The 115,343-nt window shown below is 55.4% G+C and carries 99 protein-coding genes and 1 pseudogene (2 of these 100 cut by a window edge); 37 read left to right on the top strand and 63 right to left on the bottom strand.

All coding sequences use genetic code 11. The annotated features are described in order from the left end of the window. From lpxA to rpsB, 13 genes are all read right to left on the bottom strand, one after another. On the bottom strand, positions 1–229 hold the start of the coding sequence (gene lpxA / locus KJI95_RS09605; protein WP_214506976.1) for an acyl-ACP--UDP-N-acetylglucosamine O-acyltransferase. 542 nt of this gene lie to the left of the window's left edge; the window shows 229 of its 771 coding nt (coding positions 1–229); the start codon lies at positions 227–229; the stop codon falls past the left edge of the window. Further along, positions 226–687, bottom strand: a complete 462-nt coding sequence (gene fabZ, locus KJI95_RS09600) for a 3-hydroxyacyl-ACP dehydratase FabZ (RefSeq protein ID WP_214506975.1) — start codon at positions 685–687, stop codon at positions 226–228. Before fabZ ends, lpxA begins: the two co-directional genes overlap by 4 nt. 44 nt (positions 688–731) lie before the next feature. After that, entirely contained in the window at positions 732–1,757 is a 1,026-nt protein-coding gene (lpxD, locus tag KJI95_RS09595) for a UDP-3-O-(3-hydroxymyristoyl)glucosamine N-acyltransferase (RefSeq protein ID WP_214506974.1), read from the bottom strand. A 3-nt stretch (positions 1,758–1,760) separates the two neighbouring features. Next, positions 1,761–2,258, bottom strand: coding sequence for an OmpH/Skp family outer membrane protein (locus KJI95_RS09590; RefSeq protein ID WP_214507228.1), 498 nt, complete (start codon positions 2,256–2,258; stop codon positions 1,761–1,763). 62 nt (positions 2,259–2,320) lie between these two features. Beyond that, positions 2,321–4,804, bottom strand: a complete 2,484-nt coding sequence (gene bamA / locus KJI95_RS09585) for an outer membrane protein assembly factor BamA (RefSeq protein ID WP_214506973.1) — start codon at positions 4,802–4,804, stop codon at positions 2,321–2,323. Between the two features lie 31 nt (positions 4,805–4,835). Further along, a complete protein-coding gene (gene rseP / locus KJI95_RS09580) occupies positions 4,836–6,206 on the bottom strand; it encodes a sigma E protease regulator RseP (protein ID WP_214506972.1) in 1,371 nt (456 codons plus the stop codon). A 19-nt stretch (positions 6,207–6,225) separates the two neighbouring features. Beyond that, on the bottom strand, positions 6,226–7,413 hold the full coding sequence (gene ispC, locus KJI95_RS09575; protein ID WP_214506971.1) for a 1-deoxy-D-xylulose-5-phosphate reductoisomerase: 1,188 nt from the start codon (positions 7,411–7,413) through the stop codon (positions 6,226–6,228). Between the two features lie 2 nt (positions 7,414–7,415). Then, on the bottom strand, positions 7,416–8,273 hold the full coding sequence (locus KJI95_RS09570; RefSeq protein ID WP_214506970.1) for a phosphatidate cytidylyltransferase: 858 nt from the start codon (positions 8,271–8,273) through the stop codon (positions 7,416–7,418). Positions 8,274–8,296: 23 nt separating this feature from the next. Beyond that, positions 8,297–9,097 carry a polyprenyl diphosphate synthase gene (gene uppS, locus KJI95_RS09565; protein WP_214506969.1) on the bottom strand — a complete coding sequence of 267 codons (801 nt, stop codon included), beginning with the start codon at positions 9,095–9,097 and terminating at the stop codon, positions 8,297–8,299. Between the two features lie 82 nt (positions 9,098–9,179). Continuing rightward, a complete protein-coding gene (gene frr / locus KJI95_RS09560; RefSeq protein WP_214506968.1) occupies positions 9,180–9,737 on the bottom strand; it encodes a ribosome recycling factor in 558 nt (185 codons plus the stop codon). A gap of 43 nt (positions 9,738–9,780) precedes the next feature. Beyond that, complete coding sequence (gene pyrH, locus KJI95_RS09555; protein WP_214506967.1) at positions 9,781–10,509, bottom strand: UMP kinase; 729 nt, start codon at positions 10,507–10,509, stop codon at positions 9,781–9,783. Positions 10,510–10,577: 68 nt separating this feature from the next. Then, positions 10,578–11,429: a translation elongation factor Ts gene (tsf, locus tag KJI95_RS09550; protein WP_214506966.1), complete on the bottom strand. Its 852-nt coding sequence runs from the start codon at positions 11,427–11,429 to the stop codon at positions 10,578–10,580. Between the two features lie 129 nt (positions 11,430–11,558). Further along, the gene (rpsB, locus tag KJI95_RS09545; protein ID WP_214506965.1) at positions 11,559–12,287 is read right to left on the bottom strand and encodes a 30S ribosomal protein S2; all 729 of its coding nucleotides are present in this window, start codon (positions 12,285–12,287) and stop codon (positions 11,559–11,561) included. Between the two features lie 359 nt (positions 12,288–12,646). Here rpsB and map point away from each other — a divergent pair, with 359 nt between their 5' ends. The 4 genes from map to KJI95_RS09525 all read left to right on the top strand — a co-directional run bounded on the left by map (position 12,647) and on the right by KJI95_RS09525 (position 17,504). Continuing rightward, positions 12,647–13,447, top strand: a complete 801-nt coding sequence (gene map / locus KJI95_RS09540) for a type I methionyl aminopeptidase (RefSeq protein WP_214506964.1) — start codon at positions 12,647–12,649, stop codon at positions 13,445–13,447. A gap of 8 nt (positions 13,448–13,455) precedes the next feature. Further along, positions 13,456–16,029 carry a bifunctional uridylyltransferase/uridylyl-removing protein GlnD gene (glnD, locus tag KJI95_RS09535; protein ID WP_214506963.1) on the top strand — a complete coding sequence of 858 codons (2,574 nt, stop codon included), beginning with the start codon at positions 13,456–13,458 and terminating at the stop codon, positions 16,027–16,029. Positions 16,030–16,059: 30 nt separating this feature from the next. Next, on the top strand, positions 16,060–16,884 hold the full coding sequence (dapD, locus tag KJI95_RS09530) for a 2,3,4,5-tetrahydropyridine-2,6-dicarboxylate N-succinyltransferase (RefSeq protein ID WP_214506962.1): 825 nt from the start codon (positions 16,060–16,062) through the stop codon (positions 16,882–16,884). Positions 16,885–17,156: 272 nt separating this feature from the next. Continuing rightward, a complete protein-coding gene (locus KJI95_RS09525; RefSeq protein WP_214506961.1) occupies positions 17,157–17,504 on the top strand; it encodes a DUF3718 domain-containing protein in 348 nt (115 codons plus the stop codon). A 92-nt stretch (positions 17,505–17,596) separates the two neighbouring features. Here the strand turns inward: KJI95_RS09525 and purU are convergent, their stop codons facing one another. From purU to KJI95_RS09510, 3 genes are all read right to left on the bottom strand, one after another. Beyond that, the gene (gene purU / locus KJI95_RS09520) at positions 17,597–18,442 is read right to left on the bottom strand and encodes a formyltetrahydrofolate deformylase (protein WP_349356721.1); all 846 of its coding nucleotides are present in this window, start codon (positions 18,440–18,442) and stop codon (positions 17,597–17,599) included. 153 nt (positions 18,443–18,595) lie between these two features. Then, on the bottom strand, positions 18,596–20,065 hold the full coding sequence (locus KJI95_RS09515) for a PTS transporter subunit EIIC (protein WP_214506959.1): 1,470 nt from the start codon (positions 20,063–20,065) through the stop codon (positions 18,596–18,598). Next, a complete protein-coding gene (locus tag KJI95_RS09510; protein ID WP_214506958.1) occupies positions 20,017–20,481 on the bottom strand; it encodes a flavodoxin in 465 nt (154 codons plus the stop codon). Before KJI95_RS09510 ends, KJI95_RS09515 begins: the two co-directional genes overlap by 49 nt. Before the next feature lie 264 nt (positions 20,482–20,745). On the opposite strand from KJI95_RS09510, the gene KJI95_RS09505 reads away from it, so the two are divergent. Further along, on the top strand, positions 20,746–20,904 hold the full coding sequence (locus tag KJI95_RS09505) for a hypothetical protein (protein ID WP_214506957.1): 159 nt from the start codon (positions 20,746–20,748) through the stop codon (positions 20,902–20,904). A 64-nt stretch (positions 20,905–20,968) separates the two neighbouring features. On the opposite strand, the gene truC is transcribed toward KJI95_RS09505, so the two are convergent. Then, the gene (gene truC, locus KJI95_RS09500; RefSeq protein ID WP_214506956.1) at positions 20,969–21,784 is read right to left on the bottom strand and encodes a tRNA pseudouridine(65) synthase TruC; all 816 of its coding nucleotides are present in this window, start codon (positions 21,782–21,784) and stop codon (positions 20,969–20,971) included. Then, the gene (locus tag KJI95_RS09495; RefSeq protein WP_250885746.1) at positions 21,771–22,106 is read right to left on the bottom strand and encodes a YqcC family protein; all 336 of its coding nucleotides are present in this window, start codon (positions 22,104–22,106) and stop codon (positions 21,771–21,773) included. The genes truC and KJI95_RS09495 overlap by 14 nt, the downstream gene beginning before the upstream one ends. A 136-nt stretch (positions 22,107–22,242) precedes the next feature. Between KJI95_RS09495 and KJI95_RS09490 the strand changes: the two genes are divergently transcribed. The 3 genes from KJI95_RS09490 to KJI95_RS09480 are packed head-to-tail and all read left to right on the top strand — an operon-like array spanning position 22,243 to position 23,785. Beyond that, a complete protein-coding gene (locus KJI95_RS09490) occupies positions 22,243–23,256 on the top strand; it encodes a DUF3549 family protein (RefSeq protein ID WP_214506955.1) in 1,014 nt (337 codons plus the stop codon). Then, positions 23,253–23,642, top strand: a complete 390-nt coding sequence (locus KJI95_RS09485) for a DUF3301 domain-containing protein (RefSeq protein WP_214506954.1) — start codon at positions 23,253–23,255, stop codon at positions 23,640–23,642. Before KJI95_RS09490 ends, KJI95_RS09485 begins: the two co-directional genes overlap by 4 nt. After that, positions 23,633–23,785 carry a hypothetical protein gene (locus KJI95_RS09480; protein WP_214506953.1) on the top strand — a complete coding sequence of 51 codons (153 nt, stop codon included), beginning with the start codon at positions 23,633–23,635 and terminating at the stop codon, positions 23,783–23,785. Before KJI95_RS09485 ends, KJI95_RS09480 begins: the two co-directional genes overlap by 10 nt. A gap of 1,992 nt (positions 23,786–25,777) precedes the next feature. Here the strand turns inward: KJI95_RS09480 and KJI95_RS09475 are convergent. Beyond that, the gene (locus KJI95_RS09475; protein WP_214506952.1) at positions 25,778–26,095 is read right to left on the bottom strand and encodes an Mpo1-like protein; all 318 of its coding nucleotides are present in this window, start codon (positions 26,093–26,095) and stop codon (positions 25,778–25,780) included. Beyond that, positions 26,088–26,726: a GNAT family N-acetyltransferase gene (locus tag KJI95_RS09470; RefSeq protein ID WP_214506951.1), complete on the bottom strand. Its 639-nt coding sequence runs from the start codon at positions 26,724–26,726 to the stop codon at positions 26,088–26,090. The genes KJI95_RS09475 and KJI95_RS09470 overlap by 8 nt, the downstream gene beginning before the upstream one ends. A 164-nt stretch (positions 26,727–26,890) precedes the next feature. On the opposite strand from KJI95_RS09470, the gene KJI95_RS09465 reads away from it, so the two are divergent. Beyond that, a complete protein-coding gene (locus tag KJI95_RS09465) occupies positions 26,891–27,121 on the top strand; it encodes a DUF2789 domain-containing protein (RefSeq protein ID WP_214506950.1) in 231 nt (76 codons plus the stop codon). Between the two features lie 115 nt (positions 27,122–27,236). Here the strand turns inward: KJI95_RS09465 and KJI95_RS09460 are convergent, their stop codons facing one another. Further along, a complete protein-coding gene (locus KJI95_RS09460) occupies positions 27,237–27,590 on the bottom strand; it encodes a DUF3192 domain-containing protein (RefSeq protein WP_214506949.1) in 354 nt (117 codons plus the stop codon). Between the two features lie 161 nt (positions 27,591–27,751). Between KJI95_RS09460 and KJI95_RS09455 the strand changes: the two genes are divergently transcribed. After that, positions 27,752–28,063 (top strand): hypothetical protein, encoded by a 312-nt coding sequence (locus KJI95_RS09455; protein WP_214506948.1) that lies wholly within the window; start codon positions 27,752–27,754, stop codon positions 28,061–28,063. Continuing rightward, on the top strand, positions 28,063–28,836 hold the full coding sequence (locus KJI95_RS09450; RefSeq protein WP_214506947.1) for a Zn-ribbon-containing protein: 774 nt from the start codon (positions 28,063–28,065) through the stop codon (positions 28,834–28,836). The genes KJI95_RS09455 and KJI95_RS09450 overlap by 1 nt, the downstream gene beginning before the upstream one ends. A 93-nt stretch (positions 28,837–28,929) precedes the next feature. Here the strand turns inward: KJI95_RS09450 and syd are convergent, their stop codons facing one another. Next, a complete protein-coding gene (gene syd / locus KJI95_RS09445) occupies positions 28,930–29,577 on the bottom strand; it encodes a SecY-interacting protein (protein ID WP_214506946.1) in 648 nt (215 codons plus the stop codon). Positions 29,578–29,636: 59 nt separating this feature from the next. Here syd and queF point away from each other — a divergent pair, with 59 nt between their 5' ends. Next, a complete protein-coding gene (queF, locus tag KJI95_RS09440; RefSeq protein WP_214506945.1) occupies positions 29,637–30,494 on the top strand; it encodes an NADPH-dependent 7-cyano-7-deazaguanine reductase QueF in 858 nt (285 codons plus the stop codon). A 109-nt stretch (positions 30,495–30,603) separates the two neighbouring features. On the opposite strand, the gene KJI95_RS09435 is transcribed toward queF, so the two are convergent. Both KJI95_RS09435 and fusA read right to left on the bottom strand, forming a co-directional pair. After that, positions 30,604–31,623 carry a 4'-phosphopantetheinyl transferase family protein gene (locus tag KJI95_RS09435; protein ID WP_214506944.1) on the bottom strand — a complete coding sequence of 340 codons (1,020 nt, stop codon included), beginning with the start codon at positions 31,621–31,623 and terminating at the stop codon, positions 30,604–30,606. A 374-nt stretch (positions 31,624–31,997) separates the two neighbouring features. Further along, positions 31,998–34,046 (bottom strand): elongation factor G, encoded by a 2,049-nt coding sequence (gene fusA, locus KJI95_RS09430; protein ID WP_214506943.1) that lies wholly within the window; start codon positions 34,044–34,046, stop codon positions 31,998–32,000. A 348-nt stretch (positions 34,047–34,394) separates the two neighbouring features. Between fusA and KJI95_RS09425 the strand changes: the two genes are divergently transcribed. The 5 genes and pseudogenes from KJI95_RS09425 to KJI95_RS09405 all read left to right on the top strand — a co-directional run. Then, positions 34,395–35,210 (top strand): transcriptional regulator, encoded by an 816-nt coding sequence (locus KJI95_RS09425; RefSeq protein WP_214506942.1) that lies wholly within the window; start codon positions 34,395–34,397, stop codon positions 35,208–35,210. Then, positions 35,207–43,447: a type I polyketide synthase gene (locus tag KJI95_RS09420; RefSeq protein WP_214506941.1), complete on the top strand. Its 8,241-nt coding sequence runs from the start codon at positions 35,207–35,209 to the stop codon at positions 43,445–43,447. Before KJI95_RS09425 ends, KJI95_RS09420 begins: the two co-directional genes overlap by 4 nt. Before the next feature lie 19 nt (positions 43,448–43,466). Further along, positions 43,467–45,356 (top strand): PfaB family protein, encoded by a 1,890-nt coding sequence (locus tag KJI95_RS09415; RefSeq protein WP_214506940.1) that lies wholly within the window; start codon positions 43,467–43,469, stop codon positions 45,354–45,356. 62 nt (positions 45,357–45,418) lie between these two features. Further along, entirely contained in the window at positions 45,419–51,157 is a 5,739-nt protein-coding gene (locus KJI95_RS09410; protein ID WP_214507226.1) for a hotdog fold thioesterase, read from the top strand. Positions 51,158–51,477: 320 nt separating this feature from the next. After that, positions 51,478–52,860 (top strand): annotated as a pseudogene (locus KJI95_RS09405) (PfaD family polyunsaturated fatty acid/polyketide biosynthesis protein); the annotation flags it as partial. 376 nt (positions 52,861–53,236) lie between these two features. Here KJI95_RS09405 and KJI95_RS09400 read toward each other — a convergent pair. Then, on the bottom strand, positions 53,237–55,399 hold the full coding sequence (locus KJI95_RS09400) for a hypothetical protein (protein WP_214506938.1): 2,163 nt from the start codon (positions 55,397–55,399) through the stop codon (positions 53,237–53,239). 1,397 nt (positions 55,400–56,796) lie between these two features. Here KJI95_RS09400 and KJI95_RS19590 point away from each other — a divergent pair. The 3 genes from KJI95_RS19590 to KJI95_RS09390 all read left to right on the top strand — a co-directional run bounded on the left by KJI95_RS19590 (position 56,797) and on the right by KJI95_RS09390 (position 59,570). Continuing rightward, complete coding sequence (locus KJI95_RS19590) at positions 56,797–56,928, top strand: hypothetical protein (RefSeq protein WP_284730696.1); 132 nt, start codon at positions 56,797–56,799, stop codon at positions 56,926–56,928. After that, complete coding sequence (locus KJI95_RS09395) at positions 56,928–58,283, top strand: APC family permease (protein WP_214506937.1); 1,356 nt, start codon at positions 56,928–56,930, stop codon at positions 58,281–58,283. The genes KJI95_RS19590 and KJI95_RS09395 overlap by 1 nt, the downstream gene beginning before the upstream one ends. Positions 58,284–58,601: 318 nt before the next feature. Further along, entirely contained in the window at positions 58,602–59,570 is a 969-nt protein-coding gene (locus tag KJI95_RS09390; protein WP_214506936.1) for a sulfite exporter TauE/SafE family protein, read from the top strand. 91 nt (positions 59,571–59,661) lie between these two features. Here KJI95_RS09390 and KJI95_RS09385 read toward each other — a convergent pair whose 3' ends face one another. Then, on the bottom strand, positions 59,662–60,219 hold the full coding sequence (locus KJI95_RS09385; protein ID WP_214506935.1) for a YfaZ family outer membrane protein: 558 nt from the start codon (positions 60,217–60,219) through the stop codon (positions 59,662–59,664). 251 nt (positions 60,220–60,470) lie between these two features. Then, positions 60,471–61,073, bottom strand: coding sequence for a histidine phosphatase family protein (locus tag KJI95_RS09380; protein ID WP_214506934.1), 603 nt, complete (start codon positions 61,071–61,073; stop codon positions 60,471–60,473). Between the two features lie 279 nt (positions 61,074–61,352). Between KJI95_RS09380 and KJI95_RS09375 the strand changes: the two genes are divergently transcribed. After that, positions 61,353–61,808: a GNAT family N-acetyltransferase gene (locus tag KJI95_RS09375; protein WP_214506933.1), complete on the top strand. Its 456-nt coding sequence runs from the start codon at positions 61,353–61,355 to the stop codon at positions 61,806–61,808. Positions 61,809–62,101: 293 nt separating this feature from the next. After that, positions 62,102–63,286 carry an alginate export family protein gene (locus tag KJI95_RS09370; RefSeq protein WP_214506932.1) on the top strand — a complete coding sequence of 395 codons (1,185 nt, stop codon included), beginning with the start codon at positions 62,102–62,104 and terminating at the stop codon, positions 63,284–63,286. Between the two features lie 61 nt (positions 63,287–63,347). Here the strand turns inward: KJI95_RS09370 and KJI95_RS09365 are convergent, their stop codons facing one another. From KJI95_RS09365 to KJI95_RS09355, 3 genes are all read right to left on the bottom strand, one after another. After that, entirely contained in the window at positions 63,348–63,764 is a 417-nt protein-coding gene (locus KJI95_RS09365; protein WP_214506931.1) for a GNAT family N-acetyltransferase, read from the bottom strand. An 86-nt stretch (positions 63,765–63,850) separates the two neighbouring features. Beyond that, positions 63,851–64,765: a DMT family transporter gene (locus KJI95_RS09360; RefSeq protein ID WP_214506930.1), complete on the bottom strand. Its 915-nt coding sequence runs from the start codon at positions 64,763–64,765 to the stop codon at positions 63,851–63,853. A 179-nt stretch (positions 64,766–64,944) separates the two neighbouring features. Continuing rightward, positions 64,945–65,502 (bottom strand): hypothetical protein, encoded by a 558-nt coding sequence (locus KJI95_RS09355; RefSeq protein ID WP_214506929.1) that lies wholly within the window; start codon positions 65,500–65,502, stop codon positions 64,945–64,947. Positions 65,503–65,662: 160 nt separating this feature from the next. On the opposite strand from KJI95_RS09355, the gene KJI95_RS09350 reads away from it, so the two are divergent. Then, complete coding sequence (locus tag KJI95_RS09350) at positions 65,663–65,875, top strand: hypothetical protein (RefSeq protein ID WP_214506928.1); 213 nt, start codon at positions 65,663–65,665, stop codon at positions 65,873–65,875. 70 nt (positions 65,876–65,945) lie between these two features. On the opposite strand, the gene KJI95_RS09345 is transcribed toward KJI95_RS09350, so the two are convergent. Beyond that, the gene (locus KJI95_RS09345) at positions 65,946–66,572 is read right to left on the bottom strand and encodes a hypothetical protein (RefSeq protein WP_214506927.1); all 627 of its coding nucleotides are present in this window, start codon (positions 66,570–66,572) and stop codon (positions 65,946–65,948) included. 308 nt (positions 66,573–66,880) lie between these two features. On the opposite strand from KJI95_RS09345, the gene KJI95_RS09340 reads away from it, so the two are divergent. Then, positions 66,881–67,405 carry a putative hemolysin gene (locus KJI95_RS09340; protein WP_214506926.1) on the top strand — a complete coding sequence of 175 codons (525 nt, stop codon included), beginning with the start codon at positions 66,881–66,883 and terminating at the stop codon, positions 67,403–67,405. Between the two features lie 133 nt (positions 67,406–67,538). On the opposite strand, the gene KJI95_RS09335 is transcribed toward KJI95_RS09340, so the two are convergent. From KJI95_RS09335 to KJI95_RS09320, 4 genes are all read right to left on the bottom strand, one after another. Further along, positions 67,539–68,147, bottom strand: coding sequence for a fumarylacetoacetate hydrolase family protein (locus tag KJI95_RS09335; protein ID WP_214506925.1), 609 nt, complete (start codon positions 68,145–68,147; stop codon positions 67,539–67,541). Positions 68,148–68,157: 10 nt separating this feature from the next. After that, positions 68,158–69,171, bottom strand: a complete 1,014-nt coding sequence (locus tag KJI95_RS09330; protein WP_214506924.1) for a succinylglutamate desuccinylase/aspartoacylase family protein — start codon at positions 69,169–69,171, stop codon at positions 68,158–68,160. 99 nt (positions 69,172–69,270) lie between these two features. Further along, positions 69,271–69,783, bottom strand: a complete 513-nt coding sequence (locus KJI95_RS09325) for a type II secretion system protein (RefSeq protein WP_214506923.1) — start codon at positions 69,781–69,783, stop codon at positions 69,271–69,273. A gap of 183 nt (positions 69,784–69,966) precedes the next feature. Continuing rightward, a complete protein-coding gene (locus KJI95_RS09320; protein WP_250885743.1) occupies positions 69,967–70,533 on the bottom strand; it encodes a PhnA domain-containing protein in 567 nt (188 codons plus the stop codon). Between the two features lie 100 nt (positions 70,534–70,633). Between KJI95_RS09320 and KJI95_RS09315 the strand changes: the two genes are divergently transcribed. Continuing rightward, a complete protein-coding gene (locus tag KJI95_RS09315; RefSeq protein WP_214506922.1) occupies positions 70,634–71,305 on the top strand; it encodes a DUF2461 domain-containing protein in 672 nt (223 codons plus the stop codon). Positions 71,306–71,327: 22 nt separating this feature from the next. Here the strand turns inward: KJI95_RS09315 and KJI95_RS09310 are convergent, their stop codons facing one another. Further along, positions 71,328–71,900: a TetR/AcrR family transcriptional regulator gene (locus KJI95_RS09310; protein ID WP_214506921.1), complete on the bottom strand. Its 573-nt coding sequence runs from the start codon at positions 71,898–71,900 to the stop codon at positions 71,328–71,330. Between the two features lie 151 nt (positions 71,901–72,051). Here KJI95_RS09310 and KJI95_RS09305 point away from each other — a divergent pair, with 151 nt between their 5' ends. From KJI95_RS09305 to KJI95_RS09295, 3 genes are all read left to right on the top strand, one after another. Further along, a complete protein-coding gene (locus tag KJI95_RS09305; RefSeq protein WP_214506920.1) occupies positions 72,052–72,675 on the top strand; it encodes a glutathione S-transferase family protein in 624 nt (207 codons plus the stop codon). Between the two features lie 11 nt (positions 72,676–72,686). Further along, positions 72,687–73,355 (top strand): glutathione S-transferase family protein, encoded by a 669-nt coding sequence (locus tag KJI95_RS09300; RefSeq protein WP_214506919.1) that lies wholly within the window; start codon positions 72,687–72,689, stop codon positions 73,353–73,355. A 91-nt stretch (positions 73,356–73,446) separates the two neighbouring features. Then, positions 73,447–74,820, top strand: coding sequence for an RsmB/NOP family class I SAM-dependent RNA methyltransferase (locus KJI95_RS09295; protein WP_214506918.1), 1,374 nt, complete (start codon positions 73,447–73,449; stop codon positions 74,818–74,820). 210 nt (positions 74,821–75,030) lie between these two features. Here KJI95_RS09295 and KJI95_RS09290 read toward each other — a convergent pair whose 3' ends face one another. Next, positions 75,031–75,198, bottom strand: a complete 168-nt coding sequence (locus tag KJI95_RS09290) for a hypothetical protein (protein WP_214506917.1) — start codon at positions 75,196–75,198, stop codon at positions 75,031–75,033. Between KJI95_RS09290 and KJI95_RS09285 the strand changes: the two genes are divergently transcribed. Further along, positions 75,197–75,358: a small highly charged protein gene (locus KJI95_RS09285; RefSeq protein ID WP_214506916.1), complete on the top strand. Its 162-nt coding sequence runs from the start codon at positions 75,197–75,199 to the stop codon at positions 75,356–75,358. The genes KJI95_RS09290 and KJI95_RS09285 overlap by 2 nt on opposite strands. A 407-nt stretch (positions 75,359–75,765) precedes the next feature. On the opposite strand, the gene KJI95_RS09280 is transcribed toward KJI95_RS09285, so the two are convergent. Continuing rightward, positions 75,766–77,418, bottom strand: coding sequence for a GGDEF domain-containing protein (locus tag KJI95_RS09280; protein WP_250885742.1), 1,653 nt, complete (start codon positions 77,416–77,418; stop codon positions 75,766–75,768). A gap of 356 nt (positions 77,419–77,774) precedes the next feature. Here KJI95_RS09280 and KJI95_RS09275 point away from each other — a divergent pair, with 356 nt between their 5' ends. Next, entirely contained in the window at positions 77,775–78,641 is an 867-nt protein-coding gene (locus KJI95_RS09275) for a DMT family transporter (protein ID WP_214506914.1), read from the top strand. Here the strand turns inward: KJI95_RS09275 and KJI95_RS09270 are convergent. Both KJI95_RS09270 and KJI95_RS09265 read right to left on the bottom strand, forming a co-directional pair. Then, a complete protein-coding gene (locus KJI95_RS09270) occupies positions 78,607–79,203 on the bottom strand; it encodes a GNAT family N-acetyltransferase (protein WP_214506913.1) in 597 nt (198 codons plus the stop codon). The genes KJI95_RS09275 and KJI95_RS09270 overlap by 35 nt on opposite strands. Then, a complete protein-coding gene (locus tag KJI95_RS09265) occupies positions 79,200–80,597 on the bottom strand; it encodes a magnesium transporter (RefSeq protein WP_214506912.1) in 1,398 nt (465 codons plus the stop codon). Before KJI95_RS09265 ends, KJI95_RS09270 begins: the two co-directional genes overlap by 4 nt. Positions 80,598–80,726: 129 nt before the next feature. On the opposite strand from KJI95_RS09265, the gene KJI95_RS09260 reads away from it, so the two are divergent. After that, complete coding sequence (locus tag KJI95_RS09260) at positions 80,727–81,221, top strand: glutathione peroxidase (RefSeq protein WP_214506911.1); 495 nt, start codon at positions 80,727–80,729, stop codon at positions 81,219–81,221. Between the two features lie 416 nt (positions 81,222–81,637). Here the strand turns inward: KJI95_RS09260 and KJI95_RS09255 are convergent, their stop codons facing one another. The 4 genes from KJI95_RS09255 to KJI95_RS09240 form a co-directional block, all read right to left on the bottom strand. Beyond that, a complete protein-coding gene (locus tag KJI95_RS09255; RefSeq protein WP_214506910.1) occupies positions 81,638–82,906 on the bottom strand; it encodes a glutamate-5-semialdehyde dehydrogenase in 1,269 nt (422 codons plus the stop codon). Continuing rightward, positions 82,903–84,084 carry a glutamate 5-kinase gene (gene proB, locus KJI95_RS09250; protein ID WP_214506909.1) on the bottom strand — a complete coding sequence of 394 codons (1,182 nt, stop codon included), beginning with the start codon at positions 84,082–84,084 and terminating at the stop codon, positions 82,903–82,905. The genes KJI95_RS09255 and proB overlap by 4 nt, the downstream gene beginning before the upstream one ends. Before the next feature lie 183 nt (positions 84,085–84,267). After that, entirely contained in the window at positions 84,268–85,557 is a 1,290-nt protein-coding gene (locus KJI95_RS09245) for an NCS2 family permease (protein ID WP_214506908.1), read from the bottom strand. A gap of 851 nt (positions 85,558–86,408) precedes the next feature. After that, positions 86,409–87,938 carry a M17 family metallopeptidase gene (locus KJI95_RS09240; protein ID WP_214506907.1) on the bottom strand — a complete coding sequence of 510 codons (1,530 nt, stop codon included), beginning with the start codon at positions 87,936–87,938 and terminating at the stop codon, positions 86,409–86,411. A 227-nt stretch (positions 87,939–88,165) separates the two neighbouring features. On the opposite strand from KJI95_RS09240, the gene KJI95_RS09235 reads away from it, so the two are divergent. Next, positions 88,166–89,626, top strand: coding sequence for an aminoacyl-histidine dipeptidase (locus tag KJI95_RS09235; protein ID WP_214506906.1), 1,461 nt, complete (start codon positions 88,166–88,168; stop codon positions 89,624–89,626). 104 nt (positions 89,627–89,730) lie between these two features. Here the strand turns inward: KJI95_RS09235 and KJI95_RS09230 are convergent, their stop codons facing one another. Continuing rightward, on the bottom strand, positions 89,731–90,639 hold the full coding sequence (locus KJI95_RS09230) for a LysR family transcriptional regulator (protein WP_214506905.1): 909 nt from the start codon (positions 90,637–90,639) through the stop codon (positions 89,731–89,733). Positions 90,640–90,947: 308 nt separating this feature from the next. Between KJI95_RS09230 and aguA the strand changes: the two genes are divergently transcribed. The 5 genes from aguA (at position 90,948) to KJI95_RS09205 (ending at position 96,216) form a co-directional block, all read left to right on the top strand. Continuing rightward, a complete protein-coding gene (aguA, locus tag KJI95_RS09225; RefSeq protein WP_214506904.1) occupies positions 90,948–92,045 on the top strand; it encodes an agmatine deiminase in 1,098 nt (365 codons plus the stop codon). Positions 92,046–92,079: 34 nt separating this feature from the next. Beyond that, positions 92,080–93,792, top strand: coding sequence for an amidase (locus KJI95_RS09220; protein ID WP_214506903.1), 1,713 nt, complete (start codon positions 92,080–92,082; stop codon positions 93,790–93,792). Between the two features lie 199 nt (positions 93,793–93,991). Next, on the top strand, positions 93,992–94,240 hold the full coding sequence (locus tag KJI95_RS09215) for a hypothetical protein (protein ID WP_214506902.1): 249 nt from the start codon (positions 93,992–93,994) through the stop codon (positions 94,238–94,240). A 25-nt stretch (positions 94,241–94,265) separates the two neighbouring features. Further along, positions 94,266–95,744 carry a helicase HerA-like domain-containing protein gene (locus KJI95_RS09210; RefSeq protein WP_214506901.1) on the top strand — a complete coding sequence of 493 codons (1,479 nt, stop codon included), beginning with the start codon at positions 94,266–94,268 and terminating at the stop codon, positions 95,742–95,744. Between the two features lie 100 nt (positions 95,745–95,844). Next, complete coding sequence (locus KJI95_RS09205; RefSeq protein WP_214506900.1) at positions 95,845–96,216, top strand: hypothetical protein; 372 nt, start codon at positions 95,845–95,847, stop codon at positions 96,214–96,216. Between the two features lie 103 nt (positions 96,217–96,319). Here the strand turns inward: KJI95_RS09205 and KJI95_RS09200 are convergent, their stop codons facing one another. The 18 genes from KJI95_RS09200 to KJI95_RS09115 all read right to left on the bottom strand — a co-directional run. Further along, positions 96,320–97,627 (bottom strand): tRNA/rRNA methyltransferase, encoded by a 1,308-nt coding sequence (locus KJI95_RS09200; RefSeq protein ID WP_349356720.1) that lies wholly within the window; start codon positions 97,625–97,627, stop codon positions 96,320–96,322. A gap of 142 nt (positions 97,628–97,769) precedes the next feature. After that, positions 97,770–98,840, bottom strand: coding sequence for a DNA polymerase IV (gene dinB / locus KJI95_RS09195; RefSeq protein ID WP_214506899.1), 1,071 nt, complete (start codon positions 98,838–98,840; stop codon positions 97,770–97,772). A gap of 144 nt (positions 98,841–98,984) precedes the next feature. Next, complete coding sequence (locus KJI95_RS09190; RefSeq protein ID WP_214506898.1) at positions 98,985–100,982, bottom strand: methyl-accepting chemotaxis protein; 1,998 nt, start codon at positions 100,980–100,982, stop codon at positions 98,985–98,987. 260 nt (positions 100,983–101,242) lie between these two features. Then, positions 101,243–101,713, bottom strand: a complete 471-nt coding sequence (bfr, locus tag KJI95_RS09185; protein ID WP_214506897.1) for a bacterioferritin — start codon at positions 101,711–101,713, stop codon at positions 101,243–101,245. Positions 101,714–101,724: 11 nt separating this feature from the next. Then, entirely contained in the window at positions 101,725–102,195 is a 471-nt protein-coding gene (gene bfr, locus KJI95_RS09180; protein ID WP_214507223.1) for a bacterioferritin, read from the bottom strand. A gap of 143 nt (positions 102,196–102,338) precedes the next feature. Then, positions 102,339–103,298: a GGDEF domain-containing protein gene (locus KJI95_RS09175; RefSeq protein WP_214506896.1), complete on the bottom strand. Its 960-nt coding sequence runs from the start codon at positions 103,296–103,298 to the stop codon at positions 102,339–102,341. A gap of 110 nt (positions 103,299–103,408) precedes the next feature. Further along, on the bottom strand, positions 103,409–103,630 hold the full coding sequence (gene nqrM / locus KJI95_RS09170) for a (Na+)-NQR maturation NqrM (protein ID WP_214506895.1): 222 nt from the start codon (positions 103,628–103,630) through the stop codon (positions 103,409–103,411). 3 nt (positions 103,631–103,633) lie between these two features. Further along, positions 103,634–104,659 carry an FAD:protein FMN transferase gene (locus KJI95_RS09165; RefSeq protein WP_214506894.1) on the bottom strand — a complete coding sequence of 342 codons (1,026 nt, stop codon included), beginning with the start codon at positions 104,657–104,659 and terminating at the stop codon, positions 103,634–103,636. Between the two features lie 56 nt (positions 104,660–104,715). After that, positions 104,716–105,948, bottom strand: a complete 1,233-nt coding sequence (nqrF, locus tag KJI95_RS09160) for an NADH:ubiquinone reductase (Na(+)-transporting) subunit F (RefSeq protein ID WP_214506893.1) — start codon at positions 105,946–105,948, stop codon at positions 104,716–104,718. A 49-nt stretch (positions 105,949–105,997) separates the two neighbouring features. Then, positions 105,998–106,606, bottom strand: a complete 609-nt coding sequence (gene nqrE / locus KJI95_RS09155) for an NADH:ubiquinone reductase (Na(+)-transporting) subunit E (protein ID WP_214506892.1) — start codon at positions 106,604–106,606, stop codon at positions 105,998–106,000. A gap of 5 nt (positions 106,607–106,611) precedes the next feature. Further along, positions 106,612–107,244 (bottom strand): NADH:ubiquinone reductase (Na(+)-transporting) subunit D, encoded by a 633-nt coding sequence (locus tag KJI95_RS09150; RefSeq protein ID WP_214506891.1) that lies wholly within the window; start codon positions 107,242–107,244, stop codon positions 106,612–106,614. After that, a complete protein-coding gene (locus tag KJI95_RS09145; RefSeq protein WP_214506890.1) occupies positions 107,244–108,041 on the bottom strand; it encodes a Na(+)-translocating NADH-quinone reductase subunit C in 798 nt (265 codons plus the stop codon). The genes KJI95_RS09150 and KJI95_RS09145 overlap by 1 nt, the downstream gene beginning before the upstream one ends. Next, positions 108,034–109,233, bottom strand: coding sequence for an NADH:ubiquinone reductase (Na(+)-transporting) subunit B (locus KJI95_RS09140; RefSeq protein WP_214506889.1), 1,200 nt, complete (start codon positions 109,231–109,233; stop codon positions 108,034–108,036). Before KJI95_RS09140 ends, KJI95_RS09145 begins: the two co-directional genes overlap by 8 nt. Continuing rightward, positions 109,233–110,567, bottom strand: coding sequence for a Na(+)-translocating NADH-quinone reductase subunit A (locus tag KJI95_RS09135; protein WP_214506888.1), 1,335 nt, complete (start codon positions 110,565–110,567; stop codon positions 109,233–109,235). Before KJI95_RS09135 ends, KJI95_RS09140 begins: the two co-directional genes overlap by 1 nt. 387 nt (positions 110,568–110,954) lie before the next feature. Further along, complete coding sequence (locus tag KJI95_RS09130; protein ID WP_214506887.1) at positions 110,955–112,826, bottom strand: hypothetical protein; 1,872 nt, start codon at positions 112,824–112,826, stop codon at positions 110,955–110,957. Positions 112,827–112,935: 109 nt separating this feature from the next. Continuing rightward, a complete protein-coding gene (luxS, locus tag KJI95_RS09125) occupies positions 112,936–113,445 on the bottom strand; it encodes an S-ribosylhomocysteine lyase (protein WP_214506886.1) in 510 nt (169 codons plus the stop codon). A gap of 155 nt (positions 113,446–113,600) precedes the next feature. Beyond that, a complete protein-coding gene (locus KJI95_RS09120; RefSeq protein ID WP_214507222.1) occupies positions 113,601–114,692 on the bottom strand; it encodes a TRAP transporter substrate-binding protein in 1,092 nt (363 codons plus the stop codon). Positions 114,693–114,722: 30 nt separating this feature from the next. Next, positions 114,723–115,343, bottom strand: partial view of a TRAP transporter large permease gene (locus KJI95_RS09115; protein ID WP_214506885.1) — the 3' portion only. The gene runs 744 nt beyond the window's last position; 621 of the gene's 1,365 nt are visible here — the last part of the coding sequence; the start codon falls outside the window, past its right edge — the gene reads right to left on this strand; its stop codon occupies positions 114,723–114,725.

Genomic DNA, 115,343 nt, shown 5'->3' with positions numbered 1-115,343 from the left:
GGGTTGGCTCGCCGGCGTACTTTTTGTCCTGGCAGTCTTCGCCCACCGAAGCAAACTGGAAGATCCGGTTGCCTTTACCGATAACGGTCGGCCCCTTCACCACCACGTGGGAATGGATAATGTTGTCATCGCCGATTTCAACGCCGGGACCAATGTAAGTCCAGGGGCCGATACTGACGTTGTTCCCGATTTTGGCGTCGGGATGAACGAAGGCTAATTCACTGATCACTTCTCAATCTCTCTGCGGGCACACATGATTTCTGCGCTGCAAACCAGCTCACCATCCACTTTGGCCTCACCGTAGAAGACGCCAATCCCGCGGCGCTCCTTGATCATTTTTACTTCAAAATGCAGCTGGTCGCCCGGCTCCACCACGCGCTTGAAGCGGGCGTTGTCGATACCGGCAAAGTAATACAGCACATCTGGAGATGGCTCGCTGCTCATGGTTTTGAAGGCCAGAAGACCAGTGGCCTGTGCCATGGCTTCGAGGATAAGTACGCCTGGCATCACCGGAGCGACAGGGAAATGCCCCACAAAGAATGGCTCGTTGATGGTGACGTTTTTGATGGCATGAAGGGACTCACCGGCGGTGAAATCCAGCACGCGATCAATAAGCAGAAACGGATATCTGTGAGGCAGATACTTAAGGATCTCCTTGATATCCATGGTGTTCAGTTGATTAGACACTGATGGGTTCCTCAGGATGCGCAAACACGCATTCGCTACTGGGTTTACTCGTCTTCTTTTTGTTTGCTTTCCAGCACTTTGACGCGCTGGAACAGCTCATCCAACTGGCGGAAGCGCACGGTATTGCGGCGCCACAACTTGTTTTCCATGGCCACGGTGGCGGAAGAATACACGCCGGGCTCACGGATGACGCTGGTTACGTTGGTGCCGCCGCTGACATGGGTGCCATCGACGATACTCAGGTGGCCGGCAACGGCGCTGTTGCCACCAATAATACAGTACTTGCCGATAGTCACACTGCCGGCAAGGGTGGTGCTGCCCGCAATGGCGGTATGGGCACCAATGATGTCGTTATGGGCAATCTGAACCTGATTGTCGATGATAACGCCATCATGAATTTCGGTATGGGACAGGGCGCCACGGTCGATGGTGGTGCTGGCGCCAATTTCGACATTGTTGCCGATGCGCACGCCGCCTGTCTGGGGGATTTTCACCCAGTTGCCACGCTCGTTGGCGTAGCCAAAACCGTCAGAGCCAATCACGGCGCCGGAATGGACGATACAGTCCATGCCCAGATGCACATCGTGATAAATGGTGACATTGGCCCACAAACGGGTGCCCGAGCCGATAATGGAGTCTTGCCCCACCACGGTGCCTGCGCCAATTTGTACCTTGTCACCCAAAATCACATTGGCACCAATAACGGCATTGGCACCAATGGCAACCCCCTCGCCCAAGCGGGCGCTGGGGTCAATTTGTGCCGAGGGATGTATACCCTCGGCGGCTTTTGGTGTGGTATCCAAAAGCTGTGCAACCCTGGCAAAGCCAACGTAGGGGTCTTTAAGGATCAGCGCATTTCCCGAAAATGCCTCTGCATCCTTGGCCGAAATCAGTACAGCGCTCGCTTTGGTTCCTTCCAGCTGAGCACGATATTTGCTATTGGCCAGAAAACTTATCTGGCCAGCGTCGGCGCCCTCCAGCGTCGCTACCGCGTGGATCACCACGCCGGCATCACCGCGAAGTTCTGCGCCCAAGAGTTCGGCCAATTGGCCCAGGGTCACACTTTTCATCTATTACTTAGCCTTGGCCAGTGCATCAACAACCTTGCTGCTGATGTCCATCTGAGGCTTGGCAAATACCACGGCACCGCTTTGCAGTACGACATCGATCTGCTCTTTGTCAGCGATGTCTTTGATCACTTTCTGTACTTTTACCAGGATCTTGTTCTGCTCTTCGGCCTGACGGCGACGTACGTCTTCCTGCAGGGCTTTACCTTTGAGTTGCAGATCAGCCTGCAGTGATTCCATCTTGCGAACGGCTTCGGTCTTCTGAGCTTCGCTCATCAGCGCCGCGTCACGCTGGTTCTTTTCCATCAGCGAGCGCAGTTCGTTTTGCAGCTTTTTCACTTCGGCATCGCGATCGCCGAATTCTTTTTCCAGCGCTTTGCCAATGGCTTCGCGCTGTGGCAGCTGTTCGAATACAGCACCCATATCAACAACCGCGATCTTTTCAGCCTGGGCGGCCAGTGGCGCACCGACAAGCATCAACGTCATCAGGGCACGGTTAAGCATCTTGTTCAAAATAAACTCCTTGTTGTGGTGTTTTGTCACAATCGTCGCCGAGTGTATGTGTTTTAGAATGTTTTGCCAATATTGAACGAGAAGATCTCAGTATCGTCATCTTCGTACTCTTTGAGCGGCCAGGCGAGGCTGAATACCATGGGGCCCATGGGTGACAGCCACTGTACGCTCATACCCCAGGACGCGCGGATGCGGCTTGGGTCGCTGTAATCGTCCAGCTTGGCAAATTCTTCGGCTGGCAGAGTGCGATAGGAGTCGTAATCAAACTCGGTATCCCATACGTTACCGGCATCGACGAAGAAGCTGGTACGGACAGAATTGGTGTACGCCTCATCGAGGAACGGCGTTGGCACAATCAGCTCAAGGCTGGCAGTGGCCACGGCGTTACCACCGATGGAGCGACCCTGGTTGAGCCAAATCTCGTTTGGATCGCCAGGCAGGCTACAGCCGTCACCGCTTGGGTCAGGTGAGCAAGGCTCACTGCCACGCACCACATAGAAGGAGCGCGGACCAACGGTGTTGGACTTAAAGCCACGCAGGCTGCTTGAACCGCCTGTGTAGTAGTTTTCCCAGAACGGCAAAATCTGATCGTTGCCGTTATAGTCGCCATAGCCGTTGCCATAACCCAGACGGGCACGGGTCAGCACCACAAAGCTGTGGCTGCGGGTCAACGGGAAGTAGAAGTTGGTGTCAAAGTCGGTCTTGAAGTACTGCAGATCCGAACCCGGCGTTGACATCTTACCCGACAGACGCTGGCTTGAGCCGTCGGTTGGGAAGGTGCCGCGGTTCAAAGTACTTCTGTACCAGCCGGCGTTGAGTTCAAAGTTGTTGAAGCTCAAATCGGCATTCGGGTCATCTGAGTCACGATAAATATCGTAGAAGCGCAGTGCCTGCTCGTAGGCCGAAATTTCAGAAATGGTGTTGTGGCGATAGCCCACACCAAAGTTCAGGCGGTTGTATTCGTTAATAGGGAAACCGCTGCTCAGCGCCACACCGTAAGAGCTGTTTTTATAGCGCTCAAGGTTTGCTTCGTTGGCGTCGAACTCGTTCCAGTAGATGTTACCGCCAAGGCTCACGCCATCCTTGGTAAAGTAAGGATCGGTGTAAGACAGGTTCACGTTTTTCGAATACTTGTTGGTGTTAACGTTAAAGCCTGCCTGGTTACCACTGCCCAGGAAGTTGCTTTGCTGTACACCAAACTGCAGGCTGATGCCCGATTCAGTGCCGTAACCGATACCGGCGTTAAAGGAGCCGGATGGCTGCTCTTTCACCTTAAAGGCCACGTCCACCAAATCGTCGGTGCCGGGCACCTGCACGGTTTCTGTGTCTACGGTTTCGAAGTAACCCAGACGGTTCAAACGCTCTTTGGACAGCTCCACGTTGGCAGAGTTAAGCCAGGCGCCTTCCATCTGACGCAGCTCACGGCGCATCACTTCGTCTTTGGTGACTGTGTTGCCGGTGAAGTTAACCGAACGCACATACACGCGCTTGCCGGGTTTGATGTTGACGTTAAGAGTGACCTCTTTGGTGTCGTCATTGATTTCCGGATAGGTTTTTACTTCAGGATAGGCGTAACCGAAACGGCCAAGGTACTTGGAGTACATCTCTTCGGTAAAGGTCACGTCGGCGCCATTGTACTGCTCGCCCGCCTTGATAGGCAGAATGGTGCGCATCAGCTCTTCGCGGCCCATCAGATCGCCGGTGAGGTTAACTTCCTTCACCTTGTACTGCTCGCCTTCGTCCACGTTAATGGTGACGTACAGGCCTTTACGATCCGGGGTCATGGCCACCTGGGTGGAGGTCACTTCAAAGCGGATATAGCCGTTGTTGTGGTAGTGGGTCTTGATGGTCTCAAGGTCGGCCTGCAGCTTTTGCTTTTGATAGCGGCGCTCACCGAAAATGTCCCACCAGGCCACATAGTCTTTCAGCTCCAGCATACCAATCAGTTCGGCATCAGAGAACTTGTTGTTACCGACAACGTTGATTTGACGGATTTCGGCCGCCAGACCCTCGGTAAACTTGAATTTGAGTTCTACCCGGTTACGGGGCAGATTGATCACCTGCGCCTCAACCTTGGCGCCGTATTTACCCACACCGTAGTAAAAGTCCTGCAGGCCTTTTTCGATGCCGGACAGCATGGTGCGATCGAGGGCTTCGCCCACTTTCACGCCGCTGTTATCCAGGCTTTCCTGCAGCTGTTCGTCTTTGATGTCTTTGTTGCCATCAAAGGTCACGGCGCTGATGGTTGGCCGCTCTTTCACGGACACAATCAGCACCCCGTTCTCGTTGGTCACGGTCACGGTGTCAAAGTTGGTGGTGGCATACAGGCTCTTGATGGCCTGTTGCAGTTTCAGCTGGTCAACAGTATCCCCAACCTTAATGGGCAGGCTGAGCAAAGCGGCACCCAGTGCTACGCGTTGCAAACCTTCTACTTGGATATCGGTCACTGTAAATGGCGAAAAGGTCTCTGCCAGGCCGGTCCCTGAATACGATGCGCCAAGCAGCATCATAGAGGCAAAAAGTTTATTCAATCTCATAGAGCACTTCTGATTATTTGTCTGTCCTTGCTCAGAGTCGGGCAAAATCATTGAAAAGGGCGATACTCATCAACATTAGCAGCAGCGCTGCCCCAAATCTGAATCCAATTTCCTGCACCTTTTCAGATACAGGCTTCCCAGTGATCACTTCCACAAAGTAATACAGCAAATGGCCGCCATCGAGCACGGGTAAGGGCAACAGGTTGATGATGCCCAAATTCACGCTGATTAACGCCAAAAATCCCAAAAAGTACACCAAGCCATAGTTGGCACTGTTGCCAGCCCCCTGGGCGATGGATATTGGCCCGCTCAAATTCTTCACCGACACATCGCCGGTAAAGAGTTTGCCAATCATCTTGAAGCTGACCACAGTCAGCTGCCAGGTCTTATCGGCCGCAACCGCCAAGGAGTCTAACACGCCGTATTGCAACTGGATACGCATCGCCTCTGGCAGTTCACTGGCGGCCGGCATAATGCCGATAAGACCAATTTCTTTGCCATCGGGGCCTTTTCCGGCCTTGGGCGTGGCGCTTAAGACCAGTTGCTCACCATCGCGTTTTACCGTGAGCGCTATAGTTTTGTTGGCTGACGCCTGAATGGTACTGACAAACCACTCCCATCCGCCATAGCTCACGCCATCAATCCCAATGATTTCATCCCCTTCGCGAACACCGGCCGCCTCAGCCGCGCTGCCTTTGGTGACAGACGCCACCTTGGGCAGTATTTCCTGACGCAGCATATCCAGACCCAAGGTCGCTATCGGCGACTCTCTTTCCGGATCGAAACGCCAGCTACGGGTGTCCAGGGTGAAGGTACGCTCATCGCCGCCCTGCCCTTCAAGGCGCATCAGCGGCGCCACGGTCAGGCTCAGGCTGTCATCGCCGATATGGCCTACCAGTGCAAGATTCACCTCTTCCCAGTTGCGAACCTTCTGTCCTGAGACAGCAAGGATTTGCATCGGTTCCGTGACAGCGATAACTGCCGCAGGAGAATTTTCACGGGTGCCATCAATCACAGGCTTCATCGACGGCACACCAATCAGGTACATGATGTACAGCGCAATCACCGCGAAGATAAAGTTGGCAATCGGGCCTGCCGCCACAATGGCGATGCGCGCCCACACGGATTTGCGGTTGAATGCCTGGTCTTTTTGCGCCTCAGGCACCTCATCGACCCGCTCATCGAGCATCTTAACGTACCCGCCAAGCGGGATCATGGCAACCACGTATTCGGTGCCATCCTTGCCGGTGCGCCGCCACAGCGCTTTACCAAAGCCGATGGAAAAACGCTCGACTCTCACGCCACAGCGACGGGCCACATAAAAATGGCCATATTCATGGGCGGTGATCAGCAATCCCAACGCCACAATGAAGGACGCGGCATTCCAGAGGAAGTCGTACATTTTTTCTCCTTCGTCAGTGTCAGCGCCGGCTCACCAATTGATTGGCGAGCCTGCGGGCCTCAGCATCAAGGGCAATAATCGCCTCAATCGAGTCCAGATGGGTTTTGGCTATCTTACCCAGACATTCAGCATTAATTACAGCAATATCCGTAAATCCGATTTGACCGTTCAAAAAGGCAGCCACCGCCACTTCGTTAGCGGCATTAAGCACTGTAGTGGCTTCCTGGCCGTCATGGCAGGCATCCATCGCGAGTTTCAGGCACGGAAAACGGCTAAAGTCGGGTTCACAAAAACTCAAAGTGCCGAGTTTGAAGAAATCCAGCGGCTCAACACCGGCGCTGATGCGCTCAGGATAGGCCATGGCATGGGCGATGGGGGTACGCATATCGGGATTACCCATCTGCGCCAGCACACTGCCATCACGGTACTGCACCATGGAGTGAATAACGCTTTGGGGATGAATAACCACCTTAAGCTCATCGGCGGCAGTATTAAACAGCCAACGCGCCTCGATATACTCAAGCCCCTTGTTCATCATGGTGGCAGAATCGACCGAGATTTTCGGGCCCATGGACCAGTTGGGGTGCTTGCAGGCCTGTGCAGGCGTCATGGCCGCGAGCGATTCAAGCGGCGATGTTAAAAACGGACCGCCGGAGCCAGTCAGCAAAATATGGGAAATACCGGCTGCGGATAAATCACAGTAACCGAGCTCACGCTGCACCTTTTCGGGCAGGCACTGGAAGATAGCGTTATGCTCACTGTCCACCGGCAACAGCACGGCGCCGCTTTTACGGGTTTCGGCAATAAAAAGCTCACCGGACATCACCAGCGCTTCTTTGTTGGCGAGCAGCACCCGCTTACCGGCCTTTACAGCCGCAAGCGTTGGCACCAGACCTGCGGCGCCGACAATCGCGGCCATCACGGTATCGACATCGCTGTGGCTTACCAGCGCAAGCAGCGCATCTTCACCCGTGGTGACTTCGATGTTGAGATTTGCAGGCAGCTGCGCGTTAAGTGCTGCTGCAGCTTTGCCGTCCACCATGTGGGCAAAGCGTGGCTTGTGCTCAATACAGAGCTCGAGCATCCGCTCAACGCTGCTTGCCGCCACCAGGGCAAAGGCACAGTAATGCTGCGGATTACGCTTAACCACATCCAGCGTGCTTTTACCGATGGAACCTGTAGCGCCCAGAACGACCAGATTTTGCATGCTTACATCCAGAAGGCGATGTAGATAAGGGTGAACACCGGCAAGGCGGCGGTGAGGCTGTCGATGCGGTCGAGCACCCCGCCATGGCCCGGCAATATAGTGCCTGAATCCTTGATATTGGCCACCCGCTTGAACATACTCTCGGTCAGATCGCCAAGTGCCGATGCAAGCGCAGTAAACAGGGTCACGGCAATCACCAGCCCAAGCTCCTGCTGCGGCGACAGATTCATCACAATCGCCACCACTATCATGGTGGTGGCCAGTCCACCCACCAGGCCTTCGATGGTCTTGGCCGGGCTCACATTGGGCGCAAGCTTGGTGCGGCCAATAGCCTTACCCACAAAATATGCGCCGCTGTCGGCGGCCCACACCACCAGCATCACCAAAAACACCAGAATGCCGCCAAAATAGGGCTCTGCTGCGGAGCTTAATGACTTGAGCGTCACCAGCGACACAAAACAGGGCAGCAGCGTGAGCTGACCAAACAGGGATTTCAGCATGTGGCTTTGCTGCCACAGTTTGGCGCTCTTGGGGAATGACAAAACCAGCGCCATGGCAATCAGCCACCAGATGGCGCCAAGCAAAATCACCGCATAAAAAATCGGATGCAGCTGACCTGAATGCCAAATATCACCCACAGGCACCAAGAGGTTAAGCGCCACCAGCAATATGACCAGCGTGAAGGTGAAGCTCCACTGGGTCATCTGGCAATTGGGATCGATAATGCGCCCCCATTCCTTGGCAGCAAGCAAAAATACCCCCACCAAGGCCCAGGCGAAGAACTCAGATGGCAGATAAAAGATGGCACCAAATACCAGCGGGATAAGCCAGATTGCTGTTATTATTCGTTGTTTTAGCAAAAAACGTCCCTCGTAAAATAAACTCAGGCGCGCATTTCTTCGATTTGACCCCCGGTCAATCCGAAACGGCGCTGGCGGCTCGCAAACAGGGCGATGGCCTCTTTAAAACATTGCTCATCAAAATCGGGCCACAGGGTGTCAGTAAACACCAACTCAGCGTAGGCCGCCTGCCAGAGCACAAAATTGCTGATGCGATAGTCGCCACCAGTGCGGATCATTAAATCAACTTCGCCCTGACTTTGCATGCATAAATGCTGGCTTAAGGCTTCTTCAGTAAACTGACTGCTGTCGATTTCGCCAGAAGCCAACTTTTGGGCGAGCTGATTGGCTGCCTGAAGTATGTCCCAGCGTCCGCCATAGTTGGCTGCCACGTTGAGAGTCAGTTCCGTATTGCCGGCGGTTTTGGCTTCGGCTTCGCGGATTTGCTTTTGCAGCCGCTGTGAAAAACGGCTGGTATCGCCGATAATGTTCAGCCGCACGCCGTTGGCATCAAGCAGTTTTATCTCCCGCTTGAGCACAGTAAAAAACAATTCCATCAGCAGGCTGACTTCGGTGTCAGGCCGGCGCCAGTTTTCACTGGAAAAGGCAAACAGTGTCAGAGATTTGATGCCTAATTGACGGGCAGTACTGACCGCGCGGCGCACCGCTTTGACTCCTGCCTTGTGCCCCATCACCCTTGGTTTGCCCTGGGCCTGCGCCCAGCGGCCATTGCCATCCATGATAATGGCAACGTGGCCCGGCAGGGTTTGATTGACCAGCTCAGATACGCCATCAAGCGCAGTGGCATCGGTCACCTCAGTGGCATGTTCCCTGATAAAAGACATCGATATACAACCCTGAAAATAGACAAACGCCGTGTAGTATACCCCTACACGGCGTCTTAACTCTAGCACCGAGTCCGGAGGCTTAGACCTCCATCAACTCCGCTTCCTTGGCAGTCAGCAGCTCGTCGATCTTCTTGATGTGCAGATCGGTCATTTTCTGCACTTCTTCTTCGCTGCGGCGTACATCGTCTTCAGTACACTCTTTGTCTTTTTCCAGCTGCTTGAAGTGAGAGTTGGCATCGCGGCGCACGTTACGCACGGCAACACGGCCCTGCTCGGCTTCAGCGCGAACCACTTTCACCAGGTCGCGACGACGCTCTTCGGTCAGCGGTGGCAGTGGAATACGGATAGTCGCACCGGCTGACATAGGGTTTAGACCCAGATCAGACATCATGATGGCTTTTTCCACGGCCTGGATGGCGCTGCGGTCAAATACGTTCACGGCCAGGGTGCGTGAATCTTCAATCACTACGTTACCCACTTGCTTGAGCGGGGTCATGGTGCCGTAGTAGTTTACATGAATGGTGTCCAGCAGGCTTGGGTGGGCACGACCAGTGCGTACCTTGGCCATTTGCGCCTTGGTGGCTTCTACACACTTGCCCATGCGGTCCTGGGCGTCTTTTTTGATATCTTCAATCACGTTAAATGTCCTTTTCGGTCATTAAAGTTCGAAAACTTATCAGTTATTTCTTGATGATGGTGCCTTCACCCTCTTCGCCCATGATAACACGGCGCAGGGCACCTGGCTTGTTCATGTTGAACACCAGGATCGGCATATCGTGGTCACGGGCCATGGTAAAGGCAGACAGGTCCATGACTTTCAATTCTTTGTCGAGAACTTCGTTATAGGTCAGTTCTTCGTATTTCACGGCCTCTGGATCCTTCATCGGATCGGCAGAGTACACGCCGTCAACCTTGGTGCCTTTTAACACGACATCGGCTTCGATTTCAATGCCGCGCAGGCAGGCTGCGGAGTCGGTGGTGCAGAAAGGATTGCCGGTACCGGCAGCAAAAATCACCACACGGCCAGACTTGAGCAGGCTGATGGCCTCGGCCCAATTGTAACGGTCACACACCCCGTTGAGCGGGATGGCTGACATCAGACGGGCATTCACATAGGCACGGTGCAGTGCATCACGCATTGCCAGGCCGTTCATCACGGTAGCCAGCATACCCATGTGGTCACCCACCACGCGGTTCATTCCGGCCTTGGCAAGGCCTTCGCCGCGGAACAGGTTACCGCCGCCAATGACAACGCCTACCTGGATCCCCAGTTCAACCAGTTCCTTGATTTCCTGAGCCATACGATCCAGTACGCTGGGATCGATACCGAAGCCCTCATCGCCCATCAGAGCTTCACCGCTTAATTTGAGAAGAATGCGTCGAAATGCAGGTTTTGGATTGGTGCTCATGATTTTAGTCCTGATTATAACAAGACCGCAGCGGCTGCTGCGGTCTTGGGATTCATAACGATGGGCTATTAAGCCTGTTGAGAAGCAGCGATCTGCTTGGCCACTTCGGCCGCGAAATCTTCTTGTTTCTTCTCGATACCTTCACCCACTTCGAGGCGGATGAAGCTGGCAACAGTGGCGCCTTTTTCTTTCAGGAATTCGCCAACAGTCTTCTTAGGCTCCATGATGAATGGCTGACCGGTCAGTGATACTTCACCGGTGAACTTCTTCATACGGCCTTCAACCATCTTCTCAGCGATTTCTTTTGGCTTGCCTTCGTTCATGGCGATTTCCACCTGAACTTCTCGCTCTTTGGCAACCACTTCAGCTGGAACGTCTTCTGGGTTCAGGTAGTCTGGCTTAGAAGCCGCTACGTGCATGGCCAGGTGCTTCAGAGTTTCTTCGTCAGCGTTACCGGTAACCACTACACCGATACGGTCGCCGTGACGGTAAGAGGCTGCGTTGGCACCGTCGATGTACTCAACGCGACGAACGTTGATGTTTTCACCGATTTTGGCAACCAGAGCAACACGGGCTTCTTCAAACTGAGCTTTCAGATCTTCAACAGATACTTTGGCAGCGGCAGCTGCGTTCAGTACTTCGTTAGCGAAAGCCAGGAAGTTAGAGTCCTTAGCTACGAAGTCAGTCTGACAGTTTACTTCCAGCAGAGTAGTGAAACCGGCACCTTGCTGGATGAGGATAGTACCTTCAGCAGCGATGTTACCAGCCTTCTTGGCAGCCTTGGCGGCGCCACTCTTACGCATGTTATCGATCGCCAGTTCGATATCACCGTTAGTCTCTTCCAGAGCCTTTTTACAATCCATCATGCCGGCGCCAGTGCGCTCGCGCAGTTCTTTAACCAGGGCAGCAGAAATTGCCATTGTTAAATTCCTCGTAAGATAGTCCGGCAATTACTTGCCGTGTCAGCAGGTGTAAAACAGGGGCACCAAGGCCCCTGTCAACCAATCATAGATCTTGGTTAATAAGGGAGATGGAAACCATCAACCTTATTATTCGGCTTCTACGAAACCGTCTTGCTCAGCTTGTACAGCCAGATCCTGACCACGGCCAGCTTTGGCAGCAGTAGCAGCAGCTTCGGTGTACAGGCGGATGGCGCGCATAGCGTCGTCGTTACCTGGGATGATGTAGTTAACGCCATCTGGAGAGGCGTTGGTATCAACCACGGCAACTACTGGGATACCCAGGTTGTTGGCTTCTTTGATGGCGATGTGTTCGTGGTCAGCACCGATCACGAACAGAGCGTCAGGCAGGCCGCCCATGCTCTTGATACCACCCAGAGACTTCTCGAGCTTTTCCAGCTCGCGAGTGCGCATCAGGGCTTCTTTCTTGGTCAGCTTGTCGAAAGTACCGTCAACAGACTGAGTTTCCAGCTCTTTCAGACGCTTGATTGACTGACGAACGGTTTTCCAGTTGGTCAGCATACCGCCGAGCCAGCGGTGGTCAACGTAGTACTGGTCACAAGAAACAGCAGCTTCTTTGATGGCTTCGCTGGCAGCGCGCTTGGTACCAACAAACAGGATTTTACCTTTCTTGGAAGCTACGTTGCTGATGAAAGCCAGAGCTTCGTTGAACATTGGTACAGTGTGCTCGAGGTTGATGATGTGTACACCGTTGCGGGCACCGAAGATGAATGGCTTCATCTTTGGGTTCCAGTAACGGGTCTGGTGACCGAAGTGTACACCGGCCTGGAGCATGTCGCGCATTGAAACTGTAGTCATTTTGAATACCTTAAAAAGTAAAAGGGGTTCTACCTCCACGTATCCCATGGCTTCGACCAGAGCCGTTTTGCGGCCTAAGGCACCCCGAAGCATGTGTCGACACGTGTGCGATTTAGTATTTACCGATTAGCCATGTATAATGGCCGCCATATTTCACTCACACCGCCCGGTTGTCGCGGCGATGGTCGACCTCGAAGGCCGCCAGGTTCCACCGAAGGCAATCCAGTGGCAGTGAATTAGAGTCAAACATAACGGCGCGCTTTATACCATAAATCCGCCCCCGACACAAGTTTTTGCGGGGCAATACAGGTGCGGCAGCGTCGTGATTTCCCAGTGATACCAGGTGAGAAAACAACCGAATGAGTATAGTCATCAAGACAGCTGCCGAGATAGAAAAAATGCGCGCCGCCGGCAAATTGGCCGCCGACGTTCTGGAGATGATAGCCCCCTTCGTCAAGGCCGGCGTCACCACCAACGAACTCAATGACATCTGCGCCAAGTACACCGAGGAGCAAGGTGCCATTTCTGCGCCGCTTAACTATCATGGCTTCCCTAAATCCATCTGCACATCGGTCAACGAGGTGATTTGCCACGGCATTCCATCCGACTATGTGCTCAAGGATGGCGACCTCATCAATATCGACATCACAGTGATTAAAGACGGCTTCCACGGCGATACTTCAAAGATGTTCTTTGTCGGTGAAGTGTCAGCCAAGGATAAGCGCTTGTGCCGCATCACCCAGGACAGCCTGTATGCCGCCATCCGCAAAGTGCGCCCCGGCGTCAAACTCGGTGAAATCGGCACCACCATTGAAAAGGTCATCAAGGGCGCCAAAACCGGCCTTGAGAAATACAGTATCGTGCGTGACTACTGTGGCCATGGCATTGGCGCGACCTTCCACGAAGAACCCCAGGTCATGCACTACAAAAACAATGATGGCACTGTGCTGCGCCCCGGCATGTGCTTCACCATTGAGCCGATGATCAACGCCGGTCGCCATCAAACCGTGCTCGATAAAAACGATGGCTGGACCGTAACCACCATCGATGGCAAAAACTCCGCCCAGTACGAGCACACCCTGCTGGTGACTGAAACCGGCGTTGAAGTGCTCACCCTGCGCAACGAAGAAGATTTCCCTCGTATTATCAATCATAAATAAGGCAAGTCATGACGACGGCTTCGGATGCCAAGGCGTCTTTGCAGGCGCTTAATCAGGAATTGGCACTGGCGTTTCAGGCCAGGGAAAATGTGGTTTCGCTGGTTAAAAAGCGCTGCCGGGTCGTCGATGAATTGCTGATAAATGCCTGGAGCCATCACGGCCTTGGCAATTATCCGGTGGCGTTGGTTGCCGTGGGCGGTTATGGCCGCGGCGAGCTGCACCCCCACTCCGACATCGACCTGTTGTTTTTGGTCGATGAAAACCTGCCAAAAGAAGCCGAGTTTGTACTTGGCTACTTTATCGCCTTTTTGTGGGACGCGGGGCTCGAAATCGGCCACAGCGTGCGCAGCGTGCCCGAGACCTTATCCCAGGGCCGCGGTGATATCACCATTGCCACCAATTTGCTCGAAGCCCGCTTCCTGACCGGCAAGAGTATCCTGTTTGGTGAGCTGTACGATGCTATCCGCAGTCAGGACTTCTGGCCATCGAGCGACTTTTTTATTGCCAAGCGCGACGAGCAAACCGCCCGCCATGCCAAGGCCAGCGCCTTTGACCTTGAGCCCAACGTCAAAAGCTGCCCGGGGGGCCTCAGGGACATTCAAACCGTTGCCTGGGTCGCCATGCGTCACTTTAACGCCTCGCGCCTTGAAGAGCTGGTCGGCCATGGGTTTCTTGACCCAGAGGAGCTTGATGAGCTGCTCGAGTGTCAGCAGTTTTTGTGGCAAATCCGCTTTGCGCTGCACATAGCCTCCGGCCGGGATGAAAACCGGATGCTGTTTGATTTACAGCGTCAGGTGGCCGAGCTGATGGGCTTTGAAGACCAGACCCAGCTTGCGGTCGAGCAGATGATGAAGCACTACTACCGCACGGTGCGCCGGGTGATGGAGCTTAACGAGATGCTGCTGCAGCTCTTTAAGCGCGCCACCCTCGGCAACTCCAAGGCGCTCGATATAGTGCCCATCAACGAGACATTTCAGCGCCGCGGCAGCTTTATCGAAGCACTTGCCGAGGAGCCGTTTGCACGGCCCGAAGACATCATGGGGCTGTTTTTGCTGATAGCCCGCAACTCCAACATCCGCGGCATTTACGCCCCGACGCTTCGCTCCCTGCGCCAGGCCCGCAAGGCGCTTACCCAGCCGCTGATGGAATATCCAGAGTGTCGTCAGGTGTTTATGGAAATTCTGCGCCACCCCCGCGGGATTTCGGCGTTTTCATTAATGCACAAACACGGCATTCTCTCGGCTTATCTGCCAGCCTGGCGCGCTATCGAAGGGCAGATGCAGTTTGACCTGTTCCACGCCTACACTGTGGATGAGCACACCCACAGGCTGCTGCTTAATATCGAGCGTTTTTCCCAGCCGGAACAAAAAGATGAATTTCCGCTTGGCTCGGTGCTGATAAATCAGCTCCCCAAAAAAGGCCTGCTGGTGCTTGCGGCTATTTTCCACGATATCGCCAAGGGGCGCGGCGGCGACCACAGCAAACTCGGCGCCGTGGATGCACTGACATTTTGTAAGGATCATGGCCTTAACGATCACGACGGCCGTTTGGTGAGCTGGCTGGTTGAAAACCATCTGGTGATGTCGGTCACCGCCCAGCGGCGCGACATTTCCGACCCCGATGTGGTGGCGGATTTTGCCGCCAAGGTGCGCGATGCGGTGCACTTAAGCTACCTTTACTGCCTGACAGTGGCCGACATTTGTGCCACCAACGAAAAAACCTGGAACAACTGGAAAGGCTCGCTGCTGCGGGATCTTTACTTTTCGACCCAGCGGGTGCTGGCGCGGGGTAAAGAAAAGCCTGTCGATATCCGTGCCCGGGTGCGTGAATACCAGGCCAAGGCCAAAAAGGAGCTGCTGCGCCGTGGCGTGAAAGAGAAAGATCTCGATGCCCTCTGGGCGCGCTTCAAGGCCGATTATTTTTTGCGCCACCAGCCAAGCCAAATCACCTGGCATGCCGAAGGCATTCTAAAGCACCGCCAGGATGAACCGCTGGTGCTGATTTCCAAACACACTACCCGCGGCGGCACTGAACTGTTTGTGTACTGTAAAGACAGGCCAAAGCTGTTTGCCACCGTGATGGCGGTGCTGGATAACAAAAACATCAACGTCCATGACGCCACCGTCATGACCTCGAAGGATAATTACGCGATGGACAGCTTCGTGATCCTCGAGCAGGATGGCGAGCCCCTGTCGCAGCTGTCGCGCATTCAAAGTATCCGCAAAGGGCTTGAAAAGGCGCTGTCGGGCGATAGCGCCAAGCCGCCGAAGTTTCGTAAGCTGTCGCGCAAGATGAAACCTTTTAATGTACCGACACAGGTCAGTTTTCTGCCGGGCAGCCGCCATGGTACAAGTATGATGGAACTCATCGCACTGGACATGCCCGGGCTGCTTGCGCGGGTCGGCGACATTTTTTACCGCTGCGAAATTACCCTGCTGGCCGCGAAAATCACCACTATCGGTGAGCGGGCGGAAGACTTTTTCGTGCTGCAGAATCGCGAGGGCCAGGCCCTCGATGACACAGAGCAGCAACAGCTCAGGGAGGCGCTGGTTGGCGCCCTGTCCCCGAGTGCAATTCACTAATCCTTTTATCTGAAGACGGGAGATCCTTTAATGGAAGCTTTACGCCAGCGTATCGAGGCGGCTTTTGAAGCTCGCGCCACCATCACCCCAGCCACTGTTGAGCCGGCTGTCCGTGCCGACGTGGAAACTGTGCTCGCCATGCTCGACAAAGGCGAAGTGCGCGTGGCCGAGAAGATTGACGGTCAGTGGCACGTTAACCAGTGGCTGAAAAAGGCGGTGCTGCTGTCGTTCCGTATTTTCGACAACGGCGTGATTGATGGCGGCGAAACCAAGTACTTTGACAAGGTACCGATGAAGTTTGCCGACTATGACGATGCCCGTTTTCGCGCCGAGGGGATCCGCGTGGTACCACCTGCAGCCGTGCGCCGTGGCTCCTTTATCGGTAAAAATACCGTATTGATGCCATCTTACGTTAACCTCGGTGCCTATGTTGACGAAGGCACCATGGTCGACACCTGGGCCACCGTGGGCTCCTGCGCGCAAATTGGTAAAAACGTGCACCTCTCCGGCGGCGTAGGCATTGGCGGCGTGCTGGAGCCGCTGCAGGCCGGCCCGACCATCATCGAAGACAACTGCTTTATCGGCGCCCGCTCTGAAATCGTCGAAGGCGTCGTGGTGGAAGAAGGCTCAGTGATCTCCATGGGCGTGTACATCGGTCAAAGCACCCGCATTTACGATCGTGAAACCGGTGAAATTCACTACGGCCGCGTACCGGCAGGCTCAGTGGTGGTTTCCGGCACCCTGCCGTCTTCCTGTGGCAAGTACAACCTGTATGCCGCAATTATCGTGAAGAAAGTGGATGAGAAAACCCGCGGCAAAGTGGGGATCAACGAACTGCTGCGTATCGTTGATTAACTGGTACACAAACTAAAAAAGCAGGCCCTGTGCCTGCTTTTTTATTGCCCATCCGCCAAATAATTATCCACCGCCAGCCAAGCTCGGTGGATTACCCCCGGCACTAATCAAACGCTTGGAAGATTGCATGCCATCTTATCCCCTTTGGCCGGGCGCCTTAATTGCCGGGCGGTGGACAGTCACAGCCAGATACAGAATGACATATCTTAAGCATAGTTTTTATCACCCGCGAAGGCTTTACTGAAAGGGCTTTGTACAACCGGGAGAGTACTATGAAAAAGCTGCCTGTTTTGTCCGCTCTTGCACTCACAGCCGCCAGTTTTGGCGCCTTCGCAGCCATGAGCCCCAACGTGGAAAATACCCTGATCGCCGTCTGTAAAGCCGGAATAAGTAACAGTCCGGTGCAGTTTGCCCACACCATGAAGGATTACCGCATCAATGAAGCGCGGATTTTCCCAAGGCTGGTATGCAATGGCGACACCTTCTACGACTTTGCCGTCGCCCACGGCGCCGATAAAACCGCAAAACGCATTGCCCGTTATCTGCCAGGCCAGGTCACCATCAAGGATTTGGCCATGGTTAATCAGGATGAGATGCTCTACGTCAATTTTGATGAATAGACTTGAGACTGACAAAAAAGGCGCCGAGGCGCCTTTTTCAGTTGTTGAGTGATTTGTTGCATAAGCTGCTGCGTTAGCTTGTGCTTAACCCATTAAAACACCACAGTTTTATTACCATACACCACCACTTTATCGGCCAGTACCAGACCAAGGGCGCGGCTTAATACCGATTTTTCCACATCACGGCCGGCACGGGCCATTTCCAGCGCACTGTAGTTATGGTCAACGTGGATCACATCCTGTTTGATGATAGGCCCTTCATCGAGGCAATTATTCACGAAATGCGCCGTGGCACCGATGATCTTCACCCCGCGCTCCCACGCCTGACGATACGGATTGGCGCCGATAAAGGCCGGTAAAAACGAGTGATGAATGTTGATAATGCGGTTGGGGTAACGCGCGACAAACTCAGGTGTGAGTACCCGCATAAACTTGGCCAGCACCAGATAATCGGCGCCATAGGGCTCAATCACTTCCAGCAGCGCTGCCTCGTGCTGATGTCGGTCAAGCCCCTCGTGGCTGACATAATGAAACGGAATATCAAACTTTTCCGTCAGGGCGGCAAGCTTGTCGTAGTTGCCGACCACGGCCGCAATCTCTACATCCAGCGCGCCGTAATAGGATTTCATCAAGAGATCGCCAAGGCAATGAGCCTCTTTGGTCACCAACACCACCACTCGCTTACGGCCACCGGGCTTAAGCACAGTATGGTTTTGCGCGGGCAATACCTCGTACAATGCCGATAGCAGTCTGGGCTCATCGAAATCGCCTTCAAGCTCGGTGCGCATAAAGAAGCGGCCTTCGGTGTTATCCACAAACTCATCGTTCTTGATGATGTTAAGGCCAAAATCAAAGCAAACGCCGGTGATCTTGGCAATCAGCCCCTTGGCGTCGGCGCAGTCGGTAATCAGCACCCGGCGTGGTAATTTTAAAGACACTGTCATCCCCCTCAATTCATGACCTAAAGACAGCATGCCACAAACCGGCGTATTGCCGCCAATATCGCCAAAAAACATCATAAAACAGGATAATCAAGCCGGTGAGGATGATATTAATTTATAAAACAGCAGTAAGTTTTGCGGATTTATCAATCAGCGGCGGGAATCCAGATAACGCTGCAGCAGCTTTCGCAGCGTCTCGGCCTTGGTGCCAAACACCACCTGCACGCCACTGCCAAGCACAATCACGCCTTTTGCGCCAAGGGACATCAGCCGCTGCCTATCAACCAGCGCAGGGTCGGCAACGCTTATCCGAAGCCGGGTTAAGCAGGCAGACAGCTCGGTAATGTTACCGCTGCCGCCAAGGGCGGACACCAGGGTGAGCAGATTGCGCTGCTGCCCTGTGTCGGCTTCAAGCCTGCCGGGGGTTTTAAGGTTAAAAGCGAGAATGCAGCCGCGAAACAGCACGTAATAAATCACAAAGGTAAGCGGCCCGAGCACATAAAACCAGCTGACATTGCTCGACTGCGGCAGCAACAAAACAAAGTCCACCAAGCCGTGGGAGAACACCACACTGTGATGCACATCGAGCAAAATAGAGGCGCTGTAGGCAAGGCCGGTGAGCACCGCATGCAGCAGGTATAACAGCGGTGCCACAAACAAAAACGCAAATTCCACCGGCTCCGTCACGCCGGTAAGCCAGCTTGCCGCCGCAGCCGAAAGCATCACCCCGGCCACGCGATTACGCTGCTCTTTATCGGCACAGCGCCAGATAGCCAGCGCCGCGGCAGGCAAGCCCCACATCTTGATAAGGTAGCCGCCGGCAAGGTTTCCGGCCGATGGGTCGCCCGCAAGATAGCGCGCCATCTCACCGCGCACCATTTCAGTGCCGGTTTGATACTGGCCAATCTCAAGGTAAAACGGCGCATTCCAGATATGATGCAGCCCAAGTGGCAGCAACAGTCGCTCCACCATGCCGTAAAAACCAAAGGCAATGGCAGGCTCCTGATACAGCGCCCAGTTGGACGCCCGCTCAATCAGATGCTCAAGCGGCGGCCACAACACAGCCAGTAATACCGCGAGCAGCATCACCAGCGGGATCATGATAAGGGGCGCACTGCGGCGGCCTTCAAAAAAAGAAAATACCGCTGGCAGTTTAAGCCGCTCACTGAGGCGCACCGCGATACAGGTGATAGCCCCCACCGCCATACCGCCGGCAATGCCGGTGTCTATGGTCGGCGTGCCCCACACCACCTGGGTCGGCAAATGATGTACCTTGGCCGCGGCGGCGAGGGTTGAGAGCAGCACCCCATAGCCAAAGGCGGCAGAAAAGGCCGCAATGCCCTGATCGCGGCAATACCCAATGGCCACCGCAATGGCAAACAGCATCGGCATGATGTCAAAAATCAGCTTGCCGACACTCAGCATCAGCACATTCAGCGCGTCGGGGATAAAGGGCAAGGGATTGGTCGCAAGGCCAATCATCAGCCCCGCAGCCGGTAAAATGGCAATGGGAATAAGCAGCGTCTGCGACAGACGCTGGGCGAAGCGAAACCAGTGCCGGTTGACCCGGCTTAAGCGACCAGGCCGCTCTCGATGCGTTGATGCCACTGCATCAGCCATGTTTTTGCCTCGGTTTCCGGCTCCATGGTTTCCATGGCATCGATGCGAAACAGCGGTAATACCGGCTTGGCCGCAAGTTCCGTCAGCAGCGCCTGCAGCTTTTCACCGGCACCGCAAAAGTCGCTGTAGGAGGAATCCCCAAGTCCAACCACACTGAAATGCAGCGAGGGCAGATAAAGCCCGGCACTGCTTAAGCGGTAATACCAAGGCTGTATGTCCTCGGGCAAATCGCCGCTGCCGGTGGTGGATGACACCACAATCAACAGGCCGCCATTGCACGGGGTAAAGCCCGATAGCTCATGGGGTTGCCACAGTCTGGGCGCATACCCGAGGCCTTTAAGCTCATCACTGAGGGTTTCGGCGACAAACTGGGCACTGCCGTACACGGTGCCAAACACTAAATCCACCGTTTTCATAGGGCTATTCCTTAAACTTACTATCGATTTATCAGCAATATAGCACTCAACATACGCTATTGCGCCAAGCTTGGGCAAGTGGTTCGAAGCGCCTATACCTTCCAGACTCCTCCTTTAGACGGCTGGATGGCAACGGCGGTTTTATGTTACTTTAGTGCAGGTTTTAGGTGAGTGTGGCGCCGCGGTGTGTCAGTCTCTGTGCCGGGGCAGGATGTCAGCGGTCTTTTCACACAAGGGATGGGCAACCTGCCAGAGGAATCTTTGATGCAGCCAACCTGCCGTAAAAAACAGCACAAAGCCTGTCAGCACAGGCGCAATCAGTATTTTCAAAGCCAGCGGCTGTGGAATGAAGCGCCACTCTCTCAGGTGGCAGGCTTTGTAAGCCTCGCCGAGATCAAAGCCCGCCTTAAAAAACAGGGCTAAACCGTGAGTTTTAGCCCGTCAAACACATCGAATATCCTTACTCAGGGAATGCGTCAGCAAGCGCTCAGGTCGCAGCCAGCAGCATAGCACTATTGCTATCAAGCTCGGCATCAGTCCAGCCAAGCCCTGCAAATACCGTCAGCCACTCGGGTTCCAGTTCGGTTTCAACCGCTATCGGCGCACCGGTGAGCGGATGAATAAACTCCAGCCGCTTGGCAATCAGCCATAAGCGATTCAGGCCAAAATGCTCGCGGAAAAAGCGGTTTTGCTTGCCGTCACCATGGGTCGTATCGCCAATAATTGGGTGGCGCAAATGCGCCATGTGGCGTCTTAGCTGATGCTTGCGGCCGGTTTGCGGCAGCAGCTGCATCAACGCAAACCGGCTTGAGGGATAACGCCCTGAATAATAGGGAATTTCGGTATTCAGCAACGGCAGGTAGTGGGTGATGGCATCCTGAGCCGGTTTATCGGGATCCACGTCTTTGTCGGCAAGCTCATCCAGCTCTTCTTTGAGCGGGTAATCGAGAATGCCCGCCTCATGCATGTTGCCGCGCACCAAGGCAAGATAGGTTTTACAGACGGTGTGATTGGCAAACTGGTTACAGAGAGCATTGGCCACTTCGCTCGATTTGGCAAACAGCAACACACCCGAGGTTGGCCGGTCGAGGCGATGCACCGGAAACACATGGCAACCGACCAGGTCCCGCGTCAGCTGCATTGCAAACCAATGCTCACGGCGGGCAAGGTAGCTTCTATGTACCAAAAGCCCCGCAGGCTTATGAATGGCAACGAGCGCCTCATCTTCATACAAAATCTCGATATGGGGCGCGGTGTCGGCAAAGGCGATATCGGCGCTGCCGGGCAAATCATCTTGATGCATTTACAGTGTCATCCAATAAAGCAATCAGCTGAACAAGTGGCGTAAGCTCAGGCTTTGCCGCCCACACATGCTCGGCCATGGGTAACAGCGCCATGGGGCGTGGCAGAGTATGGCCAGCGTCCAGCAAGGCATTGACCCTGGGGATAAAGATAAACTGCAGCCACTGCTCAAAACTCAGGGTATCGCAGCAAAAGGGGGCGCTGCTGGCAAGGGCTGCAGCGGACGGCGCAGCCGACTGCCAAAGGCCATGATGTTTCAGGCTCAGTTCAAGCTGCACCAGCAGCGAAGCAAGCTCAGGGTGAGACATAACAGAATGAGACATAGCAGAATGAGACCTAGTCGGCGCCACAACCAAAAGCGCAATTGTACCATCTTGCGGCGCTTATCCCTATAATGGCGCCTTATGCAAATCCGATGCCTTCAACCGGGCAGCATTAACCACACAGGGCCGCAGTAAAATGGCAGAAATCACCAGCATCAGTCAGTTTCTCTCCACCGCCAAAACCCAGTTTCAGGTGTACGATTTGGGTCGGCGTGTGCAACATATCGATGCCATGGCCTTTGCGCAAATCGAGGCGCTGCAATCCCCCTACCCTTACCCTATCCAGGGGCATGCGAAGATGGCATTGGTGTTTTGGGATGCGAGCGAACAGTACTTTGTCTGGTTTATCAGCCTGCCTTTGGATGAGCGCGGCCTGTTAAGCCCGGCGCCGCGCAGCCAGTTTATCAAGATGATCCTCGATGCGCTGGGCGAAGACTTAACCCGCACCCTCAGCGAAGATGAGCAGCAGCGGATGGCCAACCATCCTTTCAGTTTCAAGCCGGCCCAGGAAAAGCTGGCCGTATTCAATGCGCTGGTGCGCCGTCAGCTCGGCCGCCCCGCATCCGGTCAATATGAATATGCCGCCCAATACCTGAGTGGCCAGCTGCCAAGCGATGCCTGGGTAAATGTCGGCTTTCAGGGGCTTGCAGACATAGTGGTTCGCCTCAATGAACTTGATCATGCCGCCATGGTGGAGTGCGCGCTCAGCACAGCGCCGACCGAGGTTGTGATTGCGCTTTGCCAGTGCCTTGAACACGTATTACTGCCTGAGTCGCTTGCCAACAGCCTGCTTGAGCTTGCCACAGCAAGCGCAGCGCCACTGGACCTGTATGCCCTTAGAGCGCTGGGCAGCCGCCCGGACGTCGGTGTGCGCGCCATTGATACGCTGGCGCAATCTGGGCGCCTCGATGCCAATCAGCTGATTGCCATTGCCGGCCGTAATTGGTTGTCGCTTAGGGATGACGGCTGTCGCAAACGCTTTCTCGAAGCGCTGGCACTGCAGGAGCAAGACTTTTTCAATCAGGTATTTGCTGATATTGTGGCAATCCCTGCGCTTCGCACCGCCCTGTTGATGGCACTGAGGGACCCTGAGCGCTCCGATGCGCTGTCGACGGCCATCGGCGGACTATTCAAGGCAACCAAATCATGATGACAGATCTGCTTCTTCTTCTTTTTGTGGCCATGGTGGCCGCCTTTTTCTGGCAGCTGAGACAAATGTCTGAGATAGCCAAACTGTTTACCGAAAAAGAGTGTAAACGGCAACGGGTACAACTGCTTGCTATTGCCCAGCTCAATGCAAGACCGACCTTGGGCAGCAGCACCGGCATCGGCTGGAAAGCCTGTTATCTGTTTGAGTTTTCGACCGACGGGGTGAACCTGTATCGCGGGCATATTCATATGCTTGGCAAGAAGATTCAAAAAATTGAATGGCCTATCTTCCCTGAGCCCCAGTGGATGGAAGCGCCGACCGCGCGCGGCACTGTGGGTGGCAGCTGCGGCTCGCGTGGCAGTTGCAGCTCCGGCAGTTGCCGCTGAGTGTCAGGATTGGTGAGCGCTTGCTGGTGCCTGTGAGTGCGTTTGAGCTTGTGAGCGTCGGCGTGATGGGCAAACTGCTGATGAATTTCAGGATGTCAGGCAACGCCATTCAGGACAACTCCCACGTCCACGATCCCGACTAGTGCCGGCCGCGCCTTTAGGTAGCAGCTTCTGACAGATATTAGGCTGTACCTGAAATCTGAGCAGGCGGCGCCTTAACACTGAATAGGCAGTGCCCGCACTAAGTTAATGCAACCCCAGAAATAAGAAAGGGTGCGATTCTTACGAACCGCACCCATCTGTTTCTCTGTTAAGCCATCCAGCTATTGTTGTGCTCCCTGCACCATCCATGCGTACGAATTGCTTCCAGCGTCGTCCGTGTCTATCCCTTGCTTGTCCCTGTACTTGCGTACTTTCCTTCTCACCCGGTTATCCCTTGACCGAGCCTGCTCCGTCCGTGAGCGTGTCCACATTCCATCCCTGAAGAGTATCCATACTCAACTGTCCATGTCTTGCGCCATCCGGGGCACTGAAACTTTCCATCCTGGAGAACTCTGGCATCCTTTGCCGCAATCACCAACATCCTGTTGGCGTAGTTTCACTTCCTGTGAAAACACATCCTGTGCCTGTCATCCTTGTCCGATACTTCCTGTATCAGTTTCCCCATCCCTGGAGACTGTGTCGTCATCCTGACCCGGCTTCCGTTGCCGCCATCGTTCCTTCGACAATTTGAATTCTACTGGAACTGCACCTTTTGGGTGGCAAACTTAACATTACATTAAAACTTGCACGCGATGACGAAACAAATTCAGCATCGCTAAGCATGTGTTATTAAATGAAAACTTTTAAAATGTCGGATTTTTTCACCAGCACATCACCCGCATGTCTTACACGTTGTGTGAGAAATGTCTCACAAGCCTTGTAGGCAACTCCCGATCCGCCTGTCATTACTCCGGAAGTGATAGTACTCAGATCCGGTTCAGCGGCTTTCAGGCACTGACAGCGCTAACGCGCAGGCCTCTGTTAGCTCCTGGCCGCTGGGCAGGTATCTTCCCAAAGAGGCATAAAATCAGCTAAGTGACAGGTTTTCGCGACTCACGAATTGCGAATTGCGCTACGTTTAGCCTGGCTAAAGCCAAAGACACAACTGCCAAAGGTACAGCAGCCTGCCACGCCGTTGAGTACAAACGCCTGGTCATGCCATCGAAACCCGGAGTCAGACATACGGGAGCCGAGTTACTCAAAGCTAACTGCCGGTCAAGGTTCTTATCGTCCCGAATCAAACGCGGAGCGATGAACACCAGAGCCTAATAAAAACCGGCCGCGGACAAAAGCCATCAAATCAATAAATCAGGCACCGAATAACCAAATAAGACACCGAATAACAAAGCAAGGTACCGAATAACCCAATCAGGCACTGAACACAAATTTCGGGCAAAGAAAAAGGGCGCGTCTTTCAAAGTAAAGGCGCGCCCCATTCATACCACGTTAGCTATCCCGCTAAGTTGTGCTCCCTGCACCATCCTTGCGTCTACTTGCTTCCTGCGATTCCGTGCATCCCGGCTATGTGTCCCTGTACTTGCGTACTCAATCCTTTGAACGGCGCTTTCCTGTCACCGTCCGGCTGCATCCGTGAGCTCTGTCCTTGGCCGCTTCCTGCGTACTGATCCTCAGTGCTGACGTCCTGTACCAACCTTTTCCGTGGCTGGTTGATGTTCATCCTGAACCTGTCCCTGCAACATCCTTAAGTCGTCCTGACCTAGGCTTCGTGCCCCGTCCACATCGTTCCTGATGCACCGACTTCCTGCCGGCATCTGCGACGTCCTGCCGCAGTGTGGAGCCACTAAGGCTCACCTAATTCTGACCAATCCTGTCGTTTTGCTTTTTCAAGCTTGCTGCCTTTCCCTAAGCCGCAAACAAAGTTTAACAAAGCCTGCGCGGATTACAGCCAAGGGAGAATGTCAGCAGATGTAAACGGTGGTCTTGAAATGTGCAAAACCAAGTACAAACAACTGAATTAAAATAGGAATTCCAATGAGTGAACTAAACAAAGCTTGGCATTTCACATCGATCTCCTACAGCACTTGTAAGACATATCTCACAAGAACTGTAGGCAAAGCATATGGTCGGCTTCATCACGCCGAGCGGCGGCCGCTAATCACGCCACTGATAAACTGCCACCACATCAGCCAATCCGCCATAAAACTGTACAGAGGATAGCGAAAAGTCGCCGGGCGGTTTTTCTCAAAGCCAAAATGTCCAACCCAGGCAAAGCCGTAGCCAATAAGCGGCAATAACCAGGCAAGGGACCAGTGTCTTGAAACCAGTATATAGCCAAGCAGTATCAGCACCAGGGTCGACCCCAGATAGTGCAGCGCCCGGCAAACCGGGTGGCTGTGCTCAGCAAGATAGTAGGGATAAAACTCGGAAAAGGAGCTGAACTTATCAGACATTGGCAGACCTTCGATAACACATCAGTTCGCCTGCAACTTTACCAATGCTGATGGCGCCGTGGGACTCAAAACCATGTTTAATAAAAAGGTGGGTATCGGACTCTCGGCTGACAAACACCCCAAGGCATTCAAGCTCAAGTTGATCGTCACACCAGGACAGAACCGCTTCCAGAAGCATTCCGCCGTGGCCCTTGCCCTGCTCCGACGGTGCCAGTGCAATAAACTGCAAAATAGCACAGGCTTTGGCCGGCAAACGCTCCAGAATCGAGTGCTCTTTTTGCATCAGCATCTGGGTGGACTGCCAGCCGGTACCAAGCAGCATCTTCAGCCGCCAGTGCCAGTTTTTCGCTTCACCAAGACCAATCTGGTGGCTGACCACAGAGGCAACACCAATCAGCCGCTCTTCATCAAACCAGCCAATAAGCGCCTGCTCCTGCTGCCAAAGTTCCGCGAGCTCCTCACGGATTGCCGCGCGCAGCTTTTGCTCATAGGCCGATTTATCCTCAGCGCCCAACGCCTGCATAAAAAACGGGTCGTCGTGATAAGCGTTATAAAGAATCGATGCTGCCACCCTAAGGTCTTCAGCAGTCAGATAAATCGCACGAAATCTGTCTTGGGTTTGCTGTTCCATAGTCGTTATCCTTCTACCCATTGCTTGTTCAATGTAACAAGAAGGTTAAAAAGTGCAATCCTCAAACGGGTTGCGTTTTTCACTGTGGCTACTAATGCTTATGCAAAACAGGGCTTATGCAAAAGAACGCTTATTAAAATCACAGATCAGCGAGGGAGAGCAAAATGGATACCACGCCAACCGATTTCAGCCATCTGTTTGAACAACTTGGATTGGACAGCAGCGAAGCCGCCATCGGCAGATTTATCGACAGCCACCGACTCTTGAGCGGTCAGGCTATCTGGCAGGCGAGTTTCTGGAACGCGGCGCAGGCGGAATTTCTGCGTGAGGCATTGGAGAGTGACGATAATTGGTCAGAACTGGTGGATGCGTTAACGGCAAGACTCAGATCCTGAGCCTTGCCCGGTATCGATAGTGGGCCCATCGAGCCGAATGTTCTTAAGCTTGTCTTCTGATGGCGTTCAGTGAGCTTGCTGGGAGCCAGCCCCCTTCGCGGCCGTCCGGCAAGCTTCAGCCTTTACGGTAAGCGCCCTCGCCCCAACCGGTCAGCTGATTATTGGTCAGCACCACCGGGGTGCATTCATCTTTGGTGGTGCTGCCATCTTCACGCACCCGGTTGGTACGGTAAAACAGCACCTGCACTTCGTTACCTTCCTGCTGCCAGGCCTCATAAAAGTCGGCGCGCCCCATGCGGCTTATCACCTGCTCCTTGGTCATGCCCATGGTCAGGGTCGCGAGCCCATCGCGGTTTTGCTGCTCGGTCTTTTGCCAGTCATGAGTGTCAGCATTGTCGCCCACATTAATCACGCATCCGCCCAAAACCAGGCTGGTCCCCAAAAATGCTGCCAGATATAACCCTTTCATACGTTCTCCTTGTGGTTTCATACATTCTCCTGGTGTCTGTGGCTGTGTTAAACTCCACGCCAGAACGTGAGCACAGCAAAAACCAGACCAACAAGCTAAACTCTTTAAATTCAATAAATTGATAAAAACACAATCGTGGGCGTTAAGGAAATTAACCAAAAATGAGTCAAATTGAACAGGTGCTGTTTACCGCGGCCCAGCTTGAAGCCAAGGGGCAGGAACCCAGCATTGCGCTTATCAAGGCGAATTTACCCTCCCCTCTGCCCATGCCGGTGATTGTCAAAGGCCTGCAGCATTTCAAAAACTTAAGCAGCGACGACAAGGCTAAACTGGCACCGCCGCAGGCAGCAGCGCCCAAACCCGAGCAAGCGGCCTGTGAACTCACTGAACTCAGGCAGCGCGTGGCAGCTCTTGAGGCCCTGTGTCAGGCATTGGTCACCCGCATTGATAACCTCGAACAAGGCCCCAACTGATGTACGTTACCGAACTCAGATTCGAGTGTTTTGCCGATACCACCATCACTGCGGCGCAAACTGCTATCAATAATTTGCTGGAAGCATGGCGCGCCAACGGCCAGGTGCTGGGGCGGGAATTTGCGGTAAGTTTTAACGAGGGTGAGTTTCGCGCGCGGCTGATGTTGCCCGCCAGCGACAGTCTCGCCAACCGCCACAACAGCCCCTGGGCCAAGGCGGCGCTGAAAGGCCTGACCGACGCCAAGTTATTGCCTCCGCGCGAAAAACTGCTTGGACAGGACATCAACGCCAACGAAAGCTATGAAGGTGAGTCCAGTTGGCAACTGCTGTACACCAGCTACGTGCACATGTGCTCGCCGGTGCGAAGCGGCGATAATCTGCTGCCTGTTCCGCTTTACCGCTTACCCGCAACCTTTAATGGCGATCACAAACAGCTCATTCGCTGGCAGACCGAATGGCAGGCCTGTGATGAACTGCAGATGGCCTCAGGCACCAAGGCCGAGTTTGCCGCCCTCGATGAAATCAGCACCATCGGCAGCGACTTATTCCGCCGTGGCTGGGATTTGCGTGGCCGCCTTGAGTATCTCACCAAAGTCCCGACCTATTACTACCTCTACCGGGTAGGCGGCACCAGCCTGGCGAGTGAGCGCGAGCGCGCCTGCCCCCGCTGTGGCAGCAAGGCATGGCGCCTCGATGAGCCACTGCTCGACATGTTCCACTTTCGCTGCGAGCCCTGCCGGATAGTGTCAAATCTGTCCTGGGACTATCAATAAGCGCGCTCCTCGCTGGCGCTCTGACAATAGTGTCATCTGCGACCACAATGCAAAAGGCGCCAATGGGCGCCTTTTTCATTTTAAAACCAGTGCTTAGCGACCAAGAAGATTGCGCCACATCCGCTTCATGCTGGCAATAATGCCGGGATGCTCAGTCACCATAGGAGCCACGTCCTGATGCAGCATCGGCGGTGCGACGCGTCCATGCAACTGGCCGATAAAGGCGGCAAGCGAGTCAGCCAGCTTTTCATGTGGCTCATTGCCCGCCACTTCTTTCCAGACGCTGCCGTCGGCGTTATTCACCGTCAGCATCTCTTCGTTATCGCCAATCAAACCGATAAACCAGGTCGCGGGTTGTTTAAGCTGCTTTTTCATCATCAGATGACCGAGCACATTTTGCTGCAGCAAAAAAAAGTCGTCTTCGTTCCAGGGCTGGATAAGCTCACCTTCGCCCCAAGGCGAGTCAAACTGCAAAGTGCCGGCATAAAAATGCCCATAAAAATCATTGACATCTGAGTGCAGCTCAATCTCCATGGCATGGGCGATATTGTCAAAGTTGGCGCTCGGCTCCCGCTTAACCCATTGCCACTGCTGCGGCTCGGACGCACGGCTGTCAGCCTCTGACACCAGGCAGGGAGAGGCGCGCTCATGGGTGTAGCACCTGGGGTATTCATCCAACTTTTGCAAAAATGCGTCGGCGTAGATTTTATGAAAATTTGTCAGAGCTGCCAGACAAGACACTTAAGAACCGTCCAATTTAGGGTATAATGGACGCTTATTTTGACACGGAAAGGCGTTTGATGACACGAATTCACGATCCCTATAGCGGGGCATCTGAGCTTGCCGGGCTGACTCTGGGTCAGGCTACCGAATACCAGGCTGAGTATGCACCTTCGCTGCTGCAAGGGGTTCCACGCAAGCTCAACCGCGATGCCATTGCCCTTAACGGCGAGCTGCCGTTTCATGGCACCGATCTGTGGACAGGCTACGAATTGTCCTGGCTTAATGCCAAGGGCAAGCCTATGGTGGCAATCCTTGAGCTGCACCTCGATGTCAGCAGTGAAAACCTGATTGAGTCCAAGTCATTCAAACTGTATCTAAACAGCTTTAACCAAACCCGTTTTGAATCGGTCGATGCGGTCAGCAAGGCGCTGGAGCGCGATCTGGCTGAGTGCGCCAAGGGCCAGGTTAAAGTCAAAGTGATTGAGCCAAAACAGTTTGCTATTCAACGCATTGTAGAGCTGCCAGGCACCTGCATTGACGATTTGGACATTGAAGTCGACGATTACGAATTCAACCCTGAGTACCTTAAAGACAGCACCGACGACAAGCAAATGGTGGCCGAGACCTTAAACTCGAACCTGCTTAAGTCCAACTGCCTTATCACTTCGCAGCCCGACTGGGGCAGTGTGATGATCCGCTATCAGGGCTCTAAAATCGACCGTGAAAAGCTGCTGCGCTACCTGATTTCATTCCGCCAGCACAACGAATTCCACGAGCAATGTGTCGAGCGGATCTTTACCGATCTCAAGCACTACTGCGGCTGCACCAAGCTAACTGTGTATGCCCGCTACACGCGTCGTGGCGGCCTCGACATCAATCCGTTTCGCAGTGACTTTGAGCACCTGCCGGAAAATAATCGCCTGGCGCGGCAGTAATCTCTGCCAAGCATAAAAAAGCAGCCCACGGGCTGCTTTTTTACTGACTTTTTATTGAGTTGCACTGTTCAGGCTATTGTGACTAACTGCCGTATTGTAATTTGCGGCTCTAACGCGCCGCCTTCAGTAAATCAATCGCATCTTCAGCCGTGATTCGGACAATATCGGCAAGGCGAAAATCCTGAACCTTGGCGCCCTTTGGCGCGCCAGCGCCTTTAACATCATCAACTAACGCGGCGCCGGATAACCCAAGCGTCAGCGCCAGCCGATACTCAGCATCAAGGTTTATCAGCAGCGACTGCCAGTCAAATTCCGCCCACTGAGCTGCCTCTTCCCGCTTGCCAAAGAGCGACAGCTTAGCGTCGCGCCAACGCTGAACATCGTTAAGTTGCAAGTTGCCTTTCTGCGGCAGGTTGGATGGCGACGGCGCGGCATCAGCAAAGCTGAAACCAAAGCTTTTGAGCTCCTGTGCAAGTCCTCTGCCGGTCGCCTTGATAAAGGACTCTTTCAAGGCCCATAAATCGAAAAATGTCGCCCGCTGCTTATCGGCATCCTGCTCTTCAAGAAGTCGCTGCTCGGGCTCTGAAAAGTAATGCCGATAAATCGCCGCGATATCGGTTTTAGGGCGTAACCTTTCGATATCCACCCCAAAGTGCCACTTGCCAGCGGCGCTCAGCGGTTTAATGCAGGCCACCACCAACATATCGCCGCTGTGGCTGATATTGAAATCAACCTCTTTTGCGCCGGCAACATCCGGCTGCGACGCCAGCGCCGGTTTGCCATTGGGCCCAAAGGTAAACTGCAGCGCAGTGGGCGGTATGCCGGTTACACGCGACAGCACCGCGCGCACGCACAGGCGAATAAGCCGCTGGCGCTCACGCATTGCCGGCATGCTCATCCGTGCAATACGCTCACGCTCCTGCTCACTCAGCCAAGCCTCACAGGACTCCAGCAAGGCTTCAGGCACTGAGGCTTCGGGCACTGAGGCTTCGAACATTGAAGCCTGGTGCAATGAAGCTTGATGCAAAGAGGTTTCGGTCGGCGGCAGCGAAATCAGCGACAGGAAAACCTGAGGAGTGTTGGCGTCGATTAGCTCAGGGCTGTCGCCGCCTTTAGATAAAAGATTCAAATTAAGATACGCACCGCCGGATTAAGATGGCCGCTATTGTGACAAGCTTTGGCGTAATTCCCAAGTCTTGCAGCGAAGGGCGTTGTCTTAGTCAACGTCTCTGACGACCCCAAAATCGATATCAAATCAGCGAAAGCACCAAGGTAAGAGGCGCGACGTAAACCGAGCTCGCTGCCAACATCTGCGCTCACAAGCCCGCTTATCGAAACACTAATACAAGTCAGGGAAAACATGAGGTTACGCAAATAAAAAGCGGCGCCATAAACTTTATGCGCGCCGCCAAGGTTTGAAAGACAAAGGTTTAAAGGGAAACTGCTAAAGCAAACTATCGGTCGCTGTAACTCGCTACAGCGCCGGGCCAAATATCCTTAGAATCAATCATCCTTATCTTCAATCGTACGCAGCAGGCTTTGCTGCACCGCCGGTGGCACCACCTCGTAGCGGGCAAAGCTTAGGGTAAATTCCCCTTCGCCCGATGTCATGGATTTAAGCCTTGTGGCGTAGCTGTCGACAGTGGCAAGCGGCGCTTCGGCCATGACCCGTACCTTGCCATCGCGTCTGGCCTCAGTGCCGCACACCATGGCGCGGCTCGAGCTCAAGTCACCGGTAATGTCGCCAACGTTATCGGCGCTGACCACTATGTCCATGGTGACCAAAGGCTCCAGGATCACCGGGCTTGCCTGCAGGAAGGCTTCGTTGAAGGCTTTTTTACCGGCCATCACGAAAGCGATTTCTTTGGAGTCAACGCTATGGTGCTTGCCATCAAGTACAGTCACCCGCACATCCTCCACCGGATAGCCGCCAAGGCGCCCGGCTTTGAGCGCCTCACGCACGCCCTTCTCGACGGCCGGAATATACTGGGTTGGTACCGAGCCGCCTACAACCTTGGAGACAAACTCAAAACCCTTGCCCCGTGGCAGCGGCTCGACCATGAGTTCAACTTCGCCAAACTGCCCCGCGCCGCCGGACTGTTTCTTATGGCGGTAACGGGCGGTGGCGGCCTTGCACACGGTTTCACGGTAAGCCACCGCAGGCTTGCAGGTGTCCATGTCGACCTTGAACACGCTCTGGGCTTTTTCGAGGGCAATCTGCAGGTGTAAATCACCAAGGCCACTCAGCACAGTCTGGCCTTCGGCCTCATTTTGGGATACCGCCAGGCTTGGGTCTTCTGCAATCAATTTGGCGAGCACTTCGGCAATCTTTTGCTCATCACCACGGCGCTTTGGTGATACCGCGAGGCCAAAAATCGGCTGCGGCAGCTTTAGGTCCGGCAGATGGAATTCATCTTCATCGTGATTGTCGTGCAGCACAGAGCCCACTTCCAGCTCATCAATTTTGCAAAGCGCGCAGATATCGCCGGGCACGGCGGTGCCGACTTCGGTGGTTTCAGCGCCCTGCAGTTTCAGTAAATGCGCCACTTTAACCTGCTTGCGATCGGCACCGATAAAGAGCTTCATGCCGCTTTGCATACTGCCCTGATACAGACGAAACACCGCCACCCGGCCAAAGTAGGGGTCGATGCCAACGCGAAACACCTGCGCGAGCACATGATCGCCTGCTTTTTGGGTTACATCCACAGGTACGGCCTTGTCGCCAAAGCCCTTCACAAACTGCGGCGGATTGGCTTCCAGCGGACTTGGCAGCAGTTTCACCATGATTTCCAGCAAAGAGCCTATACCCACTTCCTGCTCGGCACTGGTAAAGCACACAGGCACCAGATGCCCCATTCGCAGCGCGGTTTCCAGCGGTTCATGCAGCTGCTCGGCGCTCAGCATTTCGCCCTGCTCCAGATACAGGGTCATCAGCTCTTCATCTTCTTCAAGCACGGTATCCACCAGCTCGTCGCGGGCAGAGGCGGCCGATGAAAACAGCGTCGGGCGGTTTTCTTCGCAGTGCAGATAGCAATCGACCACATCATTGCCATCGGCGGATGGCAGGTTAACCGGCAGACAGCGCGGGCCAAAGGTGGTTTGCAGCTCTTCAATGATGGCCGGCAAGCGGTCGAGGTGACCATCAATACGGTTAACACAAATACACACCACCTTGCCCTGGGCGCGGGCAGCCTCGAAGGCACGGGCGGTCACAGGTTCGATGCCGGTGGCGGCATTTACCACCAAAAGCACAGACTCCACCGCCGGCAGCGGCAACAGCGCGCGGCCAAAAAAGTCGGGCAGTCCGGGGGTATCTATCAGGTTTACGTGGTGGGCATCGACATCGAGATTTAAAAAGGAGGGTTCGAGACTGTGTTGGTGAGCTTTTTCCTGGGCAGTGAAATCGGCATGATTTGTGCCCTTATCCACCCTGCCCCTCTGACTTATCGCCCTGGCACCATACAGCAGCGCCTCCAGAAGCGAGGACTTACCCGCCCCGGTGTGCCCAAGCAGGGCAATGTTGCGGATCCTCGCGGTTTGATACTCAGCCATACAGGCCTCCTTGTGTCACATTTTATCCGGCAATAGAGCCAGTATAGACCTCGGGATCCGGCCAAAAGGTGACTGGGGTCATGTTTCATGCGGGTTTCGATGACATTGGCAAACCAGGCCTCTATCGCAATCACCAGTCCCACCTGATTGTATCTTGGCGCAAGCTCAGGTAATCTGCTCAACCATTGACTGACGCAGCCCAAGGGATGCAGTGTTGGCCGCAAGAGTTTACCAACACAATGCTCTGCCGGTTCCGCCTGTTTGTAGTCATGTAATGTCACAGCTGATGACAAGCGTACGGATTTTCCCCTCGTTAAGGATAAAAAGCAGCATGGGAAGTCAGGCCGCGTGAGCGCGGACAAAGCCAAAGGCCCCGTCGACGGAGCCCGCCATCGCAATGCCACCACCACGGTGGAGATGCGCCGTTTTATCCAGGAGTCGCCCTTGGGGGTGGCTGAGCTTGCCCGTGTGCTCAATATCACCCCGGCCACGGTCAGAAAGTGGAAAAACCGCGCCACGGTCGCCGACAGCTCCAATCTGCCCCATCACCTCAACACCACCCTGACACCGGTGCAGGAATATGTGGTGGTGGGCCTCAGGTATCAGCTCAAACTCACCCTGGATAAGTTGCTCGAAGTCACCCAGCGCCACATTAATCCCAATGTGTCGCGCTCAGGTCTCGCCCGCTGCCTCAAGCGCCACGGCGTTTCACGGCTTGGTGATATTACCCCCAACGAATCGCTGCCGGATAAACACTTTGCCAGCCTGCCGATTTGCCGAGATGCCGGCACTGAGCATTACACCTTAAACAGCCATACTCTGGCGCAAACCCTCAAACTGCCCGCAGAAGATGAACAAACCGTGGTGCAGATTGAGGCCATGCATGTGCCACTGGAGGACGAAGGCTCCTTCTCGGTGCTGATTGGCATGGCGCCAGCCCACGACTGGGTTTACGTGGACATCTACCCCGACGAGCGCGGCGATGCCGACATTGAGGCCGCCGACCGTTACATCACCCATGTGCTGCACCATGGGCCCTTCAGGCTCAGGAAAATCCTGGCCCGTAACTATCAAACCTTTCTGGCGCGCTTTCCCGATGCAAAGAGCGCCAAAAACCGTAAAAAGTCGCCGCCAAACCCGGCGCCCACAGGAGTTGCCCCATGAGCGAGTCCCAGACTCACGACGCCAAGGATCTGCGCCTTAATAAGCGTCTCAAGGACACCCCCATCGCCATCGTCGGCATGGCGAGCCTGTTTGCCAACAGCCGCTATCTGAACGAGTTCTGGGATCTGATTGTCGATAAAATCGATGCAATCACCGAGGTGCCCGCCGATCGCTGGCAGGTGGACGACTACTTCGACCGCGACAAAAAGGTCGCCGACAAGAGCTACTGCAAACGCGGCGGCTTTATCCCCGAGGTCGACTTCAACCCGATGGAGTTCGGCCTGCCGCCCAATATTCTTGAGCTCACCGACAGCGCCCAGCTCTTATCGCTTGTGGTAGCGAAAGAAGTACTGGAAGACGCCGGCATTCGTGAAGGCTCGGGCCATGACCGCGACAAAATCGGCATCACCTTAGGCATAGGCGGCGGCCAAAAAATCAGCCAGAGCCTCAATGCCCGTTTGCAATATCCTGTGCTCAAAAAGGTGTTTCGCGAGAGCGGTTTAAGCGACGATGACAGCGAAATGCTGATTAAAAAATTCCAAAGCCAGTACATTCACTGGGAAGAAAACTCCTTCCCGGGCAGCCTTGGTAACGTGATTGCCGGGCGCATTGCCAACCGCTTCGATTTGGGCGGCATGAACTGCGTGGTGGATGCAGCCTGCGCGGGCTCCCTTGCCGCGGTGCGGATGGCGCTCACCGAGCTTACCGAAGGGCGCGCCGACATGATGGTCACGGGCGGCGCCTGTACCGACAACTCCGCCTATATGTACATGAGTTTCTCCAAGACGCCTGCCTTTACCGTGGATGAGAAAATCAAGCCCTTCGATGCCGACTCCAAAGGCATGATGATTGGCGAAGGCATCGGCATGATAGCCCTTAAGCGCCTGGAAGATGCAGAGCGCGACGGCGATAAAATTTACGCCGTAATCAAAGGCGTTGGCGCCTCAAGCGACGGTAAATTCAAGAGTATTTACGCGCCGCGCCCCGAAGGTCAGGCCAAAGCGCTGCGCCGCGCCTACGATGATGCCGGTTTCCCCGCCCACACCTTAGGTTTAATGGAAGCCCACGGCACAGGCACAGCCGCAGGCGATGTGGCCGAGTTCGGCGGTCTCAATATAGTCATGTCCGAAGGCAACGACGAGCGCCAGCATATCGCCCTTGGCTCAGTAAAATCCCAGGTGGGCCACACCAAATCCACCGCAGGCACAGCCGGGCTTATCAAGGCGGCGCTGGCACTGCACCACAAGGTGCTGCCGCCCACCATCAACGTGGTTAAACCCAATCCCAAAATGGCGATAGAAGAGTCGCCCTTTTACCTCTCCACCGAGCCGCGCCCCTGGATGCCGCGCCCCGATGGCACGCCCCGCCGCGCCGCGGTGAGCTCTTTCGGCTTTGGCGGCACCAACTTCCATCTGGTGATGGAAGAATACCGCCCGGATCACGCCCGCGCGCCCTATCGCCTGCGCGCCGCCGCTGTGCCGCTGCTGTTTGCCGCCGCCACTGCAGAGGCACTGCTGGATGAACTTAAAGCGCTGCAACTCGAACTCAATCAGGGCAACGAGCGCTTTGAGTCGCTGATTGCGCCTTATCAGCTGTCAGGCGAGGCGGTAAACCCAGGCTGGCCAAGGCTTGGTTTGCTTGCCGGCAACAGTCAGGAGCTTAAAGACGCGCTGGATGATGCCATTGGCAAACTGACCAGCGGCGCTGGCAACTGGCGCAGCCTGGACATGAGCTTCAGGGCTGCAGCCATGGATGAAAAGGCCAAGGTCGCAGCGCTCTTTGCCGGACAAGGAAGCCAGTACCTCAACATGGGCGGCGAGCTTGCCATGCTCTACCCCGAGATGCGCGCCGAGTTCAGCGTAGCCGATGCGGAATTTACCCGCCGAGGCTATGCCGGTCGCCATGGTTTTGGTGAGTTATCAAGCCTGGTGTTTCCTATTCCTAAATTCGATGCTGAGGCGCGCAAAGCCGATGAAGCGGCGCTTACCAATACCCGCTTTGCCCAAAGCGCCATCGGCGCCGTGAGCCTGGGTCAGTTTGAAATATTAAAGGCCGCCGGTTTTCAGTTTGATGCGGTCGCAGGTCACAGCTTTGGCGAGCTATCGGCCCTTCGCGCCGCCGGTGTTATCGACACAGACAGCTACTACCGCCTCGCATTCGAGCGCGGCGATGCCATGGCCTCGGTGCCTGAAGGCAAAGATGCAGGCACCATGGCAGCGGTTATTCTGCCATCGCCCCAGCACAGAAATGTGCTCGATAAGCTGCTTGAAAAAGACCCGGCCGTGGTGATTGCCAACCACAACAGCTCGAGCCAGCTGGTGCTGGCCGGTCCTACCGAGGCGGTAAAGGCCGCAGTCTCAGCCCTGTCTGCTGACGGCATTCGCGCCATCGAGCTGCCGGTATCCGGCGCATTCCACACGCCGCTGGTCGGCCATGCCCACGAGCCCTTCGCGGCAGCCATCGATAAAGAGCGCTTCAGCGATGCCAGCGCGCCGCTGTACGCCAACGCCTCCGGCGACAAGCGGCCGCTGGACGGCAAAAGCCTTAAGCAAAGCCTCAAGGCGCAAATGCTGGAGCAGGTACAATTTGAGTCGCAAATCGAGAGCCTGTACCGCGACGGCGTGCGGGTGTTTGTGGAGTTTGGCCCCAAAAACACCCTTGGCCGCCTTGTCGAGGCCATCCTTGGCGAGCGCAGCAAAGGCTGCCTGATAGTGTCGCTCGATGCCCAATCAGTTGCCGGTCAGGCCGGTGGCCGCGCCGACAGTAAGCTTAAGCTCGCGGCACTGGAGCTTGCCGTGGCCGGTTTTGCCATCGGCAATCCGGACCCGTACCGCCAGGTGCTGTCGGCCAAACCCGTGGCTAAAACGGCACTCACCATCAAGCTCGGTGCCAGCAATTATTTAAGTCCGGCCACGGTCGAACGTATGGCTGCCGCTCTCAAGGACGGCAAGGTCAGCAAACAAATTGAAATCGTAGAGAAAATCGTGGAAAAAACTCAATACGTCACCCAGAGTGTTCCATCTCAGGCCGCGCCTGCTGCCAGCCAGACGACGCAGCACGCCGGCAATGCGCCGCAGCAGGCCGTCAATGCAAGCCCAAGCGCACTGGATGCCCTGTTTGCCGCCCAGCAGCAGCTGGCCTCGCTGCATCAGCAGTTTTTGGCTATTCCAGCCCAGTACAGCGAAGGGGTGCAGGCATTGATACAGCAGCAACTGGCGCTTGCTGCAGCCGGCCAGAGCGTACCCGCCGCCTCCGAGCGGGCATTGGAGCTGTTCCACCAGCATCAGGCCGAAACCCTGCGAATTCATACCGAATTTATGCGCGCTCAGGCCGCCAGCAGCGAGCAGATGCTGCGCTCACTCACAGGTCAGCCGTTCGCGTCACAGCCTGTTGCCGCAACCCAGCAAGTAGCTGCAAATGCCATGGCCGCGTCTGCTGCGCAGCCCTTGCAACCCGCAGTACAACAATCAGCAGTGCAACAAGCAGTGCAGCCAGCGCCCGTAGTGACTAAAGCCCAGGTAGCTGCAGAAGTAACAGCACCAGCCGAGGCCTCCGCGGTAACGCCAATCGCAGCTCAAGTCGCAAATCCGGCAGCCGCAGAGGTCGCAAATCCGGGAGCCACTGAAGTCGAAAGAGTCATGCTGCAGGTTGTGGCCGACAAGACCGGCTACCCCACCGAAATGCTGGACCTTTCCATGGACATGGAAGCGGACCTTGGTATCGACTCCATCAAGCGGGTGGAAATTTTAGGTACAGTACAGGACGAGCTGCCAAATCTGCCGGAGCTTGATGCCGCCGCCATGGCCGAGTGCCGCACGCTGGCGGACATCGTCAAGCTGATGAGCGCCAGCCTGCCCGCAGCCACATCGGCCGCTGTGGCCATGACCGCCGCACCGGCTGCACTTTCCGCAGTGCCTTTAACTGTGCCTGTCGCAGTGCCGGTAATCGGCGCAGCTGCAGCCCCGGCTGCTGGCGCGGATGAAGTCAAACACACCATGCTCGCCGTGGTGGCCGATAAAACCGGCTACCCCACCGAGATGCTGGACCTGTCGATGGACATGGAGGCGGACCTTGGTATCGACTCCATCAAGCGGGTAGAGATTTTAGGCACAGTGCAGGACGCCCTGCCAAATCTGCCGGAGCTGGATGCCGCCGCCATGGCCGAGTGCCGCACCCTTGCCGACATAGTCAATCTGATGAGTGCCAGCCTGCCTTTGGCTACTCAGGCCGAAGCTGCTCTGGTTAGCACAGCTCTGGTTAGCACAGCTACAGTTAACAGCGCGCCGGTCAACACAGCACAGCCTTCCGTGAGCGCTGCCGACATCACCCACACCATGCTTTCCGTGGTCGCCGATAAGACAGGCTATCCCGCTGAAATGCTGGATTTAGCGATGGACATGGAGGCGGACCTCGGTATCGACTCCATCAAGCGGGTAGAGATTTTAGGCACAGTGCAGGACGCACTGCCGAACCTGCCGGAGCTGGATGCCGCCGCCATGGCCGAGTGCCGCACCCTTGCCGACATAGTCAATTTGATGAGCGCCAGCCTCACTGCAGAAGCACCGGCAGTATCGCAGGCTCCAGTTTCCCCTCTTTCCTTAGCAGAGCAGGCGCAGGCTTCGCAGCCGACGCCTGCGGCCGACGACATTACCCGCACCATGCTTGCCGTGGTGGCCGACAAAACAGGTTATCCCACTGAAATGCTGGACCTTGCCATGGACATGGAAGCGGATTTAGGTATCGACTCTATCAAGCGGGTGGAAATTCTAGGCACAGTGCAGGACTCCCTGCCAAACCTGCCGGAGCTGGATGCCGCCGCCATGGCCGAGTGCCGCACCCTTGCCGATATCATCGCCTGCTTTGGCGGCGATTCAGCCCTGAACACGGTCGATAACCTTGCTGCAAATGCCGTTTCGGCAAATGACACTGAGGTAAATGACGTCGCTGAAGCTGCCGTTGCTGAAGTTGCTGAAGTTGCTGAAGTTGCTGTTGCAGCAGATCCCGTTACTGAAGCTCCTGTTTCAGCAGAGAACATTGAACCGGATACCGAAACTGCCGCCGAAGCCGAAACCCTGGCCGAGATTGCAGAAGAAGCTGAAACCAAGCCTGACACCAACGCTGCGCCAGTCATCGCAGAAACTGTTGAAGCTGAAACTGTTGAAGCTGAAACTCAAGCTGAAGTTGAAACTGAAACAGAAGCAAAGGAGCAAACCGCCGGATTCGACATACTCGCCGCCGAGCTTGTGGCTGCGGTCAGCGAAACCTTAAATGCGGCAGAATTGCCTAAGGCAAGCAGCGCCGCCGAATTGCCAAAGGCGACCAGCCCTGAAGAGCATAGCCCTGAGCCTACAAACAGCCCTGAGCCTGCAACAAACAGCCCTGAGCCTGAAACCGGTGCCGAGCAAGAGCGCGCCGCCAAAGCCCAGTCTGCGGCCATGCAGCCAAGCAAACCGGCTCAGGCCAGCGTAAAAGCCGCAGCCGCGCCATCGTCCCAGGCATTACCCCAGCCATCGCCCCAGGACATACTCGACACAATGCTGCTCACGGTGGCCGACAAAACCGGCTATCCGGTCGACATGCTCGACCTTGCCATGGACATGGAAGCGGATTTGGGTATCGATTCCATCAAGCGGGTGGAAATCCTCGGCACAGTGCAGGAAAACCTGCCGGGGCTTGGCGAGGTCGATGCAGCCGCACTTGCCGAATGTCGCACACTGGGCCAAATCGTTGAAACCTTTGCTCTGCCCGGCAACTTTTCCGGCCAGACAGACACGGGCAACGCCAACACGCCGGCACTCGCGCCCCACACGGGGGTCAGCCTAAAAAAGCTGCCAGCGGCAAATAGACTCGAAGCCGATTCGGCTGCCGGTCTTTTTGCCGCCGACGCCCGGGTTATTGTGCTGGATGATGGTCATAACGCAGGCATACTTGCCGGCCGCCTGGTAGCCAAAGGACTGGACGTTACTGTGGTGCGCCCCAAGGCGCTCGCCACCCAGTCGGTGCTGGATGCCAGCATAGATGCCCACACCTTAAGCGACGACAGCGATGACGCGGTAGCAAGCTTCATCACCGATATCGGCGAGGTGTCGGCCTTTATTCACCTGCAGCCGCAGGAAAACATCACCGGCGTGAAACAGGGCGCACCAACTGACCAAAACGCTTTCAGCGACAGCGCTTTTAATTTCGTGTCGCTCGCCTTCCTGTTTGCCAAGCATCTGGCCACAGGCTTTAGCGCAGGCAGCGATCAGCGCCGCGCCTTTATTACCGCCGCGCGGATGGATGGCAAACTTGGCCTGGGTAACCGCCCCTGCGAGCTTAATCAGGCGGCGCTGTTTGGGCTGACCAAAACCCTCGCCCACGAGTGGCCGGGAGCGCACTGCCGCGCCCTTGATGTGGCAACCGAGCTTGATGCAAGCGCGCTGGCCGATGCCGTGCTGGACGCCCTCTATGGCATAGACACTGAGCTTGAGTGGGGTGTCAGCGCCGATGGCCGCTTTGGCGCAATTGCGAGCGAACTGACTGGAAATTCTGCAAAAATCAGTCTTTCCAGTGCAGATAAAATACTGGTGACCGGAGGTGCAAAAGGGGTCACCCTCGACTGCGCCCTCGCCCTTGCCAAAGAAACCGGCGCCCACTTTATTCTGGCGGGCCGCAGTAAGCCCATCAGCGCCGAAGACTTCCCAGACTGGGCGCTTGGCCTTAAAGCCAGTGAACTGAAGCAGGCCGCGATTCAGGAGCTGCTCGCCAGCGGCAAGCGGCCGCTGCCCAAAGAAGTCGAAGCCCTGATAGCGCCGCTTATCAGCGCCCTTGATATTCAAAGCGCCATCAACCGCTTTGAGGCCGTCGGCGCCAGTGCCGAATATCTGCCGCTCGATGTGGCAAACAGCGACTCGGTAGCACGCGCACTCGCCCCAATTCAAGCCATCGCGCCTATCACAGGGCTTATCCATGGCGCCGGGGTGCTGGCCGATAAACTCATTCAGGACAAGAACCTGGATGAACTTGGCCGGGTGTTCGGCACCAAGGTTGGCGGTCTTAAGGCGCTGCTGGAAACACTTCCCAACCTGGAACTGCTGGCACTCTTCTCCTCTGCCGCCGGCTTTTATGGCAACAAGGGCCAGAGTGACTACGCCATGGCCAACGAAGTGCTGAACAAGGCCGCCCATCAGTTTGGCCAGAATGGCATGCGCCGCGTGGTGGCGTTTGACTGGGGGCCGTGGGATGGCGGCATGGTCAACGAGAGCCTGAAAAAGATGTTCCTCGAGCGCGGCGTGTATGTGATCCCACGGGATCTTGGCGCCAACCTCTTTGCCGAGGCCGTGCTGCGCCGCGACGCCTGCCAGATATTGGTCGGCTCCAGCATGCAGGGTGCAGGCGAGCAGCAGGGATTAACTGCAAAAAAGCCTGACGGGCACGTCAGTATCGGCTGCAGCTTGCAGCGCCATGCCATGGATATCCTTAAGGATCACCGGCTTGGCGGCAACAGCGTGCTGCCCACTGTCTGTGCCCTGGACTGGATAACCAGCGCCGCCGCCAACTGCTTCCCACTGGGCGGCGCGAGCTGGCAGGTACAGGATTACCGGCTGCTTAAAGGCGTGGTGTTCGATACCGACAGCAAGGCGCTGCTGCTGACCTTAAGTCAGGCAGACACAGGGCTGATTGCCAAAATCGAATGCGACGGTCGCCCGCAGTATGAGGCAAGCCTGGTTGCCAGCGCTGAATGCGAACTGCCGACACACGACAGCCCGGCCATCAACCCTGAGCCTGTCGCAAGCGGCAGCGCGCTTTATCTTGATGGCAGCCTGTTCCACGGACCGTCACTGCAGGTGCTTGGCGATGTGAGCGCCTTTGATGATTCAGGCCTGTGCCTTAGCTATGCCCTTAGCAGCAGCGCAGGCAGCGACGCCAACTTTGCCAAACTGGCGCAGCAGGATGCGCTGCTGCAATCGCTGCTGGTATGGGCGCGGCTTAAGTACGATGCCGCCAGTCTGCCGGCAAGCCTTGGCACCCTTACCCAGATCCGCGAGCTCGCAAATGGCGAAACTGGCCATATCCGCCTATGGGTAAAAAGCCATACCAGCCGCCAGCTCACTGCCGATGTGGCGCTGTACGATGCCCAAGGCCAGCTTGCCAGCGCCATGGAAAACGTACGGGTGACCATCAGCAAAGCGCTGGATAAAGCCTTTTTGAGTGAACATAAACAGCATGATGCGCCTCTGGCCCCCGCCAAAGGCTGACACAGGGATGAAGACTGACATGAGCACCAAGCCACGCCAACCCCAGACGCCAGCGCCGCTGCGTCTGGCGCTTTGCCGCACCAGCGCTGCGTTCAGCCGCACAGCGTGCTTAAGTGATGCACAAATGGCCAACGCGGATTGGCCGGCGCTGCTTGCCCAAGCGAGCCAAGGGCCGCTGCGCCTTGGTGCCAAAGGCGAGTGGTTACTGCTGCCGGCGCTCGATGCGGCCAAGGCTCATCTTCATCCGCTGGCGCTGCTGCAAGGTTATGCCCGCGGCGCCAATGCCATCCACGAGGCGCTTATTCAGGCGGGTCGCTCACCTGCCGATGCAGAAATCCTGTTTGAACGCCCCGGCATCGACACAGTGATTGAGCACGCCGAAAAGCTCGCCGGCCGCACCCATCCTGTGTATGGCGGCTATTGGAGCCATCCACGTTATCAGGCGCGGGTGCTGGCGCTGGTCGGTGCCGGCGATGGAGGCGAAAACCAGACGCTGGTATTAACTCAGGGCTCGGCGCGCATTGGCGCCGCGCTCAATGGCGGCGCCCTGCCCTGGCTGCTGCCGCTGGCATTGCCGGGCGGTGACTGGTCGGCGGTGCAGCGACGTCTGACTCAAATTCAGGCCGAACTTAACGCGATAAAATCCGATGAGGCCCTTGCTGCGCTGGTGCAGCAGGCCTTTGATGACATGACGCCGGGCTGCCGCGCCATTGTGCTGATTGGCGCCGATGCCAAATCACTGGTGGCCGAGGCGGCAAGCCTCTCCTGGCGCCTCGCCGAAAGCCTGAGGGACGATATCGAACTCTCAACGCCGGCGGGCAGCGTGTTTTCACCAAGCCCCTCGGGGCCTGCCGGTCTTGCCTTTGTGTATCCCGGCGTCGGTACCGCCAGCAGCGAAATGCTGGCGGATATGCATCTTTATTTCCCGGCGCAGTTCGATGCCCTCGACCAGGACTGTCGCCAGCATGGCCTTAGCGGCCTTGATGGCGTGCTGCTGCCACGGGAGCTTGGTGATGACCCGCGCCTTGCCGAGCTTGCTGTTGCCGGCGTTGGCGCCAGTGTGCTGATGACCCGCATCCTTGAAGGTGAGCTTGGCATCAAGCCTGCGCTCTGCCTCGGTTACTCCATGGGCGAAGCGGCCATGATAGCGGCCCGGGGCCTGTGGCAAGACCCGTTCGCCATGGTGGGTGACACCCTTAAAAGTGAGCTCTTTGCCGACGGCATATCCGGCAAGCTTGAAGCGGTGCGTGCCCACTGGCAACTTGGCCGCAGCAGCGAGCTTAACTGGAAGAGTCTGGTGCTGCGCCTTAACGCAAGTGAGATCCGAGCGCACTTAAGCGCCTTCCCCAAGGTGGCGATTGCCATCTCCCAGGGGCCAAGCACTGTGCTGTCCGGCAGCGACACCGAGCTTAAGCGTCTAGTTAAAGAACTGGGCAAACGTGGGCTTGATACCAAGCTTGTCACCGCCATGCACACACCGGCGGCGCAAAGCATGCAGGGCGCGCTGGCTCAGTTTTACCAAAGGCCGATGTCAGCGCCCTTACCCAAAGACTTACCCCAGCTGCTGAGCGCCGGCGCCGAGCGCCTCACGCCCGACTCAGATGCCATCGCCAATGCCATCGCCGCCACCTTTGCCAATGAGCTTAAATTTGATGAGCTTATCGTGCGCGCCTACAAGGCCGGTGGCCGCATTTTTGCCGAAGTGGGTGCAGGCCGTGAGGCAAGCTGCATAGTGCAGGCCATAGGTGATGATAAGCTGATGCGCCTCACCGCCCAGCCATCCGACGGCCAGCAGGGCAAGGCACTGCAAAAGCTGCTTGCCCGCCTGATAGCCCACAGTATTCCGATGAATTTATCGCGCCTGCGCCCAGCCGCTGCAGCGCGCCCCGCCCAAGAGACAACGCCTTGAGCCACAAAACAAAAAATAAAACTAAGCAAGCAAATGCCGCCCGCCCCATCGCAGTCGTGGCCATGGCTGGCCGCTTCCCGGGCGCTGACGATATCAACGCCTTCTGGGAGCTGATAACCGCAGGCCGCGATGCCCACACAAGCCTGACAGATGCCAAACTGGGCGCGCCTGTGGCTGCATACCTTGGCGAGCAAGGTCAGAGCGATCGCTTTTACTGCGACAAGGGCGGCTATGTGGATAATTTCCGCTTCAGCCCTGAGGGTTTTGCCAGACCCGCCGATGAAATGGCCACACTTGCCAAAACCCTCGATGAGCATCAGCTGTGGGCGCTCGATGTGGCCAAGCAGGTGAGCCTTGGCGTCAAGCTCGACTCGAGCCGCACCGGGGTTATCATGGGCACGTTGTCGTTCCCGACCAAAGCCTCCAACCGCGCCATGATCCCGCTCTATCATCAGCAAGTGGAGCAGGCGCTCAAACAGCGGTTGCCGGGCTTTCCCGCGCTGCAGCCCTTTGATGCAGAAAGCATGGGCGGAGCAGCCCCCTGGCAGCAGGAAACCGCCGCCGATGCCTCGGCGGTGATAGCCAAAAGCCTGGGTCTCAAAGGGCCGCAGTTAAGCCTCGATGCCGCCTGCGCAAGTTCGGTGTATGCCATTAAGCTTGCCTGCGATTATCTTGCCACCGGCAAGGCCGACCTGATGCTGGCAGGTGCCGTGAGCGGCGCCGATCCCTTCTTTATCAGCATGGGTTTTTCGATTTTCCACGCCTTCCCTGAAGCCGGGTTTTCCGCGCCGCTGGATAAAAACACCGGCGGCCTGTTTGCCGGTGAAGGCGCAGGCATGCTGGCATTAAAGCGCCTCGAGGATGCTATTGCCGATGGAGATACCATCCACGGCATCATTCGCGGCGTCGGGCTTTCCAACGACGGTCGCGGCCAGTTTGTGTTAAGCCCGGCCAGCAAAGGCCAGGTCAAGGCCTTCGAGCGCGCCTATGACGACAGCGGCATCAGCCCCGCCGCAGTGGAGGTTGTCGAGTGCCACGCCACCGGCACGCCACTTGGCGATAAAGTCGAGCTGAGCTCCCTCGAGCAGTTTTTCGAAAAGCACCTTGATGGCAGTGCTGCCCCCAAGATTGGCTCGGTAAAGTCCAACCTGACCCATCTTCTGACCGCCGCAGGCATGCCCGGCATCATCAAGCTGATGCTGGCGATGAAGCACAGGCTGCTGCCGCCAAGCGTGCGGCTGCAAAGCCCGATTTCATCCCCCAAGGGCCTCTTTGGCGCGGCGAAAATCCCGACTGAATGCATAAGCTGGCCACATAAGTCCGGTAACAGCGCGCCGCTGGCCGGTCTGTCCGTATTCGGCTTCGGTGGCTGTAACGCCCATTTGGTGCTGGAGTCCCCCGAGGCATTGACCGAGGCTGACGCTGCACACATCGCCGCATCGTCCACAATCAGCGCCCCGCAAGCATTTGAGATCTCTGGCATTGGCGCCCACTTTGGCAAAGCTGACAGCCTCGAGGCGATTAACAGCCTGATTACTGAAGATAAAACTGCGCTTATTCCGCTGCCCGCCTCCCCCGGCAAGAGCCGCTGGAAAGGGCTTGAATCGTTGGTTGCTGATGGCAGCAATGCGCCAGACGGCGGTTATATCGACAGTTTTGCGCTCGATTTTCTGCGCTTTAAGCTGCCGCCCCACCCGGGCGACAGGCTGGTTGCCCAGCAGCTGTTGCTGATGAAAGTGGCCGACGAGGCGATTCGCGATGCCAAACTCGCCCCCGGCAGCAAGGTAGCCGTGTTGGTCGCGATGGAAACCGAGCTTGAGCTGCACAGGTTCCGTGGCCGGGTAAATCTGCACAGCCAGATTGCCCAGAGCCTTAAGGCGGCGGGTATCGCACTGTCGGATGATGAATACAATGCGCTTGAAAAGCTCGCCATGGATGCTGTGTTGCCGGCGGCGAGCCTTAATCAGTACACCAGTTACATCGGCAACATCATGGCGTCGCGCATCGCGAGCCTGTGGGATTTCAGTGGCCCTGCCTTTACCATTTCGGCGGGCGAGCTGTCGGTGGCCCGCGCCATTGACGTGGCGCAAAACCTCTTCAGTTTCCCTGGTGCAAACGACGACAGGCTCGATGCGGTGGTGATAGCGGCCGTCGACCTGTCCGGCTCAGCCGAAAAAGTGCTGCATCATCAGGCCGCCCTCAAGGCCATGGGGCTTGCCCCGGGTGAAGGCGCAGGGGCTCTGGTGCTTAGAGCCAGCACCGATGCATCACCGGGCACATCTGCGCCAAGTTACGCAACTCTTGGTGCCCCGGAATTTGTATCGGCTGATGCGCTTGACCACAGCGGTTTGATTGAACACAGCGCTCTTATTGGAAACAGCACCCTGGTTGAACACAGCCCGAGCGTGCGGGGCGGCTATCCGCTCAAAGCCCCGAGCGCCAGTGCGCGCTTCGGTCACAGCTTTGCCGCCGCCGGTATGGCAAGCCTTATTCATGGCCTGCTGAACCTGCATAAAGGTAAACAGGGCAGCGCCAGGGTACTTCAGGATGGTGAGCGCCACAGCGCCCTCCTTAGCCTCAGCCAAACTCAGCCACAGCGTGAGCTGCTGCAAGGCCGTATCGATTCAGGCGCTAGCTCAGCCTCAGGAGCAGTGGGCACCGGCAAGGCACTTATTCAACAAATCAGCCTTGGCGGCACCACTATCGCCCACCATATCCTGAGCGCCGAGCTGGCGTTTGAAGATAAGATACGTGCCAAGCTTGCCCATGCCATGCAAACGCAGGTTGAGGGACAGTCACGGGTGAGCAAAAGCATCCCGAAACAAACCCAGCCAGACACACACAACAAAACGACCTTAGCAGCAGAGGATAAGTCGCCCTCCATGGCAAGTAGCTCTGAACATTCGCCCCAGACGCACAATCAATCCGATCAGGAAAAGCTCACACAGAATCAGTTCGCTCAAGGGCTGCTTGCTCAAAATCATCTGGCGGCCCTTGAGGCCCATCAGGCATTTTTGAAAAGCCGCGAGGCAGGGCTTAAGCTTGCCCGCGCCCTGATGGCGGGCAGCTCTAGTGAGATAAGCAGGGGTGAGATAAGCACGGGTGAGATAAGCAATGCCGCCATCGCCGCGGCAGTGAGCGAGAATAAGCCGCTGCAACTCACTTTGCCGAAGGTGGAAATCAGTCTGCCCGAGGTGGAAGTGAGCCAGCCCAGGGCCCAGCTGGCAACACCAGCCGCAGTTGAACAAACGCCGCTTAGCCAGGCGGAAAAAGACTGCATTTGGGATTATGCCGATTTGGTTGAGTACGCCGAGGGCGATATCGCCCCGGTGTTTGGCCCGGATTACGCCATTATCGACAGCTACAAGCGCCGGGTGCGGCTGCCCACCACCGACTATCTGCTGGTGTCGCGGGTAACCAAACTCAACGCCAAACTGGGCGAATATAAGCCAAGCACCATGACCACCGAATACGATATTCCGGTGGACGCCCCCTATCTGGTAGACGGCCAGATACCCTGGGCGGTGGCGGTGGAGTCGGGTCAGTGCGACTTGATGCTGATCTCCTTCCTTGGCATCGACCTTGAAAACAAGGGCGAGCGGGTCTATCGCCTGCTGGACTGCACCCTTACCTTCCTTGGCGACCTGCCCCGTGGCGGCGATACCCTAAGGTACGATATCTCCATCAACAACTACGCCCGCAACGGCGACACTCTGCTGTTTTTCTTCTCCTACGAGTGCTTCGTGGGCGACAGGCTTATCCTCAAGATGGACGGTGGCTGCGCCGGCTTCTTTACCGATGCCGAGCTTGCCGACGGCAAAGGGGTTATCCGCACCGAGGATGAAATCAAACAGCGCAGTGCCGCCATGGCCAATCCGCGTAGCTTCACGCCGCTGATTGCCTGCGATAAAACCCAGTTTGGTTACGATAAGGTCTCGCGCCTGCTTGCCGCCGATGTGGCGGGCTGCTTCGGTCCAAGCCACGATTTGGGCTTCCATCAGCCATCCATCTGTTTTGCTTCTGAAAAGTTTTTGATGATTGAAGAAGTGAGCAAGGTGGATGTCAGCGGCGGCGCCTGGGGCCTTGGGCTTATCGAAGGCCATAAGCAGCTTGAGCCGGATCACTGGTATTTCCCCTGTCACTTCAAAGACGATCAGGTGATGGCAGGCTCGCTGATGGCCGAAGGCTGTGGTCAGCTGCTGCAGTTTTACATGCTGCACCTGGGGCTGCACAAACTCACCAAAAACGGCCGCTTCCAGCCATTAAAGGATGCGCCGCAGAAGGTGCGTTGCCGTGGTCAGGTGCTGCCTCAATCGAACCGCCTAAGCTACCGCATGGAAGTCACCGACATCGGCCTTACCCCCTCCCCCTGGGCCAAGGCCAATATCGAAATCATCCTCGACGGAAAAGTGGTGGTGGACTTCCAGAACCTTGGCGTGATGCTCAAGGAAGACGACGACTGCACTCGCTACGCTTCAGAAACCGAAATTGCGGCCAACGTAAATAAAGCGCTGCTCGAAGGCCGTCAGGCATCCATCCATGCGCCGCTGATGACCCACGAGCCCGACCTGAGCGCCACGCCCATCAAAGGCGTGGTACCGGTGAAGCATATCGAAGCGCCGCTGACGACAGACAATTCAGCAAAATCGGCAAATCGCACCCCGGATTCTGTGCCCTTTACCCCCTGGCACCTGTTCGAGTTTGCCACCGGCAATATCGAAAACTGCTTCGGGCCCGAGTTCGCCGTGTACCGCGGCCTTATTCCGCCGCGCACCCCCTGCGGCGATTTGCAGCTCACCACCCGGGTGGTGGAGGTTAACGGCAAGCGCGGCGACTTCAAGGCACCGGCATCCTGCCTCGGCGAGTACGAAGTGCCGCCCAAGGCCTGGTATTTTGCCGAAAACAGCCATCCGGCGCGCATGCCCTACTCCATTTTGATGGAAATCGCCCTGCAGCCAAACGGCTTTATCTCGGGCTATATGGGCACCACGTTGGGCTTCCCGGGGCTTGAACTGTTTTTCCGCAATCTCGACGGCGAAGGCACGCTCATTAAAGACATCGACCTTCGCGGCAAGACCATCAGCAACGACTCGCGCCTCCTAAGCACAGTCATGTCAGGCACCAATATCATCCAGACCTTCAGCTTTGCGCTGGCGGCAGACGGTGAGCCCTTCTATGAGGGTAAGGCGGTGTTTGGTTACTTCAAGGCAGAGGCGCTTACCCACCAGTTGGGGCTGGACAACGGCAAAATCACCACGCCCTGGATTGAGGCGCAAAAGCAGAGCCCCGACATCAGCTATAAGCTTCGCGATGACAGCTGCGCCCTGTATCAGGCCGCCCCCGGCAAGCCCCATCTGCGCCTGCCAGGCGGCCGCCTGAACTTTGTCGACAAGGTGGATATCGTCCGCAGTGGCGGCAAGGCGGGCCTTGGCTATGTGTACGGCGAGCGCACCATTGACCCAAGCGACTGGTTCTTCCGCTTCCACTTCCATCAGGATCCGGTGATGCCGGGCTCTTTGGGGGTCGAGGCCATTATCGAGCTGCTGTCCAGCTTCGCGCTGGATGCGGGTCTTGGAAATGAATTCCAAAACCCACGCTTTAATCACTGCCTAAGCCGTGTGAAGTGGAAGTACCGTGGCCAAATCAGCCCGCTAAACAGGCAGATGTCGCTGGAGCTGCACATCACCTCCATCGAAAGGGAAGCAGGCCGCGTCACCCTCAAGGCCGACGCCTGGCTTGCCAAAGATGGCCTGCGCATTTACGAAATCAGCTCCCTGGCGCTTGCCATTGAAGAAGCCTGAGCGGCGATGAATACGCCAGCTAAACCGCAAATTTACAAGAATAAACACGGCGCTACGGCGCCTAAAAGAGAGTACAGATGAGCACAGCTTTCAAGTGGCCCTGGGCCATAGACCCGGCCCTCAGCGTGAGCAGCGATGCAGACATCAAGGCGGCGCTGCTTGCGCTGGATAAGCCTGTGTACATGGCTCGGCTGCCGGGCAGCGAGCTTGGCGTCAGCCACGCGGCAGTTGAGCTTAGCGTAAGCGACAAGAAGCGCGAGCCAGCAAAAACAGGCTCGGCTCAGGTCTCCGCCTTTGCCGCCCCCTTTGCCGCCACCGAGCTTGGCAGTGAGGATTTTCGCCGCTGCCACGGGGTAAAATACGCCTACTACGCCGGCGCCATGGCCAATGGCATCGCCTCCGAAGAGCTGGTAATAGCGCTCGGTAAAGCAGGCATTCTCTGCTCCTTTGGCGCCGCGGGTCTGGTGCCCGCGCGGGTTGAAGCCGCAATCAAGCGCATTCAGGCCGAGCTGCCAAAGGGCCCCTACGCCTTTAACCTCATCCACAGCCCCAGTGAACCTGCGCTTGAGCAAGGCGCGGTGGAGCTTTATTTAAAGCACGGCGTACACACGGTAGAAGCCTCGGCCTTTTTGGCGCTAACCCCGCACATAGTCCGTTACCGCGCCGCAGGCTTAAGCCGCGATAGAGATGGCAATATCGTCATTAAAAACAAGGTTATCGCCAAAATCAGCCGCACCGAGGTCGCGAGCCACTTTATGAAGAGTGCGCCGAAAAAGATGCTCGATGCCCTGGTCGCCGATGGCCATATCAGCAGTGAACAGGCCGAGCTTGCCCTGCTGGTGCCCATGGCCGATGACATCACCGCCGAAGCCGACTCAGGCGGTCACACCGACAACCGCCCACTGGTCACTTTGTTGCCGACTATTCTGGCGCTCAGAGACGAGCTGCAAGCCCAGCACGCCTTTGCCACCCCCATTCGCGTGGGTGCAGGCGGCGGCATAGGCACCCCGGATGCGGCGCTCGCCGCCTTCAACATGGGCGCGGATTTTATCGTGACCGGCTCCATCAATCAGGCCTGTATCGAGGCCGGTGCCAGCGAGCATACCCGCAAACTGCTGGCCACCACCGAGATGGCGGACGTGACCATGGCACCCGCCGCCGACATGTTCGAGATGGGCGTTAAGCTGCAGGTAGTAAAACGTGGCACCCTGTTCCCGATGCGCGCCAACAAGCTGTACGAGCTTTACAGCCGCTACGACAGCATCGAAGCCATTCCGGCCGATGAGCGCGCCAAGCTTGAAGCCCAGGTATTTCGCGCCAGTCTCGATGACATTTGGCAAGGCACGGTGGCGCATTTTATGGCCCGCGATCCCAGTCAAATTCAGCGCGCCGAGGGTAACCCCAAGCGTAAGATGGCACTGATTTTCCGCTGGTATCTGGGGCTCTCCAGCCGCTGGTCGAATACCGGCGAAACTGGCCGCGAGATGGATTATCAAATCTGGGCCGGGCCAGCCTTGGGGGCCTTTAACGGCTGGTCGAAGGGGACGTATCTTGATGATTACCGCGAACGCCGCGCAGTGGATTTGGCACTGCATTTGCTCAGCGGGGCAGCGTATTTACATCGGGTGAATGCTTTGAAGGCTCAAGGGGTTGTGTTGCCTGCTTCGGTGGCACGGTATCGGCCGTTAGAACGGTTGGCTTAGTGCGTAAGCCAGACGCTTTTGCAAAGGATGTCGCTTTGCAAGCGACTTAAAGTCGTGGGTCTCCGACCCACACCCGGGGAAAGGGGGCAGTATCGACTTGCCCCCTTGTCCAATCCCCCAGCGACCCCAAACGAAGCGGAAAGCCCCTTCGGGTTTATGCTGAAAATTGGCTAACGCGCCAGACGCTCATCCCTGATTCGACTGGCGCTGCTTCGGCATCCATGCCTCGCTAGGCCATTTTCAGCAACACCCTTGGCCGCTTCGATGGGAAATGGTGTATCCCTCAGCAAAAGTGTTATAGCTGTCCCCGCTCTTCTTAACGCCAAATGGGACAGGTACAACTTGGAGTGAGCACTGCTCCTCATAACTCTGAGGTTTATAACAAGTTTTTCAATCCTGAGTATAAGCGATACAAGCTGTGAGCTGACATATCGAGAATTGGCTCATACATAAACGAATTCAAATGAATGTTCTCAGGTGTCATGAGGTTTACCTGATCCAACAAAGCAATGATTTCGCATTCCCCCGGATAGAGATTGACGTATTTGTCGAATAAAACTCGTGTTTGGTTAGATCTGATGCTTGCGACAAACTCTGGTTCAGCAATTTTATTAATCATAAAATCCTCAGCACTGAGTCTAATCGCCATTGCTAAAATTACCTTACTCTCAAGATCTGGTGATTCTTGTGGCGCTGCTGTAAGCACATCACTCGCCTCAATAATTTTGTTAAAAACCAAGTCTGTTCCACCAGGGAGTTCAAGTGTTGCTTTATCAGTGAAGATTTCTCTGTACATCGCCTGAATGTCACTGATCTTAATATCTTTAGTATCAGCTTTTAGATGAAGTAGTGATGTCAGAGTACCAAAGTGCTCTTCATAACCACAGTACTCTGCGAGGTTTCGGGCAAAAGGGATACTAGCTAATAGATAATGAGGATTTGTTCCCAAGTCCTGTTTCCAAGCATTAAACACATCATTTTGGTATTTTTCTGGATTTAGTGAGATCTCAGTTGATGACTTAGTAGCCATATGACGATTACTGCGTTGCACTCCTAATCTACTGCTTACAATACGATGAAAATCAAAATTATGAGTTAGCATCAGCAGATAAAAATGGCTAACTTTTGCAATATCACGCAGATATTCAACGATTGCATACTTATTCTTGTAATCAAATGAGTCAGCGATATCATCAATCACTATCAGGATTGGCTTAGCACTTTGACGTCGAGCTTCAATTTCGAATAGTACGTTAAGGATGTATAGAGCTCGTTTTTCACCTTGGCTTAACGCTTCGAGTAAGCTTGATTGTCCAACAATCTCGGACTCACCACGTCCATCGTCAAACTCAAACTTAATAGTAGGTGCGGCATCATTGAGAATAACCTCAACTTGGTTGTCTACACTTAGCTTAAATGGGACGTTAAAGCGCTTATTGAAGGTGTCTACAACTGTTTCCCAGATAGTTTGTTCTTCTTTTGCCTCTTCAACAATTCTAGATACCAGTTCTTGATTAGATTGATAGGTCCCAACAAGATCCACCCAAGCTGTTTGTGCGGACTGGAGATAGCCCAACAACACTTTCTGCTTAAACTGGTTTACGTCGGAATATTCCAACAAGATGTGCTGATTATCTGTTATGAAGTCGCGGAAGGTTTGTGTCTCTTTATTTTTAAGTTGGCTATCTACACGACTAAACTTTTCTTTTAATTCAGGATTTTCAAGAATTTTCTCCTGCTCTGCCTGAAGTAGTTCATTCAGCTCTTTCTTGGAAGAAATTTCTTGTTTAGTACCATTAATTGATATGTTCACACTATGCGAAGCACTGAAAAAGCCATTTTCTGTCAGACTCTTAGATACATTATCAGCTTTTTGATGGTTGAAGCTTTTTGATAATACTGTCGAACTTTCGATCAGTCTGTCGTAAGTACTTACGTATTCGGCAAGATCTTGTCCAAAGTCTGCAGATGTGACGAGCTGAATGACCTTAGGGTTGAATAGTAAATCAAACTTGATTTGACCATAGTGCGTAAAATCTGGGTGTTCTTCACCGGCAAGCTCAACCAAAAGTGGTAGCAACTCACTCAGCGGTCTAGAAAAAACTTCACTTAGTAACTCTTTAGCGTCTCGCTTTCCAGATGCGCTAGCTACTGCAGTAAGCAAAGTCTTTCGCTTACCATCGACCTCTTTAAGGGCTGTTTCATATTGTTGCTTCAATTCTTCATTGACCAGCAATGTTGATACTTGCTGAGAGCTATAGCTTTCATTGTATGAATCGATCACCAGCACCTGTTCAGCTGAAATATCCACGCCATCGATCTTTATATCTCTAGTCGTCGTTCTGCTTGGAAAGATGAGATCACTTGTCGGCTTGCCAGCTTCTACATCTTTAAATGTTTTTGCTAATGAAGTTTTCAGTGTTCCATTTGGAGCATAAAGCGAGTTAACTCCATCATTTTTTGCTGTTTTGCTAAAGTTCAGCTCTTTCGACAATTGATTAATGCCGTAGCAGTTTGCCAAATCCAGTTGTACTTTCATGCATTCCCCTCAAGTCACAGGCTTTTACCGCCCTCTTACTGTTCATTTCTCACCACCCCACGAAATTAGTAAGGTATTGAAAACAAGAGAGTCAGATCAGTCAAACCTCACTCACCAATAAACTCCCATGCCTAAGGTTGCACCATTCCCCTTCGAAGCCGCTTTGGGTGTTGGGCTGAGTGAAACGGGCGAGCCGAGGCATGGATGCCGAGGCAGCGACCGCTGAGCTGGGAGCGAATCGGTCGCGGTGGCCGTTTTCAGCCCATAAGCCCAAAGTGCCCGGCTTCGTGGGGGCGGCGCGGGCCTGCTTTCTAAATGTGTAAGAGGGGAGTCGCTGTAGATCCCCTTCCCCCGGGTGTGGGTTGGCGAGTGTCGCGCAGCGACTGGCTAACGAGCGAGAGCCATGGATGGCGAACTGGCCGTTTTGCATGGAAGCATTTGACCCACGACTTCCCGTCGCTTGTAAAACGACAAACCAAACAATCAGCAAAAAGCCCGAAGCGGCAGCTTCAATAAGTCCAATGTCGGGGGAGAGGGAAAGCGGAAAGCGAGGCAAATCCCTTTGAAAGCATCTCGAATCGACGGCCATCATCCCTAATCAGCACCTTTGTCAGCATCTCTGTCTGTATCAAAGCGAAAACTCTGGTTACACACTTACATCAGCTATGCCTTAACCATTGTTTTCACTTGATTATTCATCAATGACACTCACTGTATAGCATCCAGTAAACTGCAGCAATACCAACCGTGCCAAAGTCCAGACAACTATACTTAACGGGATAGATGGTTGTAGGAGCACAGCAAAATGAACACCTCATCCCATGGCCTGCGGGCCGTTAAAGTTACCGCCCGCCCCGCATAGCCGAGCGTTATGACTGCATAGTTAAAATCACAGTTAATATCGATTATTGCCCGTCAATGCCACCAAGATGCCGCGAAAACGCCGGGCTGACCAGAGGCGATTTGTACTTTGGCAATGCGCTATCCAAAGGGCAAGCTGGATGAACAAACTGCTGCCACAGAGTGACAAAACCCCAATGCCGATGCGGATTTGCTGATAACTCACTCGCCAAAACACCTTCCGGCGCGCAGCCCTATTCCTCGATTAACTATCATCGCCCTTGCAGGCAAGGCATGGTGTAAAGGCTGGCAAAAGCCTTAGTCGCCGGATGCTCATTCACAAATGCAAAAAATTGCATATTTGCTCTATTTTTTCTTGTAAGCCGGGGGGAGTGAATGCACAATGCGCCTCGGCCAATAAAACCCAAGCCGTGCTTTGCAATGGCAAGCATGGTTCCCGGGTTTGATTGCCGCACCAAATTCATAACGAGGCCGGCATATACCGGGAATGATAACGGGATTGGCGACAATCTCACGACAGAGCTTCAGTGAGGAACATGATGGGGAAAACCATTGCTTTCCTGCCGGCCTATGCCGGTTTGCGCCGCCCCGGCGCCCCCGATGCAGGGATTGGCATTGCGGGTATGAGTAACAGGGCCGACACCCCAAACGGTGAGGAGAAAGCATAATGGCGACCCAACAGGTTGGTTTGAAACGCACTCTGAAGCTGTGGCATGTGGTGATTATGGGCCTTGCCTATCTTACCCCCATGGCGGTGTTCGACACCTTCGGCATAGTTACCGACATCACCTCCGGCCATGTACCGAGCGCTTATCTGTTTGCGCTTATCGGTATGCTTTTTACCGCGCTCAGTTACGCCCATCTGGTGCGTAAGTTCCCCTCGGCAGGCTCTGCCTATACCTATGCTCAAAAGGTGTTTCACCCCAACGTGGGCTTTTTGGTGGGCTGGGTGTCGCTGCTGGACTATATGTTCATGCCGATGATTAACATGCTGCTGGCCAAGATTTACATGGAAGCCATGTTCCCGGATGTCGCGCCCTGGACCTATATCTTCGCTCTCACGGCGGTGATGACCATATTGAACCTGCGCGGCATTAAACTGGTTGCCAATTTCAACAGCCTGATTGTGATGATGCAGTTCAGCATTATTGCGGTGTTTATTGGCCTGATTGCCTGGGGCGTGTACCACGGCGAGGGCCTGGGCACTGTTGCCAGCAGCCGGCCGTTTTTCTCTGATGAGATGCAAATCAGCCCGCTTTTGACTGGCGCGTCGATTCTCTGCCTGTCGTTTCTCGGTTTTGATGCCATCAGCACCCTGTCGGAAGAAACCCCCGATGCCGGCCGGGTTATCCCCCGCGCCATCGTGCTGACGGCGCTGATTGGCGGCGTGCTGTTTGTGGGTACATCCTACTTTTTGCAGCTGTTTTTCCCGGATATTTCCCGCTTTCAGCAGCCAGACGCCGTGCTGCCGGAAATTGCCCTCTATGTTGGCGGTACCTTCTTCCAGGCGGTGGTGCTGGTGTGTACCACAGTGGCAGTGCTCGCTTCGGGGCTCGCCTCCCACGCGGGTGTGTCGCGTCTCCTTTATGTGATGGGGCGCGACCGCGCGCTGCCAAAACGCTTCTTCTCCTATGTGCACCCCAAGTGGCAAACCCCGGCGCTGAACGTGCTTTTGGTGGGCGCACTGGCACTGTCGGCGGTGTCGTTTGATTTGGAAATCGCGCTGGCGCTGATTAACTTTGGTGCTCTGGTCGCCTTTACCTTTGTAAACCTGGCAGTAATTGCCCACTTTTATGTGAAGCTTGGCTACAACAAGACGCTGAAAGATCATGTTACCTTTTTGCTGATGCCGCTGTGCGGCGCTGCCTGTATCGGGGTGCTGTGGCTTAATCTTGAACCGACCTCGTTTGAGCTTGGCATGATTTGGGCAGCCGTTGGCCTGGTGTACCTGTTCTTTAGAAAGGTGGTACTGCGCATTCCACTGCAAAGCCATCAGGCAGAAAGCCTTGAGAGCGCACAGTAATTGATAGCTTGACGCTGGCTGAGGCCGGCGTGATTAAGGGAGCCCAGGGCTCCCTTTTTTTGCCCTCGGCAGAAGTGCCTGCGACTATTGCGCTGATAAAAAAGCACCTAATGTAAAAAACCGCTTCGACGCAGACACAGACACAGGCACAGACACAGACACAGGCCCAATTTGAGCAGGCACGCACAGGACAACACATTCCGGCGCGCTGAACAATGTGCGCTTTATCACGGGCAGGCGCAGTGGTACATTTTGCGTCGCTGTGTCACCTTCATCGCCGGCCTAAGCTGCGCGGGTCTTTTTTGGGAGTAGGACCGGATGTTCCGCACTCGGTTGTTTCGTGTTTGGTTTGTGGTCGCCTTGCTGATGTGGCTGGTGCTTTTCAGTCAATTCTCAAGCATCGGCTTTTTAATCGAACACTGGTATTACCCGGCCATCATGGTACTGGGCGCTTTTGTTGCAGGTTCAACCCCCGAAGGCGGCGGCGCGGTGGCCTTTCCCATCCTCAATATCTTTTTGCAGATTGACCGGGCGATGGCGCGGGATTTCAGTTTGATGATCCAAAGCATCGGCATGACCAGCGCCAGTATCTTTATTTTGGCAAATAGCGATAACCGCAGCGTGTTCAAACCTTTGATGTGGATGATCCCGCTCTGCTTTGGCGGCTTTGTGCTGGGCATGGGCTATTTTCAGACCTTGCCCGTGTATGTCATTCAGGCGCTGTTTTTAAGCCTTATCACCGCCTTTGCGCTGGTGTACAGCCTTGCGCGCCACCGCGGCTGCCAAACCCAAATGCGCCCCCCAAAATCTGCCGAGTGGCCGCTGTTTGGCTTGGTGCTCATCAGCGGCGGCATTTGCGCAAGCCTCTTTGGCACCGGCGCCGATATCATCCTTTACACCCTGCTGGTGACCCTGTTTCGGATGCAGGAAAAAATCGCCACCCAGATGGCGATTATGTTGATGGCGGCCATGAGTATTCTTGGCTTTGCCTATCGCGGCCTTATCGATGACGGTCTCACCCATTATCAAATCCAGACCTGGCTTTCGGCCTACCCTGTGGTGCTTTTTATGGCGCCCTTTGGCGCGCTGGTGCTCTGCAAAGTCAATAAAGAGCTGATGCTGCGCGGCGTGGCAATCCTTAATATTGCCCAGCTGTCGTACTTTTTGCTGTACAAGGGCAGCAGCGACAAGTGGTTCTGGGCCAGCATTTTTATGGCGCTGCTGACGGCACTGTTCAGCCTAAGCCTGTGGCGACTCGGCAAGCGACCATCTGCAGCACTGCAATAACGGCAGCTTGTGTTAAGTGAAAAGCCAAAGCACAAACAAAAACGCCGCAAGGTTTGCCCTGCGGCGTTTTTTATTCAGCCGATATCACGCATTAAAAGCGGAAGTTGGCACCGAGGTAAAAGCCGTCTTCCAGATCGCGGTCGCGATGGTCGTCATACTGGATATGGATTTGGCGGTAGCCGACTTCAAAACCGAGGTTCGGGTTGAGGTCGTAGCCTAGGGCTGTGCTCCACTGATAGTGGCCATCGACGCCGGAGAAGCTCAGCACCGAGGGGCTGACGAAGGCAGAAGCTTTTACCGATAAGCCGTTGCCGATGGCGACCTGATATTTGCCGCCGAGGGACAACATGGTGCCGTCGGGACTGTTATCCATCCACAGGCGTGAGGCCATGGGGCCAAATTCAAACTGGTGCGGGCCTGAGTTGTGACTGAACAGCAAGGCGCCCTGCAGCAGGTGGTTGTCACCATCCACATACAGGTATTCGCCTTCGAGTTTGGCGCTCTGGGTAATGTTACCGGCCACAGCAACCGAGGCGCGATCGTCGTTCAGTTCAATGCCCATGTCGACGGCGGAGGCGGCGAAGGGAGCGGCGCCAAGCAGCGCGGCGAGCAACATGGAAGAGGTAAGCTGAGTACGTGTTACTGTCATGGAATTCTCCTGTGCCTTATTTCTGCTTATGTCTTGTCATCTTTCAGTCGGCCCGGGTAACAGAGCCGCTGTTTCGTGCCCATACTGGTGGTCAAAACCTTAACGCGAGATGAACAAGTACGATAACTTAGCGATAAGAAACAGTAATTTACAAAGAAGAATCAAAGCATAAACATTTCGCTTACCTCAGATTATCGAACGAGCTTGTCGCTTTAGCTCGGCGATTCAGCTTGTCAGTCCAGCACAGCGATTCAGCTGGCAGCCAGCGCGCCGCTGCAATCGACCCGGTGCACAGCGCCCTCTTCAAACCAATAGAAGGCATCCTGGGGCAAATCCTGCTGCCAGGTGTCGTCGTAGTTAAACTGCTGCAGCATACCGCGAAGCACGGCGCCGGTCAGGGCATGGCTGACTACCAGAATATCGCCCTCTGGCGGCAACTCATTCAACCAGGACTCAAGGCGCGAGCGCACCTCGCCGAAAGACTCGCCCTCCGGGGCATGCAGATACCAGTCCCGCGCATCCAAAAGCTCGGGGTGCTGACTTTTAAGCGCAGGCACGGTGCGCTGCTCCCACAGTCCAAGATTAAACTCCATCAGGCGCTCATCGCGAATAATGCGGCTGGCAACTATGCCAAGTTCGGCGCACACAATCTCGGCGGTTTGCAGCGCGCGGCCAAGGGGGCTGGCAAACAGCACCAGATGTTTAAGGTCGATAAGCCCGGCAAGTGCCTTGCCCATGGCCTCGGCCTGTGCCCGCCCTCTTGGGGTCAGGGGCGAGTTGCAATGGCCCTGCAGTTTCTGCTCAACATTGAAATAGGTTTCGCCGTGGCGCAGCACAAAAATGCGTCTGTTCATGATGTTCTCCAAGGGCTACAAGATGCAGAAAAATTATCCCAACGGGCAACAACAGGCAAAAAGCGTAATTTGAGTCAGATATGACCCTCAGAAGTGGTGAAATCAGGGCCAGGCTTGCCCCGTCTCACAGCGCACTGCCCCATAAAGGTGCATGCGCGCAGGAGAGTTTGCATCTAAATCCATCTAATTCAATCAGTTGAATATAGGCACAGCCTTTGCTGTGTAGCCAATACGGCCTGTGAAACCAATCAAACGTCCCCGTTTTAAGGAGTTATGAGGATGAAGATACAACTGGATGATTTAAGCCACCCGGCGGTGAAATCCCTGCTGCTGGAGCACCTTAAGGACATGCACGCCAACTCGCCGGCCGAGAGTGTGCACGCCCTCGACCTTGCCAAGCTAAAACACCGGGACATCCGCTTTTACACCCTGTGGCAGGACGACACCCTCGCCGCCTGCGGCGCGGTAAAACAGGTGGATTTGCACAGCGGCGAAATCAAGTCGATGCGCGCCAGTAAAGCGCTGCGTGGCCGCGGTTTTGGCCATGCGATGTTGATGCATCTTGAAAGCGAGAGTCGCCGCCTTGGCTTTCAGCGGCTCTACCTTGAAACCGGCACCGCCGATTACTTTTTACCGGCCCAGCGGCTCTATCTCTCCCACGGTTTTGAGCCCTGCCCGCCCTTTGGCCAGTATCAGGCCGATCCCTACAGCCTGTTTATGACCAAGGCGCTGTGACACCTGAGCTATGATGCCTTGGCTGTGATACCTGAGTGATAATGCTGAAGAGATAATACGCAGTGGAATAACGCAGGTCGTTGGGCACACCAATGGGCGCAGCGACCTGAAAATACCCACTTGGAGGTACGCCAATATAGGTATAACCCATTGATCCAATTCACACTTTAGCCTAACAAACCCCGACTTGGTGTAAAACTTGTGCCAGATCAAAAAGCCGCCAGCTGACATGCCCATAACATGCCGTCCAAAGGAACTCCCGAACGATAACAACCAGTCCCGAGGATGAGAGAATGAAAGTCACCACTGCCGCACTCGCCGTATCCGCCGCCCTGCTCAGTCTGTCAAATGTTGCCGTTGCCGACCCGGTCAGCAAAGCCCTGGTGGAAGATGCCAAGGTTAACGTGCAATTCCGCGCCCGCTTCGAGCAGGTGGATCAGTTGTCAGACACCCAGGATTTGACCTCTCTGCGCACCCGCCTGACCTATCAGACCGGTGACCTGTCCAACTTCTTTGCTGTTGCCGAAGTGGACGATGTGCGCTCTACCGACGAGGAGCCCTGGATTGCCGATTACGAATATACCGAAATCAATCAGGCCTTTATCGGCTTTAAAGCGCCGGCAGACACGGTCGCCAAGTACGGTCGCCAGCGCATTATTTTAGACAATCAGCGCTTTGTCGGTGGTGTGGGGTTCCGTCAGAACGAGCAGACCTACGATGCCTTCTCGCTGGAAAATAAAGCCATTGCCAATCTCACCGCCTATTACGCCTATGTAAACAACGTCAATCGCATTTTCAGCGAAGCCTCGGGCAATGCCGATCATAAGAACGACACCCACCTGCTGAACCTCAACTACAAGGCCAATGGCTGGGCGGATATTTCAACCTACGCTTATCTGATTGATAACGATGACAAACCAAACTTCTCTACCGACACCTACGGCGTACGCCTTGCCGGTAAAGGGGATGTGGGTGCCGTGAAACTGGCCTATGCGCTGGAATACGCCAAGCAAAGTGATGGCGGCAACAATACGCTCGCTTACGATGCCGATTACCAACTGGCCGAGGCCTCGGTGGGCTTCAGCGGTGTTAACTTCAAACTGGGTTACGAAGTGCTTGGCTCAGACAATGGCAACGCCGGCTTTATCACCCCACTCGCCACCCTGCATGCGTTCCAGGGCTGGACCGATAAGTTCCTGTTTGGCGGCGCCGGTAACTGGAACAAGGGCATACAGGATCTGTACGCCTCAGTGGGCGGCGGCCTTGGTGACTTCAAGTGGCTGGCGGTATACCACCAGTTCGAGTCCGATGTGGACAATATCGACATGGGCGATGAATGGGGTGTGAGCCTGAGCTATCCGTTTGCCAAGCACTACAGCGTCGAAGCCAAGTACGCAAGCTTCAGCGGCGCCGACGCAGGCTACGCCTTCAGCAGCGATACCGATAAGGTGTGGCTGACGTTTGAAGCAAAATACTGATAATACAATGCATTAATGTAAAAGCCGCCCATGAGGCGGCTTTTTTGCGGCGTGTAACAGCCTACAGCGCCTTAACCAGATACAGGCGTTTGCCGCCATCAAAGGGATAATCCTGCTGACACCACACCTCGACATATCCTCGGCCAAGGTAAAAAGCGGGCGCCTGAAAATCCAGTGTGTCGAGCAGCAGCGCTTTGCAGCCCCGTGACTTTGCCAGCGCTTCGGCCTCGGCCAGTAAGGCCTTGCCAAGCCCCTTGCCACGGCAGCTCTCATCGACCCACAAATAATCAATCATGCACCAGTTGCCAAAGGTGCGTCCGCTTATGCCGCCAAGCAGCCTGCCATCGGCATCCACTGACTTAAGCCCGAGGGGCCGGCGTTTGCTGGCATCCCAATGCTCAGCATTAAAGGCGGCTATCTGCGCCTTGATGGCCTCGGCAAAGTCCGCCGACTCATCTTCCACAATTGCACCTTCCACAATTGCAGCTTCCACTATGCCAGCTTCAACTATGCCATCTTTAAAAATAGCATCCTTAAAAATGGCTTCTTCGTGATCCCCGCTGGTCATGCCCCGCTCCCCTTTTTAAACACGCCGCGGCTTATGCCGCCGAGGCGAGCCATGCTGAGGCTGCCGGTGCTGATGGCCGTACCAAGCAGAATGATGGCTGTGCCAAGCAGGGTGTGCCAGCCGATGTGCTCATGAAGAAACAGCACTCCCCATAAAATACCAAACACAGGGATTAAAAAGGTGACAGTGAGCGCCGAGGTCGCGCCCACCTCATCCACCAGCCGGAAATAAAGCAGATAGGCCACGCCGCTGCACAGTACCCCTAAAGTCACCACAGCCGCGAGGGTGCCCACGGATGGCATGGCCGCCGGCATCGGGCTTAACAGCACTACCGGCAGCAGCCACATGCTGGCCGCCCACATGCTGCCATGGGCGTTGTTGTAGGGCTCACCTACTTTGGCCGCCTTGGTGTAAATACTCGCAATGGCATAACACACGGCGGCGCCAAGCCCGGCGGCAAACGCCAGTCGCCCGTTAACATCAAGGGACAGACTCTCAACCCCGGCAAGCAGCAGCACGCCGCAAAAGCCGGTGATCAGTCCAAGCAACGCCGCTCCTTTTGGCATGGTGCGATGCCAGATGGCAAGCAAAAGCGCACTCCACAAGGGCGCAGTGGCGTTAAGCACCGACATCAGAGACGCGCCAAGCTCGGTGGCGGCAAAGCCATAGAGTAAAAACGGCAGCGCGGTATTCATACCGCCCAAAATCAAAAAGTGCTTCAGCGGCGCACTGCCGTTCAGGACTTTTTTCAGATAAAAGGCGCCGCCAAGCAAAAACAGCGCGCCAAAGGTGACCCGAAGGAACATCAGCCACGCCGGGCCAAGCTCCACCACGCCAATGCGGATAAACAGAAAAGATGCGCCCCAGATAGCGGACAGCAAGAGTAATTTAAGCCAGGCCCCTGCGGACATGATGCGTTCCCCCAAACAGCAAGGATGCCAGTGTAGGGAGGCGCATCAAGACTGTAAAGCAGGACGGGGCAAGGCGATGCCAAGGGAGGTGTTTTCGGCTGCTGTGATGACAAGGAGAAGCTAACGGCCTTCTTTGAAAGAAGAACTTAAAGAAGAACCTAAATAAGAACTTAGAGCCGTCAGTCGAGGCGGCGCCAGACCTCTTCTTCTTTCAGCACGCCCTCTTCAACCCGGCGGGTGTGCCACTCGTTGCCGATAAGCTCAAATTCGAATTCAAACCCCTGCCCCTCGGGCACGTCAAACGAATTGAGTGTCGGAAACTCGGTATAGCGCTTGCCATCAAGGCGGTATTTACCACTGCCGGCAGCCCAGAATTCCCGCTTGCCTTTCACGGTTTTAACTGTGGTAAAGCTGAAGTGACCGGCGGAAATCACCTTGATGGCACTGAGCCCCAGGCTTTGATAATCCACCCACTGGCCTTCGCCATCAAGATAGCGGCCGGACACCAGGGTCCAGCTGCCGTTAAGAGTTGAAGCTTGGGCGGGCACGGTTGTCGCTGCGGCCGATTGTTCTACCGTTTCCGGGCTGACCTGTGACGCTTTGGCATCATCAGCAGCTGATGCGACAGAGATTGTGCCAATCAATACAGAAAGCAGTGCGCCGATTAATACCGAAGGCAAGGTGCCAAATGCGGCCACTACGGGTGTTATATCCCTGAATTTCAATCTCATTTTCATGCTATTTCTTCCTGTGAAAAGCGCCAGCTGTGAACCGCTTGCATTGTGCACAGTTTCCGGGCACCTTGCCCACCTTTTCAGCAAAATGCAGTTTTCACGCACACAAACACCCGCCCATGGGTATAATTGGCCGCAACCGCGTAATTATGGGCAACACACCATGGCCGATTTCAGCCTTATCAACAAAAACAGCAGCCACTCATTCAATGCGCAAAAACGGCTCATCAAAGAGTTATTTGCCGGTAAAACCATTCCCTGCGACAAGTGCGGCAAGCCCTTGTCTGCCAGCCTGCCTGCCGCCAACGAGCCGCATCTGCTTGGTCATATCCGCTGCCCAAAAGGCTGCACCGACATCGAGCTGGAGCTGGAATAAGCCGCTGCGGCAAGCTTAGCTCTGGCTCAGTTCTGACTTAACTCAGACTGAGCCTCGATTGATGCAAGGCTCAATCGAGGCTCAGGATTTTGCCATCCCAGCTGATTTCATACCGGCGGATTTCCATCAGCCGTGGCGGCTCTGCCATCGGCTGTCCCGGCGCGTGCACCAGCACTTCGCCGTTGACCAGCACCGGCAACATGGCGTGATCCGATGGCGAAAAGCTGCGGATATCGACTCGGTCACCGATGAAAATCGAATCCAGATGGCCGATGGCACGCTTCTCTTCGTTCAGGCCATAGAGCCCCAGATACCAAAAGCTGCCTGAGCCCTGATTGGCCACCATAAAAGGCGCAATCAAGAGTTTAAGACCACGGAAACTGGCATTCAGCGGCTGCAGATCTTTGTAGCGCAGCAGCACCTCGCCGCGCACCGGGCCGTCTTCAAACTGGCCTTTCACATAAGAGTGGCCGCCAAGCTCAACAAATTCGCTCAGCTTGCTGCGCACCTTGGTGTCCGGCACATTCAGCACAAAGGGCGCCTTGGTGTTGAGGGTGAACAGTTGCCACATCACGGCATCCTGCACCGGCGCAGTGACCGCCTTTTTGGGCGGCGGCGGAGTTTGGCAGCCCGGCAATGCGGTTATCACCACGGCCGACAGCGCTGCCGCCAGCAGCGGACGAAATTTGTTCATCATATTTACCTCTTGGGTGTAGATCGCGCCACAATACCACGCTCGCCAACATTGCGAAATCGCCTGCCAAACATTTGTGATCGCCACAGAAACACTAACGCAATCAGTCAGTAGGTCTATGGTATTATCCATCGTGAGCTCTTATGCTGGGGTCAGTTTATTCTGGGCGACTTTATTCTGAGCCACTCTATTGTGGCTCACTTTAGGGTGGTTCACTTTATGTTGGTTTACTTTAGTTGTGGGCGAACGTTCAAAACATGCCCCAAAACTTGGCAAAACTCACAGGGATGCTCCCTGTCACAGGAGGTGTTATGAAAAATTCTGCATTGGTATTGCTGTCCGGTCTGGTGCTGGGCCTGAGTCTCGTTGGTTGCTCCGATAACGCAGCGCCCGCCAAGACTGAGCCAAAAGCCGACGCCGCTCAGGAAGTAAAACAGGAAGCCGCCAAGGTCGTTGAAGCGGCCGAAGGCAAGCTTCAGGAAGCCACCACAGGCCTTGCCAACCCTGGCGCCGATTACTGCGTCAAACTCGGCGGCGAGTACAAGATTGTTGAAGAAGCGGCTGGCAAGCGCGGCGAATGTCACCTGCCCGATGGCAAAGTGGAAGATGCGATGGCCCTTTATCGTGGCCATGCAACAGCCGCTGCCGACAAGCTGGCTGGCGAAGCCAAAGACGTAATAGGCATGGCCAACCCGGCCGCCGAATACTGCGTCAAAATTGGCGGCGAGCACAAAGTGGTGCAGGAAGCGAGCGGCGAAGTGGGCTACTGCCACCTGAAAGACGGCCAGGTTGTGAATGCCTGGGAATATTTCCGCGCCCACCATCAGCAACAGTAATGCTGACCTTTGACCGTTTGAGGTCAAATTTTAAGGGCGACCCACGGGTCGCCCTTTTACTTGCCCCATTTTACCAGCCTTTTGGCCTGCTCTTTTGCTTGGGCTTATCGCTTGATGAGCACAGCATCGGGTCTCAGCGCGCCTGCCAGCTCACGCTGGTCAGAAGCTCACCGTGGCGCAAAAGCTCTGCATGGTAGTGGCCCCCCACCTGCAGCGGCCCGACACCGGCCGGGGTACCTGTCATCATGATGTCGCCATCTTCCCAGCTCATAAAGCTTGATACTTCCTCAAGCAATGACTCGGGCGAAAACAGCATCTGCCCGGTATGGCCCTGCTGCAATACAGCGCCATCGAGGGTCAATCTGAGCTCAAGGCCGTCGCTGCCATTGCAGGGCACAAACTCACCAAAAAGCGCTGAGCCATCAAAAGCCTTGGCCCGCTCCCACGGCAGCCCCTTAGCCTTCAGCCGCGCCTGGCTGGCGCGCTTGGTTAAATCGAGCCCCACAGTCGCCGCAATCAGCTTGCCGGACGCCACCATAAAACAGATTTCGGCCTCATAGTGCAGCGGCTCGCCATGCTCGGCATGCAGCACATTGCCGATGGCACTGGCAGGTTTGACAAACACCACCGGCTCCTCAGGCAGCTCGTTGCCAAGCTCTTTGGCATGGTCAGCATAGTTGCGGCCAATACACACCACTTTGGAAGGACTGATGGCCTTTCCGGCCAAAAATACCGCTTTCATCAAAGGTTCCTTACGCGTATTCCATTAAAAATTCATCGAGTTGTTCGTTGACGATTTCAAGGTCGTCATCGGCGTATTGGGCGATGTGATACAGCCCCTCGCCTTCGTTGGTCACCGGAATATTGGTAATGCCGATAACTATGCCGTCACTGGGGGCGCGAATAGGCAGGGTATCGCTGCTGTGTGGACTTGCCAGGTACGCAAGAATATTGCCTTTTTTCACCCGCTGGCCAAGCTTGATTTTTTGCAGCACCAGACCATCGGCTTCAGAGCGGATCCAGTAGCTGCGACGGGATGCCACATCGGAGCCGCCCTTCGACAGCCTGCCCTTTTGCATCCCAAGATGACGCAGCACATTGATGCAGCCCTTAAGGCCGGTGCGAATGGCCGCCTCGGAAAATCGCAGCGCTTCACCGGCTTCATACAAAATGCACGGCACACCGGCCTTGGCGGCAAAACCGCGTAGCGAGGTTGACTTGGCATCGCTGTGCATAATCAGCGGCGCACCAAAGGCGCGTGCCATGCCCATCAGCACCTCATCGTCGGTGTTGCAGCGGATTTGGGGTAAGTTGTCGCGATGAATAGCACCGGTGTGCAAATCCACAATGTGGGTCGCGCGGGACACGAGCTCCCGGCTGACCAGATGCGCAAGCCGGCTTGCCAGCGCGCCCTTGTCAGAGCCCGGGAAGCAGCGGTTAAGGTCACGCCTGTCGGGCAAATAGCGGGATTTTTGAATAAAACCAAACACATTGACTACAGGCACCATCAGCACTGTGCCACAGAGCGCCTTGGGATTGATGCGGCTTTTAAGCCGCCTGCATACTTCGATGCCGTTCAGCTCATCGCCGTGGATGGCGGCAAGCACCAGCAGCACAGGCCCGGGCTTATTGCCGTGAAACACTTCCACCTGCAAATCCACCGGCGTGTCGTTATAAAGCCGTGCCACCGGCAGCGACACCGGGACAAGGGTCCCGGCGGCAACCGATACACCACCAAATTCAAAGGGTTCGCGTTTTCTGGCCATCTGCACATCCTTTATGCAATTTTGGCCATTGTAACTCAGACAGGCATGAAGGGAAGCGCCGCCTTCACAGCGCTTTCAACGGGATGACGCGGCCTGATGTCAGCAGCCGGAATCCACCACAGTGATGGACGGCGTACCGCTGGACTGCCAGATGTAATGGATATAACAGTTGGTCGCCTGCACCTGCGCCTGCGACGGCTGGGCGACATCAAGCTTTCCGGCGGGCGCGGCCACCACCTGATAGGTACCGGTGGCGAAAATACGATAACGCCAGTCGTTAACATCCATGCTGGCGGCTTTGAAAATCTCCGGCGGGTTGGTGTAAGCAGCGCTTGGTGAAGTGCCATTGCTGCTGGCCGCCCAAGGCTGACCAAGCTCACCGCGAATGCCTTCATATACCACGCGGTTAGTGCCGGCACTGCGGATTTCAGAGGCCGATTTAAACAGGGTCACCGCCCCTTTCATCGCCGCTTCGGCGCCCTTAAGCTGGGCTTTATAGGCATCGCTGCTAAGATTGATAAACTTGGGCGCGGCGGTCACGGCAAGAATGCCAAGGATAATAATCACCACCACCAGTTCAATCAGGGTAAAACCCCGCTGCGTCTTTTTCATGCGATACCTCCAGATAAACCGCCTGCATTAACTATAACGCCAAGGGCGCTATACCACCAAGCTGCTGTGCGGCAGAAATATAATTATCTTATTGATTGTAAACAGAATGAATCACGATAAAAACGGTATTCTTCTTCCAAAAAGAAAAAGCCGCAGCTGCGGCTTTATCACTCGGTTTCAAGCTTACGACTTCTTCACGTAGCAGCTTAAGATAACGATGCGGGTACCGTTTACCCGGCCTTCGATATGCTCAGGGTTGCTGGTCAGGCCGATGTTACGCACCGCGGTGCCGCGCTTGGCCACAAAGCTAGTGCCTTTTACGTTAAGATCTTTGATGATAACCACGGTATCACCGGCAGCGAGCTGAGCGCCGTTGCTGTCAAGCGTAGGGGCTGCGTCGGCATCCAGCGCCGCTTCGGCATTGGCAGCGTTAACCCAGGCCTGGGTGTCTTCATCCAGATACATCATATCCAGCAGATCCTGCGCCCAGGTCTCGCTGGAAAGCTCTTTGAGCATACGGGCGGCCATCACCTGCACCGCAGGCACTGTGCTCCACATGCTTTCGTTCAGGCAGCGCCAGTGATTCACATCCAAAGTCGCGGTATCGGTGATTTGCGCCTGACAGGTACCGCACAGGGCGATATCGTTGTCAGTGCGATCGCCGCTGGCTGGCACTTCAAACAGGGAAAGCTCGGTCTCTGCGCTGCAGAGTTCACATTTGCCGCAGGCACGGCTGATTGCATCGGTCATCTTGATCTGTCACTTTTACCAAAACCACGGATTCTAGCAAAAACCTTACTCGCCGTCAGTGATCTGTCCCAAAAAGCGAGCCCGGTTTATGGAGTAAATCATGTTCAGCCCCGCCACTTTCGAGTTTCTCACTGCGCTTGAAGCCAATAACGAGCGCGATTGGTTCAAGGCCAATCAGGCAAGCTACGAAGACAAGGTGCGCACACCGGCGCTCAGGCTTATCGAAGCCGCCGCCCCCGGCATAGTGGCTCTGTCACCGCGCCTAACTGCCGTTGCCAAAAAAGTGGGTGGCAGCCTGATGCGGCCCCAGCGCGATACCCGCTTTGGCCACGACAAGCGCCCTTACAAAACCAATGTCGGCATTCAGTTTCGCCATTTTCAGGGCAAAGATGTGCATGCGCCGGGGCTGTATCTGCATATTGCCAACGACGGCTGCTTTTTGGGCGCCGGGATCTGGCACCCCGAGCCCAAGGCACTCAACACCATCAGAAGCTGTATCGATGAAAACCCCGCCGCGTATCAAAAAGCACTTAAGGCTTTGACTGACGGCGGTTTTATGATGGACGGTGACAGCCTGTCGCGGCCGCCCCGCGGCTTTGATAAAGGCCATCCGTTAATTGATGAGCTGAAACGCAAAGACTTTATCGCCGTCAAAGCCTTAACAAAGGATGAGGTGATTCAGCCAGACTTCGCAGCAAGGCTTGCGGCCGAGTTTGCACACTGCCAGCAACTGATGCGCTATTTATGCTTCGCGCTGGAGCTGGATTACTGAAAAACTGCTGCTAGTAATAAGATCAGGCAGGCGTTTTCCAGCGCTGGATTTCGCCTCTCAGGACCACCATTGCCGCATCAAGCAGTTCAAGCTGGCCTGATTTACCGAGCACCCGGATGCCCTGCAGCTGCATCACCAAAAAGGCCGCAAGGGCGCTGGCTCGCTCCGGTGGCTGATACCGCGCAATCACCTTGAAAAACGCCTGATTCAGCCGCGCAAACAGCTCATCGCCGAGGCGTTTGACTTCCTCATCCTCAACGCAGCGCTCCAGCAGCGCGTTTTGCATAAAGCAGCCAAAACGTTGATCTTTTTGCTTGGCGGCAAATTCTTCCACCAGCGTCTGCAGCGCCTCCATGCCGGCGTTATCGGCTTCAAGGGCGGCAAGGCCCGTAAGGCCACGGGTATAGAGATAGCGGCGCAGTGCATCCCGATAAAGGGTCAGTTTGTCGCCAAAGCTGTTGTAAAGGCTGAAGCGGTTGATGCCCAGATGCTCGACCAAATCGGCCACCGAGGTGCCCTCGTAGCCTTTTTGCCAGAACAGGTTCATCGCCTGCTCAAGCTTTTCTTCTTTGCAAAAATTGCAGTTTCTCGCCATCAGGCAAACTCTCTTCGAAAGTGAATATGAACTGACGCTCTACACTGAAGTTCCAGACCAGACGATCCAGACAGAAGATCTAATTGTTGACCGCTCGTTCAGATATGAGTAGATTCTATCCTAACTGATCGTTCCGAAAAAGAGAGACCTCATGAAAATCCTCGAACTTGCCGCCACTCCCAGCGCCCGCCGTGTGGGTATTTTTCTTGCCGAACTGGGTATTGATGTACCACGGCAGCAGCTGGATTTGCGCGCCGGCGACAACCTGACCCCTGAATTTAAAAGTAAAAGCGTCAATGGCCGCATCCCACTGCTGGAGCTGGATGATGGTAGCCATATCTGTGAATCCGTGGCCATTTGCCGCTATTTCGATGCCCTTAATCCGAGTGAGCAGAGCCTATTTGGTAATACGCCACTGGAACTGGCACAGGTGGAAATGTGGAACCGGGTGTTGGAGCTCAATGGCCTGATGGTGGCCTTTCAGGCGTTTCGTAATCTCACCGGCTTTTTCAAAGACCGCGAGCGCTTTGTCGAGGCCTGGGGCGCAGAATCCCGTGAGCGACTGATTGAGTTTCTGCCAACCCTGGAAGCACGGCTGGAAGGCCGTGATTTTGTGGCCATCGACCGCTTCAGCATCGCCGATATCACAGGTTTTGTGCTGATTGGCTTTTTGCCGCGCCTCGAACTTGAACTGACCGACGCCATGCCCAACATCCGTCGCTGGCATGCATCCATCGCCGCGCGTCCCGCCATCGCCAAATTGCTTGCTGCATAAGGAACAACACCATGATTGAGCTTTATACCGCCGCGACCCCAAACGGCCATAAAATTTCCATAGCCCTTGAAGAGCTTGGACTTGAGTATCGGGTGCATGGCCTTGATCTTATGACCCTTGAGCAAAAGAAGCCTGAGTTTCTCGCCATCAACCCCAATGGCCGCATTCCGGCGATTGTGGATACCGAGAACGATAACTTTGCAGTATTCGAATCGGGCGCCATCTTGCTGTATCTGGCTGAGAAAACCGGCAAGTTGCTGCCATCCGAGCCCAAGGCACGCTCGCAGGTTATCCAGTGGCTGATGTTCCAGATGGGCGGCGTAGGCCCCATGATGGGTCAGGCAAACGTGTTTTATCGCTACTTCCCGGAGAAAATCCCGGCCGCCATTGAGCGCTATCAAAAGGAAGGACGGCGCCTGTTTGAGGTGATGAATACCCAGCTTGAAAAGCATGCTTACCTTGCCGGAGACGAATACAGCATCGCCGATATCGCCACCTTCCCCTGGGTGCGAATTCATGAGTGGAGTGGTATCGATATAAGCGGCTTGGATGCGCTGCAAAACTGGCTTGCGCGCATCGCCGCCCGCCCGGCCGTGGCCAAGGGTCTGGCTGTGCCGCCGCCAAGCGAGAAATCCGCCGAAGAGCGCGCCAAAGACATCGCCAAGATGGTCACCCGCTAAGAAACGAGCCTTGGTGGTTTAAGCCCTCACAGATGCGCCTTTGCGGCGCATCTGCTACAATCGGCGCCGGTTTTTTTACGCAGGCAAGCCCATGTCACATCCAGCACCTCTCTCGTCGGCCGAGCGCCGCGCCATCAGTTATGCCAACACCCTGCATCAACTGGTTTCGCATATTTTGACCAAGCGCGAAGGCGCCGACCGGGTACTGGCCAACTATTTCCGCGAGCATAAAAAGCACGGTTCCAAAGACCGAAAGCTTATCCGCGAAACCCTGTTTGGCCTGTTTCGTTGGTGGGGCTGGCTGAAAAATCTGCCTGCGACCGATGGGGCTGATGCTCATAAGGAACCGGGCTTTTCCGCAAGCTTCTCCTCTGGTTTAGGTCAGGCACAAAGCCCAGGTTGGTTTACCCAGTTAAGCCTGGTGGCCGCTATTGAAAATCACCCCTGGCAGGATATCCAGAGCGGCTGGCTGTCTTTGGCCAATCTGTCTCAGTTGGAAATACCCGCCTTTGGCGATACTCCAGAGAGCCTTAACCACATTTGCGCGGCGTTAACTCAGCAGTTTGCCTATGAATTCGCCCCATCAAATCTCCTGCCGGACTGGGCATGGGAGCACATCAAGCTGCCCGACACCGAAAGACTTGCCTTTATCGATGCCCTTTGCCGCCGCCCGCCTTTGTGGACCCGCGCCCAGGGCACAAGCCGCGAAAAGGTGATAAAGGAGCTTCAGGCAGATGACATCAGCGCCATCCCAAGCGCTGTATTTGATGATGCCATTGAGCTTGCCAGCCAAAGCATCAACCTCGATGCGGTAACGGCCTATACCTCAGGCAAACTCGAGGTGCAGGATTTGGCTTCCCAGGCCATTGGTGAAGTGGCAGCTCCCGGGGCTCGCGAGCGTTGGTGGGATGCCTGCGCCGGCGCCGGTGGTAAGAGCCTGCAGCTTTTTTCGCTGATGCAAAAAAAAGGCGGCGTGGGTGAACTCATCGCCTCCGACATTCGCCCCAAGGCACTGGAAGAACTGCTGCGCCGCGCCGAAAAAGCCGGTTTTGCGCCAATTCACATCAGCCCATGGCGCAGTGACAAGCTGCCGGTCAAATCAGACTATTTTGATGGTGTACTGGTGGACGCGCCCTGCTCCTGCACCGGCACCTGGCGCCGCAACCCGGACATGCGCTGGATTGATGATGCCAGCGCCATTTTGGATAAACCTGCGCTGCAGCTCGATATTTTACGCCGCGCCAGTGCGGCGGTGCGCAGCGGCGGCCTGCTGGTATACGCCACCTGCTCCCTCGCCCGCGCCGAGAACGAGGCGGTGGTAGAAGCCTTTTTGACCTCCAACGAGGATTTTGAGCTCGATGCCACCACACATCCTTTCAGTGGTGAAATTAGCGCCATGCTGACCCTGTGGCCGCAGCAGGCCAATGCCGACGGGATGTTTGCTGCGCGGCTAAAACGCAAATAAGGCCTGTGCCCTGCGCCAATTGCACATACGCCCGGCTCAACTGCACATACGCCTGGCGCAATTGCACAAAAGATAATCGGCCAGAGGGTTTCCCTAAATCCGCAGTGGCGTCTTTTTTGTCATCGAAAAAGGCGCCACCGGCAAAATATTCGACTAAAACAGCGGCAAAATGGCGTATTTTAAGCTTAGGTTAAGCCTCAACACCGCAATTCACCTCATCCAATTATTTTCACCAAAAAGCACGATTTTTTTCGCTTTAGCTTGCCTGCGCCTTTGGGTAAAAAGATCCTGTGCCAGCGTGGCACTGCCGATGGGTAAAAGCCATTGGGTGTAAGATCCTGGGCCGAGGGGCGCAGTGTTCAATTGGATAAAGGTCATGTCACACTCATACGATTTTGATGACGATGATTTGCCATGGAGCGATCAGGTCAAAGACAAGCAGAAGCATAAACGGGTCAAGCAGCGCAGACGGGATACCAAGCGTCGCAACAACGATGAACACGTTGAACTTGAGTACCTGCAAACAAAATGGCGTTAAGGCTCAAGGGTGATAGCGCCAGTGATCAGGTTAAGTAAGATCTAAAGAAAAATAAGCTCTGCAGCAAAGCAAATGTCAAAGGCAAGCCAACTGGCTTGCCTTTTTCGTTTCATCACTTGTCCATATTTTGACGATGCGATTTGTCGATGCGATTCGTCGAAGCCCGTCGCAGATAGCATTCCGTCGATGACACTCTCTCGATAGTACTCTCTCGATAGCACTCTCTCGAAAACGCTCCCTCGATAATCATAATGCGCCGGAAAACAGTAAGATAAGACGACGGATGGATTTCAGGTGCATTTATTGATGCAGCGCTTTGCTGATGCAACGCTTTTACTGATGCGGCGCTGCTGACGCACGGCCTTTGCCAGCAAAGCGCTGTGTCCAATTCGATTTTAAAAAGAGGGTTAAATGGTTACCGTGTGCGATTCAAGCTCATGTCGCCTGCTGGCTTTGTTGCGGTACATGCGCGAATCGGCGGCCCTAAGCCAGTCGTGGGCGGCTTGCACCTGCGAGTTAAGGGCATAGCCCACACTGAGCCCGGCGGCAAAGCCTTGCTCACTCAAATACTGGCCAGCCTGGGCGAGTTTATCGAGCACACTTTCAAGTGCTGCGGCCTCCACCACCAATGCAAATTCATCGCCGCCAATACGATAGAGCTGCACAGGCCCGCTCACGCCAAGCTCAACGCCGCGTATCCATTCCACCAGGGTTTTAAGCAGCTCATCACCTGCCTGATGGCCCAGGGTATCGTTGATGTGTTTCAGGCCATCCACATCCAGGAGCAGCAGCGCGCTCTGCCTTGTCACCGCCTCAGCAAACTGCTGCTGCGACTGCATAAATTCATCAAAGGCAAAGCGGTTACTGATTTGAGTCAGGCTGTCGAGTCGGGCCTTTTCCCAGGCATCAATGAGCTGCTGAGCATGGGCATCACGCTCCTCGGACAACAGTTTAAGCTTACTTGCCAGCGCCAGCGACAACAGCAGTGCGTCGGCGCTGCCGCCAATCAGGGTGGTAAGCTCGGTAAATTCAAAAACATCCGTGGTCAGCCCAAGATTACCGGGCAAAATGAGCAGCGCAGGCAACAGCAAACAGCTGAACGCCATAATAAAATAACGGGCCGGCGCAAAGCCTTTAATCAAACAGACATTACCCGCGATGATGGCAAGCACTATCCATAGCCCTATCAGCACCGACGCAATAATGGCGGTATGCGACAGCAGCAAAAAGCTTGTCGGCAGCGCTAACACGCACAGCCACAGCAGGATCTGGCTTGCGCGCCACAGCGGCGGCGACATGGTCGGAAGCTGCAAAAAGTGTTTGTAAAACAGAATATTGAAAATCGGCAGCCCGATAAAAAACAGGTGATGCAGTTCAAGCTGATGAAAGCCAAAAAGCTGCGCCGGCACATGGAAGGTAAAGGCCCAGCCAAGCAGATAGGTGATGACGTAAAGGCCATAATACAAAAAGGCTCGGTCGCGGGTGGAGCTGTAAATAAGCAGGTTATACACGGCGATAAACAGCAGCCCGCCCAGGCAAACCAGCACCGCAGCGGCTATACGGTCGGTCAGCAGCCTGTGCTCAGAAACGCCATTGATTTCAAGCTTGGGAATAGAGGAGAAATAACGCGATTCAACCCTCGCCACCAGCCAGTATTCCACCCCGTATCTTAAGGTGACATTTTTACCGTAATCAAACAGATAGTCGTAAGGCGCGTCGTATCCGCCGCTGGACATCTGGCGGCTGCCATCACTGCCAAGCACCAGATAGTCGACCCGCTCGGCGATGGAGTTATGCAGATTCACCACCCACTCACTGCGGCTCTCATTCACCATAAAGGGCGCAACCATCCAAAAGCGGCCGCCGCTTAAGGGCATGCGCTCAATCTCGTCCCGCTCCTGTATCCAGCTGTGCATCTGTTCAAAGGATGCCGGCGCCGAGTCAGTTTCCTGGGCCACAAAAAGCTCAGCCTCAGCCAGCACCACCCCCGCAGCGGCGGGCATAGCGCCGCAAAGCACAAGCAGCAAGGCTATCAGGGGCTGTAATAGAGTACGGTTCATAGGCGGTATTATTCTGTTTGTGGCCATCGCATCAAAAGCCGAGTGCCTCATAAAAAGCAGTAAAGCGCCTCATAAAAAGCAGTTAAGGGCGGACATCATGGCGTTGAAATAATGGCAAAAAAGCTGCAGTGATTGCCGTAAATACAGACTCAGCAATGCTGTCCTTATGTTAACGGCTGGCAGCGGGCGCAGGCACCGGTTATCGCCATTCAGGCCGACCTTTTTCAGGGCTTAAGTCCAAACTGTATTGCCATAAGGGCATTTTTTCAATTAAGTTCAACCATTTTGCACAAGACGTCCCGGTCGTTGGATGCTATTTTAAGCGACTGACTCCCTCTGACACTCCCGATGTACCCATGTACGCGCTGCTGTTTATTCTCCTGGCCCAATTGCTTATCGCCAGCGGCAACCTGCTGATAAAACTGCTCGACAGCCAGATTGGAGTGTTTCAGCTTGTGCTCTACCGCCAACTGTTTGCCACCCTTTTGGTATTGCCCTTTGTGTGGAAACTGAAGGGCAATCTCAAATTAAGCCCGCTGTACAAGGTGCACATGGTGCGGGCGCTGCTGATTGGCCTCGGCAATGGCTTGTTTTTTATTGCGATTATGAATTTGCCGCTCGCCTCGGTCACCGCGATTTTGTACCTGTCGCCATTGTTACTCTTACTGATGTCGGCGCTGTTTCTTGGGGAAAATATCGGCTATAGGCGCACTGTGGCCGGGCTGGTCGGCTTTATCGGCATAGTGATGATAAGCCAGCCGACGGAGTTTAATCCCTATCTGCTGCTGGCGGCTTTTGGCGCACTTATCAGCGCCAGCAATAATCTTATCCTGAAACGCTACGCCAGCGCCGAACATCCGTTCAGCACCCTGTTCTGGTCCAATGCCTTTGCCATGGTGTTTTTGCTGCCAGCGGCCGCCATTGAAGCGGCGCCTGTGACCTTGGAAGTAACCGGGGTCGGGCTTTCGCTGGCGCTGTTTTATCTCGGCATGACCTGGCTTGTGATTAACGCCTATCGTATGGCGGATGCAAGCCAACTGGCGCCGGCGGAGTACACGGGATTGGTATTTGCAACCCTGTTTGGACTGTGGTTTTTGGGCGAGACGCCAAACTGGCTAAGCCTGATGGGAACTGCGGTGGTGATTTGGTCGGCCGTGCTGCCTGTGTATCCTGAACTTAAGGGCAGGTTCAGGGCCTGGAAAGCGGCGCGTGTCCGCCGATAGCCACACGCTCGCCAATAATCGGTGCCATCAGCGATGCGATTTCCACACCGCTGAGGCTTAAATCCAGCGCAAGCACGTACCAGCCTATGGTGTTGCCGGTGCCGCGAATGCTTAAGTAGTTGCCGAAAAACTGCCAGCCGGCCTTAACAAGGTTGTCGCGGCTCGCGTGATTCTCATCCCGCACAGTCGCCCACAATAAGCGGATCCCTTGGGCACGGGCCCAGTCAATCCGCGCAGCGGTTAACGCCGCGCCTATTCCCCGGCGGCGAAACGCCTTATCCACCACCAGATAACCAAGCTCTGCGACGTCGCTGCTTTCACCATGGCCATCTGCATTGATTACAGCGGCCTTGATTGAAGCAGCCTTGATTGCAGGAGATTTGATTGCAGCCGTGCCGACAAGTGCCTCGCCGTAAAAGGCAAGCAGCACCAACCTTGCCCGCTTAAGCTCGGTCCGGTCGAGGGGATGATGATGATCGTCGCGCCGGTCAATCAGCGCAGCGGCGGCCTCACGCTCAGTGTCGTTTGCCGCCTCACGAATAATCAGGCTTGGTATCGTCATAGAAACAGGATAGACGCAAGCCCAAGGAAGCTGAAAAAGCCCACCACATCGGTAACCGTGGTGAGGATAACAGAGCCCGACAGCGCCGGATCCTGATCCATTTTTTGCAGCACCATAGGGATAATCACCCCCGATGCCGCCGCCACCAGCATGTTAATCAAAATGGCGCAGCCAATGGCGATACCGATAATTTCATCGCTGAACCACCAGCCCGACACCAAGCCAATGACGATGGCCCACAGCACTCCGTTCAGAGCTCCAATGCCAAGCTCGTTTTTCATCAAAGACCAGAGGTTACCGGCGGAAATCTGTCCCATCGCCATGCCACGGATCATCAGCGTCAGCGACTGACTGCCGGCAATGCCGCCCATGGATGCCACTATCGGCATCAGTACCGCCAGCGCCACGACCTGCGCCAGCACGTTCTCAAACAAACCAATGGTGGCCGAGGCCAGAAAGGCGGTCAGCAGGTTAATGCCAAGCCACACGGCGCGGCGGCGGGCACCGGTAATAATGGGGGCGAACAGGTCGTCGGTTTCATCCATACCTGCGCTCGCCATGAGCTGCGATTCATAGTGCTCGCGCACAAGCTCGGTGGCCATGCGCAGGGTAACCCGGCCAATCAGACCGCCCTGTTCATCCACCACCGGCAATTCGATTTCGCGGCTGTGCTCAAGCTGCTCGGCGGCATCCATCAAAGACGCATCGGCGCTGATGGCACGGCTGTCTTCTTCCACCAAACTCAGCAGCGGCGCTTCGGGGCTTGCGCGAAACACTTCATAACGGCTCACCGCGCCGCGGTAGTGTTCCTGCTCGTCCACCAAAAACAGCGAATCGTTGCAATCAAGCTCAATGCGGCGGAAAAACCGCTGCGCCTGGCCAACCGTTGCCTTGGTCGACAGCACCAGCATCTGGTGATCGGCGTAACGGCCAATTTCGTTGTCTGAGTATTGGTTATAGAGTTCAAAGTGCTGGCGCTGGCGCTCACCCATCTGGGCCAGCGCGCGGTCGGTAAAGCTCTCGGGGAGATAATCACTCCACTCAATCAGATCTTCCGGGCTTAACTGGGCAAACAGCAGGTCGACTTCGTCATCCGGCATGCGCTTCAAAATGCCCATGCGCGGATCGGCGCGCATCAGGCTCAGCACCTCTACCCTGTCGCCAAACTCAATTTGTTGCCAACGCTCGTAACGTTCATCCAGTGGCAATGCTTCGAGCAGTAAGGCCACAGTGCCGGGTTCGACCTCTTCAAGGATTTCCGAAAACATCTCGGCCTGAGCGTCGCCGATGGCGCCGGTCAGCTGCGAAACGACTTGGCCCACTTCACTCTGCGGGGCGAAGTTAGGTTCCTGTTCTGGCAAAATTTCTGTCACAGCAGTGTCCCTTGAAAGCATCTTGTGGCTGACTATAGGGGCATTCCCCCGACAGGGCAACCAAGCAATTAAATTGCGCACAAACTAATTGCACAAAACCAGATGTCATTCTAGAATGGCAATCGATGAGTTTTTAATCGGAGCCAATTTATGAGCGCAATCTACGATATTCCCGTCACCTACATTGGCGGTAAACAGACCCAAATGCAGCAATATCAGGGCAAGGTGCTGCTTATCGTCAACACCGCCAGTAAATGCGGTTTTACCCCGCAGTATGAGGCGCTGGAGGCCCTGTATCGCCAATACAAAGATCAAGGGCTTGAGATCCTGGGGTTCCCCTGCAACCAGTTTGGTGCCCAGGAGCAAGGCAGCGAGTCTGAAATCGCGAGCTTCTGTCAGCTTAATTTTGGCGTGAGTTTTCCGCTGTTTGCCAAGATTGACGTCAACGGTGACGACGCGCATCCGCTGTTTAGCCATTTGAAAAAGGCAGCGCCGGGGATTTTGGGCAGCGAGTCCATCAAGTGGAACTTCACCAAGTTTCTGGTCGGGCGCGACGGCAAAGTGCGCGAGCGCTTCGCCCCCACGACAGATCCGCGCAAGCTTGAGCAGCAAATCCAGCAGCTGCTGGCTGAGTCCGTGCGCTAAGTGCCTAAGACCAGACAGCTGATGACTTGCTGAAGTTAAGCAACTGACGTTAAACAGCTGGCGTTAAGCAACTGAATGTGCAGGATTAAAAAATAATCTGTATTTTTTGCGATTTTCGCGGAACTTTTTACCGCACGTCAGGCTCAAATATAGTGAACATTGAAATGGGTTTTCGTGTTCATCATTCTCCCTGGGACTTCTAGCGCAGTCCCCTTGGTCCACTGACAGGATCGCCAGGCAACCTTCCCCGGGTTGCCTTTTTTTATCCGCAATTTTGGTCTGTAACACCTTGCTGGCGCAATAAAAAAGCCCGGACAGTGCCGGGCTCATTCAGAATTCAGATAGCTAAGCTTAGCAGCAGATCACAGCTCTTGACTCAACAGCAAGTCACAACGCCTGGCTCAACAGCAAGTCACTCAACTGCGGCAGGTGTAATCGCCAATGCCAAGCCACTTGTAGGTTGTCAGGGCTTCAAGGCCCATGGGGCCCCGGGCGTGCAACTTTTGGGTGCTCACCGCCACCTCGGCACCAAGGCCAAACTGGCCGCCATCGGTAAAGCGGGTCGAGGCATTCACATACACGGCAGAGGAATCCACCTTATTCATAAAGTAGCTCGCCTCGGTCAGCGACTCGGTGAGAATGGCCTCCGAGTGACCGGAAGAGAAGCGGCGGATATGAGCAATGGCATGGTCTATATCCGTCACCAGACGAACGCCCAGTGTCAGCGACAGCCACTCGGTGGCAAAGCTGTTGTCATCGGCTGGCTCAGCCTCGATGCCGGCAGCACCCAGCAGCGCAAGGCTTGCCCCACAGGCAACCAGGCGAACGCCCTTGGCTTTAAGAGCAGCGGCAATCACAGGCAATTCCTGAGCACGGGAGGCGTGCACCAGCAGGGTGTCCAGCGCATTACACACGGTCGGGCGCTGCACCTTGGCATTGATAATCACCGGAATGCTGCGCTCAAGGTCAGCGCTTTGGTCCAGATACAGATGGCAAATACCTATGCCACCCAGAATAACCGGAATGGTTGCCTGCTCGGCGCAAAGCCGCTGCAGCGCCTGACCGCCGCGGGGCACTATCATATCAACGTACTTATCCAGCTTTAACAGGCCGCTCACCAGCTCCCGATCCGGATTGTCAATCAGCTGCACACAGTCGGCAGGCAAACCCTCGGCAGTTAACGCGCTGCGGATTGCCGCAGCAAGGGCAAGGTTTGATTCGCGGGTCTCTTTGCCGCCGCGAAGGATCACCGCGTTGCCGGTCTTGATGGCGAGCACCGCAATTTCAACCGTGACATTGGGGCGGGCTTCATAAATCACCCCAATCACCCCAAGCGGCACCCGACGACGGATAAGACGCATGCCGTTATCCAAAAGACGGCTGTCGAACTCCTCCCCCACCGGGTCGGCAAGACCTATGACCTTGTCGATATCGGCGATAATGCCATCAAGCCGGCTTTGGGTAAGGAGCAGCCGGTCAATCATGGCTTCGCCGATCCCGGCGGCCCGTGCGGCGGCAACATCCCGGGCATTGGCCGCAAGAATGGCCTCGCTATTGGCCGAAAGACTCGCGGCAATGCGTCCAAGCAACTGGTTTTTGGCGGCGCTGCCAAGGTTTGCCAGGGCAAAGCCCGCCTGTTTCGCCGCGCTTCCAAGTGATTCTAATAAAAGCTGTTTATCGCTCATCCGCGCGCTCCTGTATCTTCATTAACGGCTAAGGTTCTGGCATCGCCATCGGCTTTAAGCTCCAGCACCACCATATCGTTGCGGTGTACCAGCGCATCGCCATAGTCATAACCGAGCACAGTTTCGATATCGTCCGAGTGTTTGCCGGCAATGGCGGCCATGGCTGATGCCGGATAGCGGGCAATGCCCCTTGCAATCACCCGCCCCTGCGGACAGATAAGCTCTATGGTGTCGCCGCGGCCAAAGTCGCCATCGACCTTGACTACGCCCTTTGACAGCAAACTGCGGCCACTGGCGGTCACAGCCTTTACTGCACCTGCGTCCAGATGCAAACGGCCACGGGCCTTCGGGCCGGCAAGGATCCACTGTTTGCGGCTTTCAAGCGGACTTTCAATGGCGAGAAAGCGGGTACCGACCGCCTCTTTGGCAGCAACTTTGCGGATAACTTCCGGATGATGGCCTGAGGCAATCACCACTTCAATGCCGGCGCGGCGGGCAATATCGGCCGCTTCCAGCTTGGTGGACATGCCGCCGGTGCCAAGCCCCGACGCCGAGCCGCCGGCGATGAGGCGCAGGCTGTCGTCTATATGCTCAACTTCACTGATTAGCGTGGCATTGGGGTCTTTACGGGGATCGGCGTTAAAGAGCCCCTTTTGGTCGGTCAGCAGCATCAGCAAATCCGCATCACACAAGAGCGCCGCGCGGGCCGACAGGTTGTCGTTGTCGCCTACCTTGATTTCGGCAGTCGCCACGGCATCGTTTTCATTGATGATAGGGATAATGCCCTGAGATAACAGTGCATTGAGCGTATCGCGCGCGTTGAGATAACGCTCGCGGTCGTGCAGATCGGCGCGGGTCAGCAGCAGCTGCCCGACCTGAAGCCCGTAAATGCTGAAAAGCTGTGACCAGGCGAGAATAAGCTGACTTTGCCCGACAGCGGCCAACAACTGCTTGTGAGCCATGGTGTCGGGCAATACCGGGTAGCCCAGATGTTCACGGCCGGCGGCAATGGCACCCGAGGTAACCAATACCACTTCCACGCCGGACTTCATCAGTCCCGCCATCTGGCGCGCCAACTCCACCATGTGCGCTTTATCCAGCGATTTGCTGCCCGAGGTCAGCACGCTGGTACCCAGTTTCACCACTACCCGGCGGTAGCCCTGCTCACTCGCGTCCATCTTAATCCATGTAAAAAAGCCGAATCCCTGTTATACCCAAGGCTGACAGCCGCGCACAAGGCGCAGCCACAAGATTTGCCACAAAAACCACGCTTGTTGAAAAATCCCATAAAAAAAGGGCCATACGCTGTATGACCCTTAATCCAACCCGCGGTTTTGGCCACTGGGCCTTACATAGCCTTATCAGGCGTAGGCAAACTTGGCGATAAACAGCAGCGCCAGAATAACCACGCCGGCATTAAGATCGCGAAAGCGGCCGCTCAGCAGCTTAATGGCGGCATAAGAGATAAAGCCAAAGGCGATACCCGATGCGATAGAGAAGGTCAGCGGCATCAACAGACACACCACCACCACAGGCGCAGCCTCGGTGATGTCTTCCCACTCCACATGCACAAGACCGGACATCATCAAAATTGCCACATAAAACAGCGTACCTGCGGTCGCGTACGCAGGCACCATGCCCGCCAGCGGAGAGATAAACAGCGCCGCCAAAAACAACAAGCCCACCACCACAGCGGTCAAACCGGTACGGCCACCGGCGCTCACGCCTGCGGTGCTTTCGATATAACTGGTGGTGGTTGACGTACCAAGGGTGGCACCGGCAATGGTGGCCACACTGTCGGCAGTCAGCGCACGCTTAAGGCGCGGCAAACGGCCCTTGTCGTCGAGGAAACCGCCGCGCTGGGCCACTGCCACCAGGGTGCCGGAGGTATCAAACAGATCCACAAACAGGAAGGCAAACACCACCGACAGCATGCTGATTTCCAGCACCGCCGACAGATCCATCTTCATAAAGGTAGGCGCAATCGATGGCGGCATGGCCACCAGCCCCTGATACTGCACATCGCCAAACGCCAGCCCAAGGCCGGTGACGGCCAGGATACTGACGATCACCGCCGACTTCATGCCGCGGTTAACCAGCGCAATAATCAGGAAAAAGCCCAGCGCAGCCATCAGCGCCGGAAACGCGGTCACATCGCCCATGCTCACCAGGGTGTTTGGGTTTGACACCACGATGCCAGCATTCTTAAGGCCAAGCAGTGCCAAAAACAGGCCAATACCGGCGGCGATACCAATCCGCAGCGACATGGGGATGGAGTTCACCACCCACTCGCGGATTTTAACCAGCGATAATATCAGGAAGCACACGCCGGACATAAACACAGCGCCAAGCGCGGTTTCCCAGCTGTAACCCATTTCACCGACCACTGTGTAGGTGAAAAAGGCGTTCAGGCCCATGCCGGGCGCGAGCGCAATAGGATAGTTGGCCAGAAGCCCCATCACCAGACAGCCCACCGCAGCGGCAAGACAGGTGGCGACAAACACGGCGCCATGGTCCATACCGGCATCGGCCAACATGCCCGGGTTAACGAAAATAATGTACGCCATGGTAAGAAAAGTGGTGACCCCTGCAACCACTTCCTGTTTCAAGGTCGTCTGATTTTCTTTGAGTTTAAAGAGTTTTTCTAACATGGAACCGGGTTCCTTTCTTGTTTTAGTATTGGGTATCAGAGCGAAATGTTAAAAATGACTTAACACCTTAGTCGGGCGCAATTATAGGGAGTTTGCTCTGGTCAGGCCAGAATAAATGGCTGGAGTGAGAACCGGCGGGGGCTGCATTCGAATGCGCAGATTGCAAAGTGCCTGAATAACAGGCAAAAAAAAGCCTGCTCAAAGAGCAGGCAAAGACATGTTTCAAGCGTCCCGGATGGGAAAGAGAATTACCGCGCTAGCGGGAAAACCTTGGCATGCTGAGATGCGAAATCAGCATACAACTTGAGTCAAAATCACTCCAAAGGAGTAACACAAAGGTTGATGGATGATGGAAACTACTTCGAGAAGGGGTAGTTAAGCCCTTGAATCGCCATAAAGGGGACGATTAACCCTTAAAAGACATGGTGTACAGACCACCACGCAGCAAAGTCACGTTGAACCAGGTGTTTTGCCAAACGTAAGTGTTTTTACCAGTGTAAGACATAGCCATAAACTCCAAATTAACAAGTCAGTAAGTACTCTAGCAAAGCTTGGCTCGGTTCCGTGGAGCTAGAGATTCTCATTTCCGTGGAGACAACTTGTCACTCGGTTCCCTGGAGAAGGTATCCATCCTGGATTGACTAGAGGTGACGGGGACTCTGCCCTGTCAACGAGAGCCAGTATAGCCAATCGTAGTTTTATTACAAGCTTTTTCTGTGTTTTTTTTCAAAACGGCGCTTTTTCGTAATTTTATTACATTCGATAACAGAATTAATATGTGATCAACCCCTGATAAAAGTAAGGCCATCCTGAGATGACCCTATCATTTTCAAGTGTTTAGAAAAAACCCGCTACTTTGTAAGATAATGACAAAGCAGGGTTACAGGTGAGGCGGTTGGCTTGCCATAGAGCGGATCGCCCTCGGTGGCGCTGCCGGCAATGTCCAGATGCACGTAGGGTAAAGGCTGCTGACTGCTGCGTTCGTGGGCATCAAGGCCGGAGGCCTTAATAAGAAACGCCGCCGGAAACTGATGGCCACGGGCTGTTACCGACGAGGGCGCATTGTTGGACGACAAAATAGCGGCAGCGCCCGAACTTTCACGGATTTTATCAAAGTCCTCCCGGCGCAGGCGCGATACTTCGATTGGCTCGCCCACCCGATCGCCAAGCTCAGCCAGTGTTGCCCCAAGCCCCAGACTCGCCGCAGCGGCGTTGGTCACGGCCGCAGGGTAGCCGCCGTAGGCGCGCACAACGTGTCCGGTCAGGGTCGCCACCGAAAAAAGCGCGGGGTTTACGGCATTCACGGCCTTCTGGCGCAGATGACTCAGAAGGTCGGCAAGCACCAAACGCCCTTCAGCATCGGTATTGCCAATCCTGACCCGCACTCCGGCATGGCTTGCGATAATTTCGTCCGTCACAAAGGCATCGGCACCGAGGGAGTTGCGTACCAGTCCAAGCTCGGCTATCACCCGAATGCCCCGGGGTTTGAGGATGGATAAGGTTTTCATCAATCCAGCCACTGCCGCCGCGCCGCCCTTGTCGCGGCTCATGCCGGCCATGGCGCCGCCAACTTTGATGTCCGCGCCGCCGGTGTCGTACACCACGCCTTTACCGGCAAAGAGGAAGGTGCGCTCAATCTCGCCCTCGCCCACATAGTCAAGTTTAACGACCCTGGGCTGATGGCGCGCCACCTTAAATGAGGCGCGGCCAACGGCACATAACAGCGGATAATCGCGCTCAAGCTCATCCCGCCCCTCAATGACCCGGGTCTGAATGCCGCTGCCTTCAAACGCGGCCACACAGTAATCGGCAAAGGCCGGCGCCGACATGCGCTCAGGCTCGGTGCCGCAAAGGTCACGGGCAAGGTTGCGACCGGACTCCAGCGCACGGGCAAGCGTGGCAAGTGCCTCATCGGCGCCGAAAAGACCGATGGTTTCAATGCTGCAGGGGGCTGCGCCCTGCTCACGCGCTTCGAGCGCCTGCCACAGCTCCTGACCACAGCCAAGGGCGGCGGCGAGCATGGCGTCGTTCGTATCGTCACGACCAAATAAGGCAAGCAGCGGGCGCGTGGCACCGGCATCACGGGCGATGGCAATGGCGGCGCGGGCAGCCTGCGCCACCGAGCGCACATCATCATAATCGCCATAGGCGGTGTTAATCGGCGCAAGGATAAGACGGCCACCGGCAAGCCCGGGCGCCAGCAGCAAGGTCGGCTGCCGACCAACGCGTTTATCGATACTGCCGGCGTGGGCGGCAAGGAGGCGCACCTCATCAAGGGTGACAGCATCAAGGGATGGCGTCAGCACCAACAGCGCATCAAACCCCTCGCCCTCAAAAATGCCGTCTTCATTCTTTTCAACCACAAACTTTGCCTGAAACATGACCCTTCCTTTGTTTTTTGAATGTGTATTGCAAGGCTGGCTTGATTATTCCTGCAAATACCCTGATTTACCACCCGCCAGATTGGATTGGCGAACGGGGCTGGCAACTTAGGATTCCAGCGCCCTTGGTGCACCAGTGCCTTATCTGCCGCGCTTTGTGGTAAACTCGCGCCCAATGCGGGCCGCTGCGCCCAGTTGTGATACCTGTAAAGAGCCGGGAGTTATCCGTGACTGCTATCAATCAGCTTTACCCTCAGCCACTGTGGCAGTGGTTTGAACAGATTTGCGCCATTCCTCATCCATCCAAACACGAAGCCGCCCTCAGCGCCCACATTCAGGGCTGGGCCCGCGAGCAGGGGCTGGAACTGGTGGAAGACAAGGTAGGTAACCTTATCATCCGCAAACCGGCCACCCCCGGCATGGAAGACCGCAAAACTGTGGTTATTCAAGCGCATATCGATATGGTTCCGCAAAAGAACAACGACAAGGTGCACGACTTTACCAAAGACCCAATCGACGCCTATGTCGATGGCGAATGGGTTAAAGCCCGTGGCACCACCCTGGGCGCCGATAACGGTATTGGTATGGCGTCGGCGCTGGCGATTCTTGGCAGCAAGGACATTCCCCATGGCCCGCTGGAAGTGCTGCTGACCATAGACGAAGAAGCCGGTATGACCGGTGCCTTTGGTCTGGAAGCCGGCATGCTTAAGGCCGATATCCTGATCAACACCGACTCCGAGCAGGAAGGCGAGATTTACATGGGCTGCGCCGGTGGCGTTGATGCCGAAATCACCCTGCCTATGGTGTGGGAAGCCCCCGCCGACGGTTATCAGACCTTCGAGCTGACCATGTCTGGCCTCAAGGGCGGCCACTCTGGGGTGAACATTCACCTTGGCCGTGGCAACGCCAACAAGCTGCTGGCCCGCTTCCTGTTTGAACACGTTGAAGCCTTGCAGATTGAACTGGCTTCCTTCAGCGGCGGCTCACTGCGTAACGCTATTCCCCGCGAAGCGGCTGTCACCATCATGGTGCCGGAAGAAGAAGTGGCCGCGCTGCAGCAAGCGGTATCTGCCTTCGAAGCCCTGGTGCGCAGCGAGCTTGCCATTGCCGATCCGGGCGCTGTGCTGACCCTGACCAAGGTCGCAGCGCCCAAGCGCGTGATGAGCGAGCACAGCCAGAACACCCTGATTGATCTCTTGCACGCCTGCCCCAACGGCGTGATCCGCATGAGCGATGAAGTGGCCGGTGTTACCGAGACCTCGCTTAACGTGGGCGTGATCACCACCAGCGATTCTGACGTCAAAATCCTCTGCCTTATCCGCTCGCTGATTGACTCAGGCCGCAGCCAGGTAGAAGGCATGCTGATTGCGCTCTCTAACCTTGCCGGCGGTGAAATCGAGCTCTCTGGCGCCTACCCTGGCTGGAAGCCGGACAATAGCTCCCCTGTGATGGCCATCGTGCGCGAAACTTATCAGGACATCTACAACAAAGAGCCGGTTATCATGGTTATCCACGCCGGTCTCGAGTGCGGTCTGTTCAAGAAGCCCTACCCCGAGATGGACATGGTTTCCATTGGCCCCACCATCCGCTTCCCACACAGCCCGGATGAGATGGTAAACATCGAAACCGTTGGCCAATATTGGCAGCTGCTGCTGGCGGTGCTTGAGCGTATTCCAGCCAAGGCCTGAGCCTAATCCCATAAAAAGGGCGACTCTTGAGTCGCCCTTTTTATTTGTCTTTTGAAACGTTTTATATCAGCTGAAACCTTTTATATTTGCTGAAAATAGAAAACCTAGCCGCTCACCAATGCCTTCATCAATGAGCGAAGCCAAATCAGCGCCGGATGACCACCAAGCGCCGGATGCCAGACGCAGTTAAGATGATAGCCGGGCACATCCTCTGGCAGCTGCAAGCGCTTAAGCGGCCAATGCGCGCTCAGCAAATCGGCCACCTTCTTTGGCAACACCAACAGATAATCGCTTCTGCACACAATCGCCGCCGCCGACATATAACTTTGGCTGTTCACCGAAATGCGCCGCGACAAGCCCTGACTCTCAAGCCAGCCGTCGAGCCGCGCCTCAGAAGTACCAAGGGGCGAGTGAAACACATGGGCCATACCGATAAGCTGGTTAAGCTCAATCGCCTCCCCCACCCCGGCTAAATCTGCCCGCACCAGACCGGCCAATGGCTCGGTGAGCCAGGTCTCTTTGCCAAGATAGGCCGGCACCTGCATATATTCATCAAAGCCCAGCACCAAATCTATCTCGCCGGAGGCAAGCTCGGCCTCCGGCAATCTATCCCGCAAAATACGAATTTCGATGCTGACCCCGGGGGCAAGTTCATTGAGCCGCTGCATCAAAGGCGGCATCAGCACACACTCCACATAGTCGGTGGTGCACAGCACAAAGCGGCGCCGCGAGCTTTGCGGGTCAAAGGCTTCTTCTTCGCTTAGCTGCTGTTCGAGCAGCCTTAGAGCCTGACGCACGCCACTGTGCAGATGCTGGGCGCGGGGCGTGGGCACCATTCCCTGCGGGGTGCGCACCAGCAGCGGATCGCCAAAAGCGGTACGCAGCCTGCCAAGGGCATGACTCATGGCGGGCTGGCTGATAAACAGCGACTCGGCCGCGCGGGTCACGCTGCCCTGAGTCATCAGGGCATCGAAGGCGAGCAGCAGGTTAAGGTCAAGTTGATGCAGTTTCATAGCCGCTATTCATATTAATTATGGGCACATACATCTTATTCATTTGTTGTATGATGGCGCAACTTCTTACACTGTCTCTACTTCGTTATCGGCTTTGCGGTGCATCTCGTGCAGAAGGTGACCAAAGCGGCAATTACGGCATCCCGAACGCGCTGCTTTCGGGGTTTAACACAAAGCAGACGAAGATAACGCTAAGATTAGTTTCACGGCGCTGCCAGCTTGTCAGCGGGCAGCGTGAGCGATGACGGCAACGACCCGTTCCCTATCCCTGTGGTGCAAAGCCAGCACCCGACAGCAAGGACATAGCAATGAGCATCAACACTCTCAACTCAACTCCGGCCGCCGATGGCTTTACCATGCCCGCCGAGTGGGCACACCAGCAGGCCGTGTGGATGATTTGGCCCTATCGCGCCGATAACTGGCGCGAAGCCGGTCGCTTTGCCCAGCCGACCTTTGCCAAGGTGGCAGATGCCATTGGCGGCGCCACTCCGGTGTTTATGGGGGTTCCAGCCGAGTTTATGGATAAGGCCCGCGCCATCATGCCTGCCCACGTGACTCTGGTTGAGATGAACAGCGACGACTGCTGGGCCCGCGACACAGGCCCGACCGTAGTCACCAACGCCGCCGGCGAGTGCCGTGGCATCGATTGGGGCTTCAACGCCTGGGGCGGCCACAAGGGCGGCCTGTATTATCCGTGGGATCAGGATGAGAAAGTGGCGGCTCAAATGCTCGCCCAGCATGGCATGGACAGATACCAGGCCCCGCTTATCCTCGAAGGTGGCTCTATCCACGTGGACGGCGAAGGTACCTGTCTTACCACCGCCGAGTGCCTTTTGAATGAAAACCGCAACCCACACCTCACCAAAGAGCAAATCGAAGCGCACCTGCGCGACTATCTGGGTGTAACCAGCTTTATCTGGCTGGGTGACGGCGTCTATATGGATGAGACCGACGGCCACATCGACAACATCTGCTGTTTTGTCCGCCCGGGTGAAGTAGCGCTGCACTGGACCGACGATGAAAACGACCCGCAGTACGAGCGTTCTGTCGCGGCACTGAAAGTGCTCGAAGCCGCAGTTGATGCCAAGGGCCGTAAACTCAAGGTATGGAAGCTGCCTCAGCCAGGCCCGCTCTACTGCACCGAAGAAGAATCCGCCGGCGTTGAGAGCGGCACCGGCGTGCCACGCGAAGCCGAAGGCCGTCTGGCAGGCTCCTACGTGAACTTCCTTATCACTAACGACCGCATCGTCTACCCGCTTTTGGACGAAGCGACCGACGGTGAAGCTCAGCGCATTCTGGAAGAAATCTTCCCTGAGCATAAGGTTATCGGCGTACCGGCCCGCGAGATCCTGCTTGGCGGTGGCAACATCCACTGCATTACCCAGCAGATCCCATCCGGCAAATAATCGGCCTGTTCATCCACTTTTCGGAGTTAACCGTATGTTCGAAGTAACCGAAGTTTCCATTGCCGAGCTTCGCGCCGCGCTCGAGTCTGGCCGTACCACAGCGGTCGAGCTGGTTAAGGCCTATCTCGCCCGCATCGAAGCCTTTGATGGCCCGGACACGGCCACCAAACTGAACGCAGTCGTTGTGCACAACCCAGATGCGCTCAAAGAAGCCGAAGCCTCCGATGCGCGCCGCGCCCGTGGTGAGACCTTAAGCCCGCTCGATGGCATTCCCTACACCGCCAAAGACAGCTATCTGGTGAAAGGGCTCACCGCCGCCTCCGGCAGCCCGGCCTTTAAAGATTTGGTTGCCCAGCGCGATGCCTTCACTGTAGAGCGCCTTCGCGCCGCGGGCGCCATCTGCCTTGGCAAAACCAATATGCCGCCCATGGCCAATGGCGGCATGCAGCGCGGCGTGTATGGCCGCGCCGAAAGCCCCTACAACGGCGACTACCTGACCGCACCCTTTGCGTCAGGCTCATCCAATGGTGCCGGCACCGCCACTGCGGCCAGTTTCTGCGCCTTTGGTCTTGCCGAAGAAACATGGTCCAGCGGCCGCGGCCCTGCGTCCAACAACGGTCTGTGCGCCTATACCCCGTCCCGCGGCGTGATTTCCGTGCGCGGCAACTGGCCACTCACCCCCACCATGGACGTGGTCGTGCCCTACGCCCGCACCATGGCCGATTTGCTGGAAGTGCTGGATGTTGTGGTTGCCGACGATAAAGATACCCGCGGCGATCTGTGGCGCATGCAGCCCTGGGTGAGCATTCCCAAGGCCTCACAAGTGCGGCCCGAGTCCTATCTCGCCCTCGCCACTGGCGCTGAAAGCCTTAAAGGCAAGCGCTTTGGTGTGCCCAAGATGTTTATCAATAAGGATGAACTCGCCGGCACCAGCGAAAACCCAGGTATTGGCGGCCCGACCGGTCAGCGCATTCATACCCGCGATTCTGTGATTGCCCTGTGGGAGCAGGCCCGAGCGGCGCTCGAAGCCGCCGGCGCCGAAGTGATTGAAGTGGACTTCCCGCTCGTGTCCAACTGCGAAGGCGATCGCCCCGGCGCGCCAACCGTGTTCAATCGCGGCATAGTCAGCCCTGAGTTTTTGCACGACGAGCTGTGGGAGCTCTCCGGCTGGGCCTTCGATGACTTTTTGCGTGCCAATGGTGACCCCAAGCTCAATAAGCTTGAGGACGTGGATGGACCGAAGATTTTCCCCCATGACCCGGGCACACTGCCAAACCGCGAGGGAGACCTTGCCGCCGGTATGGATGAGTACGTCAACATGGCCAAGCGCGGCATCAAGCCGTGGAATGAGATTGCCACTGTGCCCGACGGCCTGCGCGGCCTTGAAAAGACCCGCAAGCTTGACCTTGAAGACTGGATGGATGCGCTTAAGCTTGATGCCGTGCTCTTCCCCACCGTGGCCGATGTGGGCCCTGCCGATGCCGATGTGAATCCGGCTTCTGCCGATATCGCCTGGAGCAACGGCGTTTGGGTCGCCAATGGCAACCTCGCCATCCGACACCTGGGCGTACCCACAGTGACAGTGCCCATGGGTGTGATGGCCGATATCGGTATGCCAGTGGGCCTGACCTTTGCTGGCCGCGCCTACGATGACAATGCGCTCCTCAGTGTCGCCTCGGCATTCGAAGCCACCGGCAGTAAGCGTAAAGTGCCGCCGCGCACCCCACCACTGGCACCTAAGGCCTGATAGGCTCAGGGCAACCGACTGATAGTCAATCAAAAGCCACCTCGCGGTGGCTTTTTGTTTTATGTAGTTTGATTCTTGATTGTTAATCCTTAATTTTTGAGTAAGGCCACAAGACCTGCCGCCACTTCTTTGGTATAACCTTAGAGCAAACAATGACCATCAGGGTTCTGGAAGGACACCCTGCACTCAAGGAAGACCCATGGCGTTAAAGCATCTGCCATTGCTATTTTCGGTACTGCTGCTGTCCGCCTGCAGCGCCAATCAGGCCAGCCAATTTGGCTGCGACTTCGTTAGCGGCAGCTACGAAAACACTAAAACCAATAACGACAACAGCAGCCAGCGAAGCTCCAGCAAAAGTCAGGATATCGCCGCAGGGTTTATCAGCACCATGATGAACAGCGCAATCAATGTTTTCACACAGGAGCCGTCCGACGGGGACTGCCTCTGAATCCGCAATACAGGGAGAGTAGTTAATGAGCCAAATTCTTCTCGGTGGTAATGGCACAGCGCAGGTTTCACTGATTGCCGCCATGGCCAACCGTCACGGTTTAATCGCCGGCGCCACCGGCACAGGCAAAACCATCAGCCTGCAGGTGCTGGCTGAATCCTTTTCCAATCTGGGCGTGCCCTGCTTCCTTGCCGACGTGAAAGGCGATTTGAGCGGCCTTGCCGCTGCGGGTAAAGCCAACGATAAAATCAACAGCCGCTGCCAGACCATAGGCATGGATGAGCCCGCCTATGGCGCCTGTCCGGCGGTGTTTTGGGATATTTACGGCACAGCCGGTCACAGTGCCCGCACCACCATCAGCGAGATGGGGCCGCTGCTGCTCTCAAGCCTGCTGGAACTTAACGACACCCAGACCGGCGTGCTTTACAGCTGCTTCGATTACGCCGATGACAAGGGCTTGTTGCTGCTCGATTTAAAAGACCTGCGCTCACTGCTTAATTTTATGGCCGAAAACGCCAAGGAGCTGTCGAGCGAGTATGGCAATATCAGCTCAGCCTCGGTTGGCGCTATTCAGCGCCGCTTGCTGGTGCTGGAAGAGCAAGGTGCCGAGCACTTTTTTGCCGAGCCGGCGCTCGAGCTTGCCGACTTGATGCAGCACGACTTTTCCGGCAAAGGCGTTATCAGCATTCTCGATGTCACCAAGCTTATCCATTCGGCGCCCAAGCTCTATGCCACGTTCCTTTTTTGGCTGCTGTCGGAGCTGTTCGAGCAGCTGCCCGAAGAAGGCGACGCCGACAAACCCAAACTGGTGCTGTTTTTCGATGAGGCGCACCTTCTGTTTAACGGCGCGCCCAAGGCATTGATTGAAAAGATTGAACAGGTGGTGCGGCTTATCCGCTCCAAGGGCGTTGGCGTATTCTTTATCAGCCAGAGCCCGATGGATATTCCGGAAAATATCCTCGGCCAGCTCGGTTGCCGCATCCAGCACGCACTGCGGGCCTTTACCCCCAAAGATCAAAAATCTATCCGCGCCGTGGCCGATAACTTTCGCGCCAATCCAAACTTCAAAACCGATGATGCCATCACCGAGCTTGCGGTCGGTGAAGCGCTGGTGTCTGTACTCGATGCCAAAGGCAGCCCGACCGTGGTAGAGCGGGTGCTGATGTGCCCGCCCGCCTCTCGTATTGGCCCGCTCACGGCCGATGAGCGCAAGGCGCTGATTGAGCGCTCACCGCTTAGGCAAAAATACGCTGCCGTCACCGACAGGGAATCGGCATTTGAGCTGCTGGCCAAGCGCCGTGAGCAGGTGGCAGCCGAAGAAGCAAAGGCCGAGGAAGACGCCAAGGCCGAAGCCGATGAGCGCAGCAAAGCCAAGGCAAATAAGCCTGCAGCCAAGCGCGGTGACACCCCGACCGAAGCCTTTTTCAAGACTCTGGCCCGCACCGTGGGCAGCAAGCTTGGACAGAGCCTGGTGCGCGGCATTTTAGGCTCGCTCAAGCGCTGAGTTTCAGGGAATTTTCAGCCATTGCCGCTAAGCTTCGCAGTGCCTTTCATGTAGCAACCCTGCTGCTTGGGGCACAGACGGCGGCAATGGGATTAACTGGATGATTATCGCGTATTTTTTAACGGCAATTGCCATCATCAAAATTTCACTGATGGGTTTTGGCAGTATTGCCCTGCTGGTCTCGGGTACCGCCTGGCTGGTTGCCAAAGCCGAGTTTACCGGGGTAAACAGCGCGCTTCGGCATAAGTTTGCCCGGGTGTTTGCCATGGGCGCCGCGCTGCATCTGCTGGTGTACGCCGGGCTTATCGCCAAGCTGTTTTTTATCGATGCGCTGGAGGACATTCCGGCATTTTTGCTAAGCCACCTGCTGATGCACCATGTGATGTGCGCCCTTATCGCCGGCGTGCTGACCTTGATGACGGTGAGCGTGTATCTGTTTCGCCAGCAGCAAAAACGCGAGCTGGCACTCTGAGCCAAACACAATAAAAAAGCGCCCGAGGGCGCTTTTTTATTGGTTTTGTATTGTGCGTTCATTGCGTTGTCATTGGGTTGGCAACCTAAAACGCAGCAAAGGCTCACAGCTGCTGGCGATACCACTCACCGAGGATAAGGCTTGCCGCCACGCTGACGTTCAGCGACTCAACAAGCCCCGAGCCAGGAATTTGCACGCCGATATCGGCGCGGCTTGCCACCGCCTTGGATACACCGTCCATCTCTTCGCCAAACACCACCACCACCTTGGCCGGCAGCTTGCTGGCGTACAGCGACTCACCGCCATGGCTTGAGGTGGTAATAATGGTATAACCCGCCTGACGACAGGCCTGCAGCGCATCGGTAAGGCGCGCGGTGCTGATGCCTTCCACGTGCTCCATGCCGCCCTCAGCGGTGCGGGCGGCGGCGCCGGATTGCAGCAAACCGGCTTCAGTCATCACTATGCCGGACACGCCAAAGTGGGCGCAGCTGCGCATAATGGCGCCAAGGTTGTGGGGATTGCCCACGCCATCCAGCGCCAGCAAACAGTCACGCTGCTTTTTCTGGCGTGCCAGATAAGCAAAAATATCCGCTACCGGCTTTTTGCGCACCACCATCACCACGCCGCCGTGGTGCTGGCTGCCGGCAATCCGCTCGAGCTCTTCTTCACCGACCACATGGTAGGCCTTGCGGGTCTTGGCGAGATGCTTCATCACATCGGCAAACTTGGGCGCCGTGGCTTCATCCAGATAGAGTTTCACCACATCATCGCGGCGATGTTTGAAGGTTTCACGGCAGGCATTGATACCATAGAGGCGGGTTTCATTGAGCCGCTGCTCTTTTTCATCAAAGCCTTTTGAAGGTCTGTCGGCAAACTCATCGACATCGCTGCGAGCTTGAGCGCCCCATGCCGTGCCTGCGCCGCGCTGGCTTTTGTCCTGCTTGGCGTAGTCGTGACGCTTGTGCTCGCGGCTCTTGTGTCCATGGTTTTTATACTCATGGCTTTTATGCTCATGGCGACCGTCTTCACGGCGATCATGTTCACGTTCGGCGCGGGGGGCGCCTGTGCGGTAGCCGTCGCTTCCGGGCTCAGCGCGCTGCGGCTTGTCGTAACGGGGTTTATCTGAGCCAGGTTTGTCGTAACGGGGCTTGTCGTGATGGCGACCATCAGCGCGCGCATCATCACGCTCATCCCGGCGATGGCTGCGCGGCTCATGCTGGCGCTGGCCTTTGCCGTCAATATCCTGCCTTGGCGGGCGTGCTGGCCGCGATGGACCGCGTTTGTCTTTGGCGAAATCATCTGAGTCATGGCTGCGGTTAGCCTGATGCTGGCTGCGGTTAGCCGAATGCTTATCGTGGCTGCGCTTGCCGCTGCCCTGCCCGTCTTTCGCCGAAAATCTGGATTTGTTCACGCTGTGCTCGCTTAAAGGATGCGGCCCGCTGGCCACAAAACGAAGCTATTTTAAGGCCGCAGCTCAATTGGAACAACCACAAGCACAGAACCTGCAAATAAAGACCCGGCCAAAGGCAGCAAACAGCAGGCCAAAACGCCTGTCAGGCCAATTCCAGCATCAGCTGCGGCGTATCTGCGTTCTCGGCTTGCGACTCAGCACTTAACCCGGCCGCTATGCCCACAAGACGGATCCCACGGCCCTCAGCGCGCAAATACGCCTGCGCAAGCAAAGACTCAAACAACCGCACCGAAGGCTCGTCGGCGCGGCTTTCAATGGTGGTTTGGCGAAAATCATCAAATTTAAGTTTCACCACCAACTTGTGAATACGTCGTCCGGCAGCGCTGCGGCCAAGGCGGCGATTAAGCTCAGGGATAAGGGTACACAGCACATCATGGCACTGAGCCTCAGTGTTAAGATCGCTCGCAAGCGTTGTCTCAACCCCAACGGATTTACGCTCGCGGTGCGGCTCGACTTCGCGCGGATCGCGGCCATGGGCGCGCTCATAAATCACGGCGCCGAATTTGCCAAAGTGACGGCTGAGCTCAGCCGCACTGAGCTGCTGCACATCCGCGCAGTAACTGAGCCCCATTTGTTTAAGCTTTTCGCCGGTCACCTTGCCAACCCCGGGGATTTTGCCAAGGGGCAGAGTGCGGACAAATTCGGCCAGCGTATCTGGCGTCACCACATATTGACCGTTGGGTTTATTCAAATCCGATGCAACCTTGGCGATGAATTTAACCGGCGCCACACCGGCCGAAGCGGTAAGGCCGGTTTCCCGCTCTATATCGGCGCGAATGGCGGCGGCAATACGGGTGGCAGAGCCCTGATACAGGCTGCAATCGCTGACATCCAGATAGGCTTCATCGAGGGAAAGCGGCTCAATTTTATCGGTGTAACGGCTGAAAATGGCGCGGATCTGCGCCGACACCGCTTTGTACACTTCCATCCGCCCCGGGCGCAATATCAGCCCCGGGCAGAGTTTGAGTGCGTAGGCAGTAGCCATGGCCGAGCGCACCCCAAAGGCACGGGCCTCGTAATTACAGGTACTTATCACCCCGCGCCGGTCGCGGCTGCCGCCAACGGCCATCGGCTTGCCCTTAAGTTCGGGAAAGTCGCGCATTTCGACTGCGGCAAAATAGCAGTCCATGTCGACGTGAATGATTTTGCGCATTGGCAACCTCGATTACTGTATATAAAAACAGTATCAAAGTTTGCGCCAATAAAAAAGCGCCCGCAGGCGCTTTTTTTGGCTGTCAGCACAGATAGCGTTCAAATTCGGAACTGGCCTAGCTCCTGAACAAGATCCTGAATTCGCCTAGATCCTGAACTGACCTATGTTGCGCGACAAGGCATGGGTCAACTGCTCGAAGGCGGCAAGGCTGCCCGAAAGCTCTTGACTCGCATGGTGCGACTCGTCCGACAGGCCGCGCACGGTTTCGACATTGTGGGCCACTTCTTCTGCCACCACCGCCTGCTGGCCCACGGCCACTGTGATGTCGGTGGTCTGCTGCATGATGGCATCAATCGCCTGGGTGATGGCACTCAGCGATGCCTGCACCTCGTTGGTAAGCTCCTGACCACGTCTGGCATCGGCCACACCGGCTTCCATTACCGAGGCGGCTTCGAGCGCTCCCTGCTGCAGCTGCTGAATGATGCCCTGAATGTTGGCGGTGGAATCCTGGGTGCGCGACGCCAGCGTGCGCACTTCATCGGCCACCACCGCAAAGCCACGGCCCTGCTCACCGGCGCGGGCAGCTTCAATGGCAGCGTTGAGCGCGAGCAGGTTGGTCTGCTCGGCGATACTGCGAATAACGCTCAAGACCTCACCGATTTTCTCCGAGCTGGCACGCAGCTCGCCGATAACGCCCGCCGCTTCAACAACGCGGCCGGAGAGGGTTTCAATGCCTCGGGTGGCTTCGGTAACGATGCGTTTGCTGTCGCCAGCCTGTGACTGGGCCTTTTCGGCAAAGTCAGCAGTGCGCTGGGCGCTGGCTGCCATTTCCTGACTGGTGTGCGCCATTTCGGTGGCCGCCGCCGCAACCGAGTCGATTTGTGCCTTCTGGCGGGAAACGGCGCCTACGGCGACATCACAAATCTTACGCGCTTCGGCGATGCCATCGTCCACATCGCGGGTCAAATCACGGGTTTGCAGCAACATCTGCTGCACCTTGGCGGCAAAGCGGTTAAAGGCCTCGGCCATTTTGCCAAGCTCGTCTTCACGCTCAATCTCAATCCGGCGCGACAAATCGCCTTCGCCGCGGGCCATGTCTTCCATGGCACCCAGCAGGGAGGCAATCTGGCGGCGCAGTGGCAGCAGCAACAGCCACACGGTCACACCAACCAGTAAAATAATGCCGATGGCCATGAAACTGGCATTCCAGAATGCCTCATGCACCGGGGCCTCAATCACCTCGTGGGGCAACATAAAGGCGAGATGCCATTTTTGTTTGGGGTAATCGCCGGACACTTCAACAAAGGCAACCCGCTGACGTTCTCCCTTATACTCGACATCGGCAAAACCTGTGGCCTGACGCTTCATCAGTGCACCAAGCTCACTGAAACCTTCGCTGCCGTTGCGGTCAACTTCGCTGATAAGGGAGCCTGGCGGAAAGCTGCTGTTAAAGCCCGGGAAATACACCAGCTTGCCGCCGTCAGTCATCAAAAACGCCTGACCGGCACCCTGATATTTGATGGGCGAGAGTAAATTTTTGCCTATGGTGTCGATAAGAATATCCATGCCACCAATCCCGATAAACTGGCCGTTGGCGCCATAAACCGGGGTTTTGACCGTGGCAGAGATGGAGCCGTCTTTGGCATCCACCGCTGGATCGCCAACGAACAGGCCGCCCTTGTCTATCGCTTCCTGCCACCAGGGGCGCTTGTTGGTGTAATAGTCAGGATCGTCATCGTGGCGGCCGTTGAGATCGAAATACTCAAAGGTGTTGGCCGAGCCGAGAAATACCGATTTGATGTCAGCGTCCTGATTTGAGAAATAGCGGAAGTAGCGCACGATATTTTGATACTGCTTGTCGGCGCTGATATCCCCGCCCCTGTCATTGTACGTGGCGAACCACTCAAGCAGGCTGGGCTCGGCAAAAATCGAGTGGATCACCTGGCCCTTGGCGAGGAAATAACCGCGGATCTCGCGGCTTTTCAGCTCCATCAGGGCGTTGATGTCTTCGTCTATGGTTTGGCGGGTGGTTTGGCTGGCGGAATTAACCAGAACAGTTGCCACTAATGCCAGCAGTATCGCGAGCGCACCCACCAGGGTGAGCACCAGCTGCAGGCTCAGTGAACGTTTGATGTGTCCCATGGAAATACCCTTTGCATTTATTGTTGTTGGGCTGAACGGCCTCCAAATCTAACAACATTCATGCAAAGACACCAAGAATTATTCAATGAAATTAACTAAATAAGCGATAACAGTAGCCAAGTTGGTCAATTGCTCGAAAAAACTGAAATAAACTGCGCGCTTTTTACTCAAAACTTAAGGGTTGAAGGTGGCATGGGAGTCAAAGCAAGGTTCGTACAACTGAAAATAGCCATACGAACCATAGGGTTGAAACACTTTACTCAAGACATTTTGGATTGGAGATAATTGGGCAGGCCAATCATCTTAATCAAGTTCAGCTGCTTTTCGAGCCAGTACAGATGGTCATCTTCGGTTTCATCCAGAAGCTGAACAAGCAGCTCACGGGTGACGTAATCCCCCTTCTGCTCACAGAGGCTGATCACGGTTTTAAGGTGAGCCGCAACCTTGTTTTCATAGGCCAGATCGTTTTTCAGCATCTCTTCGACATTACTGCCTATGGTGAGCTTTTCGCGGCTCGCCACATCCGGAGTGCCCTCGAGAAACAGAATACGCGACACCAGCTTGGCGGCATGCTCACGCTCATCGTCCGACTCGTGGGCTATGCGCTCATAAAGCTCATTCAGGCCCCAATCTTCGTACATGCGGGCGTGCACAAAGTACTGATCCATGGCTGAAAGCTCACCGGTGAGCAAACTGTTCAGCGCGTCTATCACTTCCTGATTGCCTTTCATGATGCGCTCCTTCAGTCATCCATCTGAGATTGAAGATAATTTTGAATGCCGGTCAGGCGGATAAGTTCGAACTGAGACTCGAGCCAGTCGAGGTGTTCTTCTTCATCTTCGAGGATATCTTCAAGAATATCGCGGCTGACATAGTCCTGTGAGGCTTCACAGTCAGCAATGGCGGCTCGCAGCAGCACCAACTGCTCTTCGAGCATGGTTTTGTCGCAGCTCAGCATCTCCTGTGCATGTTCGCCGATGCGAAGCTTGCCGAGCGCCTGCAAGTTGGGTAATCCTTCGAGAAACAACACCCGCTCGATAAGCTTGTCGGCGTGCTTCATGTCTTCGATGGATTTTTTGTAATCTTTGCTGTTGAGTTTCTCAAGCCCCCAGTTTTTAAACATACGGGCGTGCAGAAAATATTGGTTGATAGCGGTAAGCTCAGCAGTCAACACCTTGTTGAGATGGCTCACCACGTTGGCATGGCCTTTCATAAGTCGTTGTCCCAGGTTGGTGAAAATTTGATCCATATCAAAATCCAAACCTAGTACAAAAAGAGCGCATAAGCAAATTTTTGTTCTATTTCAACAACATACAAAAGACAATTATTCTCATTGCGTTTACGCTTATCGGTGGATTAAAACAGCTCGATATCATCGTCGATATGGGGCGGCAGCATGTCGCCCTGCTGAATTAGCTGATGATAAAAGGCCCAGCGATTACGACCGTTTTCCTTGGCAAAATACAAGGCTTTATCGGCTTTCATCATCACAGATGCGGGGTTGTCTTCAAGGTTTAAGGCGGCAATGCCAATGGAGAGGGTCACTGGACCTATCTTCTCATGATAAATAGTTGCGGCCTGCTGCAGTAACTGCCTGCACAGCACTTCGACCTCATGTTGGGACTTGTTATCGAGCAGCACCACAAACTCATCGCCGCCAAAACGAAACTGTGCGTCATCACTCCCAAAACACTCGCGCATGATCCGACTGAGCTTAAGCAGCACTTCATCTCCGTAGAGATGGCCGAGGGTATCGTTGATTTTCTTAAAAAAGTCGATGTCGAAGGTCAAAATCCAGAAATAAGGCGCCCGGCGGGTTTCATTGCGGATACAGGTAAACATGTGAAACAACCTGGCATCGTAGGCTTTGCGATTTAAAAGTCCTGTGAGGCTGTCGGTCTGGCTGTCCTGCACCACTCGGGCGAAGTTTTCATAGATCCGTGAAAAGGCCCTCAGCATGGTGATTTGGGCTTCATCCGGCTCAATATCATTAATAAGGAGCACCTTTACCACGACATCATTCATTTTTATGGGCAGCGCTACCTTGCAGGGGGTTGTCAGCTCACACAGGATCACCTCGCCCCGCTCGACACAGGCCTGCACGCAAGGCGGCAGCGGCGACAGGCCGAGGGCAAAGCCGCTGGAAGACATCATTTGCGGAAAATGAGGCACATCGCCAACGTTGATAACGGCGACCTGATCGACGCCCATGGTTTGCTCTATGGTTTCTATCAGGCTGCTTGCCAATGACTGCAGCTGCCGCTGCTCAGTGATGGAGGCGACAGAATTGAGAAGATGCTCGGGCGCTGAACTCATGGCCGCTCCTTCCAGTAGAAGTAAAGCCCGTTGCCACTGAGTATAGTCAAAGCACAGAAAGGGGAAAAAACATCAGGGCCCCATGGGAGCCCTGATGATGAAAATCCGTATCAGATTATCCGGTCTTTGGTGAGCTTTTCCTTGCGCGCCTCTTCGGCCATCTTGGCCTTGCGCTTGTCGCAGGGGTCGTCGCAATCACAGGCTTTTTCAATGCCAAGGACACCGAGGCCACCACAACTGCCGGCAACAGCCTTTTTCTTGATGATGTAGCCAATGCTCATCAATAAGAAAAACACCATCAACACTGCAAACGCCGCGATAAAGGTACTCATACATCACTCCTGAGTGGACTTAACAAAGGGCAGGAAGGCATCGCTGTAGTGTACCACAAACTGCTCCCCTTGTTTTTCTATCAGCATTATCGCCAGTTGTTCCCGTTTGGCAAGCGCCAGTGACGCTTCGGAGCCAAGTACCATCATGGCGGTGGCAAGACCATCGGCGGTCATACAGCTGGGATGCAGCACGGTGACAGACGCCAGAGTATGGGCAATGGGATAGCCGGTTCTGGGGTCGATAAGGTGAGAGAATCGTTTGCCGTTCTCCTCAAAATAATTGCGATAGTCACCAGAGGTCGCCATGCCCATGGTGCCGGGCTCAACCACTTCAGACACAGCGCGGCCGTCGGTCACCGGTTTTTCGATGGCGATACGCCAGGCGCTGCCATCGGCCTTGGTGCCCTTGACTCTAAGCTCACCGCCAATCTCGACCAAGTAGCCGCTGGGGTGGTATTTCTCGAGCAGCTCTGCAATCACATCCACACCAAAGCCTTTGGCAATGGAGGATAAATCCACATAAAGCTCGGCGTTGTGCTTGGTTAACTTAAGGCCTTCAATGCTGATGTGCTCAATGCCGGTGCGAAGCTTCGCCGCCGCAATTTCAGCGTCAGTCGGAGAATGGGTTGGGCGCTTATCCGGGCCAAAGCCCCAGATATTCACCAGGGGGCCGAGGGTGATGTCAAGCGCGCCGCCGGTCATCCGGTGCAGGCGCATACCTTCCTCAATCACCTTGACTGTGTCGGCCGATACCTCAATGCCCTGCTCCGGCGACAGCTGATTAAAGCGGCTCAGCTCCGAGTCCGGGCGATAGGTCGACATCTGGTCGTTCACCCGCTCCAGCGCGACATCAATTTCAGCCTGCAGCGCCTTGGCGTCTGGCAAACCGGGGACCGGAACCACTTTGATGTTATAGGTGGTGCCCATGGTGCTGCCGGACAGCGCAATCACATCAGGTGCTTTGGAACACGCTGAAATGAAAAAGGCCAGTCCGACAAGGACCAGCCAGTTTGAAAAGGTCTTTTTCATTGGGACCTGCATATCTGTTAATAGTTGGCCCCCGGACAAGCCGGGGGCCAATTCCCTTAACCGCCGAAGTCGTCCAACAAAATGTTGTCGTCTTCAACACCGAGATCTTTGAGCATGGCGATTACCGCCGCGTTCATCATTGGAGGTCCACACATGTAGAACTCGCAATCCTCTGGTGCTTCGTGGTCTTTCAGGTAGTTCTCGTACAGAACGTTGTGGATGAAGCCGGTGTAGCCGGTCCAGTTGTCCTCAGGCTGAGGATCGGACAGAGCAACGTGCCAAACGAAGTTATCGTTTTCGGCAGCCAGACCGTCAAAGTCTTCCACATAGAACATTTCGCGCTTGGAACGGGCACCGTACCAGAAGCTCATCTTACGCTTGCTCTTCAGACGCTTGAGCTGGTCGAAAATGTGCGAGCGCATTGGCGCCATACCGGCACCACCACCGATGAACACCATTTCGGCATCGGTGTCTTTCGCGAAGAACTCACCGAATGGACCAGAGATGGTGACCTTGTCGCCGGCCTTCAGGCTCCAGATGTACGAAGACATCTTGCCGCATGGCAGGCTCAGGTTACGTGGTGGAGGCGTAGCGATACGCACGTTCAGCATGATGATACCGAACTCTTCCGGATAGTTGGCCATGGAGTAAGCACGGATAGTCGGCTCATCTACCTTGGACTCCAGCTTGAAGAAGCCGAAGTGGTTCCAGTCACCGCGATATTTCTCAGGAATATCGAACTCGGCATATTTCACATGGTGCGCAGGCGCTTCAATCTGGATGTAACCACCGGCACGGAACGGTACTGATTCGCCATCAGGGATGGCCAGCTTGAGTTCCTTGATGAAGGTTGCCTTGTTATCGTTGGAGATAACAGTACATTCCCACTTCTTGATACCGAAGATTTCTTCTTCCAGTTCAATCTCCATGTCGGTCTTTACGTTAACCTGACATGCCAGACGACAGCCTTGCTTGGCTTCACCTTTAGAGATGTGATCCAGTTCGGTTGGCAGAATGTCGCCGCCACCGGCAGTCACGTGCACGCGGCACTGACCACAGGAACCACCGCCACCACAGGCAGACGATACGAAGATGCCCTGGTTGGCAAGCACGCCCAGCAGCTTACCGCCGGCAGCCGTTTTGATAGCCTTGCTTGGGTCATGGTTGATGCTGATGGTGATGTCACCGCTCGATACCAGTTTGGATTTGGCGAACAGGATCACCAGAACCAATACCAGTACGATGGCAGTAAACATGCCCACGCCCAGAAAAATATCTAAATTTTCCATTAATTTATCCTTAGAGGGCCTCTAGAAAACAGCCCTCTTGAGGTGCCCCTTACAGGGACACACCTGAGAACGACATGAAACCCAGAGCCATCAGACCGGCGGTGATAAAGGTGATCCCCAGACCACGCAGACCATCGGGTACATCGGCGTACTTCATCTTCTCACGGATACCTGCCAGCAATACGATGGCCAGCGCCCAACCGATACCGGAACCGATACCGTACACCAGAGATTCCGGCAGGTTGTACTCACGCTCAACCATGAAGGACACGGCACCGAAAATCGCACAGTTCACAGTGATCAGTGGCAGGAAGATACCCAGCGCGTTGTACAGCGGCGGGAAGTACTTATCCAGAGCCATCTCGAGGATCTGTACCAGAGCTGCAATCACACCGATGAAGGTGATGAAGTTCAGGAAGCTAAGATCTGCCTCAGGCAGACCCGCCCATGCCAGCGCGCCAGGCGCCAGAATGCTCTGATAAATGATCTGGTTGGCAGGCACAGAAATGGCCAGCACCACGATTACCGCAATACCCAGACCCATGGCAGTTTTGACCTTCTTGGACACCGCCAGGAAAGTACACATACCAAGGAAGAAGGACAGTGCCATGTTTTCAATGAAAACAGAGCGGATTAAAAGACTGATATAATGTTCCATTGTCCTTATCCTTTTGCTTCAACTTGCTCAGGCTTGTAGGTGCGGATGATCCAGATCAGGATACCGATCAGGAAGAACGCACTTGGCGGCAGCAGCAGCAAACCGTTAGGCACATACCAGCCACCATCGGAAACCTTGGACAGGATTTCCACGCCAAACAGAGAGCCGTTACCCAGCAGTTCGCGGACAAAGCCAACAGACATCAGGATAACGCCATAGCCCAGACCGTTACCGATACCGTCCATAAAGCTCATCATCGGAGGAGTCTTCATAGCGTAGGCTTCGGCGCGGCCCATCACGATACAGTTGGTGATGATAAGGCCCACGAACACCGACAGCTGCTTGGCCACATCGTACGCATAAGCACGCAGGATTTGGTCAACCACGATTACCAGAGAGGCGATAATCGCCATCTGCACGATAATACGCACGCTGCTTGGAATGTGGTTACGGATCATGGAGATGAACAGGTTCGAGAACGCAGTTACTGCGGTCAGAGCCAGGGTCATTACCAGGGCAGTTTCCAGCTTACTGGTTACTGCGAGCGCACTACACACACCCAGAACCTGAAGGGCAATGGGGTTGTTGCTAATCAGAGGTCCAGTAAGAACCTTCTTCAGTTCATTGGCGTTGGACATTAACTCAAGCCTCCGTTACGCGCCTTCTCGATGAAAGCCGCAAAACCTTCTTTACCCAGCCAGAATGTCAGAGAGTGTTGAACACCGTTACTGGTCAGGGTTGCGCCAGAGAGGGCGTCAACACCGTGAACAGAAGCGGCAACGGCAGGGTTTTTGGTCACGCTGATGGCCAGGTTGCCCTGCTCATCGTACAGTTTCTTACCGTGCCACAGAGACATCCACTTAGGATTCTGCACTTCGCCACCCAGACCAGGGGTTTCACCTGAACCGGTAAAGGCGTAATAAACCAGTGACTGAACAGTGTTCATGTCAGGGTCTAGTGCCAGGAAAGCGAACATGGTAGACCACAGACCATAACCCTTGATTGGCAGGATCACAGTTTTAATGGCCCCGGCATCGTCACGGATGAGGTAAACCACAGCCTGATTAGGCACACGCTTGATAGAAGCGATGTCGTTCTCTGGCTTGGAAGAGGTTTTTGGATCGCGGCTTACTTTTTCCTGATCGAAAGTATTGCCATCCACACCTTCTACAAACTCACCGGTCTTCAGGTCGATAACGCGAGCCTGAACGTACTTCTCGTAAGTAGCCAGCACGTCAGCCTTGCTCAGATTACCTGATTTGGTATCGATGAGGTTGGCGGCTTCCAGAATGTATTTTTGCTTATCCAGCAGTTTGTTTTCCTGCTGGGTTGGGCGCAGAACCACGGCGGCAGTCGATACGAAGATCGAGCACACCAAGCACAGGCCAACAACGATAAACAGCGTTCTTGCGAACGAATCTTTATTATTAGCCACGGGCAATCCTCCGCTTGATATTTGCCTGTACCACGAAATGGTCGAACAGTGGCGCAAACAGGTTGGCAAACAGAATGGCCAACATCATACCTTCAGGGAACGCAGGGTTGATCACACGAATGAACACCGCCATGGCACCGATCAGGATACCGTAGGCCCACTTGGCCTGGTTGGTGAAAGAGGCAGACACAGGGTCAGTGGCCATGAACATCATACCGAAGGCAAAGCCACCCAGAACCAGGTGCCAGTACCATGGCATGGCGAACATTGGGTTGGTGTCAGAACCGATAACGTTCAGCAGGGTCGATACGGCAACCATACCTACCATAACACCACCCACGATGCGCCAGGACGCAATACGGGTATAGATGATGACCAAACCGCCGAGCAGAATTGCCAGAGTCGATACTTCACCCACAGAACCTGGGATAAAGCCGAAGAAGGCATTCCACCAATCCTGGTTCAGACCATACTCCAGCGTGCCGCTGGCAGCCTGGCTCAGGTGAGTTGCACCAGAGAAACCGTCAGCCACAACCCAGCTGGTGTCACCAGACATGTTCAGCGGATAGGCAAAGAACAGGAAGGCACGACCGGCCAGTGCAGGGTTAAGGAAGTTACGTCCGGTACCACCGAACACTTCTTTTGCAACCACCACACCGAAGGTGATACCCAGCGCAACCATCCACAATGGGATAGTGGCAGGCAGCGTCAGGGCGAACAGGATAGAAGTCACGAAGAAGCCTTCGTTTACTTCGTGGCCGCGCACCATGGCAAACAGCACTTCCCAGATGCCACCGACCACGAAGGTTACGGCATAAATAGGCAGGAAGAAACAGGCGCCATACCACATCAGGGTGGCCCAACCGGCATCCGCAGTCAGCTCAGTGCCGAGGATACCAAACAGGCTAACCTGCCATACGTCAGGCGTGGCAAAACCGGCGGCCAGCGCCAGCTGAGCCTGCAGGCCCACGTTGTACATACCAACAAACATCGCCGGGAAGGCACAGGCCCACACGGTGATCATCATACGCTTCAGATCGAGGTTATCGCGAACGTGGGTCTTGCCCTTGTTCACCAGACCTGGCGTATAGAAAATAGTGGCGGCCGCTTCATACAGGGCGTACCACTTTTCGTATTTACCGCCTTTTTCAAATTGCGGTTCAATACGCTCAAGAAAATCTTTCAAGCTCATCAGCCTTCCCTCTCTACCGTATCCAGGCAGCTGCGCAGATAGAAACCGTAGTCATACTTGCCTGGGCACACAAAGGTACACAGTGCCAAATCTTCTTCATCCAGCTCCAGTGCACCCAAACTGATTGCACCGTCGATGTCGCCGGAAACCAGATCACGCAGCAGCATGGTAGGCAGAATGTCCAGCGGCATTACACGTTCGAAGCTGCCGATAGGCACCATGGCGCGGTCCGAACCACCGGTGCTGGTCGTCATCTTGAACAGACGGCTTGGCGACAGGTGACCGAGGAAGGCGCGGGTGATAGAAAACTTGTCAGAACCGGGCAGGATCCAGCCGATGAACTCTTTCTCTGTGCCTTCTTCCAGCAGGCTGACCTGCAGGTGATAACGACCCAGATAGGCATGTACACCAGTCGCAGCGCGACCGTTCAATACAGAGCCGGAGATCTTGCGAACCACGCCAGGCTGGCTTTCGCCGCTGGTCAGGGTTTCGATGCTGGCACCAAGCTGGGTGCGTACCAAACGTGGCTTAACCGCCATAGGACCGGCGATGGAGATCACGCGGTTGCTGTTAAGTTCACCTGTGGTGAACAGCTGGCCGATAGCGATAACGTCCTGGTAGCCAACATGCCACACAGTACGGTTCACAGACGCAGGCAGAATAAAGTGGATATGAGTACCGGCCAAACCGGCTGGGTGTTTACCACCAAACTCATGCACTTCGGCGTTAGCGGCCGGGATGTCTGCGCCTGGGGCTTTACACAGATAAACCTTACCCTCAGTCAGCTTTGCCAGCACTTTCAGGCCATTGGCAAAGTCTTCTTTATGCTCGCGGATCACCAGAACGGGATCAGCAGCATGGGGGTTGGTATCAATAGCGGTCACAAAAATACCTGCAGCAGAGCTGTCTACTGCTGGCACTTTGCTGAAAGGACGGGTCCGCAGTGCGGTCCACAGGCCTGACTCGATGAGGTTACTGCGAACCTGATCGTTGCTCAGAGCATCCAACTGCGTCGCATCGAACTTGGCGAACGCAACGGCATCGTTACCCTCGACTTCGATCACCACAGACTGGAGGACGCGCTTTGCACCCCGGTTTATTTCAGTAACAGTACCACTGGCCGAAGCCGTATATTTAACGCCAGGATTCTTTTTATCTTCAAAGATCACCTGACCCTTGGCTACCTTGTCGCCTACCTTAACTCTCATGGTAGGGCGCATGCCAATATACTCTTCACCCAATGTAGCTACGTGTTTAATGGCTGGGCCATCATGGATAACTTGCTCTGGACCACCCGCTATGGGCAAATCCAATCCTTTCTTAATTGTAATCATATCCACATGCACTACGTTTGAAGGAAAGACAAAGCGCCGCGTTCCTGCGGGGCACCCGGTTTTAAACAACACCGTTCGCATTGAGCTGGCGCAGATTAATCACAGAAATGCGATCGCAATCACGCTGGTCGCGCGCATTTTACCCCAAACGCCCTGCCATCGCCACGAAAATTATGCGTGTTTTCAAACTTCGCGGGGCGGTTTTGGCTGTGTTTCCAGCTCGATTCGACAGGGCGTAACAAAGCGCCCTGCCACAGACTGAATTTTGTAACAAGCGTAACTCTATCTATCTAATTTAAATAATCTAATTTATTAAAACATAAAAAAACCGCGCTCAAATGGCACGGACATAAACAGGCAGCCAGCCTCCCCCAAAAGCGGTAAAAATCACCCTCGCCAACGGTAACCTATCGTCACAGTTTGCTCATCCCTTTCGACTAAAGTTTGTACGCCGTAATGGCCCTTTTCGTCGCTAAGATTGTCCGCACTGAGGTAAAACTCGTGTTTGCCACGCCGCCAATGCAGGCTCGAATCAAGCCGTAAACTGTTATCACCATCCAAGGTCAGCTGCCGCCCGCTCAAGGTTAGTGACCACTCACCTGCTTCCATTCCCACCGCCAATTGCCACTGGCGCTCTGGCAGAAACGGCACCGATTGCCCGCGCTGCCAGCACGCCTGGTCAATACAGCCATCGGCAGCAAATTCGGCGCGGCTCTCATCAAAGCTGAGCGCCACCGGTAAAGACAGCGCCCCAAACTCGCCGCGCCAGCCAAGCGACACACTCGCCCCGGCAATATCCACCGCCCCCAGATTGAGCTGCGTACTGCCTAGCGGCGCTTCACATCCGGATACAGCCGCGCAGTCCTGATGGCGATTATCAAACTGCGTAAGCCACAGCGAAGCCTTAAGCTGCCATGCTCCGCCTGCCGTCTGAGACGCCGATACCTGAGGCACAGAAGCCTGATGCGCTGATGTCGCGGGCCAAACACCTTCAAGCTGATAATGCCGTGATGACTGCGACAGCGCCTGCTGGTTGCCGGGCGCGTGGGGCGCAAACTCCTCTCTGGCGCTGAGGCCAACATGGCGATTTGCCAGCCACAGGGTTGCGCCATAATCCCAGCCATCGACGCGGATGTCAGTACTCGCTTCGGCGCAGGTGCGCGATACAGAAGCGCTGCGCCAACTGCTGCCAAAGTCCATGTCCCACAAATCAAAGCTGACACTGCTGCCAATGCCAAGCTCCGCCATATCCACCTTGTCTGTCACTTGGCACTCAGCGCTGCCATCACGGGGCACATACTCAACCCTGTCTTGCTGATACGTGAGCCGATAGCCAATCTGATGCACTCCAACACCCTGAACGCGCTGGCTTTGCAGCCCAAAGGTTTGATACTGAGCTTTTTCTGCCGCAGCAAATGCATCACTCGCCAGCGCGGCAGCGCTCGGTAACAAACTTGGCTGCTCAGTTAAAAGCGGCTTTGGCAAACTTAAACTCGCCTCCTGATAAAACACCTGAGTATCGCTGCTGCTCGCGCCTTCACGGTTTGAATGATTAAGCTGCAAGCGCACACGGCTGCGGTCCGCATTAAGCTCGCGGCCTGACAAAAGAGGCTCAGCACTTACAGCGTCGGCGGTCAGCGTTTGCTCACTTTCCTGATAAAGCACGCCAAGTTCAGTACGCTGGCGCGCCCTCGCGCCGGGCAGGCTGGACGCACCAAGGCCGACAAACACCTCACTGTCGCGCCCAGAAAAGAGATTGTCATCCCCTTGAAGATGGCTGGCGCGAAACCCCATATCGAGCACATCACTGTGCTTCCCGGCGGTGGCGGCGATACCCGCCTCACGACTGTTTGACGCTTCCAGTGTCACACTTTCAGGCTCCAACCCGATGGCATTGAGGTGATAATCCGCGCCGGTGCAGCCAATCAGAGTCAGCACCGGGCGGCAATGACTGATGGAATCCATGCCGAAGCGGCCATAATCGAGCCAAACACCGGGGGCAGCGTATGGGGCGAGGCCAAGCGACACACCATTGAAAGCAGGCATGGCGCCGCGGCTGTCACCGTGAAAGGTAAGTAAAGGAAGTGGACCTGAGTCAGAAGGCATAACGCCCGGCGCAGATTGCCAGGCTCTATAGGGGCTCTTAAGCCCGGCTCGGTCAATAAAGAAGTGGCTGACATCCACTGTCTCTTCTGACCAGACCGGACCACCTATCGCCAAAGTCAGTAAACAGACAGCCGGTATGGCGCTGTGTTTCATCAAACTATCCCAGAATCCGTCGCGGCTAATTGTTATTTTATTGTGACAGACTGATAGTAGACGAAAAAAAAGCGGCCATGGCCGCTTTTTATAAATTAATTCAAATAAATCAGAGCTTGTTCAAAATTTCGTCGGCGAGTTTGAGCTCGTCATTACGGTTTACGCTGACACCGGCAGCAATAATGGTACGGGCGATATCCTGCGCCTGCTCCAGAGAATGCATCTCGTAGGTGCCGCACTGGTATTCGTTAAGCTCAGGAATGGCCTTCTGATCGGCGACCTTGAGCACATCTTCCATGGCCGCAAGCCAGGCATCGGCAACACGTTTTTCGCTCGGTTCACCAATAAGGCTCATGTAAAATCCGGTGCGGCAACCCATGGGCGAAATGTCGATGATTTCCACGCCATTGCCGTTCAAATGGTCACGCATAAAACCGGCAAACAGGTGCTCCAGCGTATGAATACCACGCTCGCTGAGGATATCCTTGTTGGGGGCGCAAAAACGCAGGTCGAACACAGTAATGGTGTCACCCTTGGGGGTGCTCATGGTCTTGGCAACCCGCACCGCAGGGGCGTTCATACGGGTGTGATCAACGGTGAAACTGTCCAGTAATGGCATGATGCTCTCCAGCCCCGCTGCCGGGGCAAAAACGGCCTTTTGCGAAATGACGCAAGCATAGCATCAAAGCGCCTTCGTCAAAACCTCATTGTCTTGCCTTATTGCCAGGCATTTACAGCCCCGCGTTCATAACCGGGGCTGATATTGTCTGACTGTCACTGCCTCGCTTTAGTGTAGGCATCTTCCGAAATCTCATGATAGCCGCGCACGCCCGTCTCGAAGCTTCGATAGGCGTCGAACACTTTTTGCATCATGGGATCCTGAGATGCCTGCTCAGTGATTACCTGCAAAGAGGTGGTGCGCAGCGCCGCTATTACCTCATCCGGGAAGGGGCGAATTTCAATCTTATGTTCATCTTTCAGAGTCGCCAGCGCACCAACGTTGCGGGCGGTAAACTCATCCAGCATGTCCTGATTGGTGGCCTTTGCCGCAATTTTCACTATCGCCTGCAGATCGGCAGGCAACTTTGCAAAGGCTTCTTTGTTAATCAGAAACTCAAGGGTGGTGCCCGGTTCATGCCAGCCGGGGTAATAATAGTATTTGGCAATTTTGTGCAGGCCAAACGCGAGGTCGTTGTATGGCCCAACCCACTCGGTGGCATCAATGGCACCGGTTTGCAGCGCGGTGTAAAGCTCGCGCCCGGCAAGCACCACAGGCACACCGCCAAGGCGCTTGAGCACTTCACCTCCGAGGCCGGGGATGCGCATTTTTAGGCCTTTAAGATCGTCAACACTGTTGATTTCCTTATTAAACCAGCCGCCCATCTGCACCCCGCTGTTACCACCGGGCAACGGAAGAATACCAAAAGGCGCATAGACTTCTTCCCACAGCTCCAGTCCGCCGCCGTAGGTGAGCCAGCCATTCATCTCCTGTGCATTCATACCAAAGGGAATAGCGGTAAAAAACTGCGCCGCCGGCACCTTGCCTTTCCAGTAATAGGCAGCGCTGTGGCCCATCTGCGCCGAGCCTTCACTGACGGCATCAAACACTTCCATCGCCGGCACCAGTTCACCGGCACCATAGACCTTAATCGTGAGCCGGCCAGCTGACATCTCGTTGACCATCTTGGCAAAATGTTCCGGCGCTGTGCCAAGGCCCGGCAGGTTCTTCGGCCAGGAGGTCACCAGTTTCCATTCGATGGGTTTGGCATCGGCAAAGGCTGTCGACTGGGTTTGGGTACTTTCTTTATTGCAGCCACTGAGCAGCGCCAGGGCTGCAAACAGGGACATGGCTATTTTTCGACTCATCATCAACACTCCTGTAAAAACGGCAATCCGTCACTGGCCGTATAGCTGCGACGGTAACCAGGTGGCCAATCCCGGCCACAAACCAAGCAAAATCAACATCAACAATTGCAACAGCACAAAGGGAACCACACCGCGGTAAATCTGGCCACTGGATACTGTGTCACCGGTGACGCCGCGCAGGTAAAACAGCGCAAAGCCAAAGGGCGGCGTCAGAAACGACGTTTGCAGGTTGATGGCAATCATGATCCCAAGCCAAACCGGGTCGAGCCCCATGGCGAGCAAAATCGGCGCCACCAGCGGAACCACCACAAAGGTGATCTCAATAAAATCAAGAATAAAGCCAAGCAAAAAGATAACCAGCATCACCAGCAGCATGGCGCCAAGCGCGCCGCCCGGCATGGACGAAAAAATGCCGTGGATTAGCTCTTCACCGCCAAGCCCACGAAATACCAGCGAAAACACCGATGCCCCTATCAGGATTAAAAACACCATCGAGGTGATTTTCACCGTGCTTTGCATCACTTCCTTAAGCGCCAGCAACCCAAGCTGGCGTTTAAGCAGGGCTATCACCAGCGCGCCGCCCGCTCCCACTGCCGCAGCTTCGGTGGGCGTTGCGATACCGGCAAGAATTGAGCCGAGCACCAGCAGAAT

This window comes from Shewanella jiangmenensis (genome assembly GCF_018596335.1).
GTDB classification, from domain to species: domain Bacteria; phylum Pseudomonadota; class Gammaproteobacteria; order Enterobacterales; family Shewanellaceae; genus Shewanella; species Shewanella jiangmenensis.
The sequence above is the reverse complement of the archived record's forward strand: the minus strand, read 5'-3'. Positions and strand labels throughout refer to the sequence as shown.

Coding starts and splice junctions, on each gene's coding strand:
- KJI95_RS09410 (WP_214507226.1), top strand. CDS start 45,419: ATGGCTGGCCGCTTCCCGGGCGCTGACGATATCAACGCCTTCTGGGAG.
- KJI95_RS09340 (WP_214506926.1), top strand. CDS start 66,881: ATGAAAAATTCTGCATTGGTATTGCTGTCCGGTCTGGTGCTGGGCCTG.
- KJI95_RS09215 (WP_214506902.1), top strand. CDS start 93,992: ATGGCGTTAAAGCATCTGCCATTGCTATTTTCGGTACTGCTGCTGTCC.
- KJI95_RS09330 (WP_214506924.1), bottom strand. CDS start 69,171: ATGGCCAGAAAACGCGAACCCTTTGAATTTGGTGGTGTATCGGTTGCC.
- KJI95_RS09205 (WP_214506900.1), top strand. CDS start 95,845: ATGATTATCGCGTATTTTTTAACGGCAATTGCCATCATCAAAATTTCA.
- KJI95_RS09415 (WP_214506940.1), top strand. CDS start 43,467: ATGAGCACCAAGCCACGCCAACCCCAGACGCCAGCGCCGCTGCGTCTG.
- KJI95_RS09355 (WP_214506929.1), bottom strand. CDS start 65,502: ATGAAAATGAGATTGAAATTCAGGGATATAACACCCGTAGTGGCCGCA.
- KJI95_RS09395 (WP_214506937.1), top strand. CDS start 56,928: ATGGCGACCCAACAGGTTGGTTTGAAACGCACTCTGAAGCTGTGGCAT.
- KJI95_RS09450 (WP_214506947.1), top strand. CDS start 28,063: ATGTACGTTACCGAACTCAGATTCGAGTGTTTTGCCGATACCACCATC.
- rpsB (WP_214506965.1), bottom strand. CDS start 12,287: ATGACTACAGTTTCAATGCGCGACATGCTCCAGGCCGGTGTACACTTC.
- pyrH (WP_214506967.1), bottom strand. CDS start 10,509: ATGAGCACCAATCCAAAACCTGCATTTCGACGCATTCTTCTCAAATTA.
- KJI95_RS09460 (WP_214506949.1), bottom strand. CDS start 27,590: ATGAAAGGGTTATATCTGGCAGCATTTTTGGGGACCAGCCTGGTTTTG.
- KJI95_RS09495 (WP_250885746.1), bottom strand. CDS start 22,106: ATGTCTCATTCTGTTATGTCTCACCCTGAGCTTGCTTCGCTGCTGGTG.
- KJI95_RS09510 (WP_214506958.1), bottom strand. CDS start 20,481: ATGAAAACGGTGGATTTAGTGTTTGGCACCGTGTACGGCAGTGCCCAG.
- KJI95_RS09240 (WP_214506907.1), bottom strand. CDS start 87,938: ATGTTTCAGGCAAAGTTTGTGGTTGAAAAGAATGAAGACGGCATTTTT.
- KJI95_RS09260 (WP_214506911.1), top strand. CDS start 80,727: ATGAGCGCAATCTACGATATTCCCGTCACCTACATTGGCGGTAAACAG.
- KJI95_RS09130 (WP_214506887.1), bottom strand. CDS start 112,826: ATGAAACACAGCGCCATACCGGCTGTCTGTTTACTGACTTTGGCGATA.
- ispC (WP_214506971.1), bottom strand. CDS start 7,413: ATGCAAAATCTGGTCGTTCTGGGCGCTACAGGTTCCATCGGTAAAAGC.
- KJI95_RS09375 (WP_214506933.1), top strand. CDS start 61,353: ATGAAGATACAACTGGATGATTTAAGCCACCCGGCGGTGAAATCCCTG.
- KJI95_RS09290 (WP_214506917.1), bottom strand. CDS start 75,198: ATGACCTTTATCCAATTGAACACTGCGCCCCTCGGCCCAGGATCTTAC.
- uppS (WP_214506969.1), bottom strand. CDS start 9,097: ATGTCTTTTATCAGGGAACATGCCACTGAGGTGACCGATGCCACTGCG.
- KJI95_RS09490 (WP_214506955.1), top strand. CDS start 22,243: ATGGCAGAAATCACCAGCATCAGTCAGTTTCTCTCCACCGCCAAAACC.
- KJI95_RS09325 (WP_214506923.1), bottom strand. CDS start 69,783: ATGAAAAAGACGCAGCGGGGTTTTACCCTGATTGAACTGGTGGTGGTG.
- queF (WP_214506945.1), top strand. CDS start 29,637: ATGACACGAATTCACGATCCCTATAGCGGGGCATCTGAGCTTGCCGGG.
- KJI95_RS09515 (WP_214506959.1), bottom strand. CDS start 20,065: ATGGCTGATGCAGTGGCATCAACGCATCGAGAGCGGCCTGGTCGCTTA.
- KJI95_RS09140 (WP_214506889.1), bottom strand. CDS start 109,233: ATGAGCTTGAAAGATTTTCTTGAGCGTATTGAACCGCAATTTGAAAAA.
- KJI95_RS09220 (WP_214506903.1), top strand. CDS start 92,080: ATGTTCGAAGTAACCGAAGTTTCCATTGCCGAGCTTCGCGCCGCGCTC.
- KJI95_RS09315 (WP_214506922.1), top strand. CDS start 70,634: ATGTTCAGCCCCGCCACTTTCGAGTTTCTCACTGCGCTTGAAGCCAAT.
- KJI95_RS09345 (WP_214506927.1), bottom strand. CDS start 66,572: ATGATGAACAAATTTCGTCCGCTGCTGGCGGCAGCGCTGTCGGCCGTG.
- KJI95_RS09275 (WP_214506914.1), top strand. CDS start 77,775: ATGTACGCGCTGCTGTTTATTCTCCTGGCCCAATTGCTTATCGCCAGC.
- KJI95_RS09120 (WP_214507222.1), bottom strand. CDS start 114,692: ATGAGTCGAAAAATAGCCATGTCCCTGTTTGCAGCCCTGGCGCTGCTC.
- nqrM (WP_214506895.1), bottom strand. CDS start 103,630: ATGAGTACCTTTATCGCGGCGTTTGCAGTGTTGATGGTGTTTTTCTTA.
- KJI95_RS09245 (WP_214506908.1), bottom strand. CDS start 85,557: ATGTTAGAAAAACTCTTTAAACTCAAAGAAAATCAGACGACCTTGAAA.
- KJI95_RS09135 (WP_214506888.1), bottom strand. CDS start 110,567: ATGATTACAATTAAGAAAGGATTGGATTTGCCCATAGCGGGTGGTCCA.
- dapD (WP_214506962.1), top strand. CDS start 16,060: ATGGAAGCTTTACGCCAGCGTATCGAGGCGGCTTTTGAAGCTCGCGCC.
- lpxD (WP_214506974.1), bottom strand. CDS start 1,757: ATGAAAAGTGTGACCCTGGGCCAATTGGCCGAACTCTTGGGCGCAGAA.
- KJI95_RS09470 (WP_214506951.1), bottom strand. CDS start 26,726: ATGGAACAGCAAACCCAAGACAGATTTCGTGCGATTTATCTGACTGCT.
- aguA (WP_214506904.1), top strand. CDS start 90,948: ATGAGCATCAACACTCTCAACTCAACTCCGGCCGCCGATGGCTTTACC.
- KJI95_RS09295 (WP_214506918.1), top strand. CDS start 73,447: ATGTCACATCCAGCACCTCTCTCGTCGGCCGAGCGCCGCGCCATCAGT.
- KJI95_RS09300 (WP_214506919.1), top strand. CDS start 72,687: ATGATTGAGCTTTATACCGCCGCGACCCCAAACGGCCATAAAATTTCC.
- rseP (WP_214506972.1), bottom strand. CDS start 6,206: ATGTACGACTTCCTCTGGAATGCCGCGTCCTTCATTGTGGCGTTGGGA.
- nqrE (WP_214506892.1), bottom strand. CDS start 106,606: ATGGAACATTATATCAGTCTTTTAATCCGCTCTGTTTTCATTGAAAAC.
- KJI95_RS09320 (WP_250885743.1), bottom strand. CDS start 70,533: ATGACCGATGCAATCAGCCGTGCCTGCGGCAAATGTGAACTCTGCAGC.
- KJI95_RS09270 (WP_214506913.1), bottom strand. CDS start 79,203: ATGACGATACCAAGCCTGATTATTCGTGAGGCGGCAAACGACACTGAG.
- KJI95_RS09400 (WP_214506938.1), bottom strand. CDS start 55,399: ATGAAAGTACAACTGGATTTGGCAAACTGCTACGGCATTAATCAATTG.
- KJI95_RS09230 (WP_214506905.1), bottom strand. CDS start 90,639: ATGAAACTGCATCAACTTGACCTTAACCTGCTGCTCGCCTTCGATGCC.
- KJI95_RS09475 (WP_214506952.1), bottom strand. CDS start 26,095: ATGTCTGATAAGTTCAGCTCCTTTTCCGAGTTTTATCCCTACTATCTT.
- KJI95_RS09465 (WP_214506950.1), top strand. CDS start 26,891: ATGGATACCACGCCAACCGATTTCAGCCATCTGTTTGAACAACTTGGA.
- KJI95_RS09210 (WP_214506901.1), top strand. CDS start 94,266: ATGAGCCAAATTCTTCTCGGTGGTAATGGCACAGCGCAGGTTTCACTG.
- bfr (WP_214506897.1), bottom strand. CDS start 101,713: ATGAAAGGCAATCAGGAAGTGATAGACGCGCTGAACAGTTTGCTCACC.
- truC (WP_214506956.1), bottom strand. CDS start 21,784: ATGCATCAAGATGATTTGCCCGGCAGCGCCGATATCGCCTTTGCCGAC.
- KJI95_RS09265 (WP_214506912.1), bottom strand. CDS start 80,597: ATGCTTTCAAGGGACACTGCTGTGACAGAAATTTTGCCAGAACAGGAA.
- nqrF (WP_214506893.1), bottom strand. CDS start 105,948: ATGGAAAATTTAGATATTTTTCTGGGCGTGGGCATGTTTACTGCCATC.
- KJI95_RS09485 (WP_214506954.1), top strand. CDS start 23,253: ATGATGACAGATCTGCTTCTTCTTCTTTTTGTGGCCATGGTGGCCGCC.
- map (WP_214506964.1), top strand. CDS start 12,647: ATGAGTATAGTCATCAAGACAGCTGCCGAGATAGAAAAAATGCGCGCC.
- KJI95_RS19590 (WP_284730696.1), top strand. CDS start 56,797: ATGATGGGGAAAACCATTGCTTTCCTGCCGGCCTATGCCGGTTTGCGC.
- KJI95_RS09420 (WP_214506941.1), top strand. CDS start 35,207: ATGAGCGAGTCCCAGACTCACGACGCCAAGGATCTGCGCCTTAATAAG.
- KJI95_RS09385 (WP_214506935.1), bottom strand. CDS start 60,219: ATGACAGTAACACGTACTCAGCTTACCTCTTCCATGTTGCTCGCCGCG.
- KJI95_RS09370 (WP_214506932.1), top strand. CDS start 62,102: ATGAAAGTCACCACTGCCGCACTCGCCGTATCCGCCGCCCTGCTCAGT.
- KJI95_RS09335 (WP_214506925.1), bottom strand. CDS start 68,147: ATGAAAGCGGTATTTTTGGCCGGAAAGGCCATCAGTCCTTCCAAAGTG.
- KJI95_RS09150 (WP_214506891.1), bottom strand. CDS start 107,244: ATGTCCAACGCCAATGAACTGAAGAAGGTTCTTACTGGACCTCTGATT.
- fusA (WP_214506943.1), bottom strand. CDS start 34,046: ATGGCTGAGTATCAAACCGCGAGGATCCGCAACATTGCCCTGCTTGGG.
- KJI95_RS09350 (WP_214506928.1), top strand. CDS start 65,663: ATGGCCGATTTCAGCCTTATCAACAAAAACAGCAGCCACTCATTCAAT.
- KJI95_RS09525 (WP_214506961.1), top strand. CDS start 17,157: ATGAAAAAGCTGCCTGTTTTGTCCGCTCTTGCACTCACAGCCGCCAGT.
- bamA (WP_214506973.1), bottom strand. CDS start 4,804: ATGAGATTGAATAAACTTTTTGCCTCTATGATGCTGCTTGGCGCATCG.
- luxS (WP_214506886.1), bottom strand. CDS start 113,445: ATGCCATTACTGGACAGTTTCACCGTTGATCACACCCGTATGAACGCC.
- KJI95_RS09505 (WP_214506957.1), top strand. CDS start 20,746: ATGCAGCCAACCTGCCGTAAAAAACAGCACAAAGCCTGTCAGCACAGG.
- dinB (WP_214506899.1), bottom strand. CDS start 98,840: ATGCGCAAAATCATTCACGTCGACATGGACTGCTATTTTGCCGCAGTC.
- KJI95_RS09590 (WP_214507228.1), bottom strand. CDS start 2,258: ATGCTTAACCGTGCCCTGATGACGTTGATGCTTGTCGGTGCGCCACTG.
- KJI95_RS09255 (WP_214506910.1), bottom strand. CDS start 82,906: ATGAGCGATAAACAGCTTTTATTAGAATCACTTGGAAGCGCGGCGAAA.
- tsf (WP_214506966.1), bottom strand. CDS start 11,429: ATGGCAATTTCTGCTGCCCTGGTTAAAGAACTGCGCGAGCGCACTGGC.
- KJI95_RS09175 (WP_214506896.1), bottom strand. CDS start 103,298: ATGAGTTCAGCGCCCGAGCATCTTCTCAATTCTGTCGCCTCCATCACT.
- KJI95_RS09190 (WP_214506898.1), bottom strand. CDS start 100,982: ATGGGACACATCAAACGTTCACTGAGCCTGCAGCTGGTGCTCACCCTG.
- KJI95_RS09165 (WP_214506894.1), bottom strand. CDS start 104,659: ATGAAAAAGACCTTTTCAAACTGGCTGGTCCTTGTCGGACTGGCCTTT.
- KJI95_RS09280 (WP_250885742.1), bottom strand. CDS start 77,418: ATGAACCGTACTCTATTACAGCCCCTGATAGCCTTGCTGCTTGTGCTT.
- KJI95_RS09455 (WP_214506948.1), top strand. CDS start 27,752: ATGAGTCAAATTGAACAGGTGCTGTTTACCGCGGCCCAGCTTGAAGCC.
- glnD (WP_214506963.1), top strand. CDS start 13,456: ATGACGACGGCTTCGGATGCCAAGGCGTCTTTGCAGGCGCTTAATCAG.
- KJI95_RS09360 (WP_214506930.1), bottom strand. CDS start 64,765: ATGTCCGCAGGGGCCTGGCTTAAATTACTCTTGCTGTCCGCTATCTGG.
- KJI95_RS09380 (WP_214506934.1), bottom strand. CDS start 61,073: ATGAACAGACGCATTTTTGTGCTGCGCCACGGCGAAACCTATTTCAAT.
- KJI95_RS09390 (WP_214506936.1), top strand. CDS start 58,602: ATGTTCCGCACTCGGTTGTTTCGTGTTTGGTTTGTGGTCGCCTTGCTG.
- KJI95_RS09305 (WP_214506920.1), top strand. CDS start 72,052: ATGAAAATCCTCGAACTTGCCGCCACTCCCAGCGCCCGCCGTGTGGGT.
- bfr (WP_214507223.1), bottom strand. CDS start 102,195: ATGAAAGGCCATGCCAACGTGGTGAGCCATCTCAACAAGGTGTTGACT.
- KJI95_RS09310 (WP_214506921.1), bottom strand. CDS start 71,900: ATGGCGAGAAACTGCAATTTTTGCAAAGAAGAAAAGCTTGAGCAGGCG.
- proB (WP_214506909.1), bottom strand. CDS start 84,084: ATGGACGCGAGTGAGCAGGGCTACCGCCGGGTAGTGGTGAAACTGGGT.
- KJI95_RS09285 (WP_214506916.1), top strand. CDS start 75,197: ATGTCACACTCATACGATTTTGATGACGATGATTTGCCATGGAGCGAT.